The organism is Erythrobacter sp. A6_0, assembly GCF_017744235.1.
In the GTDB taxonomy this organism is placed as follows: domain Bacteria; phylum Pseudomonadota; class Alphaproteobacteria; order Sphingomonadales; family Sphingomonadaceae; genus Qipengyuania.
The window spans coordinates 678,837-792,697 of record NZ_JAGHQR010000001.1 but is presented as its reverse complement, the minus strand read 5'-3'; the positions used below and the strand labels follow the sequence as shown (position 1 = coordinate 792,697).

Here is a 113,861-nt window from a genome sequence, read left to right as displayed (position 1 = left end):
CTTTCGAGTATGCGTTGAGTTGCTTGTACGTGTCGGACGCCACGCCTCCAGGGATGACCATGGCGGGTCCGAAGCGCGGCGCTATAGCGGGGTGGGCCGGAAACGCAAGCTTTCCCGCAACCGACGGCTATTGGATGCGGCGCACCGTAAAGCCGCGCGCTTCCAGCATGGCAGGCAGGCCATCGGGGCCGAACATATGGCCTGCGCCGACCGCTATCAGCGGCTTGCTCTGCGTGGAGAAGAGGTTTTCCAGCTGAGCGGTCCAGGCCCGGTTCCGTCCGGCGAGGAGCGCTTCGTAAAGCTCCGGATCGGCCAGAATGCCCTCGCGCGTCAATTTCGCCAGCGCCTCTCCATCGCCTTCGCTCCAGGTGCGGGCGAGGCGACCCATATCGTCGTCGTATTCGCGGGTCTCGGCGATTATGGCGTTGAGCAGGTCGCGCTGTTCCGCCTCCGGCAAAGTGTCGAAAATGCCGAGCTGGCGCTCGCCGCCCTCGATTTCGACGATCTCGCGCCCTTCGAAGTCGCCGATCAGAGCGCGATCGACGCCGTTCTCGCTTTTCGACGTCTGCGCCACTTGCGCTAGCGTGAGCGCGGCGGCCCAGCTTTCCATGGCGTCGAAATGGTCGCTGCGCACCTTGGCTTTGGTCAGCAGCGTTTCATACTGACTGCGCAGGGCCGGATCGATCCGTTCGGCCAGCGGTCCGGGCGGATCGTCGAAGGCGAGGCTTACGAAAATGTCGGTCAGCTCGCTGCCGTTATCGAGCCCCGCCACTTCGACGACCAGCAGATCGGCTTGTTCGATGGTTTTCTCAAGCAGTGGCGTGCGCCAGGATACGCCATCGGGCAATGCGTGGATCGTGCCGAACAGCCACCCTTCGACCGCTCCCGCATCGTCGACCACCTCCCACAGGATCGGATCTGCCTTGGTTTCGGGCTCCGCCTGCCGTTCCGATCCGCAGGCGGCGAGGGCGATCAGCGCGAAGGGAGCGAGACCGCGCGCGACACGGCGAAAAATGGGCAATCGCTGCATGGAGTTCAATCGAGCCGCTCAACAGAGAGGCCGCGCTCGGCGAGCATGGACTGAACCGATGTCGGCCCGAAGAAATGTCCGGCGCCGACGGCGACCAGCACGGTTCCAGGGGTATCGAGCCGCTCATCCAGCCATCCGGCCCAGGCCCGATTGCGATCTTCGAGCAGGATCTTCTCGAACAGGACGCCGAATTCCCCCTCGCCGAAATCGAGGTCCTCGATCTCTTCGCCCTTCGCCCACTCGTGTTCGAGAGCGAGATCCAGCCCATCGGCATCCTCGCCATCGCCAAGAAAGAAGCTTTCCGAATCCTCGCCATTCCAGGCGATCAGGTCCGTCTCCAGCTGGGCGAGCAACAGGTCCTCATCGATGGAAAGGATGTTGGTGAGGACATCATTGCTGTCCTCGATCGATCCGATCGGCTTGCCCGCCTCCGCGAATTCCGATTGAAGGATCGTCTCGACGCCGTTCTCGGACTCCGAGCCCATCATGTCGAGCTGGCCCACGCCCGCTGCCATGATGGCAAGCATCGGCGGCATCCTGTCGAAGATCGCGGGCGGCATCTCGGTCAATTCTGCCAGCGCGAGCCATTTCTCGCCGGCTTCGGGAGAGAGCCGCTTCGATGTCGGCACGCGATCCTTCATTTCGGACAGCACCCGAACCATCATGGCCTGCGAGCCTGCTTCGCTGTCCGCATCGCTGGTTTCGATCACCAGTTCGTCGGCGTCTTCCACGATGCTGTCGAACCGGGCGCTGCGCCAACGGAACCCGTCGGGAAGGACATGGAAGGTCCCGAACAGATAGATGGTCGTGTCATCGTCCGCCAATTTCCAGATTGCGGGTTTCGGATCGTAATCCTGGACGAAGGCAGGGACAAGAAATGCTTCATCGCTTCGAACCGATTTCGCATGAGTGGCCTGCGCCGAGGCGGCAGGCGCCATCAGAAGGGCAGCTATGCCGGCAGAAAACGCGAAGAAGCGGTGCATTGGACTGGGAACCTCTGGCGATCGGGCGGCGGGCCGCGTCTGTCTTTAAGAACCGCTATCGCTGCCCATCATCGAATATTTCGTGAATGGTCATGCCGAAAAGTCGCGCTATCCGAAAGGCGAGTGCAAGCGAAGGATCGTGCTTGCCGGTTTCGATCGCATTGACCGCCTGGCGGGAGACCTCCAGATGCATGGCGAGTTCGGCTTGGCTCCATTCTCGCTCGGCGCGCAGGACGCGGAGGCGGTTCTTCACGAACCGCCAACGCGATAATGGAAGAGGAAGCCAGAATGAAAGGCCAGTGCACTTAGCGAAGCCAGCAGATAAGCTCGGTTGAATGGGGCGGGGATGCGCCAACTGGCGTCATCCTCGGGCAACAAAGAGCCTGCTGCGCTTCTGCCCAGGTCGTAGGATCCTTCGTAAAGCGTCATCAGGCCTTGAACGCAGAGCCAAAAGCCGATGAGCACTGCAACCCAGACTGCTGCTCGCCGCGACAATGCCAAGAAATGTTCGTCGAACCGATTATAGGTGGAAAAAGTAATCAGATATGCTCCGACGATCATACTGCTCGCCGCTTCGATATGAGCGCCGAAAGGCATCACGTTGCTGGCGACCAACACGATGCTGATCACTAGGCCAAACCAAACCATGCCATAGGCGCGCGACTTCTGCTTTTGATCGAGTGCATAGGGATCATAAGGCAAAGCAGCTTCCTTCCGCCATGATGTAAGGCATCCCTGACTTATTGTAGCAATCTTTTTACATTGTCAACACAACCTTACATCTCGCTCCGCCCAAGACATTGACCCCGTTTCGCACCTGCGGCATGGCCGCTCGTCATGGACCGGAACCCGCAAAACTCCTTTCAGGACATGATCCTCGCGCTCCACGATTTCTGGAGCAGCAAGGGGGGCTGCCTGATCCTTCAGCCCTATGACATGCGGATGGGGGCGGGCACGTTTCATACTGCGACTACGTTGCGCGCGCTCGGCCCGGAACCGTGGCACGCGGCTTTCGTCCAGCCCTGTCGCCGCCCGACCGACGGACGCTATGGCGAGAACCCGAACCGGCTCCAGCATTATTACCAGTATCAGGTGATCCTGAAGCCGAGTCCGCCCGATATTCAGGACCTCTATCTCGAAAGCCTCGGCATGATCGGGATCGATCCGTTGAAGCACGATATCCGCTTCGTGGAGGACGATTGGGAATCGCCGACCCTGGGCGCCTGGGGGCTGGGCTGGGAAGTCTGGTGCGATGGGATGGAAGTGACGCAGTTCACTTATTTCCAGCAGATGGGCGGCTTCGATTGCAAGCCGGTAGCGGGCGAGCTGACCTACGGGCTGGAACGCCTGGCGATGTATATTCAGGGCGTCGACAACGTCTACGATCTCGATTTCAACGGACGCGGCGTGAGCTACGGTCAGGTGTTTCTCGAAAACGAGAAGCAGATGTCGAAATGGAATTTCGAAGTCGCGGATACCGATGCCCTGTTCGACCTTTTCGCCAAGGCCGAGGCGGAATGCCGCAATGCGCTGGCTGCCAATGTGCCGATCGCCGCGTATGAGCAGGCGGTCGAGGCCAGCCACATCTTCAACCTGTTGCAGGCGCGCGGCGTGATCAGCGTGCAGGAACGCGCCAGCTATATGGGCCGGGTGCGCGATCTGGCGCGCGGATCGTGCGAAGCGCATATGGCGAAGGAAGCGCCCGGCTGGGCGGAGAAGTATCCGGAGTGGTCGAAATGAGCGGCGCCGACAACCGGAGCGATTTTCTCCTAGAATTGCGCAGCGAGGAAATCCCTGCACGGATGCAGGCGGGTGCGCGGGCCGAGCTGGAAAAGCTGTTCCGGCGCGAGATGGACGCGGCGGGCGTTTCCGTGGGCGATATCACCGTCTGGTCTACGCCGCGCCGCCTCGCGCTGATCGCGCGCGACCTGCCCGAGGCGACGCAGGCGGTGAGCGAAGAGGTCAAGGGGCCGCCCCAGGGCGCACCCGATGCGGCGGTAGACGGCTTCTGCCGCAAGGCAGGCGTGACGCGCAGCCAGCTGGAAGTGCGCGACGTCAAAGGGCGTCCGACCTATTTCGCCGTGATCGACACGCCCGGTCGCGCAATGCGCGACCTGCTTGGCGAGGCGATATCCGCCATCGTTCGCGATTTTCCCTGGCCCAAATCGATGCGTTGGGGTGCAGCCTCGCTCAGCACGGAATCCCTGCGCTGGGTGCGCCCGCTGTCGGGCATCGTGGCCTTGCTGGGTGACGAGGTGGTTGCATGCGAGGTTCACGGCGTCACCAGCGGTGCTGTCACGCTAGGCCATCGCTTCCATCATACAGGCGACATTACCATCGGCAATGCCGACGATTATGCGCTGAAACTGCGCGCAGGCCATGTCATCGTCGACCACGAGGAGCGGCAGGGCCTGATCCGCAGCGGCGCGGCCAAGGTCGCGTCCGAAGCGGGCCTGTCGCTGGTCGAGGACGAGGGCCTGGTGGTCGAGAATGCGGGGCTCACCGAATGGCCGATCCCGCTTTTGGGCCGCTTCGACGAGGCGTTTCTCGAAGTGCCGCCCGAAGTCATCCAGCTCACCGCGCGCGTGAATCAGAAGTATTTCGTTTGCCAGGATGCCGAAGGAAATCTGGCCAACGCCTTCGTCTGCACGGCCAATATCGAGGCGGGCGATGGCGGTGCGGCGATCGTGGACGGCAACCGCAAGGTGCTCGCCGCGCGCCTCAGCGATGCCCGCTTCTTCTGGGAGCAGGATCGCAGGAAGACGCTGGCCCAGCACGCCAAGGGGCTGGAGCGGATCACCTTCCATGAGAAGCTCGGGACGGTCGCAGACAAGGTGGACCGCGTGGCGAAGCTGGCCGACTGGCTGGTCTTCGATGCCAAAGCGCCCAATGGCGACCACAAAGCCGCGCGGCGGGCCGCCGAGCTTTCCAAGGCCGATCTGGTCACCGAAATGGTCGGAGAATTTCCCGAACTTCAGGGGCTTATGGGCGGCTATTATGCGCGGGCCGAGGGGCTTCCGGCGGGTATAGCCGATGCCATTGCCGATCATTACCGGCCGATCGGACAGGATGACGAGGTGCCGACCGCTGCCCTTACCGTTGCGGTCAGCCTCGCCGATAAGCTCGACACGCTTCTGAGCTTCTTCAAGATCGGTATCCTTCCGACGGGGTCGAAGGATCCGTTCGCGCTTCGCCGGGCTGCGCTCGGATATTTGCGTCTCGTCCAGGCGAACGATTTGAAGCTGTCGCTCGATCAGATCGTCCACGCGTGGGAAGGGCGCCCGCATCGCGCCCTTGCGACGAAGCTGACGGATTTCCTCGCCGAACGGCTGAAAGTCCAGCAGCGCGAGGCGGGCGTTCGGCACGATCTCATCGATGCGGTGTTCGCTTTGGGAGGGGAGGACGATCTCGTTCGCCTGCTCGCGAGGGTGAAAGCATTGCAAAACTATATCGAAACCGCCGAGGGTGCAGACCTTCTCGCCGGTTACAAGCGCGCCGCGAACATCCTCAAGAAAGAGGATTGGCAGGGGCCGGAAGGCGAGATTGCGCATACTGGCGAGGAAGATCCGCTCGCTCTGGTGGACGATCCGGACATGAAGGCCGTGATCGACGCCAAGATGACCGAACGGCAAGATACGCCGCTGTCCTACGCGCCGGAACCTGCGGAAAAGACGCTCATGGAAGCGCTTGAGCAGTCGGAAACACGCGCAAAACAGGCGTTGGCGAAGGAGGATTTCGCCGCCGCCATGAATGCGCTTGCAAGCCTGCGCACGCCGATCGACCGTTTCTTCGAAGAAGTGACGGTGAATGCAGACGATCAGGCCAAGCGCGCCCATCGCCTCGCCCTTCTCGCCCGGTTCCGCGATGCGGTCCACCAGGTTGCGGATTTCGGGCGGATCGAAGGCTAGGCGCTCGACAACGGATCGGGCGGCGTTTTGGCGTCGCCCTGTGTATATTTTGAAAGCTGACGGGGCTCGAAATGAACAAGACGGTCTTCACATTCGGCGGGAACGCCGCGCATACGAATGCAAGGCAGAAGGATAAGACCGTGACTGGCGGCAAGGGCGCGAACCTGGCCGAAATGGCCAGCATCGGCCTGCCAGTGCCTCCCGGCTTCACCATCGCGACCGAGGAATGCCTCAGATATCTTCGCGGAGGCGCCGATTTTTCGAGCGATCTGCGCGAGGCGGTGGCCGAGGCGCTGGCCCATGTCGAGCGCACGGTGGGTAAGCGGTTCGGCGATGCGGCCGATCCCTTGTTGGTCTCGGTCCGCTCCGGCGCCGCCGTCTCCATGCCGGGGATGATGGATACCGTTCTCAATCTCGGCCTCAACGACGAGACGGTCGAGGGTCTGGCGAACACGTCCGGCGATGCCCGCTTCGCTTGGGACAGCTATCGCCGCTTCATCCAGATGTATGGCGACGTGGTGCTGGGCGTCGATCATGGCCTGTTCGAAGAAGCCTTGGAAATCGCCAAGGAAGACAAGGGCTTCTACGCCGATACCGAGCTGTCAGCCGACGACTGGCGTGAGCTGGTGGGCGAATACAAGCGTATCGTCAGCGAGGAATTGGGCAAGCCGTTCCCGCAGGATCCCATCGAACAGCTCTGGGGCGCGATCTCCGCAGTGTTCGACAGCTGGGATACCGAACGCGCGAAGATCTACCGCCGCCTCAACGATATCCCGCACGATATGGGCACGGCGGTAAACGTTCAGGCGATGGTGTTCGGCAATATGGGCGACACCAGCGCCACCGGCGTCGCCTTCACGCGCGATCCTTCGACCGGTGAGAAAGCCTATTACGGCGAATGGCTCGTCAACGCGCAGGGCGAGGACGTGGTTGCGGGCATCCGCACTCCGCAATATCTGACCAAGGCCCGGCGCGAAGCTGCCGGCGCGGACCGTCCGAGCATGGAAGAGGCCATGCCGGAAGCCTTCGGCGAGCTGGCGCGCGTGTTCGATCTGCTGGAACGGCATTACACCGACATGCAGGATATCGAATTCACCGTGCAGCAGGGTAAGCTGTGGCTGCTCCAGACCCGCAACGGGAAGCGCACTGCCAAGGCCGCGCTCAAGATGGCGGTCGATATGGTGGGCGAGGGGTTGATCGACCGGAAGGCCGCGATCCTGCGGATCGATCCCATGGCGCTCGATCAATTGCTGCACCCCACGCTCGATCCCGATGCGCCGCGGGACATCCTGACCACCGGCCTCCCGGCATCGCCGGGCGCGGCCAGCGGCAAGATCGCGCTCGACGCGGATACGGCGGAATTGTGGGCCAATCGCGGGGACAAGGTGATCCTGGTCAGGATCGAGACCAGTCCCGAAGATATTCACGGCATGCATGCCGCGAAGGGCATTCTGACGGCGCGCGGCGGCATGACCAGCCACGCCGCCGTTGTTGCGCGCGGCATGGGACGGCCCTGCGTTTCTGGTGCATCGCAAGTGCAAATCGCCCGCGAAGGACGCACGCTGACCATCGGGCAGCGCGAGCTGAAGGAAGGCGACGTCATAACCATAGACGGCGCCAAGGGCGAAGTCATGGCGGGCGAAGTGGCGACCATCGAGCCCGAGCTTGCAGGCGATTTCGGCACGCTGATGGAATGGGCGGACGAACACCGCCGTATGCGCGTGCGCACCAATGCGGAGACGGAGCGCGATTGTTCGATGGCGCGCCAGTTCGGGGCCGAGGGCATCGGATTGTGCCGCACAGAACACATGTTCTTCGATGCCGACCGGATCAGCGCGGTGCGGCAGATGATCCTGGCAGACGACGAAAAAGGCCGCCGCGCCGCACTCGCCAAGCTGCTGCCCGAACAGCGCATGGATTTCGTCGCGATCCTGCGCGCGATGGCGGGCCTTCCCTGCACGATCCGCCTGCTCGATCCGCCGCTGCACGAATTCCTGCCGCATGGCGATGCCGAATTCGCCGAGCTGGCGGAAGCGACCGGGCTGGGCGTCGATCATTTGCGCCGCCGGGCGAACGAGCTGCACGAGTTCAATCCCATGCTCGGCCACCGCGGCTGCCGGCTCGGGATCACCTATCCCGAAATCTACGAAATGCAGGCGCGCGCCATCTTCGAAGCCGCCTGCGATGTCGCGGCGGAGGCGGAAGAGGCTCCGGTCCCCGAAATCATGATTCCTCTGGTCGCGACAAGGCGCGAGCTGGAAATCCTGCGCGCGCTGGTCGATCGCGTTGCGGAAGAGGTTTTCGCGCAAATGGGCCGCCGGATCGAATATCTGGCCGGCACCATGATCGAATTGCCCCGCGCCGCCCTGATGGCGGGTGAAATCGCCACGGAAGCGGAATTCTTCAGCTTCGGCACGAACGACCTGACGCAGACCACGCTCGGCGTGAGCCGGGACGATTCCGCGCGATTCCTCGCACCCTATGTCGACAAGGGCATTTTCGCGCGCGATCCCTTCGTCAGCCTCGATATCGACGGGGTCGGGCAGCTCGTGGAAATGGCCGTGAAACGCGGGCGAGCGACGCGCGACGCCATCAAGCTCGGGATTTGCGGCGAACATGGGGGCGATCCGGCCAGCATCGCCTTCTGCGAAAGCGTCGGCCTCGATTATGTCAGCGCCTCGCCCTATCGCGTGCCCATCGCGCGTCTTGCGGCGGCACAGGCCGCGCTTCGCAAGCAGCCGGCGGGCTAGGCCCAGCCGGTCAGAGTCAGGATTTCGAAGCTCTCGACCACGCGATCGTCCTCGTCCGCCCCGCTCATAAACGCTATACGTGCGCGCTCCAATGCGGCGCGCGACAGCGGCGGGCCGGGCTGGGCGAGCTGATTGCCGAGGCCTTGATCGCGCAAATCCCCCACCAACCGGTCGAGCGAGCGATAGCCGACGGTGATCGGCCAGCTATCGACCACGAAGCGGCGAAATCCGGCGCGTTCGAGCAGGGCTGTGGCAGAGCGCGTGTCGATCACCGGATGCATTCGAGGCACGGCGCGGTCCGGCTCGGCGGCGATCATCGCGCGGCGCAGATGCGACAGGCTGCCAGCACCCACCAGACTCGCCATCAGCAATCCATCATGAGCCAGCGCCGTACGAAGGTGCAGCAGCGCGCCCGGCAGATCGTTGACGGTCGCCAGCGTGCCGAGATTGGCGACGAAATCGAAGGGGCCGCCTTCGACCGGGCTTTCCTCCTCGAAATCGAGCGGCGTTGCGCGCACCACGTCTCCTGCCTTGGCAAGCCGATCGGATAATGCGGTGCCCAATTCGCCGATGACCAGCGTTCGCGAGGGAGCTGCGCGCATGAAGTCCAGCCGCTCGATCATATCCTCGACGATCGCGTCCTCGACGAAGCGGGCGGTATCCGGTGCGTCGTTTCGGGACAGCGCGCGCGACCAGGCGTGACGGCGACGGGCAGGGGCGAAGATGCGGGGAGGGAGGCGATCGGCCATGGTACCAGCCCTGCCGTGCTTGCCAGCGCGGCGCAAGCGGTCCAGCATTGTGCGCATGTCCGCCCGCGCGCTTATTGCCGACACGTTCTCGCCGATAGTGGACCTAATCTATCCGCCCCGCTGCCCGGCTTGCGGGTCCGGTCTGGCCAGCCAAAGCGGATTGTGCGCGCAATGCTGGGACAAATTGGTGATCCCGTCGTCTCCGGCATGCGGGGCCTGCCAGCGCCCTTTCAAAGAGCATGGACCCGAAGATGGAGCGATCTGCGCGCCGTGCCTTATGAAGCCGCCAAGGCATGACGGGATCGTGGCGGCAACGCTCTACACCGATGTCTCGCGCAAGCTGGTGCTGTCGCTCAAGCATGGCAGGCGGATCGCGCTTGCCCCGATGCTGGCGCGGCTGATGGCGGCGCGCCTGCCCGTTGCGGAGCGTGAGCGGCTGATCGTTCCGGTCCCGCTGCATCGCTGGCGGTTGTGGCAGCGCGGCTTCAACCAGGCCGCATTGCTGGCGCGCGACATTGCAGGGCTGGGCCATGGCACTCTGATTGTCGACGGACTGGTGCGCCGCAAGCGCACGCCCTCGCTCGGCGGAATGGGCGCGAAGGCTCGCCGTCGCGCCCTGTCAGGTGCTTTGATGGTCAATTCGCGGCACGCCGAGACACTGCGTGGGCGGGAGGTGATCCTCGTCGACGATGTGCTCACCAGCGGCGCCACGTCGAGCGCATGCGTGGCGGCTCTGAAGAAAGCGGGCGCGGCATCGGTCGTCATCTGCTGTTTCGCGCGCGTTCTCGACGAAGCGCTGGACGCGCGGCCTGCCCCGCATAGTGAAACGCCCGGATCCACAAGGGATCCGGGCGCCACGTGACGAATCAATGCGAACCCTCTCTTGCGAGACCGGCGCAGCCCCCCAGCATGCGCCTTGGATCCAATCCCTCATCGTTTGCGGCCGCGCCATGCCCTGAAGCAGGCAGCGATGCCGCGATCCCTGAACCCTGGCGCGTTCTGCGGCACCTTCGTTCCGGTTGGCCGCCCTTGCGAGCTGCGAAGACATACATCTCACCTCTCTCGGGTTCATCAAACAGCAATGCGTGCTAGGGCTCAATTTTAACGATGTTTTGTTGCCATGGAGCAACAGGCGATGCCGAGGAACACCAGATGAGCGCTGACCAGATCGATGCCCGCACTCGCGAGCAGGGGACCGATTTCCTGCCGAAATTCGACGAAAAGGGTTTGTTGAGCGCCGTGGTGGTTCACGCCGAAACCAGTGAGGTTTTGATGGTGGCCTTCATGGATCGCGAGGCTCTGGACGCGACGATCGAAAGCGGGGACGCGCACTTCCATTCCCGATCGCGGGGAAGGCTGTGGAAGAAGGGGGAGACGTCCGGCCATGTGCTGAAGGTCGAAGAGATTCTGGTCGATTGCGATCAGGATGCGCTTGTACTCAGGTGCCGGCCGCTCGGCCCCACATGCCATACCGGCGCCCGCAGCTGTTTCTATCGGCGTCTCGAAGACGGAGTGCTGCACCGGATCTGAAGCTTGTCCAAAGCGTCAAAGCTTGACGCTTACGTAAGGTGCTGCTAAACGAACGGGTATGACGGCAAACCCGAACAAGGATGAGTTTCAGCGCCGTGCCGGCAATTCCGGTGCGCTGCTCGATCGGCCCGACGCTCTGGCGCGCGAGCGCTATTCGATCTCGGATTTGACGACCGAGTTCGACTGCACGGCGCGCGCCCTGCGCTTCTACGAGGATGAAGGGCTGATCGCGCCGTCGCGCGTCGGCCTCACTCGCATCTATTCGAAGCGTGATCGGGCCCGGCTTGCCTGGATCATGCGCGCAAAGAATGTCGGCTTCTCGCTCACCGAAATTCGCGAGATGATCGACCTCTACGATCTGGGCGATGGCCGCGTGGAACAGCGCCGCGTCACGATCGAGAAATGCCGCGCGCATGTCGCCAAGCTCAAGAGCCAGCGTGACGACATCGACAGCTCGATCACCGAATTGACCGACTTCATCGACCACATCGAAGAAATCGACTCCTGATCCTTCCGCTCTCCTCTTCAATTTTCCTATTACCCAAGGACTCACGATGCCAACCTACACCGCCCCGACCCGCGATGCGCGTTTCATCATCAACGAAGTGCTCGACTTGGCGAGCTACGGCAATCTGCCCGGCTTCGAAATGGCGAGCCCCGATGTGACCGACGCGGTCCTGTCCGAAGGTGGCAAGTTTTGCGCCGAGGTGCTGGCTCCGCTGAACCTCTCGGGCGACCAGGAAGGGTGTACGCGCCATGAGGACGGCTCCGTCACCACGCCGAAGGGGTTCAAGCAGGCTTACGACCAGTTCCGCGAGGCGGGCTGGAGCACGCTGTCGCAGCCGGAAGAATTCGGTGGGCAGGGCATGCCGCACGTCCTCGGCTTCGCGTTCGAGGAGTTCGTGTCGAGCGCCAATCAGGCCTTCGGAATGTATCCCGGCCTGACGAACGGTGCGGTCTCCGCGCTGCTCGCCAAGGGCTCGCAGGAGCAGAAGGAGAAATATCTTCCCAAGATGATCTCCAACGAATGGACCGGCACCATGAACCTGACCGAGCCGCATTGCGGTACCGATCTGGGCATGATCCGCACCAAGGCCGAACCGCAGGCCGATGGAAGCTACGCGATCACCGGTACCAAGATCTTCATCTCTGCCGGCGAGCACGACATGGCGGACAACATCATCCACCTCGTCCTCGCCAAGACGCCCGGTGCGCCCGACAGCACCAAGGGCATCTCGCTGTTCGTAGTGCCGAAATTCCTGGTGAACGAGGACGGTTCGGTCGGCGAGCGCAACGGCGTCGTCTGCGGTTCGATCGAACACAAGATGGGCATCCACGGCAACGCGACCTGCGTCCTGAACTACGACGACGCAAAGGGCTGGCTTGTCGGCGAGGAGAACAAGGGTCTCGCCGCCATGTTCATCATGATGAATGCCGCACGCCTCGGCGTCGGTATCCAGGGCCTCAGCCAGGCCGAGGTCGCTTATCAGAACGCCGTCACCTACGCCCTCGATCGCCGTCAGGGCCGTGCGCTGACCGGTCCGGCCGAGCCCGAGGCGCAGGCCGATCCGATCTTCGTCCATCCCGACGTGCGCCGCATGCTGATGGATGCCAAGGCCTTTACCGAAGGCTTCCGCATGCTGTGCCTGTGGGGCGCGCTTCAGGTCGATCTGACGCATTCTGCACAGACCGAGGAAGAACGCGAGCAGGCCGACCAGCTGATCGGTCTCCTGACCCCGGTCATCAAGGGCTACGGTACCGACAAGGGGTACGAGATCGCGACCAACATGCAGCAGGTCTATGGCGGCCACGGCTATATCGAGGAATGGGGGATGAGCCAGTTCGTTCGCGATGCGCGTATCGCCCAGATCTACGAAGGCACCAACGGTGTCCAGGCGATGGATCTGTGCGGTCGCAAGCTCGCCAGCAAGGGCGGCGCGGCGATCCAGGCTTATTTCAAGGCGATGGGCGAGGATATCGCCGAAGCCAAGGATAACGCGGATCTCGCCCCGCTTGCAGAGCAGCTCGAAAAAGCACTCGGCCAGCAGCAGGCGGCTACCATGTGGTTCATGCAGAACGCTATGCAGAACCCCAATCATCTGGGCGCCGGTGCGCATCACTACATGCACATCATGGGCATCGTCTCGATCGGCTGGATGTGGCTGCGCATGGCGAAGGTCGCGGCGCAAAAGCTGAAGGATGGCGGGGACGACAAGGCGTTCTATGAAGCCAAGCTGGCGACCGCGCGCTATTACATGGACCGTTATCTGCCCGACGCGGGCGCCCTGCGCCGCAAGCTGGAAGCTGGATCCGACAGCCTGATGGCGCTGGGCGAAGAGGCTTTCGCAACTGCGGCGTGATCTCCGCAGACGTTTGAAAAAATCAGGGCCGCTTCGGGAGTAGATCCCGAAGCGGCTTTTTTGTGCCTGGATTTCGGACGGCTAACTCGCTTCACAGCGAACCGGCGAGCTTTGTACCGATGATGACATCTTGCGTTCTGTGAACGTCGTCTTCTTGGAGGAATTTGTAAGCTTGAGATTTACACCTGTCACCTTGCGGGATACTTATGTCGCTTTATCCATCACTATCTGTCGCCTTCGAGGCAGCCCGAAGGTGATCGAGAGCATCAAGCCCCGGTCCGTCCCAAGGCGAGGGAGGCCTCTCTTTGGATTTCCGCCGTTCGGCGCGTTCCTTGGCGCGAGCGGCCAGACCACGTTGCCGTGCAGCTTCGAAGGCGGCCTGAAACTTTTCGCCATCAAGCCGCGAGCGCAGTTTGTACGCGGCTTGACGGCTCATCCCAACGGTAAGCGCAGCCTCCGCCACGCTGCCGCATTCCGACAGCGCTTTCAGGAAGGCGGAAACCTTCGGAACCGTCCAGCGATAGTCGGCATTGCGGCGCGGCGTGCGATCCGGCGACGAATCGGATTGGGTATCATCCATCCGCCGAATTAAGCCGCATTTGTCTGCGAGAGGAACAGGCCTTTTGGCCCTTACTTCATTCTGTCGGCAGGAAATCCGGCACCGAGAGATATCGCTCGCCGGTATCGTAATTGAAGCCCATCACGCGCGTTCCTGCGTCCAGATCGCCGAGCTTCTGCTTGATCGCCGCCAGCGTCGCACCGCTGGAAATACCCACCAGCAGGCCTTCCTTCGCGGCGCACTGACGAGCCATCTCCTTAGCCTCTTCAGGATCGACCTGAATCGCGCCATCGATCGCCTGCGTGTGGAGGTTGCCCGGCACGAAGCCCGCGCCGATGCCCTGGATGGGGTGCGGGCCGGGCTGGCCACCGCTGATGACGGGCGATCCGGCAGGCTCGACGGCATAGGCTTTGAAGCCGCTCCAGCGCTCCTTCAGCATTTCGGCGCAGCCGGTCAGATGGCCGCCCGTGCCGACGCCGGTGATCATCACGTCGATCGGACTATCCTTGAAGTCCTCGTAGATTTCTTCCGCCGTTGTGCGGACATGGATTTTCCAGTTGGACTCGTTGTCGAACTGGCTGGGCATCCAGGCACCTTCGGTCTTCTGGACCAGCTCCTGAGCGCGTTCGATCGCGCCCTTCATGCCGCCTTCCTTGGGCGTCAGGTCGAAGGTGGCACCATAGGCCAGCATCAGGCGGCGGCGTTCCACACTCATACTTTCGGGCATGACGAGCACGAGCTTGTAGCCCTTGACCGCCGCCGCCATGGCGAGGCCGATGCCGGTATTGCCGCTGGTCGGTTCGATGATGGTGCCGTCGGGCTTGAGCTTGCCCGCCTTTTCCGCGTCTTCGACCATGGCGAGACCGATGCGGTCCTTGATCGATCCGCCCGGATTGGCGCGCTCGCTCTTTACCCAGACTTCATGGTCGGGGAACAGGCGTGCAAGCCGGATGTGCGGAGTGTTGCCGATGGTTTCGAGGACGGATTGGGCTTTCATGGAATACGCTCCTGGAGCTTTTCTTCTGGGGTTTCTATCGTCGGTTTCTCTAGCAACTCCTCGGGAGGGTCGAAGGTCCGGGTTGTCCGCAAAACGGGGAAAATTCGCGCCCACAGCGCGACTGTCGCGATCGCCCCGATCCCGCCCGCGATGACTGCGAGCGCCGGACCGAACAGGCTGGCCAGGAAACCGGAAAAGGCATCGCCGCCCTCGTTCGAGGCGCTGATGGTCAGCAGGCTGGCCGACGAGACGCGGCCGCGCTTGTCGTCGGGCGTGTGCAATTGAATGAGCGACTGGCGGATATAGACGCTGAACATGTCTGCAGCGCCCACGATTACGAGCATGGCGAGGCTCAAAGGCATGGATCGCGACAGGCCGAACACGATCGTCGCGAGGCCGAACACGGCGACCGCCCACAGCATTTTCGGCCCCACATTCGTTTTGAGCGGGCGAAAGCTGAACCAGATCGCCGTGACCGCAGCGCCCACGGCAGGGGCCGCCGCCAATTGCGCAAGGCCGGTCTCGCCGACCTGCAGGATATCGTAAGCAAACGGCGGAAACAGCGCGGTCGCGCCCGCCAGAAACACGGCCATCAGATCGAGCGTGATCGCGCCCAGCACCATCTTGTTGCGGATAACGTAGCGCCAGCCATCGATCACCTGTCCGATCGGACGCTGCGCCCCCGTGATCGGCGAGCGGGGAACTTTACCGATCGTGCTGATCGCAAGGATAGCGACCAGAAACAGCGCGCTGGCGATCGCATAGGGGAGGGCCGGTGCCGCATCGTAAGCGTAGCCGCCCACGGCGGGGCCGACGATCATGCCGGTCTGCCAGGCGATCGAGGACAGTGCGATGGCATTGGGCAGGATCGCCTTGGGCACGAGATTGGGCGCGAGCGCCGAGAGCGCGGGCCCGTTGAAGGCGCGCACCACTCCCAACAGTACCGCCACCGCGAAGAGCGAGGTCAGCCGCAATTCTTCGGTCCAGGTCAGCCAGGCGAGCGCGCCCGCTCCGAAAAGCTGGAGAAGAATGGTCAGCCGCGCCACGGTCTTCCGGTTGAAGCGATCCGCGGCGAGGCCGGAAAAGGGCGAGAGGACGAACAGCGGCAGAAACTGGAGCAGGCCGATCAGCGCAAGCTGGCCCGATGCGCCGAGCGCGTCCATCCCGCTTTCGCGCGCGATCGTATATGTCTGCCACCCGATGATCAGGATCATCGCATATTGGCCGACCACCATGGAAAACCGCGCGACGAGGTAGGCGCGGAAATTGTGGATGCGAAGCGGCGAGGAATCCGCGCTTATCTCAGGCGATGGTTCTGCTGTGCTCACAGCCTCGCCATGGCAAAGCGGCGCGGCGATGCAAAGCAAGTTCGCCTGTCCGGCTCACGCGCCGGACTTTTCGCAAGGGGCTTGTTTAGCGCAGTTTGCGCAGGCGCGGATTGGGCTGGAGCGTGTCGATCATCGACAGGAAATCGTCGATCCTGATGATGCGTTCGAACTGAAAACCGGCGCGATTTTCGCGTTCCCAGATGCAATAGGCCTCGATCCGCCCGATCACCGGCAGGCGCACAATCACCCGCTCGCCGCGCTCGACCCCTCGAGCGTCGTCGATCATGAAGCCGTTGGCGGAGATGTTCGAGATATGCATCCGCACATCGCCATCGCGATAATGCTCGGCGATCACGGGATGGTCGACCGGATGGCGCGACAGGCGCCGCTGATCGGTCACACTGAGCTGAGCTCCGGCAGACATGAAAGCGAACCCTCCGATGGAATGGACCCGAAACCTCGGGAGACCGCCATTCCTAACGGATAAAGGCTGACGAATCGTAAAGCTCTACGAACGGTCAGGGGCGCAAAAACTCCGTCCGTCGCTGGTCAGGCGCGGATGATCGCATGTTTCTTCTTGCCCAGGCTCAGCCGCGCCTGTTTGCCTTCGCCCAGAGTGACGAGATGGCCGGGATCGGTGATCGTCTCGCCATCGATCTTGACCGCGCCTTCGGCCAGCTTGCGCTTCGCCTCTCCGTTGGAGGCAGTGAAGCCCAGCTCCGTCAGCGCCGCACCGATGCGCACGCCATCGGGTCCGATATCGAGCACGGGCAGATCCTCGCCCGAACCGCCGCCCGCAAACGTCTCCGCTGCAGTCGCTTCGGCAGTGCGCGCCGCATCCTCGCCCCGCACCAGCGCTGTGACGGCGTTGGCGAGCGCGATCTTGGCGGAATTGATCTCGGCCCCTTCGAGCGCTTCGAGACGCGCGATCTCGTCCAGGGGCAGATCGGTGAACAGGCGCAGGAAGCGGCCCACGTCGCGATCGTCCGTATTGCGCCAGAATTGCCAGAAATCGTAATTCGGCAATTGCGCTTCGTTGAGCCATACCGCGCCCGCAGCGGTCTTGCCCATCTTCTTGCCATCCGCTGTGGTCAGCAGCGGCGTGGTAAGACCGAACAGCTCGGCCTGATCCATCCTTCGGCCCAGCTCGACCCCGTTGACGATATTGCCCCACTGGTCGCTGCCGCCCATCTGCAGACGCACGCCCATGTCCTTTGCCATGTGGCGGAAATCGTAGCCCTGCAGGATCATGTAATTGAATTCGAGGAAGGTCATCGGCTGCTCGCGCTCAAGCCGTAGTCGAACCGAATCGAAGGTCAGCATCCGATTGACGGTGAAGTGGGGGCCGACTTCTTGAAGCAACTCGATATAGCCGAGCTCGCCGAGCCAGTCCTGATTGTCGACCATCACGGCATCGGTCGGTCCGTCGCCGAAGGTCAGCAGCTTCTCGAAGACGGTGCGGATACCGGCGATATTGTCCGCGATCGCCTGATCGGTCAGCATCTTGCGGCTCTCGTCGCGCCCGGTCGGATCGCCGATCCGCGTGGTCCCGCCGCCCATCAGGACCACCGGCTTGTGCCCGGCCTGCTGAAGACGGCGCAGCATCATGATCTGCACCAGCGATCCGACATGCAGGCTTGGCGCAGTCGCATCGAAGCCGATATAGCCGGGCACGATCTGCTTCGCGGCCAGAGCGTCGAGCCCTTCGGCATCGGTGGTCTGATGGATGTAACCGCGCTCGTCGAGAACGCGGAGGAGATCGGATGTGTAGCTGCTCATGACGGTCGCCGCGCTAGCATGGGGGCCAGCAGGGGGGAAGTGAGTGCAAACGCCGGAATCGCCGAAGCTGGAATTGATTTCGCATCCCGCGTTTCCGCCGCTCGCCGTCAAACGGATCGTGGGCTCAATCACGGCGAAGGGTGATGACTGGCTGCACCTTCGCTGGCGGGTCGTGGGCGCGGATATAGTTCTGATTCCTCCCTTTGCGGGGAAACGGCGTGCGGACGGCTTATGGCGCACGACCTGCTTCGAACTGTTTGCGATGGTTGGCGAGGGACCGAATTACGCCGAGTTCAACTTCTCGCCGTCGGAAGCCTTCGCGGCCTACGACTTCGATACCTACCGCGAGGGGATGCGCGAACGGGCTTTGCCGCGCGCACCGATCCTGTCCTGGCGGGGAGGGCGATCCGGTCTCGCGATCATGGATGTGGCGATCCCGCGCGAAAGCGTCCCTTCCGGCAAAATCGGCCTGAGCGCGGTGATCGAGGAAGAGGGCGGCACCAAGAGTTATTGGGCGCTCGCCCATGCTCCCGGCGATCCGGACTTCCACCATCCCACTTGCTTCGCCGCCACGCTTGCGGCACCGAACCGGCCATGAAATTCGGTATCGACCGGCTGCTTGCCGACCAAGCATTACGCCAACCGCTCGAAGGCAAGCGTGTCGCGCTCGTGGCGCATCCCGCTTCGGTGACGCAGGATTTGACGCACAGTCTCGACGCGCTGATCGCCGCGGGCGTCAACGTGACCAGCGCCTTCGGCCCGCAGCACGGGCTGAAGGGGGACAAGCAAGACAATATGGTCGAAACGGCGGACGAGACCGATCCGCTTTACGGCATCCCCGTATTCAGTCTCTATGGCGAGGTTCGTCGGCCGACCGGGCAGATGATGTCGAGCGCGGACGTCTTCCTGTTCGACCTTCAGGATCTTGGCTGCCGTATCTACACCTTCGTGACCACGCTTTTGTACATGCTCGAAGAAGCGGCGAAGCACGGCAAGAGCGTCTGGGTGCTCGACCGGCCCAATCCGGCAGGACGCCCGGTCGAGGGAACGCTGCTTTTACCCGGCCAGGAAAGCTTTGTCGGCGCCGCCCCCATGCCGATGCGACACGGCCTGACGCTGGGCGAGATGGGGCACTGGTACATCCAGCATTTCGGGCTCGACGTGGATTATCGCGTGATCGAAATGGACGGCTGGCAACCCGACGGGCCGGGATATGGCTGGCCGGATGATCGCATCTGGATCAATCCGTCGCCCAACGCCGCAAATGTGAACATGGCGCGCGCCTATGCCGGCACGGTGATGCTGGAAGGGACCAATCTCAGCGAGGGCAGGGGCACAACTCGCCCGCTCGAAGTGCTGTTCGGCGCTCCAGATGTTGATGCGAAGGCGGTGTGGAGGGAAATGGAGCGCCTGGCACCGGATTGGCTCGAAGGCTGCGCCTTGCGCGAATGCTGGTTCGAACCGACCTTTCACAAGCACGCGGGCAAACTCTGCAACGGGCAGATGATCCATGCGGAAGGCCGGTTCTACGATCATCGCGCCTTCCGGCCCTGGCGGTTGCAGGCCCTCGCGCTCAAGGCAATCCGGGGGCTGTATCCCGATTACGATATCTGGCGGGATTTCCCTTACGAGTACGAACTCGATCGGCTTGCGATCGACGTGATCAATGGCGGACCCGCCTTGCGCGAATGGGTCGACGATGCGGCAGCGCAGCCGACCGATCTCGACCGGATCGCTTCCAGCGATGAAACGGCGTGGCGCGAAGCGATCGCGTCCGTGATACTTTATCGATGAGTGACCCTGCATATTCCGAAGCGGAAGCGGAGCGCCGGATTGCTGTTGACGGGCGCGATGTAGAAGCCCTGCTCAACAAGGCCGATCATCGTTTCGCGGCGCTCGATCGCCGGGCAGCCGCATCCTTCTACGCTGCCGCAATCCAGGCAGCGCAGGCTGGCGCGCCACACGATCCTGCGGAAATACGGCGCGCCATCGCGCAAGGCCGAGAGATCGAACGCGGCATCTTGCCTCATCTGATCGCAGAACTGGCTGCTGCCGGGCACAGCCAACGCGACTGGCATCCTCGCTTCGCCGCCGCAGTAGCGATCATGGCTGGTCAGCGGCAGCGTCCGCCGAGCTCTGCACCCTATCCACAGACGCCGACAGCATACTATCATCCCGGACTGCCCGAACGGGAGTTCGCGGATCCAAGCGAATTCGCCTGGCGCGACCGTGTCGAGGCAGCCTTTCCGGAAATTCGCAAGGAAGGCTTGGCCCTGCTTGAAGGCGACGGGCGCTTCGCACCCTATGTGCGCCGTTCGGCCACGCGTCCGCAGGGGGATGTCCACGGCATGTTGGAAAACCGGGACTGGTCCACGTTCGAACTCACCGATTCCGGGCGGCCGGTGGCGGAGCGCGTCGCCTTGTGCCCTCAGACTTACGAAACGATCTCGGACAACGCGCCGCTGTGCGACATCACCAATCGCGCCCCTTCGATCATGTTCTCGTTACTGGCCGCAGGGCGACGCATTCCACCGCATACCGGCATGATCAATGCGCGCCTGATCTGCCATCTCCCGCTCGTCGTGCCGGGCGCAGGAGCGTTGCGGGTCGGGACGAGCAGTCGCTCATGGGAGGAGGGCCGCCTTTTGGTGTTCGACGACAGCGTCGAACACGATGCCCGCAATGATGCGCATCTCGACCGGCTGGTTTTGATTTTCGATATCTGGCATCCCGACCTGGAACCGATCGAGCGGGCGCAGATCCGTGAATTGTTCAAGGCGGTGGACACATACTAGGCTGCGAGTGCGTCAGTTTGCCGGTTCTATCCGAACCGGGCCCTTGCGCGGTTCCGGCACGGGCCGGATGTCGGACGTGTCCTGCTTCATCACCAGAACCTTGCATCCATCCACGCTCTGATCGACTGCCGCGATCATGAGCGGTTTTTCCGGATCGGCGGTTTCCTGCTCCGAATCGATTTCCGGCTTTCCGGCTTCGGCACGGACCTGGCGGATTTTTTCCTTGCAGCGTTCCCGCTCGATCGGATCCTGAATGTCGCGCCAGCTCTGCGCCGGTTCCTGATAGGACGGCATATCGAGGCTATCGGCGCTGGGCGGAGCGGTCTGGGCTAATGCTGCGGTCGAGCCTGCAAGCAGTGCCAGAGCGACGGTCTTCGAAACAGTCTTACGCATAAGAGATCTCCCCATGTCTACTCTGCTTGTACGGCATGAGCCTCGTATGAACGGAGATGAATCCGGCTGGCATCAGTGTCCTTGTTTCCGGCTCAATTCGCGCATCGCATCGTCCAGCCCGTCCAGCGTCAGCGGATACATGCGATCGTTGACGAGCTGCCGCATGATCCGGGTCGATTGGGAATAGGACCACTGCTTTTCGGGCACGGGGTTCAGCCAGACGGTGGCCGGATAGGTATCGGTCACTCGCTTCATCCAGGTGGTGCCCGCCTCTTCGTTCATGTGTTCGACGCTGCCGCCCGGATGCGTGATCTCGTAAGGACTCATCGCCGCATCGCCCACGAACACCACCTTGTAATCGTGCCCGTATTTGTGGAGCACGTCCCAGGTCTTTGTCCGTTCCTGCCAGCGGCGCTTGTTGTCCTTCCACACCCCTTCGTAGAGGCAATTGTGGAAATAGAAGAATTCGAGATTCTTGAATTCGCTGGTCGCGGCGCTGAACAATTCCTCGGTCGTCTTGATGAAGGGATCCATCGATCCGCCGACATCGAGAAACAGCAGGAGCTTAACCGCATTGCGCCGTTCGGGCCGCATATGGATGTCGAGCCAGCCCTGCTTTGCTGTGCCTTCGATCGTCGCGTCGATATCGAGCTGGTCTGCCGCACCTTCGCGTGCAAAACGCCTCAGACGGCGCAGCGCCATCTTGATATTGCGTGTGCCCAATTCCTTGGTGTTATCGAGATTCTTGAACTCGCGTTTGTCCCACACTTTGATCGCGCGCTTGTGGCGGCTTTCCCCGCCAATGCGGACGCCTTCGGGATTGTAGCCTGAGTTGCCGAAGGGAGAGGTGCCGCCGGTGCCGACCCATTTGTTCCCGCCCTGATGGCGTTCCTTTTGTTCTTCGAGCCGCTTCTTGAGCGTGTCCATGATCTCGTCCCAGTCGCCCAGGGACTTGATCTTTTCCATCTCCTCTTCGGACAGAAATTTCTCGGCCACCGCCTTCAGCCAGTCTTCGGGCACGTCGACCGGGTTCTGGCCGTAATCGGTCAGGATACCCTTGAATACCTTCTGGAAAACCTGATCGAACCGGTCGAGCATGCCTTCGTCCTTCACGAAGGTTGCGCGGCTGAGGTAATAGAACGCTTCGGGCGTTTCCTCGATCACCTGTTTGTCCAACGCTTCGAGGAGCGTCAGATGCTCCTTGAAACTGGCGGAAATCCCTGCCTCGCGCAGCTCGTCGACGAAATTGAAGAACATGGGGCAGGCCATATCGCAGATAACCGCGCGAGGCCAGCGAGCCGCACCCGGTAAAACAGAGTATCGTTTACCGGACCCTAACCATTGGGGCCGCAGGGAAGGGCCGCGACCAAAAAGGGGAATCGCAGAATATGGAGATGCTGGCCTTGGACGAGCGCGGTGCGAGTGCGCTCGACTTAATTCCGAAATCCTGCGGTAAGGTGACCGTGGGATGTTCCGAGGTGGCTGGAATCGTCCAGGCGGTGATCGACAGTTCGGGTCGCCTGCGTGACGAGCACAGGGAATTGCAGGGCACGGTACGCGAACTGGAACAGGACCAGCGGCGCGTCTCAGAAGCCAGCGACGAAGCACGTCTGCTCTCGGCGCGCGCCATCGAGCGCCTCGACCAGGGCTCGAGCCAGATCGAAGCTTCGCTCACTCAGATTTCGGGCCTTCTCGACCTGGTCGAAACTCTGGCAACGCATGTCACGGGTTTTGCGGCCGCAATGGAACAGGTCCAGCGCTGTTCGCAGAATATCGAACAGATCGCCGAAACCACGAATATTCTTGCGCTCAACGCCACCATCGAGGCCATGCGGGCCGGCGAGGCTGGGCGCGCCTTCGCCGTCGTCGCGAACGAGGTGAAATCGCTTGCCGCCGAAACCCGGCAGGCCACCGACGAGATATCGAGTGTGATCGGTACGCTCGGAACCGAGGCTTCGACGGTCATCGAAAGAATCGAAGTGGGGGCGAAGGCAAGCAGCGAGGCGAAAACCTCGGTCGGCAATTTCGAGAAGATGCTGGACAAGGTCGTCTCGCTGGTGCGCGAGGTTGATTCGCAGAACGAGGAAATCGCGCGCGCGAACGGCATGATGACCGCCGGTGTCGGCCGCGTTCAGGACAGCCTCGAACAGTTCGATATGGCCGCGAGCGAAAACGAGCGCAGGCTGTCTTCCGCACATGACAAGATCGAGGATCTCGAACTGACGGCGAGCGAGATGTTTGATCGCATCGTCAAGGCCGACCTGTCACCTCAGGACAAATTGATGGTCGAAAAGGCGAAAACACGTGCCGCCGAGGTAACGCGTATCGCCGAAGAGGCGATCGCCAATGGTTCTCTCAGGATCGAGCAGCTTTTCGATACCAATTATCGTCCGATAGAGGGCAGCAAACCGCCGCGGTTTCGAACCGGCCTAACCACATGGGCACACGATCACTGGCGTCCCGTCCTCGACGCTAGCGCCGAAACGCCCGGCGTCATGGCCGCGGCCTGCACGGATATGAATGGTTTCCTGCCCACCCACCTGACCCGATATTCGCAGTCGTCGACAGGTGACCTTACCCACGATACCCGATTCTGCCGGAACGGTCGCATCATCTTCGATGCCATCGACAAGAAGGCCAAGACGAGTCCCGACGACTATATGATGGCCGTCTACCGCCAGGAAGGCGATGGGAAGACCTACAACGTCGTGCGCAATGTCTATGTGCCGGTCGTGATACAGGGCCGTCGCTGGGGCAATCTGGAACTGGCTTACACGTTCGACGGACATGGATTTGCGCATACCGGAAGAGAAGCGATCTCGACGACCGCTTCGCATGGTATGGCCGGTTTAACCGCCTGAAGTGTTCTAAGCTTCAGCTCTGGCGCCGGGCCATAAAGGCCAGACGTTCGAACATCATGACATCCTGTTCGTTCTTGAGCAGCGCGCCGTGCAGCGGCGGGATCGCCGAATTGGGATTGCTGTCTTGCAGCACTTCCAGCGGCATGTCTTCGTTCAGGAGCAATTTCAACCAGTCGAGCAATTCGCTGGTGCTGGGCTTCTTCTTTAGGCCGGGCACTTCGCGCAGTTCGTAGAACATATCCATTGCGCGCGTTACCAGCGTCTTCTGGATGTCGGGGAAATGCACGTCGATGATCTCCCGCATCGTCTCGCGATCGGGAAATTTGATGTAGTGGAAGAAGCAGCGGCGCAGGAAAGCGTCGGGCAATTCCTTCTCGTTGTTCGACGTGATGACGACGATCGGACGTTCTTTCGCTGCGATGGTCTGGTGCGTTTCGTAGACATCGAAGCTCATCCGATCGAGTTCCTGCAACAGATCGTTGGGGAATTCGATATCGGCCTTATCGATCTCGTCGATCAGAAGAACTGGCAGCTGTTCGCTGGTGAACGCTTCCCACAATTTGCCCTTCTTGATGTAATTTGAAATGTCGTGGACGCGCTCGTCGCCCAATTGACCGTCGCGCAGGCGAGCGACCGCGTCGTATTCGTAAAGGCCCTGCTGCGCCTTGGTGGTCGATTTGACGTTCCATTCGATCAGCGGCGCATTCACCGCCTTGGCGATTTCATGCGCCAGCACCGTCTTGCCCGTTCCCGGTTCGCCCTTGACCAGCAGAGGGCGGCGCAAGGTCACGGCGGCGTTGACGGCCACCTTCAGATCCTCGGTGGCGATATAGGAGCTGGTGCCTTCGAAGCGCTGCGTCATGGATGGTCCTCGGATCGGGTTGCGGAAACAATAGCCCGGTTAGGGATCGCAGCGCGTCGGGGCAAGGGCCGCGCGCGCTATCTGAGGGCCAGTATCCGAACGGCGATAAGGCCGAGCGCGGCATTATCGACCGGCGCTTGCCGATCGAGCCAGCTCGCCGCGAGCATGTGCCAGCGTCCCGCCTCGTCCTTCAGCAGCCAGGTCAGATTGAGCACGCCCGGTTCCGATCCGCCCTTGAACCCGGCATAGCTCCAGCCCGCGCGCTGTTTTTCGGAAAGCTGCGGGCTGACGGCCAGAATGTCGAACAGCGTCGGATCGTTCATCGCGATCAGGCTCCGCAGTAATTTGCGCTCGTCCTCCATGCTAGCGAACCATTCGATGTCCTCGACCAGCACCGGTTCGGCCAGCGCGGCGACAACCTGCTCGGTCGTGACGTCGTCGCCTCCCAGATCGGCAAGCATCGCGCGGCGCTCGTCTTGATCTGTAGCAGCATAGGTGGGGCCGACATCGAGCGTCTTCAGCAGAAACATCTCGCGCGTGGTCAGAAAGGGCAGAGTGCGTTCCGGCGCAGAATGCCCGGTGCGGCGGAGAAACTCCTCGACCCGCTCGCGCCCTACCTGGCGTATCAGCGTATCGGTGGCGGTGTTGTCGCTGATCGAAATCATGAGCGTCGCTAGGGTCTGCACGGTGGCCGGGGCGCCTTCTGGCCAGTTCTGCGTGATGCCGCTGGGAAAACTCGCCTGCCCAACAGGTACGACCTGATCCCAGCGCAAGCGCCCTTCGGCCACCGCCTCGCCAATTGCGCCGAGCACGTAGAGCTTGAAGGCCGAGCCGAGCGCGAATTGCCGATCCGCGTCGCCATAGGAAAAGATCGGTTCGCCATCGAGCGGACCGAACCAGGCGGCGACGACGCCCGGCAAATCCGCCAAATCGGCTGCGATCGCTTCCGCGCCGGTCTCATCGGCACTCGCGCCGCTGCCAGCGATGGGCGCGAAGTCGGACAATTGCAGACCCGCGATCCGCGCTTCTCCGGTATCGGCCAGGATCATCGTGCCGGACCCGATCGCGCGTTCGAAACGGATTGCGATCCGCGCCTGCATAGGGCTCACCGTTTCGACCGATTCGACGCCGACGACGGCCCCGAACTGGCTTTCGAGCTGGGCGTTCATCTGCTCCAGCGCAGCGGCGGGAATTTGCGAAAGAAATTCCGCGGTGAAGAGATCGCCAGGCGCGATATCTCCGCGCAGCCATCCGACCACGTCCTGCGCCCGCCGGTCCAGCGGGCCTGCCTCGGCCGCCTGCTGCGTCGCTGCATCCTGCGCGTGGGCCACGGTCGGAACGCTGAAGGCCAGAAGCAGTCCGGCGGTAATCGCGCGCACCATCTTTTGAAAATCCCCCTTTTTTCTCTCGGAAAGACAATCGCGGGTTCGACGCGGGCGTGCAAGCGTCTAGGCTAATGAAAATCTTTCCTGCCGGAGTGCCCATGCCCACCGAACGTCTCACCATCACCTCGCCCGCAGGCACCGAACTTGCCGGATCGCTGGAATTGCCGACCGGTCTGGTGCGCGGCGCGGCGCTGTTCGCGCATTGCTTCACCTGCACGCGCCAGAGCCGCGCGGCCGTGCATGTGGCGCGAGCGCTCGCGGCGGAGGGGATCGCCTGCCTGCGCTTCGATTTCACCGGGCTGGGCGACAGCGAAGGTGAGTTCGGACGCGCCGGTTTTGCCACCGACGTTGCCGATCTGGTCGCGGTCGGCGCGTATCTCCACGACCGTTTCGCGCAGCCGATCCTGCTCGTCGGCCACAGCCTCGGTGGCGCGGCAGTGCTGGCAGCGGCGGATGAAATCGGGCTGGAGCGGATCGCGGCCATTGCAACGATCGCCGCACCCGCCGACGTGCCGCACGTCCTCGAACGGATCGATGGCGATCTCGCGGCCATCCGCAAGGATGGCGAGGGCGCGGTGACGATCGGCGGGCGCAGGTTCAAGCTGGGCCGCGAATTCATCGAGCGGGTCGAAAGTGTCGATCTCCTCGCCGAAGTCGCCGCCCTGCGCTGCCCGCTGCTGTTCCTGCATTCGCCGACCGACGGGCTGGTGGGCATCGAGCACGCGAGCGCCCTGTTCGGCGCGGCGAAACATCCCAAGAGCTTCGTTAGCCTGGAAGGCGCGGATCACCTGTTGCTGGACGAAACCAATGCCCGTTTCGCTGCGAGCATCATCGCGAGCTGGGCGCACCGCTATCTGCCCTTGCGTGACGACTGGCCGATGCCGGAAGAAGGCGTGGTGGTGAAGAACGGACATGGGAAGTTTGGCACCGAGGTCCATACCGCCACGCACCGCTTCATCGCGGACGAGCCGCACGCGGTCGGCGGCGACGATAGCGGGCCGACGCCTTACGATCTTCTGCTCGGCGCGCTGGGCACGTGTACGGCGATGACTATGAAAATGTACGCCGATCGCAAGGACTGGCCGCTGGAAGGCGTCTCGATCCATCTGACGCATGACCGCGACCATGCGAAGGATTGCGATCACTGCGCGGACCCCAAGACCAAAGTGCAGTCGATCGAACGCGCCATCACTCTGACGGGAGACGGACTGGGCGAGGAGCAACGCGCGAGGCTGATTGAGATCGCCGATATGTGCCCGGTCCACCGCACGCTGGAGGGTGAACTGCACGTGCACTCGCGCGCCGGGCCGGATTAGGCCAGCAGCGAAATCACGCTGATCGCAAGGAAGAACAGCAGCATGACGATCGTCGCCGCGCGCCACGCGAGCGAGGCCTCTGCCATTCCGCGCCGCTGCGTCGCGTACCAGATCAGACCGGTCGTACCGATCGCGCAGGCGAGCACGAACGCGGTCGACGATCCGCCCGCCCAACCGAGATAGACGATGGCCGGTTGCAGCAGCACCTGAAGGATCAAAGCACCCGCGAACCAGGCGATGGGTATCGGGCGATAGGCGGCATCGGAAACATACCAGTCGGGCAGGGCGGTATCGGTACGCGAGATGCGCCGCTCGCCCGCCATGATGTCGTCCTCCCTTTCGCCGTCGGCGAAATCGTCCTCACGCATCGATCATCTCGCGGTCCATGTCGCCCGCATTGTTCTGGATGAAGTTGAAGCGATGTTCAGGATTGCGGCCCATCAGCTGGTCGACCAGTTCCTTCACCACCGCGCGCTGTTCGAATTCCTGCGGTAGAGTGATGCGGATGAGGCTGCGGCTATCCGGGTCCATCGTGGTTTCGCGCAATTGCGCCGGGTTCATTTCGCCGAGGCCCTTGAAGCGGCCGACTTCGACCTTCTTGCCCTTGAAGACCGTGGCTTCCAATTCCGCGCGATGCGCCTCGTCGCGGGCATAGCGGCTCTCTTTTCCGGCGGTCAGGCGATAGAGCGGCGGCTGGGCGAGATAGAGATGCCCCTGCCGCACCAGTTCGGGCATTTCCTGAAAGAAGAACGTCATCAGCAGCGTGGCGATATGCGCGCCGTCCACGTCCGCATCGGTCATGATGATGATCCGGTCGTAGCGCAGCTGTTCGGGGTCGCAATCCTTGCGCGTGCCGCAACCCATGGCGAGCGTCAGGTCGGCGATCTCGCTATTGGCGCGGATCTTGTCGGCGGTGGCGCTGGCGACGTTCAGGATCTTGCCGCGGATCGGCAGGATCGCCTGCGTCTTGCGATTGCGTGCCTGTTTGGCGCTGCCGCCCGCACTGTCGCCCTCGACGATGAAAAGCTCGGTCTCGCCATCGCCTTCACCCGAACAATCGGTGAGCTTGCCGGGGAGGCGCAGTTTCTTCGCGTTGGTCGCCGTCTTGCGCTTGATCTCGCGCTCGGCCTTGCGCCTCAGGCGCTCGTCCATCCGCTCCATCACCTGGCCGAGCAACGCCTTGCCGCGATCCATGTTGTCGGACAGGAAATGGTCGAAATGATCGCGCACCGCGTTTTCGACGAGGCGCGCGGCTTCGGGGCTGGTGAGGCGATCCTTGGTTTGGGACTGGAACTGGGGATCGCGGATGAAGACGCTGAGCATTACTTCGGCGCCCACCATCACATCGTCCGCGGAAAGATCCTTGGCCTTCTTCTGGCCGACGAGATCGCCGAATGCGCGCAAGCCTTTGACGAGCGCGGCGCGTAGGCCCTGTTCGTGCGTGCCGCCATCGGGGGTGGGCACGGTGTTGCAATACCAGCTGGTCGATCCGTCCGAATAGAGCGGCCAGGCGATCGCCCATTCGACCCGTCCGGCCTCGTCCGCGAAGTCCTGCCGCCCGGTAAAGGGCTGGGCCGTCACGCATTCGCGCCCGCCGATCTGTTCGGCGAGGTGATCGGCGAGGCCGCCGGGAAATTTGAACACCGCCTCTGCGGGTACGTCCTCGCTGGCGAGGTATTCGTCGCATTTCCAGCGGATCTCGACGCCCGCGAAGAGATACGCCTTCGACCGGGCGAGCTTGAACAGCCGCTTGGCGCTGAAATTGCGCTCGCCGAAGATTTCGGTGTCGGGCGTGAAGGTGACGGTGGTGCCGCGCCGATTGGGCGTCGGGCCCAGTTCCTCGATCGGGCCGAGCGTCTGCCCCTTCGAAAATTCCTGCGCGTAAAGCTGCCGGTCGCGCGCGACTTCGACGCGGGTATGTGAGGACAGCGCGTTGACCACGCTGACGCCGACGCCGTGGAGTCCGCCGCTGGTGGCATAGGCCTTGCCGGAGAACTTGCCGCCCGAATGGAGTGTCGAGAGGATCACTTCCAGCGTGGACTTGCCCGGAAACTTGGGATGTTCGCCGACCGGAATGCCGCGCCCGTTATCGGTCACGGTGACGCGGTTTTCGGTGTCGAGCCGCAATTCGATCCGCGAGGCATGGCCCGCCACCGCCTCGTCCATCGCATTGTCGAGCACTTCGGCGACGAGATGGTGCAGTGCCCTGTCGTCTGTTCCGCCGATATACATGCCCGGACGGCGGCGGACCGGTTCCAGCCCCTCCAGAACCTCGATCGAGGAAGCGTCGTAATCGCCGCTGGAAGCAGGCGTGTTTTCGAAGAGATCGTCGGACATGCGTGTGTATCTGTCACTCCGCAAGCCGCGCTACAAGCGATTGCGCCCTCTATCCCCCGCGCAATGCCCGGACCGGCTCCTTAATCGTCGAACCGGTTCGGCGCGGGATCGACCACGACGACCTGGCCGTTGCGGATCTCGCGCACTTCGAAGGCGCGTTCGACCACGCCGTTGCGTCTGAACCTGAACGGCCCGTCCAGCCCGACGAAGCCACCGCTGTCGCGCAATTGCGAGGTCGGGAAATCGCGGCCCACGCGCCAGTCGCGAGCCACGCGCAGAGTCAGCAGCACGGCATCGTACCCCAGCGTCGAAATGCGATAGGGCTGAGCGCCGAAGCGCGCTTCGTAACTGTCCACGAACCGGCGATAGCGATCGTCCGACACCGCGGAGAAGATCGCCCCGCGCAGCGCCGACGCACGGGTGACGGACGCATCCCCGCTCCACAATTCGGTGCCGATGATGAGCGTGTTGCCCGCGCCGCCCGGTTTTATCCGGCCTGCCGCCTGCGTCGCCAGCCGCGCGCTGTCCGCGATCAGAAGACCGCCGAATCCGCCCCGTGCCACCAGCCGATCCATGGCCGAAACGACCGAAGTGTTCCCGCGCGCATAGCTTTCCTGCCCAACGACGCGCCCGCCGAAATCGGCGACGGCCGTCTGCAGCGCGGCTTCCGCCCGGCGGCCGTATTCGCCCTCCGGTGCCACGACCGCGAAATCGCGCACGCCCTTGGCTTCGCGCGCATACTCGACCGAGCGGCGGATCGACTGTTCGGGGATCTGACCCATCACAAACACGTCGGGCGAAGCGATCGATGCATCGTTGGAGAAAGAGATCAGCGGCACGTCGGCCCTGCGCGCCTCGGACAGCACGGCGCCGACATTTTCGCCCATCAGCGGGCCGAGGATGAGCTTGTTGCCGTCTGCCAGCGCCCGCCGCGCCGCATCGCGCGGATTGATCGCAGTGTCGTAGGCTGTGATGCGCAGATTGCTGGCATTGGTGTCGAGGATCGCCATCGTTGTCGCATTCGCGATCGACTGGCCGACCGCGCCGTTATCGCCCGACATCGGCACCAGCAGCGCGATGCGATGCCGGTCCTGATCCTGGGGAAGGCCGGTCTCGGTCGGCTCGGGCAGGGGAGCATTTTCGATCGGGCGGCTCGGCATATCGGCGCCGCGCGGAATGATCGAACAGGCGCCCAACAAAGCCGCGCTGCCCGCGACCATCGCCAGACGGCGGGTGATTGCGAATGTCTTCATGCTTGCCCGGTCCCTTGCATCTGGTTCATGGCTGTCCGGGTGAGCGCTGACGCATCCTCTTCCCAGACCCTCGATCCCGGGCTCTATATCGTCGCGACCCCGATTGGCAATCTCGGGGATATTACCCTGCGTGCAGTGGATGTGCTGCGGCGTTGCGATGGCGTTGCATGCGAAGATACGCGGGTGACGGGTAAGCTGATGAAGCATCTCGGCCTGTCCAAACCCCTGTGGCGCTATAACGATCATAGCGAGCATCGCGATCGGGAGCGTCTGGTTTCTTCCATGCGGGAGCGTGCGATTGCGCTCGTCAGTGATGCGGGCACGCCGCTGGTGTCCGACCCTGGCTATCGCCTGGTCAACGATTGTCGGGCGGAAGGGATACCGGTGACCGTGATACCGGGCGCCTGCGCGCTGATCGCCGGATTGACGCTGTCCGGTCTACCCAACGATCGCTTCCTGTTCGCCGGATTCCTCCCCAGCAAGGACAAGGCCCGGCGCGATGCACTGGCGGAGGTAGCAGACATCGATGCGACGATCATATTCTACGAGACCGCGCCGCGCCTTATCAAATCGCTGATCGCCATCGGCGAGGTCTTGCCCGAGCGCGAGATCGCCGTAGCGCGAGAGCTTACCAAGCTGCACGAGGAATTGCGCCGCGGGCTCCCCCACGGTCTCGTCGCGTGGTTCGAAAAGCACCCCCCCAAAGGCGAGATCGTGCTGCTGATCGGCCCTCCGGTCGAGATGCATTCCAGCCAAGCCGATATCGAAGCCCTTTTGTGGGAAGCGCTCGATACGCTCAAGCCATCGCAGGCGGCGGCTCAGGTCGCCAGGGCCACAGGCGAGGACCGCAAGGCGCTCTATGCCCGCGCGCTGGAAATGCGCCGCGAGTGAAGCGACAGCTGGCCGAAAAGAGCGGCCGCGAAGGCGAGACGCGCGCCGCCCTCTGGTTGCGCGCCAAGGGTTGGAGCATCCTCGACACCCGCGTCAAAACGCCGCGTGGAGAGATCGATATCGTGGCAAAGCGGGGCGGTCTTGTCGCCTTCGTCGAAGTAAAGTGGCGCAAGCGCAAGGCCGATCTCGACACCGCCATTGACGAGCGACGTCTCGCCCGCGTTGCCGCTGCGGTCGAATGCGTCGCCCACGAATATGCGCCGCATGGCGAAGACATCCGTGTCGATGTGATCCTGCTTGCACCCGGCGCCCTGCCGCGCCACATCGTCAACGCTTGGCAGCCCTAGACGCGCGAACTGCGCTACCGCCGATTTACCGAACGAGAAGGCAAGCTATGTCCCTACATGTCGCCGTCCAGATGGACCCGCTGGAATGGATCAAGATCGCGGGCGATAGCTCCTTTGCCCTCATGGAAGCGGCGCAGGCGCGCGGACACACGCTCTATCACTACGATGTCGGCTCGCTGGCCTGGGAAAGCGATGGCAGTCCGCGCGGCAGGATCACTGCCATCGCCACTCCCGTCCGCGTACAGCGCGTCGAAGGCGACCATTTCACTGCCGAAGAACCGCGCCGCATCGATCTTGCGCAGGACGTGGATGTCGTTCTGATGCGGCAGGATCCGCCTTTCGATCTCGGCTATATCAGTGCCGCTTTCCTGCTCGACCGATTGCGGGGCGAGACACTGGTCGTGAACGATCCGCGCGAAGTGGTGAACGCGCCCGAAAAGATGTTCGTGCTCGATTATGCGCGCTTCATGCCGCCGACTTTGATCGCGCGCAGCCTCGATGCAGTGCGCGCCTTTCAGCAAGAGCATGGCGCCGTGGTTGTGAAGCCGCTGCACGGGAACGGCGGGAAGGCGATCTTCAAGATCGACGCCGATGGCGGCAATCTGTCGGCCCTGTTCGAAGTTTTCAACCGCACCTGGCCCGAAGCCCACATGGTCCAGCCCTTCCTTCCCGAAGTGAGCGAGGGCGACAAGCGGATCGTGCTGGTCGACGGGGAGTTCACCGGTGCGATCAATCGCAAGCCGGGGGAGGGGGAGTTCCGCTCCAATCTCGCCCAGGGTGGCTATGCCGAAGCAGCCACGCTGACCGAACGCGAAGAGGAAATCTGCGCCGCCATGGGCCCGGAACTGAAGAAACGCGGCCTCGTCTTCGTGGGTATCGATGTGATCGGCGGCAAATGGCTGACCGAGATCAACGTTACCAGCCCGACCGGCATCGTCGCGATCGACAAATTCAATGGCACCGATACGGCGGGGCGCATCTGGGACGCGATCGAACGGAGATTGGGCGCCTGATCGCCTGAACCAATCGCCAGCCCGTCCGTTGCACGAGCCATGGACCATATCATCGTCTCCATCGTCGAGCGGCTCGGCCTGTTCGGGATCGCGCTGCTCATGGCGCTGGAAAACATTTTTCCTCCCATTCCATCGGAAGCGATCATGGGATCCGCCGCACTGGCGATCGAGCGGGGGACTTTCACCTTCTGGGAAATCCTCGCAGTCGGCACGGCGGGAACGCTGGCAGGCAATTACGTCTGGTTCTGGATCGGCGACAAATGGGGGTACGAACGGCTCGGCCCCTTCATCGATCGCTGGGGCCGCTGGCTGACGCTGGAATGGGAAGACGTGGAGGCGGCCTCGCACTTCTTCCGCAAGCATGGACATTGGGTGGTCTTCATCCTGCGCGCCACGCCGGTGATGCGCACGATGATCAGCCTGCCTGCGGGCCTTGCCCACATGAACGCCTTTAAATTCTGCATCTTCACGGCGGCAGGAGCAGCACTTTGGAATGCGATCCTGATTGGCGGAACTCAGTGGCTCGCGCGGACATTCGGCGAAAGCGGATGGGTCGTCAGCGGCGTGGTGATCGCCACCATTGTGCTTTCGGTGATCGGCTATGTCTGGCGGCTGATGACCTGGAAACCGCGCGCCAAGCGCTAATCGCGTTTTGGAGTAGTGCGCTCACGCGGATGAGCGTTGCGGTAAGCATCCAGCATCGTTGCTGCATCGACCTTGGTATAGATTTGCGTCGAACCAAGGCTCGCATGGCCGAGTAGCTCCTGAAGGCTTCGAAGGTCCGCGCCTGCGCCGAGCAGATGGCTGGCAAAGCTATGGCGCAAGGCATGCGGCGTGGCGGTCGCCGGCAGGCCCAGCGCGATCCGTGCCCGCGCGACCGCTTTTTGCACCATGCCCTGTGACAGAGGCCCGCCCTTAGCGCCGCGGAACAGCCGATCCCCCGGTTCGATGCGATAGGGCTGGAGCCGGGCATATTCGGTGACCGCATCGGCTACGATCGGAAGGATGGGGACGACACGCTGCTTGTCGCCCTTGCCGGTGACCGTTTGGCGCTCCCCTAGCGGCAGATCGTCCAACCGGAGCGACAGCGCCTCGGCGATGCGGAGCCCGGCGCCGTAAAGCAGCAGCAGCACCGCCCGGTCGCGCGCGCCGATCCAGTCGAGTGCGGCCTGGTCCTGAACCGTATCGGCAAGGCCCACGGCATCGTCGGGCGTGACCGGGCGTGGTAGGCCCTTCTTGAGGCGCGGCCCGCGCAGGCGCGGCGCACGGTCCGCCTCAAGCCCCAGCTGCGTGCGCGCGAAGCCGAGGAAGCTCTTGAGGGCTGACAGCTCGCGCGCCGCCGACGCGTTGGAAAGCCCGTCCTGCCGCCTCTCGGCAAGGTGGGTTCTGAGGCGCGCGGCATCGATATCGGCGAGCGCTTCGAAATCGTCGCTTGCGGTCGCTTCGATCAGCCGCCGCGCTGCCGCACAATAGGCGCGCACCGTATGTTCGGATCGGCGCCGCCCCTCGACCAAATGCGTTCGCCAGGCCTCGAGAATATCGGCTTTGCTCACGCGGTGACAAGATCCGCGACCACCAGATCGGCGAGCAGCGCGTCGAGCAAAGGCATTCCCGCCGGTGTCACCGTGACGCGCGAACCGTCCTGCCGCACCAGACCGAGCCGCTGGTGAAGCGCTAGCTTGTCATGATCGACCAGGTCTTCGGGCGCGTAGCCGAACCGCACAGACAGATTTTCGAGATCGACGCCTTCTGCAAGCCGCAGCCCCATCAACAGCGCCTCGCTCGCCTGCTCGGGCCTGTCGAGCGCGCGTTCGTCCTGCAAGCCGTGTCCTTGCCGCGCAACCGCGGCCAGGTAATTTTCCGGCTTCCTGTGTCGCAGAGTCGCCACTCCGCCCCGCCGCCCATGTGCGCCCGGTCCGATCCCGGCATAATCGCGATACCGCCAATAGGTGAGGTTGTGGCGGCTTTCTTCGCCCGGCCGGGCGTGGTTGCTGATCTCGTAGGCGGGGAGACCGGCAGCCACGGTCATCTCCTGCGTCACTGCGAAGAGATCGGCGGCGCGCTCGTCGTCCAGAGGCGCGAAGACCTGGCGGCGGACATCGGTGGCGAAGCGAGTCTGCGGTTCGATGGTCAACTGATAGAGCGAGAGATGCCCGGTCCGGAAATCGAGAGCGCGCGCGAGCTCTTCGCGCCATTGTTTCTCGCTCTGATCGGGACGGGCATAGATCAGATCGAAGCTCACCCGCTCGAAATGGCGCTGCGCGGTGGCGAGCGCATCCAAGGCCTCGCCCGCATCGTGGAGCCGACCGAGAAAACGCAGCACCTCGTTATCGAGCGCCTGCACACCGAGGGAAGCGCGATTGACGCCTGCCGCCGCAAGCGACGCGAAATTTGCTGTCTCGACCGAAGACGGATTGGCTTCGAGCGTGATCTCGATTCCGGGCGCGAAACCCCACAGGCCTTCGGCTTCGGACAGCAGGCGGGCGACCAGCGCAGGCGGCATGAGGCTTGGCGTGCCGCCGCCGAAGAAAATGCTGTTGAGTGGTTCGCCTGCGGCCTTTTCCGCTTCGAACCGCATGTCGGCCAGCAAAGCGTCCTCCCAGGCAGCCGTGTCGACGCCGCTGCGGACGTGGCTGTTGAAATCGCAATACGGGCAATTCGCCAGGCAGAAGGGCCAATGGATATAAAGCGCTCGCGCCATCGAATTCTGTCAAAGCCTTTCAGCGAATCTTAATCTGCACCGCGCGACATGGGGGCCATGGGACGGGTAGGGATTGGCGCTGCTTTAGCCAGCGCGTTCGCACTTACTATTGCCACGGCAGCGCCGCTCTTCGCAAGCGAGCGCGCGCCCGCTTCGCGCGGCGAGCAAATTCGCGACGCGAATTACTCGGTCCGCCAGACTTCGGACATAGCTTCGCGTATTCTTGCGCTGCACAATGCCGAGCGTCGCCGGCTGCGCGTGCCGGACCTTGCGTGGAACCCGCATCTCGAACGCGAAGCGGCGGAATGGGCTGAATATCTGAGCCGCCGGGGAGTGCTCGAACACGCGGACGATCGCACGCGCAACGGAGCGGGCGAGAATTTGTGGATGGGCACGTCCGGCGGTTGGGACGTTGATGGCATGGTCGACATGTTCCTCGACGAACGCCGGTATTACCGGCACGCGACCTTCCCGGACGTGTCGCGAACCGGGAATTGGGCCGATGTCGGCCACTACACCCAGATCGTATGGCGCGACACGCGCGAAGTCGGCTGCGCGGTGGCGACGGCGCGGGGGAATGATGTGCTGGTCTGCCGCTATTATCCCGCCGGCAACGTCATGGGTCGCCGCGCGCACTGATCGGATCGCTAGCCGCCGAACTGCTCCGCCACCAATTTGGCAAAAGCATCGGCGCGGTGGCTGATGGCGTGTTTTTTGTCTGGTGCAATCTCTGCAAAGGTCTGCTCGCGACCCTCGGGCACGAAGACCGGATCGTAACCGAAGCCCAGTTCCCCGCGCGGTGGCCAGGTGAGCGATCCCGGCGCCAGCCCTTCATAGACCGCGTGGTCGCCATCGGGCCAGGCGACGGCAAGCACGCAGTGAAACGCCGCGCTGCGATCGACGTCGGTCCCGCGCTCGCGAAGCATCCCCTCGACCTTTCCCATCGCCATGAACCAGTCACGCCCCGGCTCGCCTTCGAACCACTGCCGCTCGGCCCAGTCGGCGGTGTAGACCCCCGGCCGCCCGTCGAGCGCATCGACCGACAATCCGCTATCGTCGGCCAGGGCCGCCATGCCCGAAGCCTCCGCCGCGGCGCGCGCCTTGATCAGCGCGTTTTCGACGAAGGTCGTCCCCGTTTCAGCAGGCTCGGGCAGGCCAAGCGATCCGGCGGAAAGACACTTCACGCCATAAGGTTCGAGCAGCGCGCCGATCTCTTTCAGCTTGCCGGCATTGTGCGTGGCGATGACGAGGCTGCCCGAACCGAGACGCCGGGTCATGCGCGCACCGCCTCCTCCTGCGCCGCGAAGATACGGTCGCAGCCGATGCGGGCGAGACGCAGCAGGCGCAGCAGGCCTTCCTCGTCGAACGGCGCGCCTTCCGCCGTCGCCTGCGCTTCGGCGATCTTCCCGCCTTCGATCAGGACGAAGTTCGCGTCCGCCTCGGCATTGGAATCTTCAGGGTAATCGAGGTCGAGGACCGGCGTGTCCTTATAGATCCCGCACGAAATCGCGGCGATCTTGGCATTGATCGGGTCTTCCCTGATCAGCCCCTGCTTCATCAGCCCATCGATCGCGAGCCTGAGCGCCACCCAGGCACCCGAAATCGACGCCGTGCGCGTCCCGCCATCGGCCTGCAACACGTCGCAATCGACCGTGATCTGCCGCTCGCCTAGCTTTTTCAGGTCGACCACGCTGCGCAAGGATCGCCCGATCAGGCGCTGGATTTCCTGCGTTCGGCCACCGAGCTTGCCCTTAACCGCTTCGCGCATGCTCCGCGTGTGGGTCGAGCGGGGAAGCATAGAATATTCCGCCGTCACCCAGCCTTCGCCCTTGCCACGCAACCACGGCGGCGTGCGATCCTCGATGCTGGCATTGCACAGCACCTTGGTCTCGCCGAAGCTTATCAGGCACGACCCTTCGGCGTGTTTGGTGAAGCCGGTCTCGATGTTGATGGCGCGCATTTCGTCGGGCGCACGTCCTGAAGGTCGCATGGAAATCTCCGAATGGGGTAGTCTTGCAGGCGGCGTTACCCGCTTGGGGCTTGAGGCCGCAAGGGGATGGGTTAGATTAGATGCATGCCCACGCCCCCCATCACCGAAATGACCGACCGCGCACGCGCCATCTTCCGGCTCGTGGTCGAGGGCTACCTGGAGAGCGGGCAGCCGGTAGGCTCGAAAACTCTGGCTGGCGGATCCGGCCTCAATCTCTCGCCCGCCTCGATCCGGTCGGTGCTGGCGGAACTGGAGCAGCGCGGCCTGCTCGCCGCTCCGCATACGAGCGCCGGGCGAATGCCGACCGATAGTGGGCTGCGTCTTTTCGTCGATGCGATGATGCAGGTGGCAGAACCGACAGACCACGAACGCGCCGCGATCCGCCAACGGATCGACGAGCCGGGACCGATCGAACAGGCGCTGGAGGAAACCAGCGCACTTCTTTCGGACCTTACCGGGGCGGCGGGCATGGTGATGGTACCACGGCGCGAACATCGCCTGGCGCAGATTTCCCTGACGGCGATCGATGCGAACCGCGTTCTGGCCGTGCTGGTTGGGGAGGACGGGCATGTCGAGAATCGCATCGTCCCCCTGTCGGCTCAGGCGCTCGGCACCTCGCTCGAACAGGCAAGCAATTATCTCACCCGCCGCGCCGCCGGACGCACTCTGGCCGAAGCCGCCGCGATCATGGATGCCGAAATCGCAGGGGGGCGCAGCGCGCTCGACGAAGCGAGCCGCGATCTGGTGCGCCGGGGCCTCGCCACCTGGTCCGAAGATGGGGCGAAACGCCCGGTCCTGATCGTGCGCGGCCAAGCGAATCTTCTCGATGAAAGCGCGTTGGGCGATATCGAGCGGGTGCGATCGCTGCTCGAAGATCTCGAAAGCAAGCAATCGGTCGCCGCGCTGCTCGAAGAAGCGCGCGAGGCGCAGGCGACGCGCATCTTCATCGGCAGCGAAAACCGCCTGTTCTCTCTATCCGGCTCATCCGTCATCGCGGCGCCCTATCGCGACCGGGAGGGGCGCATCGTCGGTGTGCTGGGGGTGATCGGGCCGACGCGGTTGAATTACGCGCGCGTGGTCCCCATGGTGGATTTCACCGCCCGCCAGCTGGGCAAACGCATCTGACAATATGGGTATTTCCGCGTGATCGACGAGAACGAAAAGACACCGCGCGACGAAGCGGTCGACAAGGAATTAGATGGCGTGCCGGAGGAGTTCCGGGACGATAGCGATGAGCATGACGACGAGGTCGAGGAATCGCTGGACGACGCGCTGGCAGCGCTGCGCGGCGATCTGGAGACGGCGAAGCAGGACGTCCTCTATGCCAAGGCGGAAACGCAGAATGTGCGCCGCCGCCTCGAAAAGGACGTGCAAGACGCTCGCAACTACGCTGCAACCGGTTTTGCGCGCGATATCCTGAGCGTGTCGGACAATCTGGCCCGCGCGGTCCAGTCCGTGCCCGAAGCGCTGCGCGAGGACGAGAAGCTCAAGGGCTTCATCGCCGGGATCGAGGCGACCCAGCGCGAATTGGACAAGGTGTTCGGCCAGCACGGTATCACCCGCATCGCCTCGACCGGCATGCCGCTCGATCCCAACCAGCATCAGGCGATGATGGAGATACCGAGCGATGATCACGAGCCGGGAACGATCGTGCAGGAAATGCAGGCCGGTTACATGATCAAGGATCGCCTGCTCCGCCCGGCCATGGTCGGCGTGGCGAAGAAGCCCGACTGATCCTGCACATTGAGGGAGATACGATGAGGACTGCCATTCTAGGAGCGGCGGTCCTCGTCGCGATGCCATTTGCCGTTCCGGTCGCGGCTCAGGAGACCCGCGCTCAGGCCAGTGTCGAGGCGAGCGCGGATGCGCAGCTCGAAGCTTTGACCGATGCATATTATCGCTATCGGCTCGATCAATCCGGCCGTGTCGAGCAGGCTGATGGCAGCACAGCACGCGGAACGGCGCTTCCTTCCGTGACTGCCGAGGCGCAGTTGGCCCGCGCCCGTCAGGCAAAGAGTTTCCTTAGCCAGCTCGATGCGCTCGATACCACGCAATTTTCGCCTGAAGCGCAGATCGATGCGGCGGTTCTGCGGCATCTTCTCGAAACCGAAATCGGCGATGCGCGCTTTCGCGAATGGGAAATGCCGTTCGACAGCGACAGCAATTTCTGGGGCTATCTCGCCGAGCGTGGCCCTCTCGGCAGCGTCGAGGAGTATGAGCGCTATCTCTCCTGGCTCGAAAGCATCCCGCGCTATTTCTCCGAGCAGGAGGCCAATGCCCGAGCAGGCCTCGCGCGCGGATTTTCCGTTCCCCGAGTGACGCTGGAAGGGCGCGACGCGTCGCTGCAAGCCTACGTGGTTGACGATCCCGAGGACAGCCCGTTCTGGGATGCGTTCGAGCAGATCCCGGCGCGTTTTTCCTCGGCGGATCGCGAGCGCCTGCAGGCTGCCGCGCGCGAGGTGATAAACACCCAGGTAACGCCTGCCTATGCCGGTTTTCTGCGTTTTTTCCGCGAAGACTATCTTCCTCAAACCCGCACCACGCTGGCGGCGGAAGCGATGCCCGATGGCCCGGCTTACTACCAGCAGCAGATCGCGGAATATACGACGCTCGACCTGACGGCGGAGCAGATCCACCGGATCGGCCTCGACGAGGTGGCGCGGATCACCGCCGAAATGGAAGCGGTCAAGCAGGAGGCCGGGTTCGACGGCACTTTGCCCGAATTCGTGACCTTTCTGCGCACCGATCCGCAATTCGTCGCCCGCACGCCGGACGAGCTGATGGGCGTCTCCGCCTATGCGGCCAAGCGCGTCGATGGCGTGATCGAGGATTATTTCGGCTTCCTGCCGCGTCATCGGTTCACCATCCGCCCGGTCGATCCCGCGATCGCGCCGTTCTACACGGCGGGGCGGGGCGGGCTCGATGCGTGCCAGATGAACACGTACGACCTGCCATCGCGCCCGCTCTACAATATTCCTGCGCTGACGCTGCACGAGTGCATTCCCGGCCACAGCTTCCAGGCGGCGGTGGCGCTGGAGCGCGAAGCCGCTCCGCAATTCCGCAGGCAGACCTATTTCTCCGGCTTCGGCGAAGGCTGGGGGCTCTATGTCGAATATCTCGGCGAGGAGATGGGCATCTACCGCACGCCCTATGAGCGCTTCGGTCGATTGAGCTACGAGATGTGGCGCGCGGCGCGGCTCGTGATCGATACCGGCATCCACCGTTACGGCTGGAGCCGCGAGCGGGCGATGGAGTATCTCGCCAGTCGCACCGCTCTGTCGCAGCACGAGGTCGGGACCGAGATTGATCGCTATATCAGCTGGCCGGGCCAGGCCCTGTCCTACAAGCTGGGCGAGCTTACGATCCGCCGGGTGCGCGCCGAGGCCGAAGAGGCATTGGGCGACCGGTTCGACATCCGCAAGTTTCACGATGTCGTCCTCGCGCTTGGATCGGTGCCGCTGCCGATGCTGGAAGCGCGCATCGACGCGTTCATCGCCGATGGCGGCCAGGGTCTGCCGAACGTCACTTACGATTGAGCGTCATCGGCGATTGAGCGTCATCAGCGCGTGAAGGTCATCGGCGCGGGAACGTGCTATGCCGATGAGCGTAAGTCCTTCCGAAGCTTTCAGGATTCAGGAGAGACCGACATGAACGCCAAGATGATTCTCGCCCCCGCGCTGGCCCTTTCGACGATGAGCCTTGGCGCGTGCGCCGAAAACTATTCCGCCGAAGGCGGCCTGGGCGGCGCGGCGATCGGTGCCGGGATCGCAGCCGTGACCGGCGGCGACATCACGCGTTATGCACTGGCGGGTGCGGCTGCGGGCGCTCTGGCAGGCTATTTCGTCGACAAGAACGACAATTGCGACGGGTACGATCGCGACGGATATCTCGACGAAGATTGCTTCGGCACGCAAGGCTATCCGGTCGATCCGCGCTACTGATCGCGGCGATAACTGAAAAACGGCTCGCGTCCCGACCGGGGAGCGGGCCGTTTTCGGGTCCGGCCTAGCCGCGCGTAGTCGCGCCCGGAAACCGCACCAGCATGTCGTAGGCCGACACGTCCGGCGCCCCGGCCAGCTTCACGCCGTTTCTGAGCCAGAAGGCGTGCTTCACGATTTCGGCCTGCTGTTCGATCCCGTACCGCTTAAGAGGCCAGCCCGGTTTGAGGCTGTAATCGTAACGCGCCCACGGCATGCGATGCGTGACAAGATACCAGTTACCCAGAGTCTGGGTCTGCCAGACATGCGTGAGTTCGTGGATCAGCAGCCCCTGCCGGATCACGCTTTCCCGTGCGAAATCGTCGCAATAGGAATCGCCGCGCGGGTGGAAATGGATGTGGCCGCGCGGTGCCATGGTTGTCTTGCGGGGCTGGAAGAACGCCCATTTGCGGCGCTTCAGCGTCACTCGACCGTAATCTATCGCGCTACCGAAAACGGAGCGGGCGATCCGCACCTCGCCGGAGGTTAGCGCGCGCTCTCCCCCCGCGGGGCAGGGGGGCGGCGCTTCGGCGTCCAGATCGATGGGATGCGCCAGCGCCGCCTCCGCGTGTCCTAGCGCTCTTCGCCCGCCGCCTGGATCGGGGCTTCGAATGTGTGATTGCGCCCGCCCGCAGCCGTCAGAGTCACTTCGGCGGTGCCGCCTTCGGCAAGGTCGGGGCCGAGTTCGTAAACCATGACATGCTTGCCGCCCGGCTCGAACACGGCGCTGTCGCCCGGTTGCAGCATCAGCGGCGGCATTTCGCCCATGGTCATTTCGAAATCGTATTCCATCATGTCGTGCAGCTGCGCGCTGCCCGATCCTTCCACGCTGGCGCTGCGCAGGGCGATGTTCTTGTCGCCATCGTTCTTGACGGTGAAATAGACCGCCGCCGGATTGCCCGCGACAGGCGGCAGCATCATGCGCGCATCGGTGATGGTAAGCCCTGCGATCGTATTCGGATCGCTCGCTTCGGCGGGGGCCTCCGCTTCGGAACACGCGGCCAGCGCCAGCGGCGCGCCCGCGAGCAGCAGAGCGGCGAAAACGGTCTTCTTCATATCGATATCCCTCTCGTCTCGATCGCGATCTGCCTAGCGCGCGGCGTCCCTTGTGCCAAGATTTCGCGCACCTATATCCCCCTCCATCACCCGAGCCGCCAAAGGGTTTCGCCTCTTGGGAAGCCGACGGAGCGGTGTCCAACAACCGTTTTCTTAAATGGGGAAAGCATGAGCAAAGTAATCGGTATCGACCTCGGCACGACCAATTCCTGTGTCGCCGTCATGGATGGCGGAAAGCCCAAGGTCGTCGAAAATTCCGAAGGCGCGCGTACCACGCCCTCGATCGTCGCCTTCACCAAGGATGGCGAGCGCCTGATCGGCCAGCCTGCCAAGCGCCAGGCCGTCACCAATCCCGACAACACCCTGTTCGCGATCAAGCGCCTGATCGGCCGCCGGTTCGACGATCCGCTGACAAAGAAGGACATGGATCTCGTCCCCTATGACATCGTCAAGGGCAAGAATGGCGACGCGTGGGTCGAAGCGGGCGGCGAGGATTATTCCCCCAGCCAGGTTTCCGCCTTCATCCTTCAGAAGATGAAGGAAACTGCCGAAAGCTATCTCGGCGAAACCGTGACGCAGGCCGTGATCACCGTGCCCGCATACTTCAACGACGCCCAACGTCAGGCGACCAAGGATGCCGGCCAGATCGCCGGCCTCGAAGTGCTGCGCATCATCAACGAGCCGACTGCGGCCGCGCTTGCCTATGGCATGGACAAGGAAGACGGCAAGACCATCGCCGTGTACGACCTTGGCGGCGGCACGTTCGACGTCTCGATCCTCGAGATCGGCGACGGCGTGTTCGAAGTGAAGTCCACCAATGGCGACACTTTCCTGGGTGGTGAGGATTTCGATACCGCGATCGTCGAATATCTCGCCGACCAGTTCAAGAAGAAGGAAAACATGGACCTGCGGAGCGACAAGCTCGCGCTGCAGCGCCTCAAGGAAGCCGCGGAAAAGGCCAAGATCGAGCTGAGCTCGGCCCAGACAACCGAGGTGAACCTGCCCTTCATCACCGCGCGCATGGAAGGTGGCTCGTCCACTCCTCTGCACCTCGTCGAAACGATCAGCCGCTCCGACCTCGAAAAGATGGTCGGCGACCTGATCCAGCGTACGCTCGAACCCTGCAAGAAGGCGCTGGCCGATGCGGGCGTTTCGAAGGACGAGATCGACGAAGTCATCATGGTCGGCGGGATGACCCGCATGCCCAAGGTGCGCGAAGTCGTGGAAAAGTTCTTCGATTCCAAGCCGCATACCGGTGTGAACCCTGACGAAGTCGTGGCCATGGGTGCTGCCATTCAGGCAGGTGTTCTTCAGGGCGACGTCAAGGACGTACTGCTGCTCGACGTGACGCCGCTTTCGCTCGGCATCGAAACGCTGGGCGGCATCATGACCAAGATGATCGACCGCAACACCACGATCCCGACCAAGAAGACCCAGACCTATTCCACCGCCGAAGACAATCAGAACGCGGTGACCATCCGGGTCTTTCAGGGCGAGCGCGAAATGGCGAGCGACAACAAGATGCTCGGCCAGTTCGACCTCGTCGGCATCCCCGCCGCACCGCGCGGTGTGCCGCAGATCGAGGTGACGTTCGACATCGACGCCAACGGCATCGTCAACGTCAGTGCCAAGGATAAGGGCACCGGCAAGGAACAGCAGATCCGCATCCAGGCATCGGGCGGTCTGTCCGACAGCGACATCGACCAGATGGTGCAGGACGCGGAAAAGTTCGCCGAAGAGGACAAGAAGCGCCGCGAAAGCGCCGAAGCCCGCAACCAGGCCGACAGCCTCGTCCACGCGACCGAAAAGCAGCTCGAAGAGCATGGCGACAAGATCGACGCATCACTGAAGAGCGACGTCGAAACCAAGATCGCTGCGCTCAAGACCGCGCTTGAAGGCGACGATGTGTCCGAGATCGAGGTCAAGGCCAAGGATCTGACCGAAGCCGCCATGAAGATGGGCCAGTCGATCTACGAAGCCGAGCAGGCCAATGCCTCTGCTGGCGACGCGGATGCCGCTTCGGCCGACACTGCGGAGAAGGACGACGACGTGGTCGACGCCGAATTCTCCGAAGTGGACGAAGACAGCAAGGCCTGATCGGTCTCATGAACTACGATCCGCCAACGGTGCACACCCGCACCGGTGGCGGTTGATTTTTCGGGCGGGGGAAACATGTCAGCCACCGAAATCGACTTTTACGAAATACTCGGCGTCTCGCGCGATGCGGATGGGGCGGTGATCAAATCCGCCTATCGCAAGCTCGCGATGAAGCATCACCCGGACCGCAATCCGGGCTGCAGCGAGAGCGAGGCGAAATTCAAGGCGATCAGCGTCGCTTACGATTGCCTCAAGGATCCGCAGAAACGCGCGGCCTACGATCGCTATGGCCATGCCGCCTTCCAGCAGGGCGGTGGCGGCGGCGGCCATCCCGGCGCGGATTTCGGCGATATCGGCGATATCTTCGAAACCATTTTCGGCCAAGCCTTCGGCGGCGGCGGACGCAGCCAGGCGCGGCGCGGTGCCGATCTGCGCTACGACATGCAGATCAGCCTGGAAGACGCCTTCCACGGCAAGGACACGCAGATCGAGATCGAAGTCTCGCAATCCTGCGACGATTGCCATGGCACCGGCGCGCGTCCCGGTACGCGGGCGCGGACCTGCAACCTGTGTTCGGGCATGGGCAAGGTGCGCGCCAAGCAGGGTTTCTTCGTCGTGGAGCGCCCCTGTCCCAACTGCCACGGCCAGGGCGAAGTCATCGCCGATCCCTGCCGCAGTTGCGGTGGAGAAGGTCGGATCGACCTGCCTCAAAAGCTCGACGTGGAAATTCCGCCCGGCGTCGATACCGGCACGCGCATCCGCCTGTCCGGCAAAGGCGAGGCGGGCCCGCGCGGCGCGCCTTCGGGCGACCTCTACATCTTCCTGCACATTCAGCCGCACGCGATCTTCGAACGAGAGGGGACGACACTCGTCACCCGCGCACCGATCAGCTTCACCAAGGCAGCCCTGGGCGGCGAAATCGAAATTGCGGACCTTGCCGGCAAACCCGTGACGCTGACGATCCCGGCAGGCATCCAGTCGGGCCGCCAATTGCGCCAGCGCGGGGCTGGCATGCCCGTCCTTCAGGGGCGCGGGCGCGGCGATCTGGTGGTCGAATTGCTGGTCGAAACGCCGACCAAGCTGACCAAGGAACAGCGATCCCTGCTCGAACAGTTCCGCGATACCGAGACCGGAGATGAATGCCCGGAAAGCCGGGGATTCTTCGACAAGATCAAGGAAGCGCTGGGCGGTTAGAATCTAGGGCAATCGCGTTCGCACCTCGCTGCGCAATTGTTCGAGCAGCATCGTCGAACACCGCCCCGCCTCGCTTTCCTCGTCGAGGATTGCGAGGAAGGCATCACGCTTGAACGCGTCGCGCGCGGTGCGCGGCAATTTCTCGTCGAGAGTGGAGCATACGATGTCGATCATCCGCTCCGCCCCGTGCAGCCGGCCCCACAGATAGTCGTTTTCGCGATAGGCGCGGCTGAAAAAGGCGCCGAAATTGAAGAATTCGGTGCCGCGCAGGGTCGCCTGTGTGCCGCCTTCGCGGATCGCGGTGGCGTCTTCGGGTGAAATACGATCGACCTTGACCGGATCGAACTCGGTCAGATCCTGATTGCGCAGCAGCGGCAGCGTGGCGATGTCGTAATAGGGAAAGCCCAGATAGGTCAGCAACATCCGGCGCTTGAGATTGCTGGGCATGGCCTGCAGCGCATCGGCCAACATTTCCTCGGCGCGGTCGTCGATCTGGGGCAGGAGCCGCTTTTCCTCCAGCATGTCGAGCACCGTGCCGGGATCGGAGAGGACATCCTCGCTCGCCGCGGCGAATTCCTCGCCCAGCCCGTCGCCGTTCTCGCGCTCGAAATAGAGCGCTAGGATCGCGTAGATTGCTTCGCGGGCCTGCTCCAGCGCATCGTCTTCTATTTCCGGATCGGCCTCCCAGTCGCGGGCCAGTCTGCGCGCGAGAAGCCGCAGACGGCGGATGCGGAAACCGATATCGTGCGCGCGGAAGAAGGCGATCGCTTCGGCATGCGCGCCGCCGCCGGGGGCGGACAGCGAATCGAGCCCACGCCGCGACAATTCCTCGCGCAAAGCCGCTTCGATCGGCTCGGCATCGGGCAGGCCCAGCTTGCTGGTGTTTTCATGCACCAGCTTCGCCAGACGCCCGACGATCGCCGCCGTCTTCGCCTGCGCATAGGCCTGAAAGGTGTAGCCCGCCGTCACCGCAGCCGCCTGTTGCGCGCGCTGGCGCCACGCCTGAAGACGCTTGGGAGTCGGCCGGTCGAAGAATAGCGTCCGCCCGAACAGCGTCTCCACCGCACCTTCCACTTCCGGACGCAGGCGCGTGATGATCAGGCGCAGCCGCATTGCTTCGCGACTTTGCGCCTCCAGCGATTCCAGATTGTCGCGGATCGGCTGTTCGCGCGGAATGGTGCTGAGCGATCCGAATATGGCCGCGAAAAAGCCGACCTTGCGATCGCTTAACCGATCGGGATTCGCAGCCGATCCGGTCCGGTCTGGCCGAGGATCGACATAGACGAAACGGCGATCGACCTCGCGCTGCGCCGGGCGGCCTTGCAGGGCGGCGATGGCACCTTCGAATGGTTTGTTGACCAGCACCGATCCGTCGATGAGCGAGACGCCGTCCACCGTATCGCTGCGCGAATGCACCGGCATGATCCGCTCGAGAAACGCGCCGCGTTCCGGCCAGGACCGGCCGGTCCGCTCCGCCATCGCGTCGATTTCCGCAAGGCGCACCGGCGGGAAGGCGCCGGGAAAGCTGGCCGTGGCGCGCGCCGCAAGGACCAGCTCGATCGTGTTGGCGAGACCGCGGCCTTCCTGCGCGGGCGTCTTAGAGCGAAAGGCGATCGGCATCCGATGCTCGCTTTCCTGCACGACCGGCGGCGAATTCAGCCGCAGCAGCGACAGATGGCCGTGGAAATCGGTCGCGGTCACGAACAGGTCTAGCGGATGGCCGGCAGGCAGCAGTGGCGGTTCGAGCGGCGCGTCTTCCATTGCGGCGAAAGCGGTTTCGAGCAGGTTGGAAAAGCCGCTGCCGCTGAAAGGCGGCTCGAACCAGCGCCCGCGGATCAGGCGGGATACCTTGGTGCGGACTTCCTCGCGCGTTTCGGGTGCGACGCTTTCGCTGACGGCATTGCCCGGCCGGTTGAGAACCCAGCTGGCAAGCGGCTGCGCCCACACTTTCGCAAACCGCCACAGCGGGCGCGCATCGGGATCGGTCAGCTTGTCGACATCGGCATTTTCGAGCCAGAGATCGGTGAGCGGGTCCAGCGACTGGCCGGAATGCACAGCCTGAGCCAGAAAGATAGCATTGATGCCGCCCGCGCTCGCCCCGGTCAGGATATCGGGAAGGACGCGCAGCTTCAGGCCAGCATGGTCGGAAATATGATCCAGAAGGCGGCGATAGACCCGCGCGCTGCCACCCGCACCGGGCCGGGCCGCATCGGCATCGCGGCTCGCGCGGGCAAGATGCCACAGCTCCTTGGTGACGCCGTGCATGTAGACCGCCAGGCTCACCCCGCCATAGCAGACCAGCGCAATCCTGAGTTCCTTCTGACGCATCGCTAGCTGCTGTGCCGTGCAGAAGCCGGTTTGGCAATTGCGTTCCACCTATGTTCCGGGTAACGCGCGCCCATGGCGAAACCCAAGAAACGCTTCATCTGCCAGGCCTGCGGCAGCGTCCACCATCGCTGGCAGGGGCAATGCCCCGATTGCGCGGAATGGAACACGCTGAACGAGGAAGCGCCTGCGACGGTGTTCTCGCAGAAGCACGATCTGTCGAGCGGTGGGCGAGCGGTCGAGTTCGTCGCGCTCGACAAGCCGGGCGAAGTGCCGGTTCGGCAATCGACGGGGCTCGCAGAATTCGACCGCGCTCTCGGCGGCGGCTTGGTGCCGGGATCGGCGATCCTGATGGGCGGCGATCCGGGGATCGGAAAATCGACGCTGCTGTTGCAGGCTACCGCCGCCATCGCGCGTGCTGGGCGGCAATGCGTTTATGTCAGCGGAGAGGAAGCGACCGCGCAGGTGCGCATGCGCGCCTCTCGCCTCGGGCTGGCGGATGCTCCGGTGAAATTGGCCTCCACGACCAGCGTACGCGATATCCTGACTACGCTGGGCGGTATGGAGGCACCGGGCCTCCTCGTCATCGATTCAATCCAGACCATGCATTCCGACACGATCGAAGGCGCGCCCGGAACCGTCAGCCAGGTGCGCGGCTGCGCGTTCGAACTGATCCGATATGCCAAGGAAAACGGTGTCGCGCTTGTGCTCGTCGGGCATGTCACCAAGGATGGCAGCATTGCGGGGCCGCGTGTTCTCGAACACATGGTCGACGTGGTGATGAGCTTCGAAGGCGAGCGCAGCCATCAGTACCGCATTCTGCGCGCGTTGAAGAACCGTTTCGGCGCAGTGGACGAGATCGGCGTGTTCTCGATGGCGCAGGAAGGGCTAGAAGAGGTCGAGAATCCGTCCATGCTGTTCCTGTCGGGGCGACAGGAGCAGTTGGCGGGTAGCGCGGTGTTCCCCGCGATCGAGGGGACGCGGCCCGTCCTGGTCGAGATTCAGGCGCTGATCGTCCGGCTGCAATCGGGCGCCACGCCCCGCCGCGCGGTGGTGGGGTGGGACAATGGCCGCATGGCGATGCTGCTGGCCGTGCTGGAGGCGCGGTGCGGGCTGAATTTCAGCTCGGCGGAAGTCTATCTGAATGTGGCGGGCGGCTATCGCCTGTCCGATCCGGCGGCCGACCTCGCCGTGGCGGCGGCTCTGGTCAGCGCGCTGGCCGACAAACCGCTTCCCCAGCGCAGCGTCTGGCTCGGTGAGGTGTCGCTCGCCGGAGAAATTCGTCCGGTCGCGCATGGCGCCCTGCGTCTGCGCGAAGCGGCCAAACTGGGCTTCGAGCGGGGCTACGGCCCGTCGGAGTTGGACGGCGGTTCGTCGAAATTGAAATATGGCGGGCTTACGCAATTGGCCAATCTCGTTGACCGGATCATGGGCGGGGCATAATCCGGATCGCGTATGACCGGTTTCGACTTTCTTCTACTGGGTATCGTCGGGATTGCCGCGATCGGCGGATTTCAGCGCGGCTTCCTGCAGGAAATCCTGTCACTGGCCGCATGGATCCTGGCGATCTTCGCGATCAAATATCTGCATGTGCCGCTGACCGCCGCGCTGCGCGACTATATCGGCGGCGATATCGCGACCGCCGTGCTGGCCTTCGCGCTGCTGCTGCTGATTCCCTATGCCGCGATGAAGGTCATCGCCAACAATGTCGGCAAGGCGTCGCGCCATTCGGTGCTGGGTCCGATCGACCGTGTGTTGGGCTTCGGGTTCGGCGCGTTGAAGGGCGCGGTGATCGCTGTAATCGGGTTCACTCTGTTGGTTTTGGGTTACGACACTGTCTGGGGCTATGCCGGACGGCCCGACTGGATCGCCAACGCCCGCAGCTACGAATTCGTCGATGCGAGTTCGCGCAGCCTCGCAACCATGGTGGCGGAACGGCGCAAGCGACTTGCGGCTGGGGAAGAAGCGGACGAGACGCCCGCACCATGACCCGTTCGAGTGCGTCGCTCTATTCCCCCGCGATTTTGGCCCTTGCGGTGGAGCTAGCCGATTATCCGATCGAGAAGGAAAGCGCTGTCCGGGCCGAAGCGCGGTCGCGGACCTGCGGCAGCGTCGTCGATCTAAGCGTTTCGCTGGACGACCAACGGCAGATCGCCACGCTGGGCCTGCGCGTGTCGGCCTGCGCGGTCGGCCAAGCTGCCGCGGCGATCTTCGCGAAGGGCGCCATTGGATGCAGCGCGCAGGACATCGCACAGGCCCGTCGCGAGATCGCCCGATGGTTGGCAGGCGAAAGCGACCGCCCGGACTGGCCGCGACTCGAAATGTTAGATCCCGCACTGCCGCATCCGGGCCGCCACGAAGCTATCCTGCTCCCGTGGAAGGCTGCCGAGGAGGCGCTTTTCAACGCTGCCGACGCGCGGTAAGCCTCCCGTCATGCCGCCGGACGAAGCGAGCGGGGGAGGGACAGCATGGCCACGCAAATCGGTTCCACGGAAAGCGGCGCGCCGACGCCTCCGATGCAGCGCGAGCCGACCGAGAAGGAAATCCGCCTCGTCATCGCGGCGAGCAGCGCGGGCACCATCTTCGAATGGTACGATTTCTTCATCTACGGCACGCTTGCGGCCCTGATCGGCGCGGCCTTCTTTCCGAGCGATAACGAGACGCTGCAATTGCTGCTGGTCTGGGCGGGATTTGCAGTCGGTTTCGGTTTCCGGCCCTTGGGCGCGATCCTATTCGGATATCTCGGCGACCGGCTCGGCCGAAAATATACGTTTCTCGTCACCGTCACTCTGATGGGCGTCGCGACCGCCGGAGTCGGACTGATCCCCAGCGCGGCGACAATCGGGATTGCCGCGCCGATCATCGTCATCCTGTTCCGCATCCTGCAGGGCCTTGCGCTCGGCGGAGAATATGGCGGGGCGGCAATCTACGTCGCCGAGCATGCGCCGCCCGAAAAGCGCGGCTTCTACACCAGCTTCATCCAGGCCAGCGTGGTCGGTGGCTTCGTCCTGTCGATCATCGTCGTGATCGCGTGCCGCGCTCTGATCCCGGCGGACGAGTTCGCGGCATGGGGCTGGCGCCTGCCCTTCCTGCTCTCGATCGTCCTGCTCGGCATATCGCTGTGGATGCGTCTGAAACTGTCGGAGAGCCCGGTATTCCAAGCGATGAAGGCTGCGGGCGAGACGAGTTCGAACCCGTTCAAGGAAAGCCTGACCTATCCCGGCAATCCTAAGCGCATCTTCGTGGCGCTGTTCGGGATCACCGGCGTGCTGACGACCATCTGGTACACCGCCTTCTTTTCCGGCCTTAGTTTCTTGCGCGGTCCCATGCGAGTTGAGGAGAGCGCGGTCGAATGGATGCTGCTCGCCGCTGGAGCCATTTCTATGGGGTTCTACATCGTGGTCGGCAAATGGTCCGACCGGGTGGGGCGCAAGAAGCCGATCGTCATCGGGGCGCTCGCTTCGCTGTTTCTGCTGTTCCCGGTGTTCTGGGGCATCGGGGCGCTCGCGAACCCTGCGCTGAACGACAGCGCACGGGCCGCGCCCGTCGCAGTGAGTGGCGCGGCCTGCACCTACGATCCTTTCGCCGAGGTACAGGGCAGCCAATGCGGACGCGTCTTGCAGGATTTGACCTCGCTCGGTGTTCCCTACAATATTGGTGGGAGCGATAGCGACCTGCGGATCGGCGAAGCGAGCTTCGACTATTCCGCCCTCTCCGAAGGCGATCGCCGGGCGACGATCCAGGCCTGGCTCGAATCGCAGGGGTATGATTTCGAGCGTCAGACTCCTCCGCTGGCGAACATCCTCGGCATTGTCGGCCTTTTGCTGGTGCTCGGCATGCTCTCCGCGCTGACGTACGGATCGGTCGCGGCGCTGCTTACCGAGATGTTCCCGGCGCGCATCCGCTACAGTTCGATGTCGATCCCCTATCACATCGGGGCGGGCTATCTCGGCGGCTTCCTGCCGCTGATCGCGAGCTATATCGTGGCGATGACCGGGAACGCCTATTCGGGCCTGTGGTACACATGGGGCGTGGTCGCGTTCGGATTGTTGGTCGCGTGGTGGGGCCTGCCGAGCGGGCCGCCCCAGGATTTCGAAGAAGCGGATTTTAAAGATACTAATGCCTGACCTGCCGCCGCCCACCCTGCGGCTCACCGTCGATACCGATGCGCTGGCGCGAAATTGGCGCAGTCTCGATGCGCTGAGCGGCCCGGCACGCGCGGGCGCGGCGGTGAAGGCGGATTGTTACGGGCTCGGCGTCGACACCTGCGTCCCCGTCCTGCGCGATGCGGGCGCGCGGAATTTCTTCGTCGCGCATTGGGGCGAGGTCCCTCCGGTCCTGCGCCATGTGCCGCCCGAACAGGTCGCGGTGCTGCACGGCGTCGTCACAAGCGAGGAGGCCGAATATGCGCGCGCGAGCGGCGTGCTGCCGGTGATCGACAGTGTAAGACAGGCGGAAATCTGGCTTTCGGCAGGGGGCGGACCGTGCCACCTGATGGTGGATACCGGCATCAACCGCCTCGGCATCCGGCCCGACGAGGCGGAAAGCGAGACGATCCGCAAATTAGAGGTGGAGGCGATACTCTCCCACCTTGCCTGCGCCGACGAGGACAGCGCGATGAATGCGCGGCAGCGTGACGCATTCGAAAGCGTGCGCCAGCGCATTCCGCACAAGATCGCGAGCCTTGCCAACAGCGCCGGGATCGCTCTCGGGTCGGACTATCGCTACGATGTCACTCGCCCCGGCCTCGCGCTTTATGGCGGGGTGCCGCGTCGCGAACTCGCAGACACCATCCGCCCGGTCGCCGGGATCGAAGCGCGGCTGATCGCCGTTCGCGATCTCGAAGAGGGGGAGATGGTTGGCTACAACGCGCTGTTCGAAGCGCCCCGTGCCATGCAAATCGGGATCGTCTCGCTCGGCTATGCGGATGGAATCCTGCGCGCCTGGGCTGAAGCGGCACTCGCGCATGAGGGCAGGCGGCTTCCGATACTGGGGCGTATTTCGATGGATATGATCGCGATAGATCTGACCGAAACGCCCGAGCTCGAAGAAGGAGACTGGGTCACCCTGCCTTACGATCTGCCGCAGGCGGCGAAGCAGACCGGCCTCTCCCAGTACGAACTGCTGACGCTGCTCGGCGATCGCTTCGAGCGGAAATCCAGCTTGACGTAGGCGTCATATTGCATCGCAACTTGTGCGGCTGCTAAGTCGATTGGACGTAGCTCTGAAGGATCGCAACGAAATGGCCAAGAACCGCAAGGAAGGCGATCCGATCGTCGTCAAGAAATACGCCAATCGTCGGCTCTACAATACCGACACCTCGAGCTACATCACGCTTGACGATCTAGCGACGATGGTGCGCGACAACACCGATTTCCAGGTTGTGGATGCAAAGACGGGCGAGGATATCACGCACGCCATCCTGACGCAGATCATCGTCGATCAGGAAGCGTCGGGCGGCGAACAGATGCTGCCCGTCAGCTTCCTGCGCGATCTCATTTCGATGTACGGCAATTCGATGCAGTCCATGATGCCGAGCTATCTCGAAGCGAGCATGGCCAGCTTCCGCAAGAACCGCGAACAATTGCACGAAGCCTTCCAGAAGGGGATCGCCGCAAACCCCTTCGCCAAGCTGGCCGAAACCAATCTGAAGATGATGCAGGGTGCGGCGCAGGCCTGGATCCCGGGAAGCCAAGCCAAGGCGCCGTCCCAGGGACCGGCCACTCAGACCGACGAACTCGCCGAAATGCGCGCCCAGATGGCAGCGATGCAGAAGAAACTGGACGAGATGGACCGCTAGGGCAGGGCGCGCGCCGCTCCGTCTCGACACTCGCCTCTCTCCCCGGCTAAGGGCGCGATCCCGACTCTTTTCGAAGGACGCTTACCCTTGGCCCAGATCCGCCACGCACTGACCACCAAACGCGCCGACGACTTCGCCGCCTGGTATCAGGAGGTGATCGGCGCCGCCGACATGGCCGAGGAATCGGGCGTGCGCGGCTGCATGGTCATCAAGCCGTGGGGCTACGGCATCTGGGAGCGGTTGCAGCGCCTGCTCGACGACCGGATCAAGGAAACGGGGCACGACAATGCCTATTTCCCCCTGTTCATCCCGCTTGCCAATTTCGAGCGCGAGGCGGAGCATGTCGACGGTTTCGCCAAGGAAATGGCGGTCGTCACGCATCACCGCCTGATTGCCGGGCCCGATGGCGGGCTGATCCCGGATCCCGAAGCCAAGCTCGAAGAACCACTCGTCGTTCGCCCAACAAGCGAAACGATCATCGGCGATGCCATGGCGCGCTGGGTCCAGAGCTGGCGCGACCTGCCCCTGAAGCTCAACCAATGGGCCAATGTCGTGCGCTGGGAAATGCGCACCCGGATGTTCCTGCGCACGGCCGAATTTCTCTGGCAGGAGGGCCACACCGCGCACGAGACCGAGGCGGAGGCGAAAGAGCACACCCTGCGGATGCTCGAGGTCTATCGCCAGTGTGCCGAAGAGGATCTGGCGCTCCCCGTGATCGCGGGCGAGAAGCCGGAGAACGAGCGTTTCCCCGGCGCTGTCGAGACCTGGTCGATCGAAGCGATGATGCAGGACGGCAAGGCGCTCCAGGCCGGGACCAGCCATTATCTCGGCACGAATTTTTCGGCTGCGAGCGGGATCAAATTCCAGAACCGCGAGGGCAGCGAAACATTGGCCCATACCACCAGCTGGGGCGTCTCCACCCGCATGATCGGCGGCATGATCATGGCGCATGGCGACGATGACGGTCTGCGCGTTCCGCCGCGCCTCGCCCCGTGGCAGGTCGTGATCCTGCCCATGCTGCGCGACAATGACGAGGATGCCGCGCTGATCGATTATTGCGAGGGGCTGCGCGCCACGCTCGCCGGGCAGCATGTGCTTGGCGAGAAGTTGCGCGTATTGCTCGATACGAAACCGGGCAAGGCGGCAGCCAAGCGCTGGGACTGGGTGCGCAAGGGCGCGCCGGTCATCGTCGAAGTCGGTGGGCGAGACATGCAGAACGGCGTGGTATCGATGCTGCGCCGCGACCGTTTGTGGGACAAGAATTCGGGCAAGCCTGCCTTCGAAGCGCCGACCCGCGAGATCGCCGGGCAGACCATCCCCGATGTGCTCGCCGATATGCAGGCCGCGCTGCTGACCGAAGCCCGCGACCGGCGCGAGGCCAATATAACGCGCGGCGTCGACAGCTACGACGCAGTGGAAGCGCATTTCAATTCGGACGCGAAATATCCCGGCTGGGTCGAAGTCCAATGGTCGAAACCGACCGGGGCGGCGCTCGATCAGGTGGTCGAGCGGTTGAAGGCACTGAAGCTGACGATCCGCAACGTGCCCACGGATGCCGCGCCTGCCGATGGAGCGTGCATCTTTACCGGCGATCCTGCGGTCGAACGGATCTTACTGGCTCGCGCGTACTAAGCGCCGACTGGCGAGATACGGGGCAGGGGTGGGAAAATGCGCCCACCTGCCCCATATCGGGCCCATGACAAAACAGAACAAGAACCGGCAGCATAAAGGCATGCCGAGCAAAGAACAAATTCTCGAATTCATCCAGACCTCCGAGACCCCCGCTGGAAAGCGTGAGATCGCCAAGGCCTTCGGTCTCAAGGGACAGGAGAAGATCACGCTCAAAAAGCGCTTGAAGGACATGGCCGAAGAAGGCCTGATCGATGGCAAGCGCACAGCCTATCACCGGATGGGCGGCGTACCGAAGGTAACCGTTCTCAAGGTGGTCGAGATCGACGACGGCGAGGTCTTCGCCGAGCCTGAGAACTGGAACCCCGATAGCGACGAAAAGCCGCCGCGCCTGCTCGTTAAAGAGTCCAAGAAGATGGCGGCGCTCAAGCGCGGCGATCGCGTTCTGGCGCGCAACGAGGAAACCGAGCGCGGCTGGCGCGCCACGCCGATCAAGAAGCTCCCCGCTCGCAGCGAAGGCCTCATGGGCGTCGTCGAGTTCGACGGGGGCGGCAAACCCTGGCTCGCGCCCGTGGACAAACGAGTGCGCAATTCCTCGCCGATTTCCGATCTCGGCGGCGCGGAGGAGGGCGAACTCGTCCTCGCCGAACGCACCGGCAAATCGCAGCGCGCAGGCGTGAAGGTGGTCGAAGTGATCGGCGATCCCCTGGCACCCAAAAGCTTCAGCCTGATCGCCATCGCCAAGCACGGCATCCCGCACATCTTCCCCGAAGAGGCGATGGCCGAGGCGGAGCGTGCGGTCGATCTGCCCCTGTCGGAAGACAAGCGCGAAGATCTGCGCGATGTCCCCATCGTCGCCATCGACCCCGCCGATGCGCGCGACCACGACGATGCGATCTGGGCGGAGCCGGACGGAAACGGCGGCTACAAGGCTATCGTCGCCATTGCCGACGTGTCCTATTACGTGCGCCCCGGCGGTGCGCTCGACCGTGAGGCGAGAAAACGCGGCAATTCTGTCTACTTCCCCGACCGGGTTGTGCCGATGCTGCCCGAAGTGTTGAGCGCCGATGTCTGCTCTCTCGTCGAGGAGCAGGACCGCGCGGCAATGGCCTGCCACATGACGATCTCGTCCGACGGCAAGATCACCGATTGGCGCTTCACTCGCGCGATCGTGCGATTGGCGGCGAATGTCGCCTACGAAGACGCCCAGAAAGCCATCGATGACGGATCGGCGGACAAGACGCTTCAGGATCTCTGGGGTGCCTGGAAGCTGCTCTACAAGGCGCGTCAGGCGCGTGATCCGCTCGACCTCGATCTGCCCGAGCGGCAGGTACGACTGAACGATGAAGGGGTGATCGAGGAGATCGCCGTACGCGAACGGCTCGACGCGCACCGCGTGGTCGAAGATTTCATGATCGCCGCCAATGTCGCTGCGGCAAAGGCGCTGGAAGCGAAGAAGGCTCCGGTCGTCTACCGCGTTCACGAACAGCCGAGCCGCGAGAAGCTCTCCGCCTTCAAGGAGTATCTCGAAAGCCAGGGCCGCAGCTTCGCGCTGGGGCAGGTCATCACGCCCGGCCTCTTCAACCGCATGCTTAAAGACGTGTCCGACCCGGCGGAAAAGGCGCTAATCATGGAAGCCGTCCTGCGCAGCCAGACACAGGCCTATTACGGGCCGGCCAATGCCGGGCATTTCGGGCTTTCCCTGGGCAGCTACGCCCACTTCACCTCACCGATCCGCCGCTATGCCGATCTTTTGGTCCATCGCTCGCTGGTGGATGCCTACAAGCTCGAACAGCCCAAAACGAAGCTCGACCTACCTGAAGCTACGGGTTTGTCGGACCGTGACAGAACCGCGCTCGGCAATATCACCGATGCGATCAGCCAGACCGAACGCCGCGCGATGGAAGCGGAGCGCGACACGGTCGACCGCTATGTCGCCGCCTGGCTTTCGGGCCGCGTCGGGGAAACGTTCGACACCCGCATCACCGGTGTTCAGGGGTTCGGCTTCTTCGCCACGATCGACAAGCTCGGCGGCGATGGGCTGGTCCCGGTCAGCACGCTGGGCAGGGAATATTTCCGTTACGACGAAGCGGCGCAGAAGCTGATCGGCGAGAGCAGCGGCACGGAATACGCCGTGGGGGACCGACTGAAGCTGAAGCTTGCCGAAGCAAATGCTTTGACCGGCGCGCTCAAATTCGAAGTGCCCGAAAGCGATGGCGAACGGATCGAGAAGCGGGGCGATCGTCCGCCGCCGAAGAAATCGCATCGCAAGGGTCCGGGCAAAGGCCCAAGCAAAGGCACTGGCGCGCCGCGTCAGAAACATGCGCAGGGCCAGCGCGGGCGCCCGAAGAACATTCGCCACCAGGGGCGCGGCAAGAAGAAATGACGGAACGGGGACGGGCACCCGGCCATTGAAGAGCAAAGGAGATTTCACCGATGCTCAAGCCCGGCCAGCCCGTTCCCGCACTCGACCTGCCGCTCACGATCGAGGCGCGCTTCGAACTCGAAAAGCAGGATCCCGAGAATTTCACGATGCTCGTGTTCTATCGCGGCAAGCATTGCCCGATCTGCAAGAAATACCTTACCGAACTCGGCGGCAAGCTCGACGAGTTCACGGACAAGGGCATCAACGTTTTCGCGATCTCGATGGACAGTCCCGAACGGGCGGCGGTGAGCCATGAGGAGTGGGACACGCACGATCTCCCGCTCGCCCACTCACTGAGCGAGGAAAAGGCGCGCGAATACGGCCTCTACATTTCCGAAAAGCGCGAAGGGAGCGAGGAGCCGGACATGTTTTCGGAACCCGGCCTGTTCGTGGTCAAGCCGGACGGCACCTTGCATTTTGCCGTCGTCCAGAGTGCGCCGTTCACGCGGCCCGATCTCGACGATCTGCTCGAAGGGCTGATGTTCACGGTGGACAAGGGCTATCCGACGCGCGGCACCCTGACCTGATCCGGCGTCAGGCCAACCGGTCGACCGCTTCGGTGTCGAGGCCGCCCGGCACGATATAAAGCGGGCAGGGCAGGCTGCCCGCATCGTGGGCAAAATGGGTGATCAGCGGGCCGGGGCCACCTTCGCGATTGGCGCCGAGGACGAGGGCGGCGATGTCCTCGCGCTCGTTCAGGTAATTACGCACGACCTCCTGCGGGTTCCCGCTGCGCACCGCGATCTGGGGCATCTTGCCGCTTTCGGCGAAGATGTTTCCAGCGGCGGAATTGGCCATCACTTCGGCGCGATCCTTGGCCTCCTGCTCGATCGTCGCCTGCACCGCGCCGAACGCGTTGAAGTTCTGCCGGGGCACCAGCGCCAGGATGTGCACCGCACCGCCGGTGCGCGCGGCGCGCAGGCTGGCGAAGCGCAGGGCAATCTTCGCTTCGTCGGTCTCGTCCATCACGACCAGATAATTGCGCATCGGTCCCCTTCCCCTCGTGCCGGCGCGTATCCGGTAAATTCGTATTCACCGCAAGGGCCTTGCGGGTCCTGCCCGGTTTGGGCAGAGGAGCAGCGAACCGAACCGTCAGCTTCCCGCGCGAGGACGTAGCGTAAAACATGCCCACTCCGATCAAGATGCCCGCTCTGTCGCCCACCATGGAGGAAGGCACCCTCGCGCGCTGGCTGATCAAACCGGGCGACAAGGTGTCCGCCGGGGACATCATGGCCGAGATCGAGACCGACAAGGCGACGATGGAATTTGAAGCGGTCGACGAAGGCACGCTCGCGTCCATTGCGGTGGAAGAGGGTAGCGAAGGCGTCAAGGTCGGCACTGTTATCGCCATGCTCGCCGAAGAAGGCGAAGACGTGGACGAAGCGGCGAAGGCATCACCCGCCGGCGGCGAAAGCGCCGAACAGGCTCGCGAGGAAAAGGTCGAGGAAGAGGAGCGGCGCACCGAAGAGGCGCCTTCGACGCCGACGAACTCCTCGCCGGCCCCGACCGCCTCGGTTTCGACGAATTCCGCTCCCGCACCTTCGGGCGATCGCATCGTGGCCTCGCCGCTTGCCAAGCGTATCGCCGAACAGAAGGGGCTCGATCTCTCAGGAGTGCAGGGCAGCGGCCCGAACGGTCGGATCGTGAAGGCCGATGTCGAGAATGCCGAGCCGGGCAAAGGAGCAGTAAAGGACGCCGCGCGGAGCGACAAGGCGATGGAAGCCCCGAAGACGCCTGCGAAGACGCCTGCGGAAAGCGAGTTCGGCGCGCCCTACGAAGCGCAGAAGCTGAACAATGTTCGCAAGGTGATCGCGCGCCGTCTGACCGAAGCGAAGCAGACCATTCCGCATATCTATCTGACCGTGGACGTGCGCCTCGATGCATTGTTGAAGCTGCGCAGCCAGCTGAACGCTTCGCTGGAAGTGGACGGGATCAAGCTATCGGTCAACGATCTGCTGATCAAGGCCCTCGCTCGCGCATTGGCGCGGGTGCCTTCCTGCAATGTCAGCTTCCAGGGTGACGAGCTGCATCAGTATACCCGTCAGGACATCTCGGTCGCCGTTGCCGCGCCGAGCGGCCTGATCACGCCGATCGTGGTCGATGCGGGGCGCAAGGGCTTGGCCCAGATATCCACCGAGATGAAGGAGCTCGCTGGCAAGGCGCGCGACGGCAAATTGCAACCGCACGAATATCAAGGCGGCACGGCTTCGCTCTCCAATCTGGGCATGTTCGGCACCAAGCAATTCGACGCGGTCATCAATCCGCCGCAGGCGATGATCCTGGCGGTCGGCGCCGGCGAACAGCGGCCCCATGTTATCGACGGCGCACTGGGCGTCGCCACTGTGATGAGCGCCACCGGCAGCTTCGACCACCGCGCCATCGACGGCGCAGACGGTGCTGCGCTGATGCAGGCGTTCCAGCAATTGGTCGAGAATCCAATGGGGCTGGTGGTTTGAGCCATCGGCACGGCTTGATTGGATTTTCGACGGGGGCTTTCGCTCTGCTTCTTTCCTTGTCCGCCTGCAGCGATCGCGATGGGCCGCGCGGCGAATATGGCGCAAGCGACGATGCCCCGCAGATTCGGGCCGCGCCCAGCGCGCGCCGGGTGCAAATCGGGTTCGACGGGCCGCGCTTCGATGCCTGCGCCAGCTTCGGCCGGGTGACCAATCTCGGCGCGGATGGGCAAAGTCTCCCAGTGCTTGCCGCGCCTGCGGGCAGTGCCGAAGTGATCGACCGTATTGAGGCCGGACGCGGTGTCTCCATGTGCCAGAAGGTCGGCGACTGGATGGGCGTTGTCTATGCGCCCGATGCGGACGACCCGATCGATTGCGGCACCGGATCGCCGGTGCCGACGCGCCGAGCCTATGAAGGCCCTTGCCGTTCGGGCTGGGTCGATGAAGATTTCCTCAAACTGGTGGCCGGATAATCCATGCCCGATCGTTCTCCCCTTATTCGCGTCACCGCCATGCCAAACGACACCAACCCGTATGGCGGCGTTTTCGGTGGCTGGTTGATGAGCCAGATGGCGCTCGGCGCGGGATCGCTCGCAAGCCGCACGGGCGAGGGCAAGGCGGTAGTCGTCTCGGCAACGGATTTCGGCTTTCCCGGCGCGATGCAGGTGGGGGACGAATTGTCCGTCTATGGCGAGGTGACCGAAACGGGCACCACTTCGCTCACCATCGCAGTCGAAGCCGTTGCGCGCACTCGCAATGGCGCGGCGGAAACCATGGTCGCGCAAGGCACGTTCAAATTCGTCCTGCTCGACGACGACGACAAGCCGCGTCCGGTTCGGATGGCCGGCCAGGCGGCCCTTTCGGCTAACGATTAGAGAGATTTATGGCTTACACTTCCTACGACGTCATCGTTCTCGGCTCCGGCCCCGGCGGCTATGTCGCGGCGATCCGCTGCGCGCAGCTGGGGCTAAAGACCGCCATCGTGGAGCGCGAATTGCTTGGCGGGATCTGCCTCAACTGGGGCTGCATCCCGACCAAGGCGCTTCTGCGCTCGGCCGAGATCATGCATTTTGCGAAACATGCCGAGGATTACGGCCTGAAGATCGCAGGCGAGATCGAGGCAGATCTCGACGCGGTCGTGAAGCGCAGCCGCGGCGTCGCGAAGCAGCTCAATCAGGGCGTCACGCACCTGATGAAGAAGAACAAGATCGCGGTCCATATGGGCGAAGGCACGCTGACCGGGCCGACCTCTCTGACCGTCAAGGGGGAGAAGGGCGAAGAGAAGCTCACCGCCAAGCACGTGATCGTCGCCACGGGAGCGCGTGCGCGCGATCTGCCCTTCGCCAAGGCGGACGGTAAGCGGGTGTGGACCTATCGCCACGCGATGACGCCGAACGAAATGCCGACCAAGCTGCTGGTCATCGGATCGGGCGCCATCGGAATCGAGTTCGCGAGCTTCTACAACGACATGGGCGTGGACGTGACCGTGGTCGAAATGCTCGACCGGATCGTGCCTGTCGAGGACAAAGACGTCAGCGCCTTTCTCGAAAAGAGCCTGACTAAGCAAGGCATGACGATCATGACCGGCGCAGGCGTCGAGGACATCAAGGTGTCCGGCACCGGCGTGAAGGCCAAGATCAAGGGCAAGGACGGCAAGGTCACGGAGACCGAATTTAGCCACTGCATCACCGCCATCGGCATCGTCCCGAATACCGAGAATATCGGCGTCGAGAAGCTGGCGGAGATGGATCGCGGATTCATCCAGATCGATCCCTATGGTCGTACCAAGTCTAAGGGCCTTTGGGCCATCGGCGATTGCACCCCCGGCCCGTGGCTGGCGCACAAGGCGAGCCACGAAGGCGTCACCTGTGCAGAAGCGATCGCGAAGGAACTTGGCAACAAGGACGTCCATCCGCATCCGCTCGACCGCAACAACATTCCGGGCTGCACCTACTGCCACCCGCAAATCGCCAGCGTCGGCCTGACCGAGGCGAAAGCCAAGGAAGCGGGCCACGAGGTGAAGGCGGGCACGTTCCCCTTCATCGGCAATGGCAAGGCGATCGCGCTGGGCGAAGCGGAAGGCTTCGTGAAGACCGTTTTCGACGCCAAGACCGGCGAATTGCTGGGCGCCCACATGGTCGGCGCAGAAGTGACCGAGATGATTCAGGGCTTCGTTGTCGGCAAGACGCTGGAAACGACCGAGGCGGAGCTGATGAACACGGTGTTCCCGCACCCGACAATTTCGGAATCCATGCATGAAAGCGTGCTGGCAAGTTACGGACGAGCGCTTCACATCTGAACCGCGCTGACGCTGCATTGGGGAAGGCGCATTGACCGGTTTTCTGATCCTCGCCTTTCTCATTCTGGTGGCCAGCGTTGCCGCCGTTCCACTGGCGAGCCGGTTCGGCCTCGGCTCTGTGCTGGGCTATCTGCTCGCTGGCATGGCGATCAGCCCACTGCTCGCGACATTGCGCGTGGATGTCGAAGCCTTGCAGGTCTTCGCCGAATTCGGCGTGGTAATGATGCTCTTCATCGTCGGGCTCGAACTCGAACCCAAGCGTTTGTGGGAAATGCGCGGCAAGCTGTTCGGTCTCGGTGGAGGGCAGGTGCTCCTGACGACGCTCGCCATAGCCAGCATCGCTCTGCTCGACGACCAGCCCTGGCGCACCGCGCTCGCCATCGGGATGGTGCTCGCATTGTCCTCCACTGCCATCATCATCCAGACGCTGACCGAGAAGAATCTGATGCGCTCCGAAGGGGGCGAGGCGAGCTTCAGCGTCTTGCTGGTGCAGGATGTGGCGGTGATCCCGATCCTTGCGCTGCTGCCCTTCCTCGCCATGCCGGAATTGCTGGATGCGACGAGCGCGCATGCCGGGGAGGCGGCGCATCACGGCGGGATCGACCTGACCGCCGCGATGCCGGTTTGGATGGCTGCCTTGGCGCGGATCGTGGCAGTCGGCGCGGTCATCGCCATCGGGATTTATGCGATCCGCCCGCTGTTCCGGTATATCGCCGCGGCAAATCTGCGCGAGTTGTTTACCGCCGCCGCTCTAGTCGTCGTGATCGGGATCGCGCTTCTCATGTCGCTTGTGGGCCTCAGCCCCGCGCTGGGCGCTTTCCTCGCCGGTGTCGTCCTGGCGACCAGCGAATACCGGCACGAGCTGGAAAGCGATATCAACCCGTTCAAAGGGCTTCTGCTCGGGCTATTCTTCATCACGGTCGGTGCGGGAATCGACTTTACCCTCGCGGGCGACATCTGGCCGACCGTACTGTTTTGGGCGCTGGTCACGATCGCCGCGAAAATGCTCGTTCTCCTGGCGGTGGGCTGGCTCTACGGATTGCGAAAGCAGGCGCTTTGGCTGTTTGCGCTCAGCCTCCCGCAAGCGGGCGAGTTCGCCTTCGTCCTCATATCTTTCGGCATCGCCAACGCCGTCTTCGACACTGCGCTCGCAGATCTGATGCTGCTGGTCGTCGCGCTGACCATGTTGATGACGCCCCTTTTGTTCATCTTCTACGACAAGGTTGTGGCGCACGCCTATTGCGAGAGGGACGAGCGCGAGGCGGACGCGATCGAGGAAGAGAACCCCGTCATCATCGCCGGGCGCGGTCGGATAGGCGGGATCGTCGATCGGATGCTGCAGGCAGCCGGCTATTCCACGACGGTGATCGACTACGATTCGCATCAGCTCGAGATCGTGCGCAAATTCGGCTTCCGCACCTATTTCGGCGATGCGACCCGCCCGGACCTGCTTGCCTCGGCGGGAATCGCGCAGGCCAAGCTGCTGGTCGTGGCGCTGGATGAGCGCGAGCAGATCGACAGACTGGTGCGTTACGCCATCAAGAACTATCCCGATCTTCACATTCTCGCCCGCGCGATCGATCGCAATCACGTTTACGAATTATGGGCTTATGGCTGTCGCGACATCGTACGCGAGACCTATGACAGCTCGCTGCGCATGGGCCGTTCCGCTTTCGAAGCGCTAGGCATGGACGAAGACCAGGCCAAAGCTGCGGCGGACGCTTTCGAGGAGATGGACCGCAGCACGATGGTGGATATCGCGAACCTCTATAGGCTCGACATGCCTTACCACGAAAACGAAGCGCTGATCGCGCGCGTTCGCGAATTGCGTTCCGAGTGGGACCCGATCCTGCGCGAACAGATGGACACGATCCTGCGCAAGGGGCCACATTGATCGCGACTGCACTCGACTGGGCGCTGCTCCCCGGCATTTCGGCGCTTCGCCAGAAAAGATCGGTGCCCTGACGCGCCCTCATGCGTTGTTAGGGAGAGGAGACACCAGAATGGAATATGAAATCGACGACGATCCACAAGGCGAGCGGGATGAGCCGGAAGGCGATCGCGATGGCGGCATCGTGGAAGATCACATCGCTCTCAAAAACCAATCCAGCGTGAAGACGGAAGATTACCCAAAAAAGCAGCGTCAGGACCAGTCGCTTGCAGGCGAGACTGACAAGCGCGACTGACGCGATTTAGCGCAAACCGGGCCGGGTAGGACATCATGCCGATCCGGCCTTTCGCGTGAAGATTGGCCATCTGAGAGGAGAAATGGCGGACAGGGTGTCTGCCGAGTTAGCGTTTCACCGCAAACCGTGATGGCCCCGGCTGTGCCATAATCCCCCGCAATGCTTGTCCCTGCGTGTCCCTGCGTATATCGTTCATGCCCAGCGAAACCCACAAATCATGTGGGGAAATACGTGGGAAAAGCGAATGGCGAAATTAGCGGCCACCTTCATCAAGAGCAAAGACCTCGAACCTGGTCGCTACCAAGACGGTGCAGGGCTGTTTCTCAACGTTACGAAGTCGGGAACCCGAAGCTGGGTCGTGCGGCTCCAATCCAATGGCAAGCGCCGTGATTTCGGCTTGGGTTCATTCCCTACCGTCAGTCTCCAGCGCGCTCGTGAACTGGCTGTCGAGACGAGGGAGACCCTCGCGCGGGGCCTCGATCCGAAATCCGAAAAGGTCCGGCTCCGGTCGATCCCGACCTTTGAAGCAGCAGCGAAATCGGTTTTCGACGCAAACAAGGGCGAATGGCGTAATGCCAAACATCGGGCGCAGTGGTGGACCACATTGGAAACCTACGCCTTTCCCAAGATCGGCGAGATGCAAGTCAACGAGATAGACACCGATCACGTTCTCGCCGTGCTGGCGCCTATCTGGACGGCCAAGCCGGAAACAGCACGGCGGGTTCGTCAGCGCATTGTAATGGTACTGGATTGGGCGACCGGCAAGAAGCTGCGGGAACATCCTCTGCACGTGCGCGGCGTCAATCAAGCGCTTCCTAAAGTCAAGCGAAGCATTCGGCATCATCCGGCAATGGAATATTCCGAGATCGCCGCCTTCCTCGTCATGCTCCGCCAGCGTGAAACCATGGCACGGCTCGCGCTCGAATTGCTGATACTCACCGCCACCCGATCGAACGAAGTCCGATTGGCGAAATGGTGTGAGTTCGATTTGGATCAGGGCGAATGGACAATCCCCGCTAGTCGAATGAAGGCGGGAAAGAAGCATGTCGTTCCACTTCCGCCCCGAGCCGTGAAGATCCTCGAACGTGCGAGAGAATTGAAGACCGTAGGGCAGGATTACGTCTTTGCTGGCGCGCGAAGGGGAAAGCCGCTGTCAGACATGGCTTTGCTCAAGATCATGCGGGACATGAGCCTAGAGGCCGTACCACACGGTTTTCGATCAAGCTTTCGCGATTGGGTCAGCGAGGAAACCGATTATCCGCGTGATATTGCGGAAGCGGCATTAGCGCACACGATCCGGGACAAAACCGAAGCGGCATATCGTCGTGGCAAGCTTCTTGAGAAGCGTCGCCGTCTGATGGGTGAGTGGGCGGCGTATTGCGATAGAACGAATGATTAGGGGCAAAGAGTGGCTTGGCTGGTCTGAGGACGAAATCCGCTCACATGGTGAGGAAATTGGGCTCGCTCTCGCGCTCACGCCCGACGAGACGAAATCCCTTGTTCGAAATATGCTTTCCGAAGCTTCAATGTATTTCCCACCACGCGACAATTCCGATGTCTTGGTTAGCGAAGCCGATCTCTCAAAGCTTGCTAAGGAGCGTGGGCGGCGAGCTAGAGACTTCGCCAAACTACTTGCGAAGGATCCCACCAAAGCACTGCATCAAAGAGCTCGCATGATTTCTCGGGTCACTCGTGATGCGTGTGCTTTCCTCAGCTATCACAATTCGCGTGGCGAGGAAGTCTGGATTTTCCCGCAGGAGATGCGGGACGTAAATATTTTGCTTGGCGAGCTGGACGAAAAAGCAGAGCAACTTCGCCGGGCAGGCAGGTGGAAGAACTCAGCCGATCAGATACGTCTTGCGTTCGAATTGGGCGTGCTCTCAGCCAGGACTGATTTCGCCGCCAATATCAAGCCTGAACTCGATGGCGCTCGGCAACTGACAGAAGCTCGAAAGAAGGGCGGGCGAGCGAATGCGCGCGGCCCAAAGATGGAGGAGCGCCAGCGGGCTTATTTCGGACATCTTGCTGCCGGTGCTTCGCCATCAAGCGCTGCCGACGCCGCTGCCGTCGAATTGGATCTCAGTTACGAGCAGATACGAAACGCTTTCCCGAATCGTCGGCTACCAACGCAACCCTTCCCCGACTGATCCACAGGTAAAGCTACCTCTACCTAGATTCACGCTTCGTTCCAGGAATCGCCTGCGCTATATAGCGTCATAGGCGGACGCGCTGCGACGACCGTCTCGCATCGAAAGGACAGGTATGCAAGCAGAATCTGGAGCCCAAACCGTCGATCAGTTCTGTGAGAAGTGGAAAATCTCACGATCGACCTTTTACCGCAGGCCTCCGACGCTGGTGAAAATCGGCGCGGCCAGCAGGATCACTCCCGAGCATGAACGCGAGTGGGCCAAAGGCCTCCCCGTGGTTTTGGCGGGAGCTGCGTGAACTCAAACTATCAGACCAAAACGAAAGGCCGCCCCGATGGTGTGGGACGGCCTCAAAACTGCGTAGGGAAATGGTCGGTAAGCACCACGGACTTAGCGGAGCGAAAGCGCCTGCGCAAGCCTGTGGCGACGATTTCCTTTCGCATCCTTGCGAAAAGGAAACGACATGGAAGATACTTTTTCGGCGCTCGCTCGCTCTGTTATTGAGCGTCAGCGCAAGCCTAAGCTAGGCGTCCGCAATCCTGCCGTGCAGGTCTTGCTGGATTCCCTGCCTTGTGAAACGCCCGATCGCCGAAGCGGCGTCTATGCCTTCGCCGAATGGATCATCGGTGGGGCTCGAACCTTCACGGCTGCAAAGCGCCGGGCGGGTTTGTTCGGTGACGATCGACTTTCCAAGGCTCAGGCGGCGGTAGAACTGCGCAAAGCTTTCTCAGGGATGGGAGGTGCGCATGGCTGATAATGCCCTCCGCGCCGCTGCGCTCGCGATCCTAACTGGAAGCGATCGGCTCACTAGACGGTCAGGCTCGTTCCTGGGCCAATGCATCGCAGACCCTGCACCCCTCACTGATAAGCAAGCCGCATGGTTCGAACAGCTCGCCGAACGGGCGGGTGTGGAATGGGAGGGCCCGCGTCATGGATGATCGCAAGCACTATGCGCGCGGCACCGCCGCCGGTCACAAAGGGCACAGCAAAACCGCTCGGGAAAACAGTACGGAGGCTGCTTCAAAGGTCACCGAGAACCTTGCGCCACGCCATGCGCAAATGATGGCCGCATGGACCCCTTACGGGGCGGCTGGCGCGATACCAGAGCAGATTGCAAACGACCTTGGCATTCCGCTTCTATGCGTTCGCCCTCGCGCGGGAGAACTGGCTAGGCGGAAGCTACTGTTCGAGATCGGCAAACGACCCGGCGAACTTGGCTCGAACGTCACTGCCTACAGCGTCATCAATCCAGCCGACGAGGCCGCGTAGTGGATCGCGGCACGGTCACGCTGTCGCATGGGGAGGCGGGCGATTACATCGTCCGTCTCTGCCCTCCTGATCCAAGCCACCCGGAAGAACAACGCTTCGCTGACATCCGGGAAGCGCGCGGGATGCTGGGCGGTCTGCGGTTAGTCCTCGGTCGCCAAAAGATCGACCTCACTACGGGAGGTCTTGATGAACGATGATTTCGGCGAACGCGATATTCCGCTTGCCGTTAAATATGAGACATCAGCAATTTGGGGCGACGTCCAAAAATTGCTAGGCGTCAAGCGCACCGGCGCGGCGATAGCAGTGGGATTGGTTGAAGCTTATCCTCTTGGCCGATGGGTGTCTTACTCACGATCTCGCAACTACTATGACAATAGGGTCAACCATCCGCTGCTCACTTATCGGCGCGTTGTCGGTGCTGTTGATGCTTTTGAGGCCGGGGGATGGATCGAGCATTTTCGTCAGCGTAAAGGGGCAAGAGGGAAGCAGTCGGCGATGATCGCATTGCCCAAACTGATCGACGCGATGGCCGAACTACTGTGCGCCCACCCGAACCTCCCTTTGGAGCTGCCGCGACCAGGTGTGCAGCTTCGAGACCCTGACAGTCGCCCGCTTCTACTGCCTTCAACCCGCGAAGTTGCCCGTATGGGCGGGAAGGTTCTCGCGCTGAATGAGGCAATCGTTTCAGTCGATGCTCGTGACCCGGACGGCAACGCTCTCACGGCTCCAGTCTCAAGAATTTTCAATACGACGATGCATCGAGGCGGGCGCTTCTATGCGCATGGGGCATCTTGGCAGAACGTGAAGCGAGATGTTCGCAAGCGAATTACACTAGACGGCGAGCCTGTCGTGGAACTCGATTTCGCTACATTGCATCCGGCCATGCTTTATGCGGAAGTAGGCGCGCCAATGCCACGTGATTGCTACGCGCATGCGGATTGGCCTCGCCCGCTAGTGAAACGCGCAATGCTCATTTTGCTGAATGCGTCGAGTTTGCCCGCCGCACGCTTGGCAATCGCCCATTGCAGCGAAATGGAATCTTTGCCGGGCGTTGAGAGCAGTCCGATCGCGCGTGCAGCTCGACTGATTTCCGACATCAAGGAAATGCATCAGCCAGTGGCTCGCTTTTTCCATACTGACGCCGGTGCCCGCTTGATGAAACAAGAAAGCGATATGGCGGAGCACATCATGACGGAACTGTTACGGCAAAATGTTGTCGCCTTGCCGGTCCACGATAGCTTCCTCGTCCCCGCCTCTAAGAAAGCCGCCTTAGAACAGGCGATGATGCGCGTGGCATATCAATTCGGGCTCAACGAAATCCGCATAGGTGATGAAATGGCCCAAATTGGAGAAGGGTAGGGAGGAAGGACGGATAGAGAGACCCCCCCCACCTCTCTCCATTTGTAGGCACGTTTTGCTCTAACCGCTTGAGCTACTTATGGAAATCCCGCCGTCTTAATCGACGCAAAATCGGCCCAGTTCAGCGAGGGCCGCTCAGGCGAATGATCGAAGAAAAGTCAGTTCGGTGAGCCCGCACGATGTTCCCGATAATACGGGAAAAATACGGGAGCGGGATCGGTCGAGCTGGTAAAGCGGTCCCGCCTTGCGACCGTCTGACAAGACAGCCGCAGCATTTTGCGGCACCTGTCTCGAACGAAATTCCAGCAGTTCAGCGTATCGCCTGATGTGCTCGTCGCGCTGCTCTTTGGTGAGGTCGAGGCGGTGGAGCGGTCATGCGATAATACGCGGCAAATACGCGGGGGCGCGTCGTTAAAAACCAGAAAAAACCCGCCGCCTCGGGTGAAGCGACGGGCCAGCAAACTAGAGGCTGATAGTGGGCTAGGCGTTCCAATGCACGGGCTGGTTCCAACGTTCGCAATCTTCCTCGAACTCGATTTGCTTGTGAGCAACAAAGCCCCGAAACAGGGCATTCGGGCCGCTGCTGCCGCGATCGTCACTCGCCTCGCAATAGTCGCTGTCGCTGTCCTCGTTCGGATCGCTAACGGCACAGCCTGGTCCGGTTTGCGCTTGAGCCCTTCCGCTGAGACAGAAGCCATCCTCGGCGTCGGTTTCCTCGAAGTCAGGATCGGGATCCATCGCGTCCATGCGATCAATCAATTGCTGGCATAGGTCGGCCAGCGCATCGCGTGGCAGGCGGCGAATTGCGCTCTCCAACAGCGCGGCGGATGGGAGGCCCAACGAAGGCCCCCCGATGATCTGCGCGCCCACGATCAAGCAACCTTCGGCAGAATGGTGGCCGCATCGGCAGCAAGGCGCGCCGCGATCTTGTCAGCCGTTGGCCAATGCTGGCCTTTGGTGAAAGACGATTGCGCTGCGAGCTTGAATGCCAGCGCCGCCGTGTCGGGGGCCGGGTGCAACATCATCGCATCGAACGCTTCACCCTCGGCAGTCGCCAGCCGTTCGGTTTCCGCTTCGTGCGCCTCGCATTCGGGGCTGTCGTATCGGTGTGGGTTCTTGATCGCTTCGTGCGCCTTCATCGCCTCGGCGGCGGCGTCGTAGGCCCGGCAAAGCGACTGCCAGCGAACGGAAGCCGGAACGGTTAGCGCGCCATCGGGCAGGCTTCGGATTGCCGCCTTCACCTGTTCCCGACCGCCGCGCGTGTCCAGCTCCCACAGCATCGCCTGCAACCCCTCGGGTGTCGGCACCGGGGCGAGCAAAGAAACCTCGCCTTCAACGTTCGTCCAGCCGCCGCCAAGGCGCTCGTAATTCCTAAGCCAGCTGTCCGGCTCGAACGTGCGGGACGGGGCGTTGCCATCGATCTGGCGAAGGCCGTTGATGACGGCCCCGATCATGGAAACGTCGGGGAGGCTGTCAGGATCGCGCCAAGCAATCTCGGCCAAAGCGCGAACGTCGCTAACGGTCTGCGGTGTTTTGTTGAATAGGCGGCGCTCGGCTGCGGCCATCGCTTCCATTGCGCGGCCTTCGTCCTCGCGGCTGGTTGTCTCGACCGGCATTGCCTCAAGCCGATCGCGCTCGCGCAGATATTCGGTCAGCGCCTCGTCAAAGCGGCTTTGCGTGATGGTGGGGGCGGTGGTATTGGTCTGGGTCATGTCTGGCCCTTTCAACGGAAGGGTTGGAACAGGTGGCCGGTTGAAGTTGCCGCTTCGCCGGTCACCGCCTTGGCGGAATGCCTTGGATGAGCGTTATATAACGGACATGGTTAACCGGATCAAGCGTTATATAACGGGATTGCCATTTCTAGCTTGCGGCGTTAGGTAACGCCCATGGCAAGAACCAACGCAGAGCGGCAGGCCGCTTATCAGAAGCGCAAGAACCAGCGTCTCGCGGAGTGTGTGACTCCCGATGATGTAATTGAGGCCGTACACCTGATGTACGAGCAATTCCGCAAGGATCATCCGCACGAAGATCATCCTCCTTTCGGCGAATGGCTATCAGGCTTGAAGGGACGTAAGGGCGCCGAGCAATGGCAGGGCATGGCCCCCTTCCAATGGATTCGAGACGCCGAAGATGTCGAGGAATTTGGTCCCGAGGAAGCAGCGTTACTTTTGAAAGTCGCGGCTGTCGTTCGAGCGATAAAGTCTCCGCCTCAGCCTTCATCCAGCACATAGCCGGGCGGCGGCGGGGGCACCGTCTGAACGGGGCATTCTGCGTCCTCGGCATACTGCCTCACGAGGTCCCCGATACTGTCGTCCGAATTGGCAAGGCTCGCTTCGTCCGCCAGCATGGTCAGCCCCGTAATGCGCTCTTCTTCGCTACTGGCGCAGAGGACCATTTCGACCGCCTCGCCGATGTTCGGGCTAATTTCGCGCTCGGCGGCGCACCCTGTGAAAGCCAAGGATACGAGGGCGAGCGCTGCGGTTCTGTGCATCGTCACATTATGCGCTTGATCGTCGGAACGGTCCATAGCGAAGGCTCGGCCATTCTGTCGGTCCGCTTTTCGGCGGAGTAGTGCTCTAGCTGCCGCCCTCCAGCCCCGGACCCATGTGCTTGGGCCGCTGGCCGCATTTCGCGCACCGCAACCGCATTGCGATGCCGTCCAGGCTGTGAGCGGACCAGCCGCGTTCCTCGACCAAATCCAGCAACCGCCTCGGATCGATCAGGCGCACCCTCCCGCATTTGCATTCGATCCGCACGCTGAACTTGTGGCGGATGAAGTCGCGTAGGCTCCGAAGGTTCTTGCTTCCCATTGGCGAGAACATGCCGGGAACGAATGATTCGGGCAATCGTCGTCAGACACTTGACCAACGCGCCTTTTTGTGATACCGCCAGCCCCGTGATTGGCAATCGTCGGTCGCAACCCATCGTCGTGAGACAGAGGGAAAGATTATGCAGACTGCGCGCATCTCGTTTCGGGCCAGCCCTGCCATCTCGGCGGAGCTGGCCCTTCGTGCATCGAAGGCCGGTTGTTCCGTGTCCGAATATCTCCGCGCAGTGGTGCGTGAGAAGGTCGGTTTGAATTGACCGCCCCCGGGAAGCCTAACCCCTACGCCGCTTTGAAGCGTGCCGCTCAAGGCAACCTTGAAGCGCAGCGGGAGCTTGCCGCCCTTGGCCTGGCCGGATTCGTGGACGGGGATCTTCAGAGCCTGCTTGATGGCCTCTGCTTTGCCCGGCTGGCAGCTTCCCACGGTGGGGAGGATGACCGGGGCCTTCTGCTGCAAATGCTAGCTCTCGCCAGCGACAGCATCCCGCGCGAGGAGGCTGAACATCGCGCCAATCTGAACGGCGAAGCCATCGCGCTTGTTTCGACCATGGCCGACGAGGGCAACGCCGACGCCGACGAATGGCTGGCAAGTATCGTCCGTAATTCCGCACCTGAAAACGTGGCGATCGGGCAGGCTCTCAGCCGTCTGATGGCTAGCGCCTGAAGCCCTTGGGGGGAAACATGACTGCACTACCCATTCGCGAAAACTATCCCGGTTCGGTTGCCGTTGCGGCGATGCCGCGCGGCAAGCCCGGCTTGTTTGGCTCACGCCGCCCCGTCCGTCCTGCTGCTCACGATGGCACGATGGCGCATAGGGGAATGCCTGCACTGGCAATGTCCGAAAGCGAACAGGAACCGATGCAGGAAGGCCAAGCGATGCCCGCGCGTGGGCTGGGCAATCATTGGTCGGTCGGGTCGGATGGCTCGACGCTGGGCGCGAACATTGAGCGCGCGCCGCAACAGACCATGCAACAGGGTGGGCCCCTCGGTGGCTCGATGCGCCAGCCGTTCGATTACGACGCTGCGATGAAGGCGATGGTCGGTGAGTATAAGAAGCCGAAGGATTGGCAGGTTGCCCTGGCGATCCTGGGCGACGGCCTTGCGGGCGCTGGTGGTCGGCAGGGCTTCGCAACGCAGAACATCATCAACCAACGAAACGAGTTCGCGCAACGTCAGCGGGAGGCGGCCGAGAAAATCGCAGGATGGCAACACGACGCCTACGAGCGCCAGCACGAAGCCGATCTGCGCGCAGCCAATCCCTACACCATCGGTCGTTCGCGGCTGGCATACGATCCGACGACGGGCGAGACGACGGAGCTCTATCGCGGTCGGCAGGACGGGGAAATCTACGCCGATAGCCTCGGTTTCGAGCGCGGGTCGGAAGAATGGAACGCGGCGCTTGAGGACTATGTTCTTCGGGGCTCGGGGCCGTCTGCTTTCGAACGCGATCTTGCGATGGACGACGCGCGCACCGCCAATGATCGCGGGTTGGAAGCCTACCGACAGGACAACCGCGTCTCGCTGGAAAACCTGCGCCAGTCGGGCCGGGCGGCGATGGAGGGCACGCGCCAAGCCAATCGCATGACGCTGCGCCAGACGCCTAGCGCTGGCCGTGCGGGCGGGGCTGCTGGCGGGAAGCGCACCGCGACCGACGCGAAAGGCAATCGGATTGAGTGGAATGGCAGCGCGTGGGTTCCGGCTCGGTGAGCATTCCTCCCCCGCCCCCCGGTTTCAAGCTCGATAGTCCCCCACCGCCCGAACGAGGGCTGTTCGGAACGAAGAAGCGCAAGCCTACGGTGACGGTGACGGTGCCGGTGCCGCCGCCGCCGGAAGGCTTTGTTCTCGATGATCCTGTTGCGACCGATGGGGACACGGTTCGCGATGGCGACACGCGCGTGCGTATGCTCGGCGTCGATGCTCCCGAACTGCGCCAGCCGGGCTATCGCCGTGATGGCTCCACGGTGCCGATCGGTAGGCAGGCGCAGCAACAGCTTCAGGACACGCTAGGCCAAGGCCCTGTCTCGCTCGGGCCTGTCGCTGGCCAGTCTTGGGGGCGAACTGTGGCGCCGCTCGATACGGGCGGGGGCGATGCTGGCCTTTCGATGCTACGCAGCGGTTATGGCCTCGCCGCTCCGGACTATCTCAAGGGCGATCCCGAACGCCTGAGCGATTACGTCACGGCTGAGCGGCTGGCACGCATGAACCGGCAGGGGATGCACGGCACGTTCGCACAGGACCCTGCGGACTATCGCAAAGATCCCGGTTACGTGGTGCCGCGCGAGACGGTCGCGCAGTTCTTCGACACGCCCACGCCGGAAACGGGTCTTCCGCCTGAGAAAGAGCGCGAATATCTTGGCCTGCTGAAAACCGGCACACTCGAACAAATCAACGGCTTCCTGTCCGCGAACGGCTATGAGACGACGCGGCCCGAAGACCTCGCCGCATGGGTGGCGGAGCGAGACGCGGGCGGGGATGTAACTCCCTCGATTGGCTACGCGGCTGCACCGCCGATTATGATCGACGGCGGGGGCGAGGCGCTGGGCGCTGGCATTCGGAAATATGCTTCGGGCTTCCTTGCTGGTGGTCTGGATGAACTCGGGGCCGTGGTCGATACGCTGGGCGGGACGCCGGGCCGGGAAAGCGTCTTCACCAGCGACCGGCGCCTTGCCGACATATGGGCGAACAATCAGCGCCAGAACGCCGCTACGCTGTCCTACGATCAGACCAATTACCCGGTGGCTTCAACGGTCGGCGAATTGTCGGGCGGGCTCACTTCGGGCTTTGTCCTGCCATGGGGGGCCGGGGCTCGCACGGTTCCGCAAATGGCGAAGGTCGGAGCGGCATGGGGCGGAGCCGGTGGTTTCCTCAGCACTGACGGAACGGTCACGGATCGCCTGAAGGGTGCGGCCATCGGTGCCCCTATCGGTGCGATTGCAGAGCCCGCACTAGGCAAGGCGGTCGAGGCTCTTGCTCCGCTGGTGTCGCGTGGCGTCCGTTCCGTAACAGGTCGCGGCGGCAATCTGACGGCTCGCGCGGCGGGCGATGCTCCCACTGTTAAAACAGAGGAAATACAGCGCGAGGCTTTGGGCGGGCTGGTTGATATTCCCCCGCCCCCGGCTGGGTTCACACTGGACCCGCCTTCGGAAGCTGGGCGTGTCGGTGATAGTGCTGAGACCTTCGCCCCTGCCGATCTGGCAGGCTCGGCGGACGACATTCCCCCGCCGCCCGCCGGGTTCGTTCTCGATCCTCCCTCGTCGCAGGCGATGGCCAGCGATCCGATGCCTTCGCTCTCGATGGCGACACCTCCGCTTGGTTCGACGCGCCGCCTGCTCGATCCCACCAGCCGGGCGCAGCTCATGTCCTCGGCGGCGAATATCCAGCCGCGCGATATGCTCCCGATCCCGCGCAACTATGTGGAGGGTCCACAGGAAGCCGCCGCGATCGATGCCGGCCGATTTGTGGAAGCCCGCACTCCGAACGAGCGAACGGAACTGGAGCGCCGGACAGTCGTCAACTGGCGGGGCGAGGATATTCCGAAGGTCGGGCCTACCGATATGGTGGGTTGGCTTCGTTCGCGTGGTGGCCTGCGTCCGGACGAAGGCGGCGAACTGTCCGCCATGGGCGTGAACAACGCTGCGAGGCGTGGGCTGGACTTCGTGGGGCAGGAAGCGCGGTTCGGTCCGCTGATCGATCCTGACGGCATGTCGCTGGACGATGCCGCGCTTGAGGCATGGGAAGCCGGGTTCTTTCCGGAGCATACCGACCGCCCCGATGTGAACACCTTTCTCGATGCTCTGCGCGATACCTATGACGGGAATGGCGGGCGCCGGTTCCGGCTGGACGATCAGCCTGAAATTGATGCCTACTACGCTATCCAGGGCGAGCGGTTCGATCTGGAACAGCAACGCGAGGCGGTGGGTGGTCCGGTGTGGCAGGATCGTTCGGGCGCTGGCGATGATGCCGCGCCGTTCGCTCCGCCTGAGGCTTACGAAGAGTGGCCGTCCGAAGCCATCGGGCGCGTCGGCAATATCGATGTGTCGAAGCTCGACACCCCGCAGGACATTTCCCGTGCCCTGAAGAACTCCTACAACGCGGTGGGCGGGTTCGATGCCGCGACCCGTGGCCGGATTACGCAGGCGGAAACCGAGCGGCTTGCGTCCGAACTCAATATGTCGCCCGAAAAGCTGCTGGCGCGGCGGAAGGGTCAGGCATTCAATGCGGAAGAAGCACTAGCGGCCCGTCGCATTCTCGCGAAGTCGGGCAACGAGCTGGTGAACGCTGCCCGCTCGATCCAGCGCATGGACCTGCCCGGCGAAGAACTGCTGGCCGAGTTTCGCCAGAAATGGATGCGGCACGTTGCGATCCAAGAACAGGTGGCGGGCATGACGGCGGAAGCTGGACGCGCGCTCGCCCAATTCCGGCAGGCGGCGGATAGCCGCGAAGTCCGCACCGATATTCTGAACGGTCTCATTCGCGGCGGGGGAGGACAAAAAGGCCTGAAGGATGCCGCCGACCGGCTGCTTGAAGCCGTGGAATTGGGGCCGGGCAAGTTCAACGCTCTGGCGGAGAAGGCGGCGAAGCCGAAATTCCGTAACAAGGTGGGGGAGTTGTATATCAATTTCCTGCTGTCGAACCCGCCGACGCACGTCGTCAACATGGTGTCGAACTCGATCACAGCGATGGCCCAGATACCGGAGTATGCGACCGCCTCAATAATCGGCGCTGGGCGCAAGGCGGTTCTCGGCCAGGCGGCGAAAGAGCGGATCACTGGCAGCGAAGTAGGCGCGCGGACCTTCGGTCTGGTTCAAGGCACAAAAGAGGGCATGTCTCTCTTCGCTCGCGCGCTACGCACTGGCGAGGCTGACGATTTCGTCAGCAAGGTGGAGGGCGACGAGTTCAAGGCGATCTCGGGGTGGAAGGGCGAGCTGGTCCGCATTCCCACGCGCCTGCTCACGGCTGAAGATCAGTTGTTCAAGGGCATTGCCCGGCGGATGGAATTGAACGCTCAGGCGGTGAGGATCGCCAATCGTGAAGGGTTGAAGGGCGACGCTCGGGAACAGCGTATCGCCGGACTGTTGGCCGATCCCACCGACGACATGCTTGAGCGCTCGATGGATTACGGGCGTTATCTCACGTTCCAACGCAAGTTGACCGGGTTCGGCGCAAACATCTCTCAGGCGAGCGCCAGCAACCTGCTTGCGAAGGTAGTCGTTCCGTTCGTGCGGACGCCCATCAATCTCCTGAAGTTCGCAACCGAACGATCCCCCGCCGCTGCGTTCCTGCCTGAATGGCGGGCGGATATTCGCGCTGGTGGTGAACGTCGCGACCTAGCGCTGGCGAAAGTCATGCTCGGGACCGGGTTGGCCACCGTCATGTATCAGGCCGCGCTTGAGGGAAGGATTACCGGCGCCATTCCGTCCGATCCGAAGAAGGCCAAGCTGCTCTACGCGGACGGCTGGCAACCCTACTCGGTCAAGATCGGTGACCGCTATGTGAGCTATTCCCGCCTCGATCCGCTCTCGACCACCATCGGCGTTGCGGCGGATATGGCCACACTCCCCGATGGAATGAGCGACCGGGAAAAAGAGGATATGGGGACCATCTTGGTTGCCTCCATCATGGGCAACCTCGCCAGCAAGACGTGGCTATCCGGCGTGTCATCCTTCACTGAGGCTTTAACCGATCCGGGTCGGAATGCGGACGCATGGTGGCAGCGCACCGTCAGCGCGTTTGCCGTGCCAGCCGGGGTTGCGGGTGCCGCGCGTGCGATCGATCCCGTCGCCCGTCGCCGCGAGACGCTGGAGCAATCCATTCAAGCCCGCGTCCCCGGCATGACCGACGACCTATTGCCCCGTCGCGATGTGTTCGGCGAGGTGGTTCCTATCGATAGCCTTGGGCCGGACTTCCTATCGCCGTTCTGGCAGACAAAGGCGAAAAACGATCCTGTCGTTGCTGAAATGCTGAGGATCGGCGGTGGGGTCTCTGCGCCCGGCAAGACTTATACCGAAGATGGCGAGCGGATAGACTACGCGCCCGAAACCTATGATCGCTATCACGAGATTGCGGGTCGCCTGACCTACAACAGCCTGCTGGGCCTAATTGGTTCGCAGCCCTACCGAGCGATGGACGACAACGCGAAACGCAAGGCCGCGAAGACAGCCGTGGCCAAGGCGCGCAAGGCGGCGCGGGGCGTGCTGGACGATATGAGCTATTCGCTCCCGGCTCGCGGTGCGTCGGGCTCGCTGCCATCGTTCAACCAGCCGTCGCCGTCTGGGGGCGGACCCTCCAGATCGGATGACATTCCTCCCCCTCCGCCGGGCTTCACGGTCGAAGGCGAGAGCGCGGGCGTCAACGTCTTCCGGGATCTTCAAGAGGCCATTCCTGGGGTCCGGATTACCTCGGGCTATCGCTCGCCGGAATATCAGGCCGATATGCGCAGGCGTGGCTATCGACCGGCGGCAAACAGTCGGCACCTCGACGGCGGGGCGCTCGATCTGGCCCCACCGCCCGGCAAGTCGATGTCATGGCTCGGCGCTCGGGTGCGCGAAGCCTATCCAGACGCGAAGGTCCTCAACGAAGGCGACCACATCCACGCGGAATTTCCGGGCTACTATGGCGCCCCGGTCCTCGGCGGTGCGCGCTCGGCTGGTCTCAGCAATCCGAATGCTGGTATCCCGCCCCCACCCCCTGGCTTCACACTGGACTGAGCATGGCGAAGAAACCTGCAACAATAGGCCGGAAACAGGATGGCACGTTCAAGCCCGGCCAGTCCGGCAACCCTGCTGGTAGGCCCGTAGGCGCCCGGCACGCGACGACGCTGGCAGTCGAGGCGCTGCTAGAGGGGGAGCATGAGAAATTGACCCGGACGGCTATCGATAAGGCTCTGGAGGGCGACACTACGGCATTGCGTCTCTGCCTCGATCGGATCGCACCGGCGCGGAAAGACAGCCCGGTCTCGTTCGCCCTGCCAAAGGTCGAAAGCGCTCAGGATGCCGTGTCTGCGTCGTCGGCATTGCTCGCGGCTGTGGCCTCGGGTGAGGTCACGCCGGACGAAGCCGGGCGGGTCATGGCGCTGCTGTCGGCCCACAAGGTTCTGGCGACGGTTTCCGATCTCGAACTTCGCATTATGGAACTGGAGGCCAAGACATGAGGACATTGACCAAGCGGGTCGAAGCGCTGGAGGCCCGGAAGGGTGGGGACATCGCGAGCGATCCGGCCATCCGCCAATGGCTGGGGATCGAATTGACAGAGGCGGAGCGGGCCGAACTCGCAGCGCGCCCTCCGGTCAAGCCTATGACGGAACAGCAAGCGAGGGAGTTTGATGCATGGTGGCACAACGACAACCGGGGTCCGTATCCGTGCGCGGCCTGAGTGAACGAGTGGCAGCGCTGGAGGCAAGGCAGCGCGGCGGGTCGTCGTGGCTTACGATCATCCAGCGTGCGGGCCAGAGCGAAGAACAGGCGACGGCAGCGTATGAGGCAACGCATGGTCCGATTGGCGAGGCCAACCGCGTTCTGCGGATTGTGATCCGCAAGCCGGGGTGCGTTCATGCATAGGCTGGTGGCGAGAGTGGAGGCGCTGGAGCGCAGGCAACCCGGTTCCGATCGTCGTCCGGTGCTACTCGTATCGCCGGGCGATGACACCCAAGAAAAGCTGGCCGAATGGCAAAGCAGACATGGCCCCTGCGATTCGGAACCCCTGTTCGTGCATCTGGTGGGGGTAAAGCCGAGCAGGGCCTAACGTCTCGCCATTCTCTAGCGACAACCACATGCCGAAAACAGGGATTGGACAGGCACGATGCCGCTGCGTGTCCGCGCAATTAGCATCAAGTGAGGAAGAGGCGTCTTGCCTCAATTATGAACAGGCAAAATGTCTTTGGAGCGCGTCCTTCGCTAACCAACTCGCGGGATAGTGCCATCGCTCTGGCTGTTCTCTGACAGCTAGATAGACTACATAGGTCATTTGATTGACAATACCCTCCACATTTGGGGGGCACAGTTCGTCACCAGCGATTCCAAGACCGTCAATCACTCCAGTCAGATATGAACCGCAAGGATCATACTTACCGGGCTCCCAATTCTGACCGCACAACTTCATCAATACGTTGCCGGTCGTGCTGGTCGTGAAAATCATAGGGTCATCGCTGGCGGATAGTGGAGCCGATAGCAGTGCGGTCGCGAGTGCTACGTTCGTCAATCGTCGCATGATTTAATCCCCCGATCGAAATCCAACTGATATTTGCCTAGTCTGTCTGCGAAGCCACGCAAACTCGATCTTAGAAAATGATTCGAAAAATTTGACCGAACCGCAAATGTGGGGAAGCGTGTGGGTAAGACCCAGCGATCTTCCGACGAAGAGTATTAAAAATCAAAACTTTGAAGGGAAAAAGTTGGCGGACAGGGTGGGATTCGAACCCACGAAGGGCTTGCACCCTTGCCGGTTTTCAAGACCGGTGCATTCAACCGCTCTGCCACCTGTCCGCGTATGGATCGCGCTAATGCCCTCTGGCGATCTTGTCACGCTTCGAAATCGGGACATTCACCGAAGCGAAAAATTTCGGAACAGAAGAAGGCCTTCTCGGGTAACCCCTAAACGACATTCAGCGTTCATCTCGCCTGTGAGACAAGGGGCCCCATGACCTTCAAGCACCTGTTAGCCTGCGCCGCCCTTTCCCTGTCGTCCTTCACGATAGCCTCGCCCGCTGCAGCCCAGGACAATCTGTCCTTCGATGCCTATCTTCAACTCGTCATCGCAAAGGCGCGCGCGCAGGGGGTCAGTGAGAACACCATTGCGCGCATGACCGCAGGTTTGGAACCGAATTACCGCGTCATCGAACTCGATCGCGGTCAGCCAGGTTCGTCTTCTTCGGGCAGCGGCTATCCGCCCCTGTCGAACTATATCGAACGGCATGTCGATGCCGCACGCATCAATGGCGGACGGCGCGAGTATAATTCGGCCAGCGGAGTGCTGCGCGGGATCGAACAGGAATACGGCGTACCCGGCGACATCCTCGTCGCGATCTGGGGGCACGAGACCGCCTATGGTGCGGTGCGTGGCGGGTTCGACCTGTCGCAGGCCTTGGCCACGCTCGCCTGGGAGGGACGCCGCCGCGATCTTTTCGAAGCCGAATTCATCGATCTGCTAAAGGTTGCCGACAAGGGCTATCCGCGCTCCGAACTGAAGGGGAGCTGGGCGGGTGCTTTCGGCAATCCGCAATTCCTCCCCAGCGTGTATCTCCGCCTCGCGACGGATGGCGATGGGGATGGGCGCGCGAACATCTTCACCAATCGCAGCGACACGCTGGCATCGATCGCCAATTATTTCCGCGATGCTGGATGGCGCACCGGCCAACCTTGGGGCGTGCCGGCCTATGTGCCGTCGAGCTTCGATACGAACAGCGTGGCGACCGAGCTGGTCGCCCCCGTATGCCCTCGCGTCCACGAGCGCCACAGCCAGTTCAAGACGGTGGAGGAGTGGCGCGCCCTCGGTATCCAGCCCCAACGTCCGCTGCCGCCGGGCACCATGGCGTCGCTGTTTCGTCCCGACGGGCCGGGCAGCCCGGCTTGGCTCTTAACCACAAATTATCGGGTTATCCTCGAATACAATTGTTCGAATTATTACGCGATGAGTGTGGGGCTCCTGGCCGATGAGATTTCCCGTTAAGGATCAGAACGCACCGATTTCGCGCGCAGGCAGGCTGTTTCTGGGTGGCGTTTCGACGCTCTCGCTCGCTGCATGCGGGCTGGGCGGGTTCGGCGGGCTCGACGCCGCGTCTGAGCCCTCGGTGCCGAGCGCGTCGCGCTCGATCCCGACCGGTCCCGCCGCCGATTATCCGATGGTGCTGGGTGAGCCCTTTACGATCGACGGGATAACCTACACACCCGCCGACACTCTGAATTACGACGAAGTCGGCTACGCGACGCTCGACGATACAGATGCGGAAGGGGTATCCGCCTCGCATCGCACGCTTCCTCTGCCGAGCTACGTCGAGGTCACGTCGCTTGAAAGTGGGCGCACCGTTCTCGTCCGGGTGGAGCGGCGGGGGCCGATGACGAATTCTCGCCTTCTGGGCCTTTCGCGTGCTGCAGCCGCTCAATTGGGCGCTGGCGAAAACACGCCGATACGCGTGCGCCGTGTCAATCCGCCCGAAGATCAGCGCGCCGAATTGCGCGCCGATCGCAGCGTCGACCTGCGTATGGAGACGCCCCAGGGCCTGCTGGACGTGTTAAAGCGCAGGTTGCCCCCCATCGGCAGCGCGTCGCTCGCGCGTGAAGATGCCGGTTCTTCCGATGTGGCCACACGCGGGCCGATCGAAACCATCGATCCCACGACGGGGGAGAATCCGTCTCCGGCCTCATCCCCGGCACCCACGCCGAGCCCCACGCCCACGCCCACGCCTGCACCGACTTCGGCTGCGACTCCCGCTCCTGCCCCGGCACCGTCGCCATCTCCTGCGGCGAGCGGAACTCTTGCAGTCCAGGCGGGCGCCTATTCGACCCGCGCCTCGGCCCAGAAGGTCGTCGATGCGATCGGCGGTTATCTCGAACCGACCGGCTCGCTATTCCGCGTCCGCGTCGGCCCCTTCGCGAACCGTGGAGAGGCGAGCGCCGCGCTCGCCAAGGTGCGCGCAGCGGGTTATAGGGACGCTCTCATCGTCGATATCAGATAAGGCGCCGGGCGCTCCCGGTGCGGGAGCCCATGTGCGCGCAGCGTTGAAATTCCTGACTCTCGGCTTGGCCGGCGCGATCGCGATCACATCGTCGAGCCGCGCCGCCAATCCCACCGCTCCTCGTGTGCCGACGCCTTACGAAGCGCCGATCGCCATGCTGGTCGATCTGTCGAGTGGACAGACCCTGTTCGCCCGCGAGGAAGACCGCAGGTTCATGCCCGCATCCATCACCAAGGTGATGACCACCATGGTCGCTTTCGAGTGGATGGAGCAGGGCAAGCTGTTCCCGCAGCAGGTCATGACCGTTCGGCCGGACACGTTCCGCGCCTGGAATCGCAAGGGCTCGACCATGTATCTGCCGCACGATGCGCGCATCACGGTCGATGAATTGCTCCACGGGATCACCACGGTTTCGGCCAATGACGCCTCCGTGGTTCTGGCCGAAGGGGCCGCCGGATCGGTCGCGCGGTGGAGCATGGCGATGAACGATACCGCTGCGCGGCTCGGCATGGCGGACAGTCATTTCAACACGCCCAATGGCTGGATGGATGACGGGCAGACATTCGTGACCGCGCGCGATCTTGTCACGCTGGGAAGCGCGATGATCCAGCGCCATCCGTCCAAATATGGGCATTTCGTCGGCAAGAAGGGTCTCGAATACAACGGCATTCGCCAGAACAATCACGATCCGATCAGCGGCGTCGTTCCGGGGGCGGACGGGATCAAGACCGGCTTCACCAATCAGGCGGGCTACGGTTTTCTCGGCAGTGCGGAGCGCAATGGGCGGCGCCTCGTCATGGTGGTTGCGGCCTCGCCGCGCGGACGAGAGCGCAACGATGCGGCGCGCGCCCTGATCGAATGGGGTTTCGCGAATTTCGACAGCCGTCGCCTGTTCGAGACTGGCGAGCGGGTGGCAACGGCGCGGGTTCAGGATGGCAACGTGTCCGAAATCGGCCTGGTGTCGGCGCGCCCGGTTCGCCTTTCCGTGCCCTATGGCAGGATGCCGAAAGTGGACCTTTCCGTCCGGTATGAAGGGCCGCTGCGTGCGCCGATCGCCGATGATGAGGAAATCGCTCGCCTGATCGTGACGGTCGATGGCGAACAGGTGAACACGCTCCCCCTTTATGCCGAACGGCCGGTCAGCGAAGCGACCGTCATCCAGCGCGTCTTCAATGGGTTGTGGGGCTGGGCGGGATGAGTGCTGGCAAGAGGGGCCGTTTCATCGCATGCGAAGGCGGGGAGGGGACGGGCAAATCGACGCAGGCCCGGCTGCTCGCCCAAAAGCTTGAGGCACGCGGTATTGATGCCGTGCTGACACGCGAGCCCGGTGGAACGCCGGGAGCGGAGGCGATCCGCGGCTTGCTGCTCGATCCGCCGGGCGAAGGCTGGCCGATGCGCGCAGAGGCGCTGCTGTTCGCCGCCGCGCGAGCCGATCACGTCGCGCGGCTGATCCGGCCCGCTCTGGCCGCAGGAACCTGGGTCGTCTGCGATCGCTTCATAGACTCGAGCCGCGCCTATCAGGGGATAGCCGGTGGGTTGGGGGACGATCTGGTCCGCGACCTGCACGAAGCGGGAAGTGAGGATCTGGCACCGGACCTCACGATCGTTATTGCCGCCGACGAAGCGACGATCGCAGCCCGCCTCGCCGATCGTGACGCAGGCGTGAGCGATGCGATCGGCGGGCGCGATTCCGACTATCATGCCCGCGTCAATGCCGCTTTTCTGGGATTCGCCGATGCGGAGCCCCATCGTTTCGTCGTGATAGACGGCGTGGGTGAGCTCGACGCCGTTTCCGACCGGATCTGGAAAGCCGTCTCGCCGCTTTTGGACGATCGAGCGTGAGCCTTGTCGGCCACGAGCCTGCGCGCGCCGCCTGGCGCGATGCGCTGGAAGGCGAACGGATGCATCACGCCTGGCTGCTGGCGGGCAAGGCGGGCCTCGGCAAGATGCAATTCGCCCTTGCCGCCGCGCGCGAACTGGTCGGCGCCGCGCCCGAGCTTGATCAGCATCCCGACATCCACGTGCTCACCAACCTTCCCAAGGACGACAAGGAAGACAAGAAGCGCGAGGAGGGCAAACCGTACGAGGTCAAGCGCAACATCGCGATCGCCCAGATCCGCGCGATGCAGCAGCGGCTGAACACCCGCCCCACCTTGGGCGAGAGGCGTGCGATCATTATCGATCCGGCGGACGATATGGAGCGCAATGCGTCGAACGCGCTGCTCAAGAGTCTCGAGGAACCACCGCGCGGAACCTATTTCCTGCTCGTCAGCCATCGTCCCTCGCGCCTTTTGCCGACGATCCGTTCGCGCTGCCGCACGCTGCGTTTCGCGGCCCTGCCCGACGATGCGATGGCAACGATCCTTGCGGCGCAGGCCCCCGGCAGCGATCCGGAGACCCGTTCCGCCGCCATCGCCGCCGCTGCTGGATCGCCGGGCCGCGCGCTCGGTTTCATTGCCAGCGGGCTCGGCCCCGTCGCCGAATTGATGCGGCGCATCCTCGCGCAGGGCGATGCCGGTTTCGTCCTGCGTGGAGAGCTGGCAGCCTCGCTCGGCGCGCGGCCCGATCGCGCCAGACTGGAGGCAGCGCTCGATCTCGCACGCTCGATCCTTGACGAAGGGATAGAGGCGGTTCCCGCCGCGGCGCTATCGCCGCGTGTCGAAGCGCATGCCGAGCTGGTTCGCCTAACCGGCGAGCTCGCGACCTACAATTACGATCCGGGCCTGCTGGCGATGGAAATCGGCACCTTGCTCGCAGGGGCAGCCCCGGCTAGCGAACGCGCCAATGTCTGAGCCCTTCTATATCACCACCGCGATCAATTATCCCAATGGTCGCCCCCATATCGGCCACGCTTACGAAGCGATCGCCGCCGATGTCATCGCGCGCTTCCAGCGCCTCAAGGATCGCGAGGTGCGGTTCCAGACCGGCACCGACGAACACGGCCTGAAAATGGCGCGCAAGGCCGAAGAGCAGGGCCGCACGCCGCGCGAACTGGCGGACGAAATGTCCGGCTATTTCAGGGCGATGGATGACGTTCTCGATATCTCTTACGATCGTTTCATCCGCACTGTCGAAGCGGATCATCATGCCGCCAGCCAGGCGATCTGGCGCGCGATGGAAGCCAAAGGCGATCTCTATCTCGACCGTTACGAGGGCTGGTATTCCGTCCGCGACGAAGCGTATTACGACGAGAGCGAGCTGACCCAGGGCGAGGACGGCAACCGCCTTTCGCCTCAAGGCACGCCGGTCGAATGGACTGTCGAGGAAAGCTGGTTCTTCCGTCTCTCCAATTATCAGGACCGACTGCTCGAATTGCTCAACCGGCCGGGCTTTCTCGAACCCGAAAGCCGGCGGAACGAGATGATAGCCTTCGTTTCGCAGGGCCTCAGAGATCTTTCGGTCAGCCGCACCAGCTTCGACTGGGGCGTAAAGGTGCCGGGCAGTGACGAGCACGTAATGTATGTCTGGGTCGATGCGCTGACCAACTACATCACCGGGCTCGGTTATCCTGCAGACACCGAGGAATGGCGCAAATTCTGGCCCGCCAGCGTGCACCTGATCGGGAAGGATATTGTCCGGTTCCACACCGTGTACTGGCCGGCTTTCCTGATGAGCGCCGATCTGCCCGTGCCGCAGAAAGTCTTCGGCCACGGCTTCATCCTTAATCGTGGCCAGAAGGAATCCAAATCGGTCGGCAACGTCACCGATCCGCTGGACCTCGCCGAAACGTTCGGCGTCGATAACCTTCGCTATTTCCTGATGCGCGAAGTCGCCTTCGGACAGGACGGGAGCTATTCGCCTCAGGCGATCGTCACGCGCTGCAATGCGGAACTTGCCAACAGCTTCGGCAATCTTGTGCAGCGCACCCTGTCCATGATCGCCAAGAACATGGACGGCGCCATTCTCGATTACGAGGCAGCAGGCGAGGATAAGGCCTTGCTTTCCAAGGTGCAGGAGGCCTGTCGCGAAGCACTGCCGCGTGAATTCGAAGACCTTGCTTTCAGCGTCGGGATCGAAGCGTGGATGGAGGCGGTGTGGGCCTGCAACCAATATGTGGACGAGCAAGCGCCGTGGGCTTTGCGCAAGACCGATCCGAAGCGGATGGAAGCGGTGCTGCTGACGCTCTACATCGCGATCCGCGATCTTGCTCTGGCGATACAGCCCGTCGTGCCGAGCAAGGCCAAGGCCGTTCTCGACATGCTGGGCGTGGCCGAAGACCGGCGCGCATATGGCGATCTCGCCGATGAGAGTTGGTACGGCGCGCTGGTGGCTGCCGGGCATCGAATCGGCAAGCCCGAACCCGTCTTTCCGCGCCTCGAACTGCCGGAAAATGAGGCCGCCTGATGCTTGTCGACAGCCATTGCCACCTGGAATATAAGGGTCTCGTTGAAGAACAAGATGCCGTTCTCGACCGCGCGCGCGCGGCGGGGATCGGGGCTTTTCTGAATATCTCGACCAAGCGCAGCGAATGGGATCAGGTAATTGCCACCGCCCATCGCGCGACCGACGTCTATGCAAGCGTCGGCATCCATCCGCATAATGCGGACGATCACCAGGATCTGACCGAAGACGCGCTGTTCGAAGCCACGCAGGATCCGCGCGTGATCGGCATCGGCGAAACCGGGCTCGACTATTTTTACGAGCATTCCGATCGAGAAGCGCAAAAGCGTCTTTTCCGCCTCCACATCGCCGTGGCGCGACGGACCGGCCTGCCCCTGATTATCCACACGCGCGATGCCGAGGACGATACGCTCGAAATTCTGGGCGACGAAATGGGGAAGGGAGGGTTTGCGGCGCTGATCCATTGCTTCACTGCATCGGCCGAATTCGGCGAAAAGGTTCTCGAAATGGGCCTGTCGATTTCCCTGTCGGGCATCGTAACCTTCAAGAATGCCAAGGACTTGCAAGCGGTTGCACGGACAGTGCCTGAAGATCGCTTGTTGGTAGAAACCGACAGTCCCTTCCTTGCGCCGGTTCCGCATCGCGGGAAGACTTGCGAGCCGGGATTTGTTCGCGATACGGCCAGCTTCCTCGCCGAATTAAGGGGTGAAAAGCTGGAGGACCTCGCCGCCCGAACTACCGACAATTTCTACGCCTTGTTCAGCAAGGCGGTCCGCCCGTGAAATTCCTGATGCTCGGCTCGGGCACGTCGACCGGCGTCCCACGGATCGGCGAGGATTGGGGAGCGTGTGATCCCAACGAGCCGCGAAACCGCCGTAGTCGCGTATCCATCATCGTAGAAAACGATGCAGGCCAAAGGGTTCTGGTCGACACTTCACCCGATCTGCGAAACCAACTTCTGACCAATCGGATCGACCGGGTCGACGCCGTGCTGTGGACGCACGACCACGCCGATCACTGCCATGGCATCGATGATCTGCGCGTCATGCGCTATTCGCGCAGCAACGCGCTGCCGGGCCTGGCGCGCGCGCCGGTGATGGCCAGTCTCAAACGCCGCTTCGATTACATATTCGAAGGCCAGCACGGTTATCCGACGCTGATCGATATCAAGCCAGTCGAAAATGTCCGCATGGTGGCTGGATTCGGCCTCGCCGCGGTCGAAATGCCGCATGGTCCGACCACCAGTACTGGATATCGCTTCGACGCGGATGGCGTCAGCCTGGTCTATGCGACCGATTACAGCGAAATCACCGATGGCATGCTGGAATGCTTCGACGGCGCGGATGCGATCATAAGCGACTGCCTGCGCCGCAATGCGCATCCATCCCACGCGACTCTGGACATGGCGGTCGATCTGGCCAAGCAATGCCGCGCGCGCAAGCTGGTCCTGACGCATCTCGATAAAAGCATGGACTACAAGACGTTATGCGACGAAGCGCCCAAACATGTGACGGTCGGCTTCGATGGTCTCGAGATGAAGATATGAACGAGTATCAGATCGTATCGATCATTTCGTTGGTCGGCTTTCTCGTCCTTGCGCTTGGCGCACTGCGGACACATCGGCTCGATTTGCGGCGCACGCTGCTGATGGCGGGGGCATGGGTTGCGATCTTCGGCATTGTCGTGCTGTTCATCGATGCAGTTTCGTGACCTCCCTGTGCGCTGCCGTATTTAACATAATATATATTATCATCCTGCTATGAGCGCCACCGAGAACCCTCAACTGAACCGCCTGCTGGCGATCATGGCGCGGCTGCGCGATCCGGAGCGCGGTTGCGAATGGGATCTGGCGCAGGATTTCGCGTCGATCGCGCCGTATACGCTCGAAGAAGCTTACGAAGTCGCCGACGCGATCGCGCGCGAGGATATGGCCGATCTGCGCGACGAGCTTGGCGATCTGCTGCTCCAGGTCGTTTTTCATGCGCGCATGGCGCAGGAAGCCGGCCTGTTCGCTTTCGAAGACGTGGCGCGGTCGATTGCCGACAAGATGGAAGCGCGCCATCCGCATATCTTCGGTGACGAGGATGGCACGATGGGCGAAACGCGTTGGGAAACGCTCAAGGCGGCCGAAAGGGAATCCAAGGGAAGCACAAGTTCGATGGACGGTATCGCCCTGGCGCTTCCGGCCTTGTTGCGGGCGCAGAAATTGCAGAAGCGCGCCGCGCGTGACGGGTTCGATTGGCCCGACACCGAAGGGCCCGAGGCCAAGATTATCGAGGAAATTGAGGAGCTTAAATCGGCTCCTGCAGAAATGATGGAGGAAGAGGCCGGGGATCTTCTTTTCGCCGCCGTCAACTTCGTCCGCGCCCACGGGATCGATGCCGAAAGCGCCCTACGCGCGGCCAACGCCAAATTCGAACGCCGCTATCGTGCGATGGAAGGCAAGGCGGCGGGCGGGTTTGCCGAGCTCTCGCTCGATCAGCAGGAAGCACTCTGGCAGGCGGTCAAGCGCGACGAATAAGCGGCTCGGCGGTCGCGCCGTCTCCCAGCGTTTCGAACCGGCCCAACTCCTTATCGGTCAGGCGCACATCCAGCGTGCGAAACGGCCCTTCCCCATCCTGAACACCGTCGGCATCGGCAGGAATATCGTCGAAAACCTGACCGTGCGCGTGCAGCCACGCAATCCGCGAACCGTCAGCAGCCGATAGAGTGATGGCGTAACGGCGCGCTCCACTGGTCAGCAATCGTCCCAACCGGTCCGTCAGAATATCGACGCCCATGCCGGTAACAGCAGAGATAGCGATCACATCCTCGTCTTCGGTCGCAAGCGGTTCGATTTCCGCGCGCCGCTCGTCCGAAAGCGCATCCCACTTGTTCCACGCCTCGATGATCGGGATCGAACTGATCCCATCTTCGTCCATCACGCCCAGATCCGACAGGATGTCGAGGACTTCGCGCTTTTGCGCCGCAGCGTCCGGGTTCGCCATGTCGCGGACATGGACGATGACATCGGCTGCCGTGACTTCTTCCAGAGTTGCGCGAAAGGCCGCGACGAGTTGCGTCGGCAGATCGGAAATGAAGCCCACCGTGTCGGACAGAATGGCTTTCTCGATCCCCGGCAGCGCGACGGCGCGCATGGTCGGGTCGAGCGTCGCGAACAGCAGATCTTCCGCCATCACCTGCGCGCCCGTCATCCGATTGAAAAGCGTGGATTTGCCGGCATTGGTATAGCCTACCAGCGCCACGATCGGCCAAGGCGCCCTTCCCCGCCGTTCCCGGTGCAGGGCGCGGGTCTTGCGGACCTGTTCCAGTTCCTTGCGAAGACGCGCCATGCGCGTGCGGATCATGCGCCGGTCCGCCTCGATCTGCGTCTCGCCCGGCCCGCCGAGGAAGCCAAAGCCGCCGCGCTGGCGTTCGAGGTGAGTCCAGCTGCGCACCAGGCGGCTCTGCTGGTAGTCGAGATGCGCGAGTTCGACCTGCAAGCGACCTTCAGCCGTGGCTGCTCGCTCGCCGAAGATTTCGAGGATCAACCCGGTGCGGTCGATCACCTTGCGCTTGAGCGTTTCTTCGAGATTGCGCTGCTGGATCGGGCTCAAGGCCCCATCCACCACCAGCAATTCAATCTCGTCCTGCTCGCATTTGGTGGCGATATTCTCGACCTGACCGGATCCGAACAGCGTGTTCGGCTTCACGTCGCGCACTGGCAGGACGATGCCTTCCGCAACCACGATACCGATCGCCAACGCCAGGCCCTTCGCTTCTTCGAGGCGCGCTTCCGCGTCGAGATCGCGGGACTGGTTGCGAATGTCAGGCACCACGACGAGCGCGCGGGCTCCGCGCGACACTTCGCCCATCAGGTCATCATCGAAGCTCAGAGCGCATCGTCCTCATCGTCCTCGGTCAGGTCGACCGAGGTGGCTGGCTGGATCGTGGAAACGGCGTGTTTGTAGGCCAGCTGCACGTAGCCTTCGCGTTCGAGCAGCATGCAAAACAGATCGTAGGCGGCAATCGCTCCTTGAAGCATAACCCCGTTGACGAGGAACATGGTCACTTGAGTTTCCGCCTCGCTCACCCTGCTCAGGAACACGTCCTGTAACAGCCGCTGCTTCGCACCCGATCCCTGGCTGGCGAATTGGCTCGCATCGACGGGCGAGCCGGGCATGATCGTGGAGATTGCGTGCTTGTAGACCAGCTGGGACTGGCCGTCGCGCCGCAGCAGGATGGAGAAATTGTCGAACCAGGTGATGATGCCTTGCAGCTTCACGCCCTTGACGAGGAACATCGTGACCGGCGTCTTGTCGCGGCGGAGCAGGTTCAGGAACGCGTCCTGCAGATTCTGCGGCTTCCCGCCCTTTTTGGCAGACTTGGCTTTCGCGGCCGGCCGATCCTCCGCTTCGGATTCCGGTTTGGGAGGGCGCGGGCGGGCGCTGAGAGTGCGTTCGGACATTTATCTGCCTCCTGTTCTCTTTGGCGGTTCTCCATCGTCGAACCGCAATCGGGACCTTTTCCCACCCATTGGCGAGAAAGGTTCGGTGTTTCTGCAAGCTTATGTGGGAATGCCACGCTCTATTGGCAAATAGTCTTGAGGGCGGCGGGTTCCCCTAATCGCGTCGGTCGGTCATGCCCAGAAGCTTCAATTTGCGATGCAGGGCCGAACGTTCCATGCCGATGAAGGTCGCCGTCTTCGAAATATTGCCGGAAAACCGCCGGATCTGGACCGAAAGATATTCGCGCTCGAAATTTTCACGCGCTTCCCTGAGCGGCGCCCCCATCATCGCAGTGAGCGCCTGCCCGCCGCCGAGCCTGCCGCCGGTGACTTCGCCTGCCAGCATGTCGGGCTCGACAGTATCGAACTCCTCGCGCGGAGTGAGGATCACCGTGCGCTCGACCACATTGCGTAGCTGGCGCACGTTTCCGGGCCAATCATACGCCTGAAGCGCCGCCATCGCCTCCTCCCCGATCGTGGGCGGGGGCAAGCCCTGTTCGGCAGCGTAGCGAGCGAAGAAATGCTCGGCGAGCGCAGGAATGTCGTCGCGCCGCTCCGCGAGCGAGGGAACGGTGACGGGGACCACGTTGAGGCGATAGAACAGATCCTCTCGAAAACGCTTTTCTTCCATCTCCCTTTGCAGATCGCGCGCAGTCGATGACACCACGCGAACGTCGACGCCGATCTGGCGCGATCCGCCGACCCGCACGAAGCTTTGTTCGGTCAGGACCCGCAGGATGCGCGCCTGAGTCGAAAGCGGCATGTCCGCGACCTCATCGAGATACAGCGTGCCGCCATCCGCCAGTTCGAGCAGGCCCGGACGCACCAGCTTGCCGTCCTGTTCCTCACCGAACAATTCATGCTCGAAGCGTTCCGGCGTGATCCGGGCGGAATTGACGATCACGAAAGCGTGGTTCTCGCGCGGGCTCCAGGAATGCAGCAATCGCGCGGCGACTTCCTTGCCCGCCCCAGCCGGGCCGTAGATCAGGACGCGGCTGCCGGTATTGGCGACACGCTTGAGCGTGGCGCGTACCTGCGTGATTGCATTGCTGTTGCCGTTGAACTCCTCGCCGCCGACTAGCGTGCTCTTCAGCCGCGTGTTCTCGCGCCGCAGCCGCTCGGTTTCGGTCGCCCGTTCGACAAGATGGAGCAGGCGCTCGGCCTCGAACGGCTTCTCGATGAAATCCATCGCTCCGCGGCTGACGGCGGAGACGGCGGTGTCGATATTCCCGTGGCCGGAGAAAATGATCACCGGCAGATCGGGCTCGCGCACCTTGATCGCGTCGAGCACTTCCAGCCCGTCCATCGGACTGCCGTGTAGCCAGACGTCCAGCAGCACCAGGCTGGGCCGCTTGCCGTCGATCGCTTCGAGCGCGGAGGTGCTGTCGCCCGCAGTGCGGCAGTCGTAGCCTTCGTCGCTCAAAACGCCCGAAACCAACTCGCGGATGTCGCGCTCATCGTCGACGATCAGGATGTCGAGTGCCATGGAGTATCTTACCTTTTATCCGAATTCTGTTCGTCGCCGTCCTGCGGCGCGTCATGCGCCCGGTCGGGGTCGCGCGCGAACCGCAGGGTCACGCGCGTGCCGCCTTCGGGGCGCACCGAAAATTGCATGTCGCCGCCATGTTCCTCGACGATCTTGTTGACGATCGCGAGGCCGAGGCCCGTGCCGCGCTCCCGCGTCGTCACATAGGGTTCGACGATCCGCTCGCGATCCTTGGGAAGGCCGACCCCGTTGTCCTCGATCGCGACAGAGATGCTGTCCGGCCCGGCCTCGATGGCGATATCGATACGACCGCGATAATCGGGCGCAGTGCTCCGCGCGGCTTCGGCCTCGACCGCTTCGGCGGCGTTCTTGAGAACGTTGGTGAGCGCCTGGCCGAACTGGTGCCGGTCGCAATGGATGCGGATCGGGCCGTCGACATCGCCGCTGAGGCGGTAGTCGATATCCGAATGGCCGACTTCCTGCAGGAACAGCGATTGCCTCGTCAGGTCGAGCGCGTCTTCGGGCCGGAAGACAGGCTTCGGCAGGCGCGCGAAGCTGGAAAACTCGTCCACCATCGTGCGCAGATCGCCGACCTGGCGCTTGATCGTATCGGTTAGCTCGTCGAACAGCTCCCCATCTTCGAGGATCTGCCGGCGATAGCGACGCTTCAACCGTTCGGTGGCCAATTGGATCGGAGTGAGCGGGTTCTTGATTTCATGCGCGATGCGCCGCGCCACGTCGGACCAGGCGGCCTGCCGCTGGTCGAGCAGCTGGCGCGTGATGTCTTCGAAAGTGATGACGTGCCCGTCCCGCTCGGGCGCGATCTTGACCGCCAGCGTCAGCAGCTCGCTTCCCTTGGAATAGCCGACGATGCCCTGCTCCAATCCACCCGCGACCATGGCCGCGATCTGGGGAACGAGGCTGTGAATGGTGCGGTCGCGCTCCCCCTCCCCTTCGCCTCCCCCTTCGCCTTGGCCGCCTTCGTTTGCGAGCAGCAGCCGTTTGGCCGGGCCGTTCATCAGCAGAATGCCCCCGCGCGCATCGATGGACATAACCCCGGCGCTGACCGATTCGATCACCGCCTCGATGAAGTCGCGCCGTTCGTCGAGCTGGCGGTTGGCGGATACGAGCGCGTCGGTCTGCTTTTCGAGCTGCGCGGTCATGCGGTTGAAGGCGCGGTTGAGCAGGCCGATCTCGTCTGCCCCGGTCCGCCCGTCGACGCGCATGGCAAAATTGCCCCCACCCACTTCGCGCGCGGCGGCGACGAGGCTGGTGAGCGGTTCGACCTGCCGATCCGCAAATCGCAGCGCAAACCATACTGCGAGCCCCACCAGGCCCAGGCTGACGAAAAACAGCGCCAGATTGAAGCGCAACTGGAGCGCACGCGCACGCAGCGTCAGCGCTTCGTAGGCGGTCGAGATATTGGTCGCGGCCTGCCAGCTGCGGAAGGAATCCGCCTGCGCCGTGCGCGAATTGTAGAGATAGATCCCGCTGTCCCGATCGATCGGCGCCAGCGCTTCGATGCGGCCTTCGCTGCCCTCGATCGCGACGGGTTCCCCGCGCCGCACACGATCGAGAAACCGTTCCGCGAAGGCTGCCGGTTCGGTGCCTTCGTTCACGCCGTACAGGAAGGCGGTGCGCACCGTACCATCCGGCATGGCCTGCAGAATCGCGCTTTCGCTGACATCGCGCGGTTCGGCCTGGTAGCGGTAATAGTTCGGAAAAGCCTCGTTCACCAGCGATCCGCGTTCGAGATAGAACCGCATATCGCCCGCCATCGCCACGGTCTCGTTGCCGACATCGACCTGATTTTCTTCGTAGAAACTTTCGGCAAGCTGCCGCGTGTTTTCCATCAGCCCGCGCGAATTGTCGGAGAACCAGAAATCGACGCCGGACTGGAACAGGAATGCCGCGAATCCGGCCACCAGCAGCGTCGGCACGGCAGCGATCAGGGAGAAGAGAAAGACCAGGCGGACATGCAGGCGCGCCGTGCTGCCTGCCGCGCGCCGGATCGCCATCCTCCGTCCAAGCAGGACGAGCAGCGCCATCGCCGGAACCAGCGTCCCGACCAGAAGGCCTGCCACCTGACGCGAGGGCAGCGACTGGCCGCCCGGCGGCGCTTCGGAAAAGGTCAGCCAGGTGCTTGCCACCATGGCCAGAAAGGCGGCAGCGAAAAAGATTTCGAGCAGGAAGAAGACGTTCGAACGCCGCGCCGCGACCACGAACCGGCGCAGCCACCGGGGTGTGGGTCGCGAAGAGGAAAAGGCCTGGCTTGCCATCGTTGCTCAGTTACCACGATGGTGTGGCCTATATGCAAGCCCAAATTCGCCGAAACGCCCGCTACCGTCGCCGGGCGAAGCGCTCGGGCTCGATTTCCAGCTCGTCGAGCTTCTTGCGCAGCGTATTGCGGTTGATGCCGAGCAATTCGGCCGCGCGCAATTGATTTCCGTCCATCGCGCGCAGGGCATGTTCGACAAGAGGTTTCTCGAACCGCGCCAGTGCTGCGTGATAAAGCGTTCCGGGCCGAGGGGCGGTATCCGCCAGAAACGCATCGAGCGCGGCGGCAAATCCGTCCACCGCCTGGGTTCCGGGCGCGCGAGTCTCGCTCGCCGTGACCTCTTCGACGAGCGCCCGGTCGATCGCTTCCTGCCGCGCATTGAGCGCCAGGCGAAAGACTACGTTGCGCAATTCACGGACATTGCCGCGCCAGGGCATGGCCGCGAGTTCTTCCACCGCCTCGTCCGTAATCGTGTGGCGCGACAGGCCTTCGTTCTCGGCCAGCCCGAGGAAATGGCGGGCAAGCGCGGCGATATCTTCGCGCCGCTCGCGCAGAGGCGGCAATTCGATAGGCACCACGTTGAGGCGATAGAACAGATCCTCGCGGAACGTCCCCGCCGCGATCATCGGGCCGAGCGCGCGATTGGTGGCGGCGACGATGCGCACATTCACCGCGATTTCGCTGCGCCCGCCGACCCGGCGAATGCTGCCCGATTGCAGTGCGCGCAGCAAACGGGTCTGCGCTTCGGCGGGCATGTCGCCGATTTCGTCTAGAAACAGCGTGCCGCCATTGGCCTGTTCGAACTTGCCGATCGTCTGCGCCACCGCACCGGTAAAAGCGCCGCGTTCGTGCCCGAACAATTCGCTCTCGATCAGATCGTGCGGGATTGCCGCCATGTTGATCGCCACGAAAGGCCCCGTGCGGCGCGATCCCAATTGATGGATCGCCTCTGCGACCAATTCCTTGCCCGTGCCCGATTCGCCGGTAACCAGCACGGTCAGATCGTTGCGCAGGACCTTGGTGATCATGCGATAGACGCCCTGCATCGCCTGACTGCGGCCGATGAAGGGTAGGCCTTGCTCACTCGGCCCGCTGTCACCGCCCTGCCCGACATTTCGCTGGACTGCCTGCGCCACCGCTCTCAGCAGCGCATCGAGATCGAAGGGCTTGGGAAAATATTCGAACGCCTCGCTGTCGCTGGCGCGCACGGCGGTGTCGAGCGTGTTCTGAGCGCTCAGAACGATCACCGGCATATCGGGCGCGCGTTTGCGCAGCGCCGCGATATCGTCGAGCCCGTCGCCATCCTCGAGCACGATGTCGGTCAGCATCACGTCGAACCGGGTTTCGGCCAGCAATTCGTCGCGCCTGGCGATCGACGTGCAAGCCGCCACGCGATAGCCTTCGTCACCCAAGGCTTCCGAAACGACCGTGGCGATGGCGCGATCGTCCTCGACTAGCAGGACCGAAAAGCTCATGCGCCTGCTCCTTCGGCGACCGGCAGGTTGATGCGGAAATGCGTAAGCCCCGCGCGCTCGTCACGCTCGTGACTCACGCGGCCGCCCAGATCGCGGACCAGCTTGCGCACAAGCGCTAGGCCGAGACCCTGCCCGCCAGTCTTTCCCGTCACAAAGGGTTCGAAGATATGATCGCGCAGCGCAGGATCGACGCCCGGGCCGGTATCGCTGACGATGATTTCGATCGGAAGACGCGTGCTCTTGCCGAAGCGGATCGCATTGAAGACCAACCCGCTGGCAAAGCGCGTGCGCACTGTGACCGTTGAGTGTTCGGCATCGCCCGCCGCGTCGCAGGCATTCGCCACCAGATTGATAAGGACTTGCTCCAGCGTCGCCGCGTCCGCTGCGACAGGCGGCAACGACGGATCGAACGCCTCGTCGATCGAAACGCTGCCGTCGCGCCCTGTCGAAACCGTGGCGATCGCATTCCGGATCGCCTGATGGAGATTGCAGGGCTCTTTCGATGGTGTTGCAGGCCGACTGCCGAGCTGCTGCATCCGATCGACAAGCTGCGCGATGCGGTCCACCTCTCCCGCGATCAGGCGTGCAAGCGGACGGTCACGGTCGCTCGCGCGGCGTTCGAGCAACTGGCTTGCCCCGCGGATCGCGGAAAGGGGATTCTTGATTTCGTGCGCCAATACGGCTGGTGCGCGCAGTTCGACGCGCTCATCGCCATCCTCGTCACGCTCTCCCTGCCCGATTTCCGAGAAGGTCAGCACACGCCACCCCGGATGGGCGGGCACGGGCGAACAGGTCAGATTGACGCGCCGCTGCCGATCATCGACCGTCAGCGTCAGATCCCGCGCCACGAATTGCGCTTCGGGATCGACGAGAAGCGCGGAAATGCGCGGCTCCTCGAATCGCGCGAATGCGGCGACGGGCCTGCCGCGCAGCCGCGCTTCGCTGCGTCCGAACAGTTCTTCGGCCACCGGATTGACCTGGGCGATCCCATGGTCGGGATCGATGACCAGTACCGCGAAGACCATGCCGGCGATCATCACCGCCGGATCGGGCATCGCCAGCGCGGCCGTCATGCAGCGCGCCGATGCAGGAACGGTTCGTAGAATTTCTCGATTTCAGCAAGCACGAGAGTGGGATCGTCGATGAAGTTCGCACGGTGCCTGAACTCGGCAGAGCCGTGCATTCCCTTGGTATACCATCCCAGATGCTTGCGCGCGATCTTGACGCCGACATCCTCTCCGTAATGCTCGAGCATTTCGCGGTAATGGCCGACAAGCACTTCATATTGCTCATCGAAGCTCGGGCTCGCAATCGTCTCGCCCGTCCGCCACCAGTGCATGATCTGCGCCAGAAGCCACGGTTTCCCGTAAGCGCCGCGCCCGATCATCACGCCATCGGCGCCCGATTGCTCCAGCGCGGCTGCGGTATCTTCGACAGTGCAGATATCGCCATTCACGATGACGGGGATGGAGACCGCCTCCTTGACCTTGCGGACGAAAGCCCAGTCCGCACTGCCCTTATACATCTGGTTGCGAGTGCGTCCATGGACGGTAATCATGCGAACGCCCAGATCCTCGGCGATCTTGGCGAGATCGGGCGCGTTGAGGCTGCCGTGATCCCAACCCATGCGCATCTTGACCGTCACCGGCACGTCCACTGCCTTGACCGTCGCTTCCATCAGCTTCGTCGCCAGCGGCACTTCGCGCATCAGCGCCGATCCGGCGAGACCGTTGACCACTTTCTTGACCGGACAGCCGAAATTGATGTCGATGATGTCGGCACCGCGATCCGCGTTGAGCTTGGCGGCTTCGCCCATGGACACGGGATCGCAGCCGACCAGCTGCATCGACACCGGCTCTTCGATCGGATCCCAGGCGGCCTTCTGAACGCTCTGGCGCGTCTCTCGGATCGCGGCTTGGCTGGCGATCATCTCGGTCACGTTGAGGCCCGAGCCATAGCGGCGCACGAGCTTGCGGAACGGTAGATCGGTGACGCCGGTCATCGGCGCCAGGATCACCGGCGTGTCGATCGTGACATTGCCGATGGCGATGGGCCGGGGCGGGACCGGAGGGAGGGGGAGTTGGGTCATATCGATTGCATGCCTAAATATTGGGCAGGCGCATAGTGCATTGCAGCGAAATCGGCAAGGCGCTAGCCCGCCCCTCGTATGGTCGAACGCGCCCCCACCCCTCCCTCGCCCGCCCGGGCGTTTGCCGCTGTGATCGTCGCGGCGGGGCAAGGCCTGCGAGCAGGGCAGCAGGTGCCGAAGCAGTTCGCCATTTGGCGCGGTAAGCCGGTTTCGCGCCATTCGGTCGAGGCCCTGCTTAACCAAGGAGCCGAGCGCATCGTCGTCGCGATTCCGCAGGGCGCGGACGATTTAGCTGCGGCAGCGCTTTCCGGGCTCGACCGGGTCGAGACGGTCATCGGCGGCGCTACGCGTCAGGCTTCGGTCCGGCGTGCTCTCGATCGACTAGCCGACCGACCGCCGGAGAATGTCCTGATCCATGACGCGGCGCGCCCGTATCTTCCGCAAGAGGTAACCGACCGCTTGATAGCGGCGCTCGAAGAACACTCCGGCGCCATCCCCGTGCTGCCGGTGGTCGACAGTCTCGCGGTGGACCGCGACGGGATCATGGACGGCACCGCCGATCGCGAGACGCTGCGACGCGTGCAGACACCGCAGGCGTTTCGCTTCGACGCGATCCTCGCCGCCCATCACGGCTGGGAAGGCAAACCCCTGGCCGGTGACGATGCGCAGGTGCTGCGCGCAGCCGGGCAGGACGTCGCGCTTGTTCGCGGGCATGAGCGGCTCGCCAAACTCACTTTCGCGGAGGATTTCATGACGGGATTGCCGCCGGTCCGCACCGGCCTGGGATACGATGTCCATCGCCTGGTCGCGGGCGAGGAGCTTTGGCTGGGCGGGATCGAGATCGCCCACGACAAGGGCCTGTCGGGCCATAGCGATGCCGACGTGGCGCTCCATGCGCTGACCGACGCTTTGCTGGGCGCGATCTGCGACGGCGATATCGGCAGCCACTTCCCGCCCAGCGATCCGCAATGGAAGGGCGCGCGATCGAGCCAGTTCCTCGAACATGCAGTCAAGTTGGTCCGCGCGAAGGGCTACACGGTCGGCAATATCGACCTGACCATCATCTGCGAGGAGCCCAAGATCGGCCCGCACCGTGCCGCCATGCGGGCGCGGATCGCAGATCTGCTCGGCGTTGACATCGATCGCGTATCGGTGAAGGCCACCACCACGGAACGGCTTGGTTTTACCGGGCGTGGCGAAGGGATTGCCGCGCAGGCGGTCGCCACGCTGGTTCTCGACTGACGGGGGAAATGCGCAGATGACCAAACTCATATTCTGTCTCGCGCCTCTGGCCGCCATGGCCGCCGCGCCGCTCTCGGCCCAGGCCGATCCGACGCCGGAGCAGGTCGAGGCGGCGACGCGCTACGCCCTGCCCCACCTTTTCGAAGGGTTCCGCGCCACCTGCGGCGATACGCTGTCCGCCGACGGCTATCTGGCGACCGAGGGCGATCGTCTCCAGACCAAATTATCCGATGGCGCCGACGCCTATTGGCCCCAGGCGAAGACTGCGATGATCAATCTCGCCTCGCAGAGAGGCGGCGAAGCATCGAGCGAACTCGATATGTTCGCGTCCCTGCCCGATGAAAGCCTGCAGCCCTTAGTCGACGGGCTGGTCTTCGCCCTAGTCGCGACCGAGCTCAAGACGGAACAGTGCGGGAGTGTCGAACGCGCACTGGCCCTGCTCGACCCGATGCCGGTCGAAAACATCGCCGGATTGATCGGCTTTATGTTCGAAATGGTCCAGAACGATAAAGACGCGTCCGCCGAGGACTCAAAGGCGATGGAAGAGCGCTGATGACGAACGGGCTGCTTCCCAGCGATATCGAGGCTCTGGCGCGCAAGGTCGTCGAAGCCAATGCGCAGGCCGGGCGCACAGTAGCGCTGGCGGAAAGCTGCACCGGCGGCCTCGTCGCTGCTGCGCTGACCGAAGTACCCGGTTCTTCTGCCGTCTTCGATCGCAGCTACGTGACCTATTCGAATGCCGCCAAGCGAGAGATGCTCGGCGTTTCGAGCGAGATCATCGAGACGTTCGGCGCGGTTTCGATCGCATGCGTCTGGGCGATGGCGAAGGGCGCGCTGGAGCGTAGCGGCGCCGATGTGGCGGTTGCGATCAGCGGCGTCGCAGGGCCCGGCGGCGGGACCAAGCTGAAGCCGGTCGGCACGGTCGTTTTCGCGCGCGTGACGCGCCACTCGGAAAGCGAGCCCGAAGGCGAACTCAAATTGTTCGATGGACCTGATCGCGCCACGATCCGGCGCGAAGCTGCGCTGTGGGCGCTCGAACTGCTCATGCCGCACGGCAAAGAGCAGGCCGAACAGAGCGAAATCTAGGTCGTTCCGGGGGCCTGTTCGCGCCCGTAGAGATCGTCGGCGCGCTTTTCGAACGCTTCCACCATCTTGCGGAAAGCGCGGTCGAAATATTGGCCGGCCAGCGCTTCGAACACGGCGTTGCGGAAGGTGAACTGGACGCAGAAATCGATCTCGCACCCGCCATCCTCGGTCGGGCGGAAGACCCAGCTATTGTCGAGATCGCGCAAGGGCCCGTCGAGATAATGGACGTCGATCCGGTTGGGCCGATCCTTGGTGACGCGCGAGGTAAATTTCTCGCGGATCGCCTTGAACCCCACCAGCATGTCCGCCGTCATCTCCTGCTCGGTGTCGGATCGTACGCGCGTGGCGACCACCCACGGCAGGAATTCGCCATAGCGACCGACATCGGCCACCAGGTCGAACATCTGCTCGCAGCTATAGGGGAGCCTGCGCGTCTCGCGGCTGCCCGGCATCAGCGCGCGGCTTTCTTCGCCAGCTTCGCCTCCCGCGCGGCGCGCATCTGGGCGAAATCGTCGCCCGCGTGATAGCTCGAGCGAGTCAGCGGGCTCGCCGCGACCTGCAGGAAGCCCTTGGCGCGCGCGATCGAACCGTAAGCGGCGAAAGCCTTGGGCGTCACGAAATCCTCGACCTTGGCGTGTTTCGGGGTCGGCTGCAGATACTGGCCCATGGTGATGAAATCGACATCCGCACTGCGCATGTCGTCCATGACCTGGTGAACTTCCAGCCGCTGTTCGCCCAGCCCCAGCATGATGCCGGATTTGGTGAAGATCATCGGATCGTGGGCCTTCACTTCTTCGAGCAGGCGTAGCGAAGCGTAATAGCGCGCGCCGGGGCGGATGGTGGGATAGAGCCGGGGCACGGTTTCGAGATTGTGATTGTAGACGTCCGGCCCCGCTTCGCAGATCGCCTCGACCGCAGGGCGCATCTTGTTGCGGAAATCGGGTGTCAGGATTTCGATCGTGGTTTCAGGCGTCTCGCGCCGCAGGGCCTGAATCACCTTCACGAACTGTCCCGCACCGCCATCGGGCAGATCGTCGCGATCTACGCTGGTGATGACGATATGGTTGAGGCCCATCTGCCCCGCGGCGATGGCAACGTTTTCCGGCTCCATCGGATCGACGAGGCGCGGCATCCCGGTCTTCACATTGCAGAAGGCGCAGGCGCGCGTGCAGACATCGCCCAGGATCATGACGGTGGCGTGCTTCTTGTCCCAGCATTCGCCGATATTGGGACAGGCCGCTTCTTCGCAAACCGTGTTGAGCTTCAGATCGCGCATCAGCTTGCGCGTCTCGTGATAGCCCTTGCTGACCGGCGCCTTGACCCGGATCCAGTCCGGCTTGCGCTGGCGGGTCGGGCGACCCTCTTCTCTCGGTGTCTCGGGCTGCGGAGCGGAGGAAAGATCGTTCATGGCCGCTCACCTAGGCGTCCCACAACCGAGGTGCAATGGGGCCTATTGCCGTAGGGGGAACGCCTGGCTAAGCGACCGACCATGGACCCGACAGTCATCCAGACATTCACCTCTCCGGTGATCCTCTTTTTCCTGCTGGGCATCTTCGCGGCAGTCGTCCGGTCCGACCTCGCAATCCCGGAAGCCATCGCCAAGGGCTTGTCGCTCTATCTCATGGCGGCCATCGGACTGAAGGGCGGCCTCGCGGTATCGAAGTCCGGTATCGACGGAACCGTAATCGCCGCGCTGCTTGCGGGCACATTCGCGGGGTTCGTCATCCCTATCTTCGCCTATGCTCTGCTCAAAGGGTTCGGCAGGCTGGACCGCATCAATTCCGGCGCGGTCGCAGCGCATTACGGTTCGATCAGCGTGGTGACCTTCGTGACCGCCGTAGAGATTCTGGGTGCGCAGGCGCGCGAACCAGCGGGGTTCATGGTTGCCGTCATGGCGGCGATGGAAGCTCCGGCCATTCTGAGCGGACTGATGCTGGCGCGCGGTTTCGGCAAGAGCGGTGAGGCCGGTGACCAGAATACGGGTGAGATGCTGCGCGAGGTTCTCACCAATTCCTCGATCGTGCTCCTGCTGGGCGCCTTTGCCATCGGTCTTGCCGGAGGGGAGCGCGGCTTTGCCGAAGTCAGCCCGTTCTTCGAGGCCGGTTTCAAAGGCGTCCTGTGTTTCTTCCTCTTGGATATGGGCCTGATCGCCGCGCGTAGGATCATGGATTCGCGGGCCATTACGTGGAGGCTTGCGAGCATCGCGGTCGTCTTGCCGCTAATCAACGGCGCGGCCGGGACTGCGCTGGGCGTCGCCATCGGCCTCGATACGGGGTCCGCTGCCGCGCTCGGCGTATTGTGCGCCAGTGCCAGCTACATCGCCGTTCCCGCCGCCATGCGTCTTGCTCTGCCCGAAGCCGATCCGGGTATTTATCTGACCATGTCGCTCAGCATCACCTTTCCGTTCAACGTCCTGGTCAATATCGGGCTGATAAGCGCCTTCGCGGCCTATTTGACCGGTAGTGGAGTGGTCGCACCATGATCGAAACCGTTACGCGCAAGCGCATCGAAATCCTTTCGGACACCGCGCTGTTGAAGCGCGTGACCGATGCGATCGAACGGGCCGGGATCACGGGCTGGTCCGTCACCCCGGTGCTTTCCGGCAAAGGAAGCGAAGGTCGCTGGCGGGAAGAGCGGGTCACGGGAACGGACAAGGTCGTCGTGCTGACGATCGCCGCGCAGGACAAGGCGATGACACTCGCCGAAGACCTTGCTCCCGTCCTCACGAAATTCGGCTTCATCCTCAGCATGTGGGACGTTGAGGTGATACGCGGCGAACGGTTCTGATTGGTGCGTGCCGCGCGAGATTACGGAGATTTGCATGCCTGAATTCGTCGACCTTTTGGAAGGATACCGCCGCTTTCGCGAAGGAACCTATCCTCGCCAACGTGACCGTTTCGAAGAAACCGCGATGGAAGGCCAGTCGCCGAAGACTCTGATCATCGGCTGCAGCGACAGCCGGGTCGATCCGGCCCAGATCTTCGATGTCGATCCCGGTGAGATTTTCGTGGTCCGCAATGTCGCTGCGCTTGTGCCACCCTTCGAAACGACACCCGGCCTGCATGGTGTTTCGGCTGCAGTGGAATTCGCCGTGCAGATGCTGAAGGTGAGCCAGATCATGGTCATGGGCCATGGGCGATGCGGCGGGTGCCAAGCTGCACTCTCACGGGACTTCCTCGATTCCGAACCGGGCCAGGGCGGTTTCGTGGCCAACTGGATCAAGCTCCTCGACGAGGCGCGCGAGCCCGTGGCCTCCAAGCATGGTACCACGGGCCGAAAGGCGGAGCTGGCGATGGAATTCGCGGCAATCCGGCAGAGCCTCGCCAATCTGCGCACCTTCTCGTGGATCAAGGAGAAGGAAGACGCCGGAGAGCTCACGCTGCGCGGTACGCATTTCTCGATCATGGAATGCGTGCTCTATACGCTCGACGAGGACACCGGCGAATTTCTGCCCGAAGATTGAACCACTCCCTTCCGGCCTTGCGCGCTCCATCCTTGTGCGCTCCAACCTTGCGCACTGGGGCCTAGCGCGTCATGGGCGGGGCATGACCGACGCAATCCTCAAGAACATCGCCCTGCTGATCGACGCGGACAACACCACGCCCAAGGGCATCGATCCGGTGCTGACCGTCATGGCCGAATTGGGCCAGGTCAATATCAAGCGGGCCTATGGCAATTTCGCCAAGAACAATCTCGCCAATTGGGACAAGATCACCCACAAATACGGCATCCGTCCCCAGCAGCAATTCGATCTGACGGCGGGCAAGAACGCCACCGACATGGCGATGACGATCGATGCGATCGACCTGCTTTACCAAGGCAAGGTCGACGGGTTCGGGATCATGAGTTCCGACAGCGATTTCACCCCGCTCGTCACCCGGCTGAGGCAGGACGGGCTGGTCGTCTACGGCTTCGGCAGCACCAGCAAGACGCCGGCCGCCTTCAAAAGCGCCTGCACCCGCTTCATCGACATCGATGCCTTGATAAAAGGCGCATCCGACGAACCGGAAACTCCGAAGGCGCGGGCCGCCACCGGTAAGGGACAGATCGACGACGAGCTGGTCGAATTGCTCGGCAATGCCTGGAAGGCCGCCAAGCGCGACGACAAGGGCTTCGCGCCAATGGGCGAGGTCGGCAAAATCGCCGGCAACCGCTCCAGCTTCGATGTGCGCAATTACGGATACAAGCGCCTCTCCGACCTTTTCGAAGCCATCGATCAGTTCCAGGTCGACCGGCGCGACAATAACGGCATGTACGTCAAACGTCTGCGCTGAGCCGACTCCATAAATTCGCAGCGCAAAGAAAAAGGCGCGGCAGGCCGAAGCCGCCGCGCCTTTTCTCTAGTCAGGGCTAATTCTTTATGAGGATCAGGAGCCCGCCTGCTGCGTGGTGTAGATCGCCCACAGATTGGCGATCGCCTGCCGCGCGCCTTCGACTCGATTGAAAGTCGCTTCGGCTTCGGCATACTTGCCCTGATCGAGCTGCGCGATGCCCATCCGCGTCAGAACCAGCGGCGTGTTGGCTCCCGGCATGGTCGCGGCCTTGGCGAAGAACTCCTCGGCATCGGCGGCGCGGCCATAGCTGAGGAACGCGTTACCCGCAGCCATCACGGTGACGAGATTGGCGTTCGCAGCGCGAGCATCCTTGGCAAGCTCAGGTAGCTCCGTCTCGTCGGTCTTCACGCGCTTGGCGGCTTCGGCCCGCGCCTCGCTAACGAACGTGTTGCTACGGTCCAGATTGCCGCTGGCATAACCTTCATCGATCACGGCCACGACTTCGCCGGGCAGTTTGCGCGGATCGGCCTGGTCGATATATTCCAGATACTGATTGCTCTGCCGCAGACCATCGACGCGACGGGCCAGTCGCAGAAGATCGAGCGAATCCTCGCCGCCGATTTCCGACGTGTTGTAGAGAATGCCGATCGCATCGCCCCAGCTGGTGGCGCTGGGATAATCGCGGACATACATGCTCGAATATTCGCGCGCCTGCGCATCGAGCTGATTGTTGTAAGCCATCGCCAAACCGCGCCTGATCCACGCTTCGTCGACCGGTTGACCCGCCTGCCGCTTCGCTTCGATAGCTTGGCTCAGATAGGTCACACCATCGGCGAACCGTTCTTCCTGAAAATAGGTCTCGGCGATCGACGGAGTCAGATCGTTCTCGGTATATCCGAGTTCCATCGCCCGCTCGAAATAGGTGCGCGCCGCAGACCAATCTTCGTCCTGGTAGGCGAGCTGTCCGGCTTGAAGGTAGTATCCCGGCTGACTTTCTGCCGGAACCTTGCCGCTCTGGAGCATCATGTCGAGACCCTGGCGCCGCAGAGCCGTATCACTCAACTTGCTACCGGTGGCGTAAACGAGACTGCCAGCCACATTTCGGTCGTCGTCGTTTTCGACGGCTGCAATTACTCCGGGAAGCGCGGCCTTTACCGCCTCGACATCTCCATCCTTGTCGAGCTGCTGCACCGGATTATAGGCCGCCACGAAGCCCTTCGAATATTGCGGCTTGGCGGCCTTATCGTCGTCCTTCTTTTTCTTCTGCGCGGCGGCGGGTGCTTCCAGCGCGGTCACGGACAGCACGCCGCCCATGCCCAGCGCGAGCGCCAGAGCGAGAGTGGACGAACGCTTGGAAAAAACGGAAAATCGCATAAATTTGCTCCCAAGAGTGGTAGATGAGGGCTTCCCATTAAAGCCCCGCCCGATGGTCGGGCGGTCGTTTGCCTGCAAGGCCCCTCGATTGCAAATAGGTCTAGGCGAAATCGTCTGAATAGCGTTTGAATGCCGCACGATGCGGCGGTTCATTTGCCTTGCCGTGCCGCCAGAGCCCGGATGTGTGGATAAAGCGCATCATGGGCCCGCCCGGTTCCCCGGTTCAGGTGGCGCAAGGGCGCTTTTTGCCCTAACCTCTCCCCATTCCACTATCCTTTTGATTATCGAGAAGACGCAGTCTTGAGCGACGATACCGATTTGATCGAACCTGCCCCCTATGGCGGCGACGAATACGCCCGCATCGACATCGTCGATGAAATGAAAACGAGCTATCTCGATTACGCGATGAGCGTGATCGTCAGCCGCGCGCTCCCGGATGTGCGCGACGGCTTGAAGCCGGTTCATCGCCGCATCCTCTTCGCCAGCCAGGAAGGCGGCTTTGTCGCCGGGCGCCCCTATCGCAAGAGCGCCAAGATCGTCGGCGACGTGATGGGCAATTACCACCCGCATGGCGACAGCGCGATCTACGATGCGCTGGCCCGCATGACGCAGGATTGGTCGATGCGCGTGCCGCTGATCGACGGTCAGGGCAATTTCGGATCGATGGACCCCGATCCGCCCGCCTCCATGCGCTATACCGAAGCGCGTCTGGCGCGTGTCGCCAATGCCCTGCTCGACGATCTCGACAAGGACACGGTCGATTTCACCGACAATTACGACCAGTCGCGTCAGGAGCCGACGGTCCTGCCCGCGCGCTTCCCGAACCTGTTGGTCAACGGTGCGGGCGGCATCGCGGTCGGCATGGCGACCAATGTCCCGCCGCACAATCTGGGCGAGGTGATCGACGGCTGCTTCGCTTATATGGACAATCCCGCGATCACGTCGGAAGAACTGTTCGAGATCATCCCCGGTCCCGATTTCCCCACCGCGCCGCTGATCCTCGGCAAATCGGGTGCCCGCTCGGCCTACACCACCGGCCGCGGATCGATCCTGATGCGCGCCCGGCACGAGATCGAGGAAAAGCGTGGGGAGCGCCGCTCGATCGTCCTGACCTCCATCCCCTATCAGGTCGGCAAGAACGGCCTGGTCGAAAAGATCGCCGAAGCCGCGAAGGAAAAGCGGATCGAGGGGATTTCGGACATCCGCGACGAAAGCTCGCGCGAAGGCGTGCGCGTCGTCGTGGACTTGAAACGCGACGCTTCGCCCGAAGTCGTGCTCAACCAGATCTGGCGCTATTCACCCGCGCAGGCGAGCTTCCCGGCCAATATGCTCGCGATCCGCGGCGGTCGGCCCGAAACGCTGACGCTGCGCGATTTCATCCAGGCCTTTATCAGTTTCCGCGAACAGGTCATCACGCGGCGCACCAAGTTCGAACTGAACAAGGCGCGCGAGCGGGCGCATATCCTGCTCGGCCTCGTGGTCGCGGTTTCGAACATGGACGAGGTCGTGGCGATGATCCGAGGCTCCTCCAATCCGTCCGAAGCGCGCGGTAAACTGCTCGCCAAGGAATGGCCGATCGGCGACATCGCGCAATATATCGCGCTGGTCGAAGCGATCGAGCCGGATGCCGAACAGGAAGGTGGCACCTATCGCCTGTCCGAACGGCAGGTGAAAGCCATCCTCGACCTGCGCCTCCACCGCCTGACCGCGCTGGGCCGCGACGAGATCGGGGACGAGCTCAAAGAGCTGGCGATCGCGATCGAGGAATATCTCGCGATCCTGGGCGACCGAGTGAAGCTCTACGCCGTGATGCGCGAGGAATTGCAGGAAATCCGCGACGCCTATGCCACTCCGCGCCTCAGCGAGATCGCACCGGCCTGGGACGGCCTCGAGGACGAGGATCTTATCGAGCGCGAGGAGATGGTCGTCACCGTGACGCACGGCGGCTACATCAAGCGTACCCCGCTCACGACCTTCCGCGCCCAGGCGCGTGGCGGCAAGGGCCGCAGCGGCATGGCGACCAAGGACGAGGATGCGGTGGTGGAATTGTTCGTCACCTCGACGCACAATCCGGTCCTGTTCTTCACCAATACCGGCCGGGTCTATCGCCTCAAGGTCTGGAAACTGCCCGAAGGCGGCCCGCAGACCAAGGGGCGCCCGATGGTCAACCTCTTGCCGCTGGGCGATGACGAGCGCGTCACCAACGTGCTCCCGTTGCCTGAGGACGAGGCGGAGTGGGACAAGCTCAACATTGTGTTCGCCACCGAGCAGGGCATGGTGCGCCGCAATTCGATGGACGCCTTCACCAACGTGCCCTCCAACGGCAAATACGCGATGGGCTTCGTGGAAGACAGCGGGGACCGGCTGGTGGGCGTGCGCCTGCTGAGCGAGGGCCAGGAGATCTTCCTCGCTTCCGATTCAGGCAAGGCGATCCGCTTCCAGGCCACCGATGCGCGCGAGACCAAGAGCCGTACGGGTATCGGTGTGCGCGGCATGATGTTGAAGGGCGGCGCGAAGGTCGTTTCCATGGCGGTGCTCGACGCGGGCGAGCCGGAGACCGAAATTCGCGAAGCCTATTTGCGCAGCGCGACCTGGAAGAATAACGACACCGAAGCGACTCTGCCGCAAGACAAGGCTGCCGAACTGGCCGACAGCGAGGAGTTTATCCTGACGCTGACCGCGAACGGATACGGCAAGATTTCGTCTAGCTACGAATACCGCACGATCGGGCGCGGTGGTCAGGGCCTTACCAATATCGGCGAACCGTCCTCCAACCCGGACCGCAACGGCCCGGTGGTCGCCAGCTTCCCGGTCAAGCACGGGTCGCAGCTCATGCTTGTGACCGATCAGGCCAAGCTGATCCGTCTGCCGATCCATTTCCGCCATCTGATCGAAAACGGCTTCGACACCCATGCGGGCTATTCGATCTCGGGTCGCGGATCTTCGGGCGTCCGCATCTTCAACGTGGCGAAGAACGAACAGATCGTCGGCGCCGCACCGATCGACGAGACCGAGGAGCCGGAGAACGAGGCGGAAGAAGCGGTCGCGGACGAGATCGCCAGCCATGGCGGATCGATCCATCCGACCAGTCCGCACACCACCGCCCATTCGGACGACAATATCGACGGCGAACCGGACAGCGATTGAGCGTTAGCGTTGCAGGCCTTTTGCAGCCTTGTTGCGAAGGGTCTGCACCACCCCGGTCGCGATCATCAACTGGCCCACATAATAGAGCGGCCAGACGATCCAGTCCGCCAGCGCCGGATCGATCCGGCCCGCCTCGCGCGCGAAAATCGCCAGGTCCGACGCGACGAACAGCAAAGTGCCCAATCCCACCCGGTAGCGCGGGAAACGGCTGACCCAGGCCGATGCGCTCATCGCGGCAAGCGTGCAGGCATACAACGTCGCGAGGTGCCAATTCGGCTGCGGCCAGGTCAGCAGAGCAGTGATCGCGGGAACCAGAATGGCGATCGCAAGCGCCGCGCCCATCTGGCTACCATGACGCTTCTGCCTCGGATTGCGCCAATACAGCGCAATGGCGACGAGATGCGCGAGAGCGAAAATCGCCGCGCCGAACAGGAAGGAAACTTCGAGCACCATGTCGGCAAGCGCCGACAAACCAAGCACGAGCGCGACCAGTACCCCATCGGTCCCGCTGCTTCGCCTCGCCGCATAGATCGCCAACAAGCCCACACCTAGGCCCTTGAGCGGAATAACGAAAAGGCCGGGCAAAGTGTCGCCCCAGACGAAGTAGCAGAGCGAGAAAATCAGGCTCGCCAGCAACCACGGCCGGTGATCGATGAGGGCTTTATGGGGGCGGTTCGGCATGATCGCCGCATGGCCCGCTTTGCTCACTACCACAAGGCGTCATCCCTGCGCGTTGAAAGCGCCGTATCTTTGCCCTAGCTGAGACGGCGATGGTTCATGATATTCAAATAATCGGCGGCGGTCTCGCCGGCAGCGAGGCGGCGTGGCAATTGGCGCGGCGCGGCTTTCGCGTCCGCCTGTCGGAAATGCGCGGTTCGGGTGAGATGACACCCGCGCACCAGACCGATGGCCTTGCCGAACTGGTCTGTTCCAACAGCTTTCGATCCGACGACAGCGACAAGAACGCGGTCGGCCTGCTGCACGATGAAATGCGGCGGCTGGACAGCCTGGTAATGCAGGCGGGCGAAAAAGCACGCGTTCCCGCCGGATCGGCCATGGCCGTCGATCGCGACGTATTTTCCGCCGAAGTCGAGCGCGCCCTGAAGGAGCATCCGAACGTCACGGTAGTGCGCGAACGGGTCGATGCTTTGCCGGAAAGCGGGCCGACGATCGTCGCCACCGGGCCTTTGACCGCGCAATCGCTGGCCGAAAGTATCGTGCAAGCGACTGGACAGGACCGTCTCGCTTTCTTCGACGCGATCGCGCCCATCGTGCATCGCGACAGCATCGACATGGACATCTGCTGGATCCAATCGCGCTGGAACAAGCGGACCGAAGCGTCCAACGAAGAGGGCGATTACATCAACTGCCCGATGACGAAGGAGCAGTATTACGCGTTCCATCAGGGTCTGATGGACGGCGAGAAGACCGAATTTCGCGAATGGGAAAAGGACACGCCCTATTTCGACGGTTGCATGCCGATCGAGGTGATGGCGGCGCGCGGCGTCGAAACGCTGCGCTTCGGTCCGATGAAACCGGTCGGGCTCGACAATCCGCGCGATACCACGCCGGAATTTCCGCAGGGGCGCTGGCCCTACGCTGTCGTCCAGCTGCGGCAGGACAATAAGCTCGGCACGCTGTGGAATATGGTCGGCTTCCAGACCAAGCTGAAGCACGGCGCGCAGGTCGAACTGTTCCGCACCATTCCCGGGCTGGAGAACGCGGAATTCGCGCGGCTCGGCGGGCTCCACCGGAACACGTTCCTGAATTCTCCGCTCGTGCTCGACCGGCAATTGCGCCTCAACCGCGCGGCCCACATCCGCTTTGCCGGACAGATGACCGGGTGCGAGGGTTATGTCGAAAGCGCGGCGGTCGGCCTGATGGCTGGCCTGATGGCGGCGAGCGAGCTGGCCGGCCAAGACTGGGCCCCGCCCCCGCGCACCACGGCGCTGGGCGCGCTTCTGTCGCACATCACCGGCGATGCGGAGGCCGAGACGTTTCAGCCGATGAACGTCAATTTCGGCCTGTTTCCGCCACTGCACGAAGTCGGCAAGAAACAGCGCAAGGAAGCCTACACATCCCGCGCCAAGGCGGATCTCGGCCCATGGTTGCGCCAGCTGGAGCGGATTTCCGCCTGATCCGGCCTAACACCGGCAGGCAGGCTTGGCCTTGCGCTTGGGGGCCGTGGTCGCGAATTCGGCTGGTGTCAGCGACAGGTTCCCGTCCGCATCGGCACCTTCGAACTTGTCCACCGTCGCCACGGCCCATTCTTCGAAATCCAGCAGATTGTTGCCGTCCTTGTCGAGCTTGCGAAAGGCGTCTGTGCGGCTCGACAGCATTTCGGTGCGCGAGATCTTCCAGTCGCGATTGCGGTCGTAGCGGAAGAAGCGCCTTTGTTCCCGTGTCAGCTCGGTCGCCTCGGGCGGTTCCGGCCCGCGCAGATCGGCGGCATCGGCGCTCGGCAATTGAGGGTCTTCGAAGCTCTCGGTGGGTTCGGCGGGAACAGGCGGCGGGGCCCCCCGCTCCACTTCTGCGCGACCTTGCCACCACACGAAGCCGATCCCGGTGAGCACCAGCGCGCACAGCGCACCCAACAGCCAGTTTCGCATGCCGACCCTTCCCCGAAAAAACCGCTCTTCGTTTAGCGCCCCGTCAGCCCATGCCGCAAGACCGCGACGAGATCGCTTGGACGGGACAAGGGGGCCGCTCCGCTTCGCAGCGCCCTTCGCCCGATCGCGTCGAACACGGTCAAAGGCC

General features: G+C 62.9%; 110 protein-coding genes, 1 tRNA gene and 1 pseudogene (1 of these 112 only partly in view). 69 read left to right on the top strand and 43 right to left on the bottom strand.

Annotation, left to right across the window (positions count from 1 at the left end):
• Positions 1–127: 127 nt before the first annotated feature.
• The 4 genes from J7347_RS03965 to J7347_RS03950 all read right to left on the bottom strand — a co-directional run bounded on the left by J7347_RS03965 (position 128) and on the right by J7347_RS03950 (position 2,715).
• On the bottom strand, positions 128–1,021 hold the full coding sequence (locus J7347_RS03965; RefSeq protein ID WP_209160908.1) for a TraB/GumN family protein: 894 nt from the start codon (positions 1,019–1,021) through the stop codon (positions 128–130).
• Positions 1,022–1,035: 14 nt separating this feature from the next.
• Positions 1,036–1,968, bottom strand: a complete 933-nt coding sequence (locus J7347_RS03960; protein WP_209160907.1) for a TraB/GumN family protein — start codon at positions 1,966–1,968, stop codon at positions 1,036–1,038.
• Positions 1,969–2,068: 100 nt separating this feature from the next.
• Positions 2,069–2,266, bottom strand: coding sequence for a helix-turn-helix transcriptional regulator (locus J7347_RS03955; RefSeq protein WP_209160906.1), 198 nt, complete (start codon positions 2,264–2,266; stop codon positions 2,069–2,071).
• Positions 2,263–2,715, bottom strand: coding sequence for a hypothetical protein (locus J7347_RS03950; protein WP_209160905.1), 453 nt, complete (start codon positions 2,713–2,715; stop codon positions 2,263–2,265). The genes J7347_RS03955 and J7347_RS03950 overlap by 4 nt, the downstream gene beginning before the upstream one ends.
• Positions 2,716–2,850: 135 nt before the next feature.
• Here J7347_RS03950 and J7347_RS03945 point away from each other — a divergent pair, with 135 nt between their 5' ends.
• From J7347_RS03945 to ppdK, 3 genes are all read left to right on the top strand, one after another.
• Entirely contained in the window at positions 2,851–3,753 is a 903-nt protein-coding gene (locus tag J7347_RS03945; protein WP_209160904.1) for a glycine--tRNA ligase subunit alpha, read from the top strand.
• Positions 3,750–5,921, top strand: a complete 2,172-nt coding sequence (gene glyS / locus J7347_RS03940) for a glycine--tRNA ligase subunit beta (RefSeq protein WP_209160903.1) — start codon at positions 3,750–3,752, stop codon at positions 5,919–5,921. Before J7347_RS03945 ends, glyS begins: the two co-directional genes overlap by 4 nt.
• 71 nt (positions 5,922–5,992) lie before the next feature.
• Positions 5,993–8,671 carry a pyruvate, phosphate dikinase gene (ppdK, locus tag J7347_RS03935; protein WP_209160902.1) on the top strand — a complete coding sequence of 893 codons (2,679 nt, stop codon included), beginning with the start codon at positions 5,993–5,995 and terminating at the stop codon, positions 8,669–8,671.
• Here the strand turns inward: ppdK and J7347_RS03930 are convergent.
• Positions 8,668–9,420: a methyltransferase domain-containing protein gene (locus J7347_RS03930; protein ID WP_209160901.1), complete on the bottom strand. Its 753-nt coding sequence runs from the start codon at positions 9,418–9,420 to the stop codon at positions 8,668–8,670. The genes ppdK and J7347_RS03930 overlap by 4 nt on opposite strands.
• Between J7347_RS03930 and J7347_RS13465 the strand changes: the two are divergent.
• The 5 genes and pseudogenes from J7347_RS13465 to J7347_RS03910 form a co-directional block, all read left to right on the top strand.
• Positions 9,395–9,685: pseudogene (locus J7347_RS13465) on the top strand (double zinc ribbon domain-containing protein); the annotation flags it as partial. The gene J7347_RS03930 and the pseudogene J7347_RS13465 overlap by 26 nt on opposite strands.
• Before the next feature lie 12 nt (positions 9,686–9,697).
• Complete coding sequence (locus J7347_RS03925; RefSeq protein WP_348521573.1) at positions 9,698–10,282, top strand: ComF family protein; 585 nt, start codon at positions 9,698–9,700, stop codon at positions 10,280–10,282.
• 290 nt (positions 10,283–10,572) lie between these two features.
• Positions 10,573–10,950 carry a phosphoribosyl-AMP cyclohydrolase gene (gene hisI / locus J7347_RS03920; RefSeq protein ID WP_209160899.1) on the top strand — a complete coding sequence of 126 codons (378 nt, stop codon included), beginning with the start codon at positions 10,573–10,575 and terminating at the stop codon, positions 10,948–10,950.
• A 58-nt stretch (positions 10,951–11,008) separates the two neighbouring features.
• Complete coding sequence (locus J7347_RS03915) at positions 11,009–11,458, top strand: MerR family DNA-binding transcriptional regulator (RefSeq protein WP_067683351.1); 450 nt, start codon at positions 11,009–11,011, stop codon at positions 11,456–11,458.
• A gap of 46 nt (positions 11,459–11,504) precedes the next feature.
• The gene (locus J7347_RS03910) at positions 11,505–13,310 is read left to right on the top strand and encodes an acyl-CoA dehydrogenase C-terminal domain-containing protein (RefSeq protein WP_209160898.1); all 1,806 of its coding nucleotides are present in this window, start codon (positions 11,505–11,507) and stop codon (positions 13,308–13,310) included.
• A gap of 214 nt (positions 13,311–13,524) precedes the next feature.
• On the opposite strand, the gene J7347_RS03905 is transcribed toward J7347_RS03910, so the two are convergent.
• The 5 genes from J7347_RS03905 to tyrS form a co-directional block, all read right to left on the bottom strand.
• Positions 13,525–13,890, bottom strand: a complete 366-nt coding sequence (locus J7347_RS03905) for a hypothetical protein (protein WP_209160897.1) — start codon at positions 13,888–13,890, stop codon at positions 13,525–13,527.
• A gap of 55 nt (positions 13,891–13,945) precedes the next feature.
• Positions 13,946–14,866: a cysteine synthase A gene (cysK, locus tag J7347_RS03900; RefSeq protein WP_209160896.1), complete on the bottom strand. Its 921-nt coding sequence runs from the start codon at positions 14,864–14,866 to the stop codon at positions 13,946–13,948.
• Entirely contained in the window at positions 14,863–16,194 is a 1,332-nt protein-coding gene (locus J7347_RS03895; RefSeq protein ID WP_348521555.1) for an MFS transporter, read from the bottom strand. The genes cysK and J7347_RS03895 overlap by 4 nt, the downstream gene beginning before the upstream one ends.
• Positions 16,195–16,279: 85 nt before the next feature.
• The gene (locus J7347_RS03890; RefSeq protein WP_067683359.1) at positions 16,280–16,618 is read right to left on the bottom strand and encodes a PilZ domain-containing protein; all 339 of its coding nucleotides are present in this window, start codon (positions 16,616–16,618) and stop codon (positions 16,280–16,282) included.
• Between the two features lie 125 nt (positions 16,619–16,743).
• Positions 16,744–17,973 carry a tyrosine--tRNA ligase gene (gene tyrS / locus J7347_RS03885; RefSeq protein WP_209160895.1) on the bottom strand — a complete coding sequence of 410 codons (1,230 nt, stop codon included), beginning with the start codon at positions 17,971–17,973 and terminating at the stop codon, positions 16,744–16,746.
• Positions 17,974–18,016: 43 nt separating this feature from the next.
• Between tyrS and J7347_RS03880 the strand changes: the two genes are divergently transcribed.
• Genes J7347_RS03880 through J7347_RS03870 form a run of 3 tightly spaced genes read left to right on the top strand, consistent with a single transcriptional unit; the run spans position 18,017 to position 20,768 of the window.
• Complete coding sequence (locus tag J7347_RS03880) at positions 18,017–18,571, top strand: DOMON-like domain-containing protein (protein WP_348521554.1); 555 nt, start codon at positions 18,017–18,019, stop codon at positions 18,569–18,571.
• Positions 18,568–19,767 (top strand): DUF1343 domain-containing protein, encoded by a 1,200-nt coding sequence (locus J7347_RS03875; RefSeq protein ID WP_209160894.1) that lies wholly within the window; start codon positions 18,568–18,570, stop codon positions 19,765–19,767. Before J7347_RS03880 ends, J7347_RS03875 begins: the two co-directional genes overlap by 4 nt.
• On the top strand, positions 19,764–20,768 hold the full coding sequence (locus J7347_RS03870; RefSeq protein WP_209160893.1) for an aspartyl/asparaginyl beta-hydroxylase domain-containing protein: 1,005 nt from the start codon (positions 19,764–19,766) through the stop codon (positions 20,766–20,768). The genes J7347_RS03875 and J7347_RS03870 overlap by 4 nt, the downstream gene beginning before the upstream one ends.
• A 12-nt stretch (positions 20,769–20,780) precedes the next feature.
• Here the strand turns inward: J7347_RS03870 and J7347_RS03865 are convergent, their stop codons facing one another.
• Together J7347_RS03865 and J7347_RS03860 are read right to left on the bottom strand one after the other, a co-directional pair.
• Positions 20,781–21,161 (bottom strand): hypothetical protein, encoded by a 381-nt coding sequence (locus J7347_RS03865; RefSeq protein WP_209160892.1) that lies wholly within the window; start codon positions 21,159–21,161, stop codon positions 20,781–20,783.
• A 72-nt stretch (positions 21,162–21,233) separates the two neighbouring features.
• Positions 21,234–22,418 (bottom strand): VWA domain-containing protein, encoded by a 1,185-nt coding sequence (locus J7347_RS03860; RefSeq protein ID WP_209160891.1) that lies wholly within the window; start codon positions 22,416–22,418, stop codon positions 21,234–21,236.
• 131 nt (positions 22,419–22,549) lie between these two features.
• On the opposite strand from J7347_RS03860, the gene J7347_RS03855 reads away from it, so the two are divergent.
• The gene (locus J7347_RS03855; protein ID WP_209160890.1) at positions 22,550–24,022 is read left to right on the top strand and encodes a methyl-accepting chemotaxis protein; all 1,473 of its coding nucleotides are present in this window, start codon (positions 22,550–22,552) and stop codon (positions 24,020–24,022) included.
• A gap of 13 nt (positions 24,023–24,035) precedes the next feature.
• Here J7347_RS03855 and J7347_RS03850 read toward each other — a convergent pair whose 3' ends face one another.
• A complete protein-coding gene (locus tag J7347_RS03850; RefSeq protein ID WP_067683370.1) occupies positions 24,036–24,884 on the bottom strand; it encodes a MoxR family ATPase in 849 nt (282 codons plus the stop codon).
• A 77-nt stretch (positions 24,885–24,961) separates the two neighbouring features.
• Positions 24,962–26,266: a serine hydrolase gene (locus tag J7347_RS03845; protein ID WP_209160889.1), complete on the bottom strand. Its 1,305-nt coding sequence runs from the start codon at positions 26,264–26,266 to the stop codon at positions 24,962–24,964.
• Positions 26,267–26,367: 101 nt separating this feature from the next.
• On the opposite strand from J7347_RS03845, the gene J7347_RS03840 reads away from it, so the two are divergent.
• On the top strand, positions 26,368–27,585 hold the full coding sequence (locus tag J7347_RS03840; RefSeq protein WP_209160888.1) for an alpha/beta fold hydrolase: 1,218 nt from the start codon (positions 26,368–26,370) through the stop codon (positions 27,583–27,585).
• Here J7347_RS03840 and J7347_RS03835 read toward each other — a convergent pair.
• From J7347_RS03835 to J7347_RS03825, 3 genes are all read right to left on the bottom strand, one after another.
• Positions 27,582–27,953: a hypothetical protein gene (locus J7347_RS03835; protein WP_067683375.1), complete on the bottom strand. Its 372-nt coding sequence runs from the start codon at positions 27,951–27,953 to the stop codon at positions 27,582–27,584. The genes J7347_RS03840 and J7347_RS03835 overlap by 4 nt on opposite strands.
• On the bottom strand, positions 27,946–29,922 hold the full coding sequence (gene parE, locus J7347_RS03830) for a DNA topoisomerase IV subunit B (protein ID WP_209160887.1): 1,977 nt from the start codon (positions 29,920–29,922) through the stop codon (positions 27,946–27,948). The genes J7347_RS03835 and parE overlap by 8 nt, the downstream gene beginning before the upstream one ends.
• An 80-nt stretch (positions 29,923–30,002) precedes the next feature.
• Positions 30,003–31,175, bottom strand: coding sequence for a penicillin-binding protein activator (locus J7347_RS03825; RefSeq protein ID WP_209160886.1), 1,173 nt, complete (start codon positions 31,173–31,175; stop codon positions 30,003–30,005).
• Positions 31,176–31,202: 27 nt separating this feature from the next.
• Here J7347_RS03825 and rsmI point away from each other — a divergent pair, with 27 nt between their 5' ends.
• Genes rsmI through J7347_RS03805 form a run of 4 tightly spaced genes read left to right on the top strand, consistent with a single transcriptional unit; the run spans position 31,203 to position 34,071 of the window.
• Positions 31,203–32,066, top strand: a complete 864-nt coding sequence (gene rsmI / locus J7347_RS03820) for a 16S rRNA (cytidine(1402)-2'-O)-methyltransferase (protein WP_209160885.1) — start codon at positions 31,203–31,205, stop codon at positions 32,064–32,066.
• Positions 32,063–32,413: a YraN family protein gene (locus J7347_RS03815; protein WP_209160884.1), complete on the top strand. Its 351-nt coding sequence runs from the start codon at positions 32,063–32,065 to the stop codon at positions 32,411–32,413. Before rsmI ends, J7347_RS03815 begins: the two co-directional genes overlap by 4 nt.
• A gap of 47 nt (positions 32,414–32,460) precedes the next feature.
• Complete coding sequence (gshB, locus tag J7347_RS03810; protein WP_209160883.1) at positions 32,461–33,426, top strand: glutathione synthase; 966 nt, start codon at positions 32,461–32,463, stop codon at positions 33,424–33,426.
• Positions 33,427–33,465: 39 nt separating this feature from the next.
• Positions 33,466–34,071 (top strand): DedA family protein, encoded by a 606-nt coding sequence (locus J7347_RS03805; RefSeq protein ID WP_209160882.1) that lies wholly within the window; start codon positions 33,466–33,468, stop codon positions 34,069–34,071.
• On the opposite strand, the gene J7347_RS03800 is transcribed toward J7347_RS03805, so the two are convergent.
• Entirely contained in the window at positions 34,068–34,979 is a 912-nt protein-coding gene (locus J7347_RS03800; protein WP_067680021.1) for a tyrosine recombinase XerC, read from the bottom strand. The two genes, J7347_RS03805 and J7347_RS03800, sit on opposite strands and share 4 nt — an antisense overlap.
• The gene (gene hemW / locus J7347_RS03795; protein WP_209160881.1) at positions 34,976–36,127 is read right to left on the bottom strand and encodes a radical SAM family heme chaperone HemW; all 1,152 of its coding nucleotides are present in this window, start codon (positions 36,125–36,127) and stop codon (positions 34,976–34,978) included. The genes J7347_RS03800 and hemW overlap by 4 nt, the downstream gene beginning before the upstream one ends.
• A 48-nt stretch (positions 36,128–36,175) precedes the next feature.
• Between hemW and J7347_RS03790 the strand changes: the two genes are divergently transcribed.
• Complete coding sequence (locus J7347_RS03790) at positions 36,176–36,766, top strand: CAP family protein (RefSeq protein ID WP_348521553.1); 591 nt, start codon at positions 36,176–36,178, stop codon at positions 36,764–36,766.
• Between the two features lie 8 nt (positions 36,767–36,774).
• On the opposite strand, the gene rdgB is transcribed toward J7347_RS03790, so the two are convergent.
• Together rdgB and rph are read right to left on the bottom strand one after the other, a co-directional pair.
• A complete protein-coding gene (gene rdgB, locus J7347_RS03785) occupies positions 36,775–37,404 on the bottom strand; it encodes an RdgB/HAM1 family non-canonical purine NTP pyrophosphatase (RefSeq protein ID WP_067680026.1) in 630 nt (209 codons plus the stop codon).
• Positions 37,401–38,117 (bottom strand): ribonuclease PH, encoded by a 717-nt coding sequence (gene rph / locus J7347_RS03780; RefSeq protein WP_067680029.1) that lies wholly within the window; start codon positions 38,115–38,117, stop codon positions 37,401–37,403. The genes rdgB and rph overlap by 4 nt, the downstream gene beginning before the upstream one ends.
• 84 nt (positions 38,118–38,201) lie before the next feature.
• Here rph and hrcA point away from each other — a divergent pair, with 84 nt between their 5' ends.
• From hrcA to J7347_RS03760, 4 genes are all read left to right on the top strand, one after another.
• Complete coding sequence (hrcA, locus tag J7347_RS03775) at positions 38,202–39,242, top strand: heat-inducible transcriptional repressor HrcA (protein WP_209160880.1); 1,041 nt, start codon at positions 38,202–38,204, stop codon at positions 39,240–39,242.
• 18 nt (positions 39,243–39,260) lie between these two features.
• On the top strand, positions 39,261–39,851 hold the full coding sequence (gene grpE / locus J7347_RS03770; RefSeq protein ID WP_209160879.1) for a nucleotide exchange factor GrpE: 591 nt from the start codon (positions 39,261–39,263) through the stop codon (positions 39,849–39,851).
• A 23-nt stretch (positions 39,852–39,874) separates the two neighbouring features.
• Positions 39,875–41,653, top strand: coding sequence for a DUF885 family protein (locus tag J7347_RS03765; protein WP_209160878.1), 1,779 nt, complete (start codon positions 39,875–39,877; stop codon positions 41,651–41,653).
• Positions 41,654–41,764: 111 nt separating this feature from the next.
• The gene (locus J7347_RS03760) at positions 41,765–42,058 is read left to right on the top strand and encodes a glycine zipper domain-containing protein (protein ID WP_067680064.1); all 294 of its coding nucleotides are present in this window, start codon (positions 41,765–41,767) and stop codon (positions 42,056–42,058) included.
• Positions 42,059–42,122: 64 nt separating this feature from the next.
• Here J7347_RS03760 and J7347_RS03755 read toward each other — a convergent pair whose 3' ends face one another.
• Positions 42,123–42,650: a vgr related protein gene (locus tag J7347_RS03755; protein WP_067680067.1), complete on the bottom strand. Its 528-nt coding sequence runs from the start codon at positions 42,648–42,650 to the stop codon at positions 42,123–42,125.
• Between the two features lie 17 nt (positions 42,651–42,667).
• Positions 42,668–43,150 (bottom strand): copper chaperone PCu(A)C, encoded by a 483-nt coding sequence (locus J7347_RS03750; protein ID WP_067680041.1) that lies wholly within the window; start codon positions 43,148–43,150, stop codon positions 42,668–42,670.
• Between the two features lie 168 nt (positions 43,151–43,318).
• On the opposite strand from J7347_RS03750, the gene dnaK reads away from it, so the two are divergent.
• Together dnaK and dnaJ are read left to right on the top strand one after the other, a co-directional pair.
• On the top strand, positions 43,319–45,247 hold the full coding sequence (gene dnaK / locus J7347_RS03745; RefSeq protein ID WP_067680043.1) for a molecular chaperone DnaK: 1,929 nt from the start codon (positions 43,319–43,321) through the stop codon (positions 45,245–45,247).
• Positions 45,248–45,322: 75 nt separating this feature from the next.
• Positions 45,323–46,441, top strand: a complete 1,119-nt coding sequence (gene dnaJ, locus J7347_RS03740) for a molecular chaperone DnaJ (RefSeq protein ID WP_209160877.1) — start codon at positions 45,323–45,325, stop codon at positions 46,439–46,441.
• Between the two features lie 3 nt (positions 46,442–46,444).
• Here dnaJ and J7347_RS03735 read toward each other — a convergent pair whose 3' ends face one another.
• Positions 46,445–48,769, bottom strand: a complete 2,325-nt coding sequence (locus J7347_RS03735; RefSeq protein WP_209160876.1) for a patatin-like protein — start codon at positions 48,767–48,769, stop codon at positions 46,445–46,447.
• A gap of 72 nt (positions 48,770–48,841) precedes the next feature.
• Here J7347_RS03735 and radA point away from each other — a divergent pair, with 72 nt between their 5' ends.
• The 9 genes from radA to J7347_RS03690 all read left to right on the top strand — a co-directional run bounded on the left by radA (position 48,842) and on the right by J7347_RS03690 (position 59,147).
• Positions 48,842–50,209, top strand: coding sequence for a DNA repair protein RadA (gene radA, locus J7347_RS03730; protein WP_209160875.1), 1,368 nt, complete (start codon positions 48,842–48,844; stop codon positions 50,207–50,209).
• Positions 50,210–50,221: 12 nt separating this feature from the next.
• Complete coding sequence (locus J7347_RS03725) at positions 50,222–50,755, top strand: CvpA family protein (protein WP_209160874.1); 534 nt, start codon at positions 50,222–50,224, stop codon at positions 50,753–50,755.
• Positions 50,752–51,189: an iron-sulfur cluster assembly scaffold protein gene (locus J7347_RS03720; protein ID WP_209160873.1), complete on the top strand. Its 438-nt coding sequence runs from the start codon at positions 50,752–50,754 to the stop codon at positions 51,187–51,189. Before J7347_RS03725 ends, J7347_RS03720 begins: the two co-directional genes overlap by 4 nt.
• Positions 51,190–51,234: 45 nt before the next feature.
• Positions 51,235–52,893 carry an MFS transporter gene (locus J7347_RS03715; protein ID WP_245173781.1) on the top strand — a complete coding sequence of 553 codons (1,659 nt, stop codon included), beginning with the start codon at positions 51,235–51,237 and terminating at the stop codon, positions 52,891–52,893.
• Entirely contained in the window at positions 52,886–53,938 is a 1,053-nt protein-coding gene (gene alr / locus J7347_RS03710) for an alanine racemase (protein ID WP_209160872.1), read from the top strand. The genes J7347_RS03715 and alr overlap by 8 nt, the downstream gene beginning before the upstream one ends.
• Before the next feature lie 70 nt (positions 53,939–54,008).
• Positions 54,009–54,566: a polyhydroxyalkanoate synthesis repressor PhaR gene (phaR, locus tag J7347_RS03705; protein ID WP_209160871.1), complete on the top strand. Its 558-nt coding sequence runs from the start codon at positions 54,009–54,011 to the stop codon at positions 54,564–54,566.
• An 87-nt stretch (positions 54,567–54,653) separates the two neighbouring features.
• Positions 54,654–56,198, top strand: coding sequence for a proline--tRNA ligase (gene proS, locus J7347_RS03700; protein WP_209160870.1), 1,545 nt, complete (start codon positions 54,654–54,656; stop codon positions 56,196–56,198).
• Between the two features lie 100 nt (positions 56,199–56,298).
• Positions 56,299–58,581, top strand: a complete 2,283-nt coding sequence (gene rnr, locus J7347_RS03695) for a ribonuclease R (RefSeq protein ID WP_209160869.1) — start codon at positions 56,299–56,301, stop codon at positions 58,579–58,581.
• A gap of 50 nt (positions 58,582–58,631) precedes the next feature.
• Positions 58,632–59,147 carry a peroxiredoxin-like family protein gene (locus tag J7347_RS03690; RefSeq protein ID WP_209160868.1) on the top strand — a complete coding sequence of 172 codons (516 nt, stop codon included), beginning with the start codon at positions 58,632–58,634 and terminating at the stop codon, positions 59,145–59,147.
• A gap of 7 nt (positions 59,148–59,154) precedes the next feature.
• On the opposite strand, the gene J7347_RS03685 is transcribed toward J7347_RS03690, so the two are convergent.
• A complete protein-coding gene (locus tag J7347_RS03685; RefSeq protein ID WP_067679678.1) occupies positions 59,155–59,607 on the bottom strand; it encodes a universal stress protein in 453 nt (150 codons plus the stop codon).
• 137 nt (positions 59,608–59,744) lie between these two features.
• On the opposite strand from J7347_RS03685, the gene J7347_RS03680 reads away from it, so the two are divergent.
• The 11 genes from J7347_RS03680 to J7347_RS03630 all read left to right on the top strand — a co-directional run bounded on the left by J7347_RS03680 (position 59,745) and on the right by J7347_RS03630 (position 70,333).
• Complete coding sequence (locus J7347_RS03680) at positions 59,745–61,076, top strand: pyruvate dehydrogenase complex dihydrolipoamide acetyltransferase (protein ID WP_209160867.1); 1,332 nt, start codon at positions 59,745–59,747, stop codon at positions 61,074–61,076.
• A gap of 56 nt (positions 61,077–61,132) precedes the next feature.
• On the top strand, positions 61,133–61,546 hold the full coding sequence (locus tag J7347_RS03675; RefSeq protein WP_209160866.1) for a hypothetical protein: 414 nt from the start codon (positions 61,133–61,135) through the stop codon (positions 61,544–61,546).
• A gap of 3 nt (positions 61,547–61,549) precedes the next feature.
• Entirely contained in the window at positions 61,550–61,948 is a 399-nt protein-coding gene (locus J7347_RS03670) for a hotdog domain-containing protein (RefSeq protein WP_209160865.1), read from the top strand.
• Between the two features lie 8 nt (positions 61,949–61,956).
• Positions 61,957–63,372 (top strand): dihydrolipoyl dehydrogenase, encoded by a 1,416-nt coding sequence (gene lpdA / locus J7347_RS03665; protein WP_209160864.1) that lies wholly within the window; start codon positions 61,957–61,959, stop codon positions 63,370–63,372.
• Positions 63,373–63,403: 31 nt separating this feature from the next.
• Positions 63,404–65,266, top strand: coding sequence for a cation:proton antiporter (locus J7347_RS03660; protein ID WP_209160863.1), 1,863 nt, complete (start codon positions 63,404–63,406; stop codon positions 65,264–65,266).
• A 109-nt stretch (positions 65,267–65,375) separates the two neighbouring features.
• The gene (locus J7347_RS03655) at positions 65,376–65,558 is read left to right on the top strand and encodes a hypothetical protein (RefSeq protein WP_209160862.1); all 183 of its coding nucleotides are present in this window, start codon (positions 65,376–65,378) and stop codon (positions 65,556–65,558) included.
• 244 nt (positions 65,559–65,802) lie between these two features.
• A complete protein-coding gene (locus J7347_RS03650) occupies positions 65,803–66,957 on the top strand; it encodes a site-specific integrase (RefSeq protein WP_209160861.1) in 1,155 nt (384 codons plus the stop codon).
• Positions 66,950–67,705, top strand: coding sequence for a hypothetical protein (locus J7347_RS03645; protein ID WP_209160860.1), 756 nt, complete (start codon positions 66,950–66,952; stop codon positions 67,703–67,705). Before J7347_RS03650 ends, J7347_RS03645 begins: the two co-directional genes overlap by 8 nt.
• Positions 67,706–68,168: 463 nt before the next feature.
• Positions 68,169–68,459 carry a hypothetical protein gene (locus J7347_RS03640; protein WP_209160859.1) on the top strand — a complete coding sequence of 97 codons (291 nt, stop codon included), beginning with the start codon at positions 68,169–68,171 and terminating at the stop codon, positions 68,457–68,459.
• A gap of 176 nt (positions 68,460–68,635) precedes the next feature.
• The gene (locus tag J7347_RS03635) at positions 68,636–68,974 is read left to right on the top strand and encodes a hypothetical protein (protein WP_209160858.1); all 339 of its coding nucleotides are present in this window, start codon (positions 68,636–68,638) and stop codon (positions 68,972–68,974) included.
• Positions 68,975–69,160: 186 nt separating this feature from the next.
• Positions 69,161–70,333 carry a hypothetical protein gene (locus J7347_RS03630; protein WP_209160857.1) on the top strand — a complete coding sequence of 391 codons (1,173 nt, stop codon included), beginning with the start codon at positions 69,161–69,163 and terminating at the stop codon, positions 70,331–70,333.
• A gap of 480 nt (positions 70,334–70,813) precedes the next feature.
• Here J7347_RS03630 and J7347_RS03625 read toward each other — a convergent pair whose 3' ends face one another.
• On the bottom strand, positions 70,814–71,203 hold the full coding sequence (locus tag J7347_RS03625) for a hypothetical protein (protein ID WP_209160856.1): 390 nt from the start codon (positions 71,201–71,203) through the stop codon (positions 70,814–70,816).
• Between the two features lie 2 nt (positions 71,204–71,205).
• Entirely contained in the window at positions 71,206–72,045 is an 840-nt protein-coding gene (locus J7347_RS03620; protein ID WP_209160855.1) for a hypothetical protein, read from the bottom strand.
• A gap of 174 nt (positions 72,046–72,219) precedes the next feature.
• Here J7347_RS03620 and J7347_RS03615 point away from each other — a divergent pair, with 174 nt between their 5' ends.
• Complete coding sequence (locus tag J7347_RS03615; RefSeq protein ID WP_209160854.1) at positions 72,220–72,564, top strand: hypothetical protein; 345 nt, start codon at positions 72,220–72,222, stop codon at positions 72,562–72,564.
• On the opposite strand, the gene J7347_RS03610 is transcribed toward J7347_RS03615, so the two are convergent.
• Together J7347_RS03610 and J7347_RS03605 are read right to left on the bottom strand one after the other, a co-directional pair.
• Positions 72,543–72,824, bottom strand: a complete 282-nt coding sequence (locus J7347_RS03610; RefSeq protein ID WP_209160853.1) for a hypothetical protein — start codon at positions 72,822–72,824, stop codon at positions 72,543–72,545. The two genes, J7347_RS03615 and J7347_RS03610, sit on opposite strands and share 22 nt — an antisense overlap.
• A gap of 85 nt (positions 72,825–72,909) precedes the next feature.
• Positions 72,910–73,143, bottom strand: coding sequence for a hypothetical protein (locus J7347_RS03605; RefSeq protein ID WP_209160852.1), 234 nt, complete (start codon positions 73,141–73,143; stop codon positions 72,910–72,912).
• Positions 73,144–73,449: 306 nt separating this feature from the next.
• On the opposite strand from J7347_RS03605, the gene J7347_RS03600 reads away from it, so the two are divergent.
• Genes J7347_RS03600 through J7347_RS03580 form a run of 5 tightly spaced genes read left to right on the top strand, consistent with a single transcriptional unit; the run spans position 73,450 to position 80,528 of the window.
• Positions 73,450–73,821: a hypothetical protein gene (locus J7347_RS03600; protein WP_209160851.1), complete on the top strand. Its 372-nt coding sequence runs from the start codon at positions 73,450–73,452 to the stop codon at positions 73,819–73,821.
• A 17-nt stretch (positions 73,822–73,838) separates the two neighbouring features.
• Positions 73,839–74,864 carry a hypothetical protein gene (locus J7347_RS03595; protein ID WP_209160850.1) on the top strand — a complete coding sequence of 342 codons (1,026 nt, stop codon included), beginning with the start codon at positions 73,839–73,841 and terminating at the stop codon, positions 74,862–74,864.
• Complete coding sequence (locus J7347_RS03590; RefSeq protein WP_209160849.1) at positions 74,861–79,864, top strand: thermonuclease family protein; 5,004 nt, start codon at positions 74,861–74,863, stop codon at positions 79,862–79,864. The genes J7347_RS03595 and J7347_RS03590 overlap by 4 nt, the downstream gene beginning before the upstream one ends.
• A gap of 2 nt (positions 79,865–79,866) precedes the next feature.
• Positions 79,867–80,307: a DUF5681 domain-containing protein gene (locus J7347_RS03585; RefSeq protein ID WP_245173780.1), complete on the top strand. Its 441-nt coding sequence runs from the start codon at positions 79,867–79,869 to the stop codon at positions 80,305–80,307.
• On the top strand, positions 80,304–80,528 hold the full coding sequence (locus J7347_RS03580) for a hypothetical protein (protein ID WP_209160848.1): 225 nt from the start codon (positions 80,304–80,306) through the stop codon (positions 80,526–80,528). Before J7347_RS03585 ends, J7347_RS03580 begins: the two co-directional genes overlap by 4 nt.
• Positions 80,529–81,547: 1,019 nt before the next feature.
• Here J7347_RS03580 and J7347_RS03575 read toward each other — a convergent pair.
• Positions 81,548–81,637 (bottom strand) — tRNA-Ser (locus tag J7347_RS03575).
• Positions 81,638–81,791: 154 nt separating this feature from the next.
• On the opposite strand from J7347_RS03575, the gene J7347_RS03570 reads away from it, so the two are divergent.
• The 10 genes from J7347_RS03570 to mazG are packed head-to-tail and all read left to right on the top strand — an operon-like array spanning position 81,792 to position 90,688.
• Positions 81,792–82,820, top strand: coding sequence for a lytic murein transglycosylase (locus J7347_RS03570; RefSeq protein WP_209160847.1), 1,029 nt, complete (start codon positions 81,792–81,794; stop codon positions 82,818–82,820).
• Positions 82,804–83,826, top strand: a complete 1,023-nt coding sequence (locus J7347_RS03565) for an SPOR domain-containing protein (protein ID WP_209160846.1) — start codon at positions 82,804–82,806, stop codon at positions 83,824–83,826. The genes J7347_RS03570 and J7347_RS03565 overlap by 17 nt, the downstream gene beginning before the upstream one ends.
• A gap of 31 nt (positions 83,827–83,857) precedes the next feature.
• Positions 83,858–85,024, top strand: coding sequence for a D-alanyl-D-alanine carboxypeptidase family protein (locus tag J7347_RS03560; RefSeq protein ID WP_348521550.1), 1,167 nt, complete (start codon positions 83,858–83,860; stop codon positions 85,022–85,024).
• A complete protein-coding gene (tmk, locus tag J7347_RS03555; RefSeq protein ID WP_209160845.1) occupies positions 85,021–85,668 on the top strand; it encodes a dTMP kinase in 648 nt (215 codons plus the stop codon). Before J7347_RS03560 ends, tmk begins: the two co-directional genes overlap by 4 nt.
• Positions 85,665–86,618, top strand: a complete 954-nt coding sequence (locus J7347_RS03550) for a DNA polymerase III subunit delta' (protein ID WP_209160844.1) — start codon at positions 85,665–85,667, stop codon at positions 86,616–86,618. Before tmk ends, J7347_RS03550 begins: the two co-directional genes overlap by 4 nt.
• A complete protein-coding gene (metG, locus tag J7347_RS03545) occupies positions 86,611–88,170 on the top strand; it encodes a methionine--tRNA ligase (RefSeq protein ID WP_209160843.1) in 1,560 nt (519 codons plus the stop codon). The genes J7347_RS03550 and metG overlap by 8 nt, the downstream gene beginning before the upstream one ends.
• The gene (locus J7347_RS03540; RefSeq protein ID WP_209160842.1) at positions 88,170–88,949 is read left to right on the top strand and encodes a TatD family hydrolase; all 780 of its coding nucleotides are present in this window, start codon (positions 88,170–88,172) and stop codon (positions 88,947–88,949) included. The genes metG and J7347_RS03540 overlap by 1 nt, the downstream gene beginning before the upstream one ends.
• Entirely contained in the window at positions 88,946–89,713 is a 768-nt protein-coding gene (locus J7347_RS03535) for an MBL fold metallo-hydrolase (RefSeq protein WP_209160841.1), read from the top strand. The genes J7347_RS03540 and J7347_RS03535 overlap by 4 nt, the downstream gene beginning before the upstream one ends.
• Positions 89,710–89,877, top strand: coding sequence for a hypothetical protein (locus tag J7347_RS03530; protein ID WP_156501963.1), 168 nt, complete (start codon positions 89,710–89,712; stop codon positions 89,875–89,877). The genes J7347_RS03535 and J7347_RS03530 overlap by 4 nt, the downstream gene beginning before the upstream one ends.
• A gap of 49 nt (positions 89,878–89,926) precedes the next feature.
• The gene (gene mazG, locus J7347_RS03525) at positions 89,927–90,688 is read left to right on the top strand and encodes a nucleoside triphosphate pyrophosphohydrolase (protein ID WP_209160840.1); all 762 of its coding nucleotides are present in this window, start codon (positions 89,927–89,929) and stop codon (positions 90,686–90,688) included.
• On the opposite strand, the gene hflX is transcribed toward mazG, so the two are convergent.
• From hflX to dusB, 7 genes are all read right to left on the bottom strand, one after another.
• The gene (gene hflX / locus J7347_RS03520; protein WP_209160839.1) at positions 90,672–92,021 is read right to left on the bottom strand and encodes a GTPase HflX; all 1,350 of its coding nucleotides are present in this window, start codon (positions 92,019–92,021) and stop codon (positions 90,672–90,674) included. The two genes, mazG and hflX, sit on opposite strands and share 17 nt — an antisense overlap.
• Before the next feature lie 17 nt (positions 92,022–92,038).
• The gene (hfq, locus tag J7347_RS03515) at positions 92,039–92,614 is read right to left on the bottom strand and encodes an RNA chaperone Hfq (protein WP_067679639.1); all 576 of its coding nucleotides are present in this window, start codon (positions 92,612–92,614) and stop codon (positions 92,039–92,041) included.
• Positions 92,615–92,768: 154 nt separating this feature from the next.
• Positions 92,769–94,139: a sigma-54 dependent transcriptional regulator gene (locus J7347_RS03510; protein ID WP_209160838.1), complete on the bottom strand. Its 1,371-nt coding sequence runs from the start codon at positions 94,137–94,139 to the stop codon at positions 92,769–92,771.
• An 8-nt stretch (positions 94,140–94,147) separates the two neighbouring features.
• A complete protein-coding gene (locus tag J7347_RS03505; RefSeq protein ID WP_209160837.1) occupies positions 94,148–96,418 on the bottom strand; it encodes an ATP-binding protein in 2,271 nt (756 codons plus the stop codon).
• Positions 96,419–96,479: 61 nt separating this feature from the next.
• A complete protein-coding gene (locus J7347_RS03500) occupies positions 96,480–97,892 on the bottom strand; it encodes a sigma-54 dependent transcriptional regulator (protein WP_209160836.1) in 1,413 nt (470 codons plus the stop codon).
• Complete coding sequence (locus J7347_RS03495) at positions 97,889–98,965, bottom strand: ATP-binding protein (RefSeq protein ID WP_209160835.1); 1,077 nt, start codon at positions 98,963–98,965, stop codon at positions 97,889–97,891. The genes J7347_RS03500 and J7347_RS03495 overlap by 4 nt, the downstream gene beginning before the upstream one ends.
• The gene (dusB, locus tag J7347_RS03490; protein ID WP_209160834.1) at positions 98,962–99,981 is read right to left on the bottom strand and encodes a tRNA dihydrouridine synthase DusB; all 1,020 of its coding nucleotides are present in this window, start codon (positions 99,979–99,981) and stop codon (positions 98,962–98,964) included. The genes J7347_RS03495 and dusB overlap by 4 nt, the downstream gene beginning before the upstream one ends.
• Before the next feature lie 78 nt (positions 99,982–100,059).
• Between dusB and J7347_RS03485 the strand changes: the two genes are divergently transcribed.
• The 3 genes from J7347_RS03485 to J7347_RS03475 are packed head-to-tail and all read left to right on the top strand — an operon-like array spanning position 100,060 to position 102,309.
• Positions 100,060–101,223 (top strand): bifunctional 2-C-methyl-D-erythritol 4-phosphate cytidylyltransferase/2-C-methyl-D-erythritol 2,4-cyclodiphosphate synthase, encoded by a 1,164-nt coding sequence (locus J7347_RS03485; protein WP_209160833.1) that lies wholly within the window; start codon positions 100,060–100,062, stop codon positions 101,221–101,223.
• Positions 101,224–101,239: 16 nt separating this feature from the next.
• Positions 101,240–101,776, top strand: coding sequence for a hypothetical protein (locus tag J7347_RS03480; RefSeq protein WP_209160832.1), 537 nt, complete (start codon positions 101,240–101,242; stop codon positions 101,774–101,776).
• Positions 101,776–102,309 carry a CinA family protein gene (locus tag J7347_RS03475; RefSeq protein ID WP_209160831.1) on the top strand — a complete coding sequence of 178 codons (534 nt, stop codon included), beginning with the start codon at positions 101,776–101,778 and terminating at the stop codon, positions 102,307–102,309. Before J7347_RS03480 ends, J7347_RS03475 begins: the two co-directional genes overlap by 1 nt.
• Here the strand turns inward: J7347_RS03475 and J7347_RS03470 are convergent.
• Complete coding sequence (locus J7347_RS03470) at positions 102,306–102,761, bottom strand: type II toxin-antitoxin system RatA family toxin (protein ID WP_067684519.1); 456 nt, start codon at positions 102,759–102,761, stop codon at positions 102,306–102,308. The two genes, J7347_RS03475 and J7347_RS03470, sit on opposite strands and share 4 nt — an antisense overlap.
• Entirely contained in the window at positions 102,761–103,717 is a 957-nt protein-coding gene (lipA, locus tag J7347_RS03465) for a lipoyl synthase (protein ID WP_209160830.1), read from the bottom strand. The genes J7347_RS03470 and lipA overlap by 1 nt, the downstream gene beginning before the upstream one ends.
• 81 nt (positions 103,718–103,798) lie before the next feature.
• On the opposite strand from lipA, the gene J7347_RS03460 reads away from it, so the two are divergent.
• The 4 genes from J7347_RS03460 (at position 103,799) to J7347_RS03445 (ending at position 106,583) form a co-directional block, all read left to right on the top strand.
• Positions 103,799–104,791 carry a sodium-dependent bicarbonate transport family permease gene (locus J7347_RS03460; RefSeq protein ID WP_209160829.1) on the top strand — a complete coding sequence of 331 codons (993 nt, stop codon included), beginning with the start codon at positions 103,799–103,801 and terminating at the stop codon, positions 104,789–104,791.
• Positions 104,788–105,096: a transcriptional regulator gene (locus tag J7347_RS03455; RefSeq protein ID WP_209160828.1), complete on the top strand. Its 309-nt coding sequence runs from the start codon at positions 104,788–104,790 to the stop codon at positions 105,094–105,096. The genes J7347_RS03460 and J7347_RS03455 overlap by 4 nt, the downstream gene beginning before the upstream one ends.
• 34 nt (positions 105,097–105,130) lie before the next feature.
• Positions 105,131–105,772, top strand: a complete 642-nt coding sequence (locus J7347_RS03450; protein WP_067684511.1) for a carbonic anhydrase — start codon at positions 105,131–105,133, stop codon at positions 105,770–105,772.
• An 82-nt stretch (positions 105,773–105,854) separates the two neighbouring features.
• Positions 105,855–106,583, top strand: a complete 729-nt coding sequence (locus J7347_RS03445; RefSeq protein WP_067684509.1) for an NYN domain-containing protein — start codon at positions 105,855–105,857, stop codon at positions 106,581–106,583.
• A gap of 93 nt (positions 106,584–106,676) precedes the next feature.
• Here the strand turns inward: J7347_RS03445 and J7347_RS03440 are convergent, their stop codons facing one another.
• Positions 106,677–107,957 carry a hypothetical protein gene (locus tag J7347_RS03440; protein WP_209160827.1) on the bottom strand — a complete coding sequence of 427 codons (1,281 nt, stop codon included), beginning with the start codon at positions 107,955–107,957 and terminating at the stop codon, positions 106,677–106,679.
• 300 nt (positions 107,958–108,257) lie between these two features.
• Between J7347_RS03440 and gyrA the strand changes: the two genes are divergently transcribed.
• Positions 108,258–111,104 carry a DNA gyrase subunit A gene (gene gyrA / locus J7347_RS03435; RefSeq protein WP_209160826.1) on the top strand — a complete coding sequence of 949 codons (2,847 nt, stop codon included), beginning with the start codon at positions 108,258–108,260 and terminating at the stop codon, positions 111,102–111,104.
• Between the two features lie 3 nt (positions 111,105–111,107).
• Here the strand turns inward: gyrA and J7347_RS03430 are convergent, their stop codons facing one another.
• Positions 111,108–111,818: a lysoplasmalogenase gene (locus J7347_RS03430; protein WP_233999408.1), complete on the bottom strand. Its 711-nt coding sequence runs from the start codon at positions 111,816–111,818 to the stop codon at positions 111,108–111,110.
• 56 nt (positions 111,819–111,874) lie between these two features.
• On the opposite strand from J7347_RS03430, the gene trmFO reads away from it, so the two are divergent.
• Positions 111,875–113,242, top strand: coding sequence for a methylenetetrahydrofolate--tRNA-(uracil(54)-C(5))-methyltransferase (FADH(2)-oxidizing) TrmFO (gene trmFO, locus J7347_RS03425; protein WP_209160825.1), 1,368 nt, complete (start codon positions 111,875–111,877; stop codon positions 113,240–113,242).
• A 6-nt stretch (positions 113,243–113,248) separates the two neighbouring features.
• Here the strand turns inward: trmFO and J7347_RS03420 are convergent, their stop codons facing one another.
• Together J7347_RS03420 and J7347_RS03415 are read right to left on the bottom strand one after the other, a co-directional pair.
• Entirely contained in the window at positions 113,249–113,713 is a 465-nt protein-coding gene (locus J7347_RS03420) for an EF-hand domain-containing protein (protein WP_209160824.1), read from the bottom strand.
• Between the two features lie 32 nt (positions 113,714–113,745).
• On the bottom strand, positions 113,746–113,861 hold the final stretch of the coding sequence (locus J7347_RS03415) for a hypothetical protein (protein ID WP_209160823.1). It continues 520 nt past the right edge of the window; only the last 116 of its 636 coding nucleotides appear in the window; its start codon lies off the right edge, out of view; it ends in the stop codon at positions 113,746–113,748.

Coding starts and splice junctions, on each gene's coding strand:
- J7347_RS03960 (WP_209160907.1), bottom strand. CDS start 1,968: ATGGCGCCTGCCGCCTCGGCGCAGGCCACTCATGCGAAATCGGTTCGA.
- J7347_RS03945 (WP_209160904.1), top strand. CDS start 2,851: ATGGACCGGAACCCGCAAAACTCCTTTCAGGACATGATCCTCGCGCTC.
- glyS (WP_209160903.1), top strand. CDS start 3,750: ATGAGCGGCGCCGACAACCGGAGCGATTTTCTCCTAGAATTGCGCAGC.
- ppdK (WP_209160902.1), top strand. CDS start 5,993: ATGAACAAGACGGTCTTCACATTCGGCGGGAACGCCGCGCATACGAAT.
- J7347_RS03930 (WP_209160901.1), bottom strand. CDS start 9,420: ATGGCCGATCGCCTCCCTCCCCGCATCTTCGCCCCTGCCCGTCGCCGT.
- J7347_RS03925 (WP_348521573.1), top strand. CDS start 9,698: ATGAAGCCGCCAAGGCATGACGGGATCGTGGCGGCAACGCTCTACACC.
- hisI (WP_209160899.1), top strand. CDS start 10,573: ATGAGCGCTGACCAGATCGATGCCCGCACTCGCGAGCAGGGGACCGAT.
- J7347_RS03915 (WP_067683351.1), top strand. CDS start 11,009: ATGACGGCAAACCCGAACAAGGATGAGTTTCAGCGCCGTGCCGGCAAT.
- J7347_RS03910 (WP_209160898.1), top strand. CDS start 11,505: ATGCCAACCTACACCGCCCCGACCCGCGATGCGCGTTTCATCATCAAC.
- J7347_RS03905 (WP_209160897.1), bottom strand. CDS start 13,890: ATGGATGATACCCAATCCGATTCGTCGCCGGATCGCACGCCGCGCCGC.
- cysK (WP_209160896.1), bottom strand. CDS start 14,866: ATGAAAGCCCAATCCGTCCTCGAAACCATCGGCAACACTCCGCACATC.
- J7347_RS03890 (WP_067683359.1), bottom strand. CDS start 16,618: ATGTCTGCCGGAGCTCAGCTCAGTGTGACCGATCAGCGGCGCCTGTCG.
- tyrS (WP_209160895.1), bottom strand. CDS start 17,973: ATGAGCAGCTACACATCCGATCTCCTCCGCGTTCTCGACGAGCGCGGT.
- J7347_RS03875 (WP_209160894.1), top strand. CDS start 18,568: ATGAAATTCGGTATCGACCGGCTGCTTGCCGACCAAGCATTACGCCAA.
- J7347_RS03870 (WP_209160893.1), top strand. CDS start 19,764: ATGAGTGACCCTGCATATTCCGAAGCGGAAGCGGAGCGCCGGATTGCT.
- J7347_RS03865 (WP_209160892.1), bottom strand. CDS start 21,161: ATGCGTAAGACTGTTTCGAAGACCGTCGCTCTGGCACTGCTTGCAGGC.
- J7347_RS03860 (WP_209160891.1), bottom strand. CDS start 22,418: ATGTTCTTCAATTTCGTCGACGAGCTGCGCGAGGCAGGGATTTCCGCC.
- J7347_RS03855 (WP_209160890.1), top strand. CDS start 22,550: ATGGAGATGCTGGCCTTGGACGAGCGCGGTGCGAGTGCGCTCGACTTA.
- J7347_RS03850 (WP_067683370.1), bottom strand. CDS start 24,884: ATGACGCAGCGCTTCGAAGGCACCAGCTCCTATATCGCCACCGAGGAT.
- J7347_RS03845 (WP_209160889.1), bottom strand. CDS start 26,266: ATGGTGCGCGCGATTACCGCCGGACTGCTTCTGGCCTTCAGCGTTCCG.
- J7347_RS03840 (WP_209160888.1), top strand. CDS start 26,368: ATGCCCACCGAACGTCTCACCATCACCTCGCCCGCAGGCACCGAACTT.
- J7347_RS03835 (WP_067683375.1), bottom strand. CDS start 27,953: ATGCGTGAGGACGATTTCGCCGACGGCGAAAGGGAGGACGACATCATG.
- parE (WP_209160887.1), bottom strand. CDS start 29,922: ATGTCCGACGATCTCTTCGAAAACACGCCTGCTTCCAGCGGCGATTAC.
- J7347_RS03825 (WP_209160886.1), bottom strand. CDS start 31,175: ATGAAGACATTCGCAATCACCCGCCGTCTGGCGATGGTCGCGGGCAGC.
- rsmI (WP_209160885.1), top strand. CDS start 31,203: ATGGCTGTCCGGGTGAGCGCTGACGCATCCTCTTCCCAGACCCTCGAT.
- gshB (WP_209160883.1), top strand. CDS start 32,461: ATGTCCCTACATGTCGCCGTCCAGATGGACCCGCTGGAATGGATCAAG.
- J7347_RS03805 (WP_209160882.1), top strand. CDS start 33,466: ATGGACCATATCATCGTCTCCATCGTCGAGCGGCTCGGCCTGTTCGGG.
- hemW (WP_209160881.1), bottom strand. CDS start 36,127: ATGGCGCGAGCGCTTTATATCCATTGGCCCTTCTGCCTGGCGAATTGC.
- J7347_RS03790 (WP_348521553.1), top strand. CDS start 36,176: ATGGGGGCCATGGGACGGGTAGGGATTGGCGCTGCTTTAGCCAGCGCG.
- rdgB (WP_067680026.1), bottom strand. CDS start 37,404: ATGACCCGGCGTCTCGGTTCGGGCAGCCTCGTCATCGCCACGCACAAT.
- rph (WP_067680029.1), bottom strand. CDS start 38,117: ATGCGACCTTCAGGACGTGCGCCCGACGAAATGCGCGCCATCAACATC.
- hrcA (WP_209160880.1), top strand. CDS start 38,202: ATGCCCACGCCCCCCATCACCGAAATGACCGACCGCGCACGCGCCATC.
- J7347_RS03765 (WP_209160878.1), top strand. CDS start 39,875: ATGAGGACTGCCATTCTAGGAGCGGCGGTCCTCGTCGCGATGCCATTT.
- J7347_RS03760 (WP_067680064.1), top strand. CDS start 41,765: ATGAACGCCAAGATGATTCTCGCCCCCGCGCTGGCCCTTTCGACGATG.
- J7347_RS03750 (WP_067680041.1), bottom strand. CDS start 43,150: ATGAAGAAGACCGTTTTCGCCGCTCTGCTGCTCGCGGGCGCGCCGCTG.
- dnaK (WP_067680043.1), top strand. CDS start 43,319: ATGAGCAAAGTAATCGGTATCGACCTCGGCACGACCAATTCCTGTGTC.
- dnaJ (WP_209160877.1), top strand. CDS start 45,323: ATGTCAGCCACCGAAATCGACTTTTACGAAATACTCGGCGTCTCGCGC.
- J7347_RS03735 (WP_209160876.1), bottom strand. CDS start 48,769: ATGCGTCAGAAGGAACTCAGGATTGCGCTGGTCTGCTATGGCGGGGTG.
- radA (WP_209160875.1), top strand. CDS start 48,842: ATGGCGAAACCCAAGAAACGCTTCATCTGCCAGGCCTGCGGCAGCGTC.
- J7347_RS03725 (WP_209160874.1), top strand. CDS start 50,222: ATGACCGGTTTCGACTTTCTTCTACTGGGTATCGTCGGGATTGCCGCG.
- J7347_RS03720 (WP_209160873.1), top strand. CDS start 50,752: ATGACCCGTTCGAGTGCGTCGCTCTATTCCCCCGCGATTTTGGCCCTT.
- J7347_RS03715 (WP_245173781.1), top strand. CDS start 51,235: ATGGCCACGCAAATCGGTTCCACGGAAAGCGGCGCGCCGACGCCTCCG.
- alr (WP_209160872.1), top strand. CDS start 52,886: ATGCCTGACCTGCCGCCGCCCACCCTGCGGCTCACCGTCGATACCGAT.
- phaR (WP_209160871.1), top strand. CDS start 54,009: ATGGCCAAGAACCGCAAGGAAGGCGATCCGATCGTCGTCAAGAAATAC.
- rnr (WP_209160869.1), top strand. CDS start 56,299: ATGCCGAGCAAAGAACAAATTCTCGAATTCATCCAGACCTCCGAGACC.
- J7347_RS03690 (WP_209160868.1), top strand. CDS start 58,632: ATGCTCAAGCCCGGCCAGCCCGTTCCCGCACTCGACCTGCCGCTCACG.
- J7347_RS03685 (WP_067679678.1), bottom strand. CDS start 59,607: ATGCGCAATTATCTGGTCGTGATGGACGAGACCGACGAAGCGAAGATT.
- J7347_RS03680 (WP_209160867.1), top strand. CDS start 59,745: ATGCCCACTCCGATCAAGATGCCCGCTCTGTCGCCCACCATGGAGGAA.
- J7347_RS03670 (WP_209160865.1), top strand. CDS start 61,550: ATGCCCGATCGTTCTCCCCTTATTCGCGTCACCGCCATGCCAAACGAC.
- lpdA (WP_209160864.1), top strand. CDS start 61,957: ATGGCTTACACTTCCTACGACGTCATCGTTCTCGGCTCCGGCCCCGGC.
- J7347_RS03655 (WP_209160862.1), top strand. CDS start 65,376: ATGGAATATGAAATCGACGACGATCCACAAGGCGAGCGGGATGAGCCG.
- J7347_RS03650 (WP_209160861.1), top strand. CDS start 65,803: ATGGCGAAATTAGCGGCCACCTTCATCAAGAGCAAAGACCTCGAACCT.
- J7347_RS03645 (WP_209160860.1), top strand. CDS start 66,950: ATGATTAGGGGCAAAGAGTGGCTTGGCTGGTCTGAGGACGAAATCCGC.
- J7347_RS03640 (WP_209160859.1), top strand. CDS start 68,169: ATGGAAGATACTTTTTCGGCGCTCGCTCGCTCTGTTATTGAGCGTCAG.
- J7347_RS03635 (WP_209160858.1), top strand. CDS start 68,636: ATGGATGATCGCAAGCACTATGCGCGCGGCACCGCCGCCGGTCACAAA.
- J7347_RS03630 (WP_209160857.1), top strand. CDS start 69,161: ATGAACGATGATTTCGGCGAACGCGATATTCCGCTTGCCGTTAAATAT.
- J7347_RS03620 (WP_209160855.1), bottom strand. CDS start 72,045: ATGACCCAGACCAATACCACCGCCCCCACCATCACGCAAAGCCGCTTT.
- J7347_RS03615 (WP_209160854.1), top strand. CDS start 72,220: ATGGCAAGAACCAACGCAGAGCGGCAGGCCGCTTATCAGAAGCGCAAG.
- J7347_RS03610 (WP_209160853.1), bottom strand. CDS start 72,824: ATGCACAGAACCGCAGCGCTCGCCCTCGTATCCTTGGCTTTCACAGGG.
- J7347_RS03605 (WP_209160852.1), bottom strand. CDS start 73,143: ATGGGAAGCAAGAACCTTCGGAGCCTACGCGACTTCATCCGCCACAAG.
- J7347_RS03595 (WP_209160850.1), top strand. CDS start 73,839: ATGACTGCACTACCCATTCGCGAAAACTATCCCGGTTCGGTTGCCGTT.
- J7347_RS03585 (WP_245173780.1), top strand. CDS start 79,867: ATGGCGAAGAAACCTGCAACAATAGGCCGGAAACAGGATGGCACGTTC.
- J7347_RS03580 (WP_209160848.1), top strand. CDS start 80,304: ATGAGGACATTGACCAAGCGGGTCGAAGCGCTGGAGGCCCGGAAGGGT.
- J7347_RS03570 (WP_209160847.1), top strand. CDS start 81,792: ATGACCTTCAAGCACCTGTTAGCCTGCGCCGCCCTTTCCCTGTCGTCC.
- J7347_RS03565 (WP_209160846.1), top strand. CDS start 82,804: ATGAGATTTCCCGTTAAGGATCAGAACGCACCGATTTCGCGCGCAGGC.
- tmk (WP_209160845.1), top strand. CDS start 85,021: ATGAGTGCTGGCAAGAGGGGCCGTTTCATCGCATGCGAAGGCGGGGAG.
- metG (WP_209160843.1), top strand. CDS start 86,611: ATGTCTGAGCCCTTCTATATCACCACCGCGATCAATTATCCCAATGGT.
- J7347_RS03540 (WP_209160842.1), top strand. CDS start 88,170: ATGCTTGTCGACAGCCATTGCCACCTGGAATATAAGGGTCTCGTTGAA.
- J7347_RS03530 (WP_156501963.1), top strand. CDS start 89,710: ATGAACGAGTATCAGATCGTATCGATCATTTCGTTGGTCGGCTTTCTC.
- mazG (WP_209160840.1), top strand. CDS start 89,927: ATGAGCGCCACCGAGAACCCTCAACTGAACCGCCTGCTGGCGATCATG.
- hflX (WP_209160839.1), bottom strand. CDS start 92,021: ATGGGCGAAGTGTCGCGCGGAGCCCGCGCGCTCGTCGTGGTGCCTGAC.
- hfq (WP_067679639.1), bottom strand. CDS start 92,614: ATGTCCGAACGCACTCTCAGCGCCCGCCCGCGCCCTCCCAAACCGGAA.
- J7347_RS03510 (WP_209160838.1), bottom strand. CDS start 94,139: ATGGCACTCGACATCCTGATCGTCGACGATGAGCGCGACATCCGCGAG.
- J7347_RS03505 (WP_209160837.1), bottom strand. CDS start 96,418: ATGGCAAGCCAGGCCTTTTCCTCTTCGCGACCCACACCCCGGTGGCTG.
- J7347_RS03500 (WP_209160836.1), bottom strand. CDS start 97,892: ATGAGCTTTTCGGTCCTGCTAGTCGAGGACGATCGCGCCATCGCCACG.
- J7347_RS03495 (WP_209160835.1), bottom strand. CDS start 98,965: ATGACGGCCGCGCTGGCGATGCCCGATCCGGCGGTGATGATCGCCGGC.
- dusB (WP_209160834.1), bottom strand. CDS start 99,981: ATGACCCAACTCCCCCTCCCTCCGGTCCCGCCCCGGCCCATCGCCATC.
- J7347_RS03485 (WP_209160833.1), top strand. CDS start 100,060: ATGGTCGAACGCGCCCCCACCCCTCCCTCGCCCGCCCGGGCGTTTGCC.
- J7347_RS03480 (WP_209160832.1), top strand. CDS start 101,240: ATGACCAAACTCATATTCTGTCTCGCGCCTCTGGCCGCCATGGCCGCC.
- J7347_RS03475 (WP_209160831.1), top strand. CDS start 101,776: ATGACGAACGGGCTGCTTCCCAGCGATATCGAGGCTCTGGCGCGCAAG.
- J7347_RS03470 (WP_067684519.1), bottom strand. CDS start 102,761: ATGCCGGGCAGCCGCGAGACGCGCAGGCTCCCCTATAGCTGCGAGCAG.
- lipA (WP_209160830.1), bottom strand. CDS start 103,717: ATGAACGATCTTTCCTCCGCTCCGCAGCCCGAGACACCGAGAGAAGAG.
- J7347_RS03460 (WP_209160829.1), top strand. CDS start 103,799: ATGGACCCGACAGTCATCCAGACATTCACCTCTCCGGTGATCCTCTTT.
- J7347_RS03455 (WP_209160828.1), top strand. CDS start 104,788: ATGATCGAAACCGTTACGCGCAAGCGCATCGAAATCCTTTCGGACACC.
- J7347_RS03450 (WP_067684511.1), top strand. CDS start 105,131: ATGCCTGAATTCGTCGACCTTTTGGAAGGATACCGCCGCTTTCGCGAA.
- J7347_RS03445 (WP_067684509.1), top strand. CDS start 105,855: ATGACCGACGCAATCCTCAAGAACATCGCCCTGCTGATCGACGCGGAC.
- J7347_RS03440 (WP_209160827.1), bottom strand. CDS start 107,957: ATGCGATTTTCCGTTTTTTCCAAGCGTTCGTCCACTCTCGCTCTGGCG.
- trmFO (WP_209160825.1), top strand. CDS start 111,875: ATGGTTCATGATATTCAAATAATCGGCGGCGGTCTCGCCGGCAGCGAG.
- J7347_RS03420 (WP_209160824.1), bottom strand. CDS start 113,713: ATGCGAAACTGGCTGTTGGGTGCGCTGTGCGCGCTGGTGCTCACCGGG.